Origin of the sequence: Halorubrum ejinorense (genome assembly GCF_039522565.1) — an archaeon.
Lineage (GTDB): Archaea > Halobacteriota > Halobacteria > Halobacteriales > Haloferacaceae > Halorubrum > Halorubrum ejinorense.
In genome coordinates this window covers 162,749-273,783 of the sequence record NZ_BAAADQ010000001.1, presented here as the reverse complement: position 1 = coordinate 273,783, position 111,035 = coordinate 162,749, and the positions used below count along the sequence as shown (strand labels likewise).

The following is a 111,035-nucleotide window of genomic DNA, read 5'->3' as shown; positions in this document are numbered from 1 at the left end:
CGCCGCGCTGGCGGACGACGTTGGCGAAGGCGGCGTCGCCGAACTGCTCGACGAAGTCGATCGGATAGGCAGGCGACTCGCCGTCGAGCTCGTCGTAGTCGGCCTCCGGGTGGTCCCACGGGAACTGTCCGCCGTCGACGACGACCCCGCCGACCGTGGTGCCGTTGCCCGTGATCCACTTCGTCGTCGACTCCCAGACGATGTCCGCGCCGTGTTCGAACGGCCGACAGCAGTAGGGGGTCGCGAACGTGTTGTCGACGACGAGGGGGACCGCGTTGTCGTGTGCGATCTCGGCGAGCCGCTCGAAATCGGGCGTGACGAGCGAGGGGTTCGCGATCGTCTCGACGTGGACGAACGCGGTGTCGTCGTCGATCGCGTCCGCGTACGCCTCGTCGTCGAGCGTGTCGACGAGCCGCGCCTCGATCCCCCGCCGGTCCGCGATGCTCGTGAGGTACGCGGCCGTGCCGCCGTACATCTCGGAGCTGGCGACGACGTTGTCGCCCGCGCTCGCGAGCACCGTGGTGATCGCGTCGAACGCGGCCATCCCCGACCCGGTCGCGACCGCGTCCGACCCCCCCTCGAGGTCGGCGATCCGGTCTTCGAGGACGGTCACGGTCGGGTTCGAGAGCCGCGAGTAGATGTGACCCTCAGCCCGGAGCGCGTACAGCTCCGCCGCCGTGTCCGCGTCGTCGAAGACGTACGAGGTCGTCTGGTGGATCGGCGTGGCGCGGGCGCCGGTGGTCGGGTCGGGCTCGGCGCCGGCGTGGAGGCTCCGGGTGGTGAACCCACGTGTCATGTGTGTGGTGTATATATCCGAACACGTCTATAACCGTCAGTTACGGCAAGTGATGCCTCGGCCTGCGTCGCGGCGGGGTCGGTGGCGGGTCGCGGCCTCGAACCGCGCCCGTCGCCGCCGCGACGCGCCTTCGGGGGATTCCCCCGAAACGGTTTCCGGCAGTCTCACGAGGAATCGGATATGACCGGATCGTCCACACCCGCCGACCTCGTCGCCGAACTCACGCTGACGGAGAAGGTCCGGCTCGTCCACGGGGCCGTCGACCCCGCGGGCCGGGCGACGGGCTACGTATCGGGCGTCGAGCGCCTCGGGATTCCGCCGCTCGGGCTGGTCGACGGACCGCTCGGCGTTCGGATCCCCGGCGAGTCGTCGACCGCGTTCCCCGCGCCGCTGGCGCTCGCGGCGACGTTCGACCCGGACCTCGCGCGCGAGCACGGCGCGGCGCTCGGCCGCGAGACGCGCGGCGCGGGACAGGACGCCCTGCTCGCGCCCGGTGTCAACCTGATCCGGGTCCCGCACAACGGCCGGAACTTCGAGTACCTCTCCGAGGACCCGGTCCTCTCGGCGGCGATGGGCGCCCGGGTGGTCGAGGGGGTCCAGTCCGCGGACGCGATCGCGACCCCGAAACACTACGTCGCGAACAGTCAGGAGACGCACCGCGCGTCGGTCAGCGCCGCGGTCGGCGAACGCGCGCTCCGAGAGTGTTACCTCCCCTCGTTCCGCGACGCCGTCGACGCGGGCGCGGGCTCGGTGATGACCGCCTACAACGGCGTCAACGGCGTCCGGATGAGCGACCACCGCGAGCTCGTGACCGAGGTGCTGAAAGGCGAGTGGGGGTTCGACGGGTTCGTCGTCTCCGACTGGTACGGGACGGAGGGCGCGGCGGCCGCGGCCAACGCGGGCCTCGACGTGGAGATGCCGGGCACCCCGCCCGAGGAGATCCACGACGGGACGGAAGACGGCGACGACGAGCCCGACGGCGGCGGCTTCGACGACCTCCCCGAGGCGATCGCTCGCGGCATGCCCGACCCGCGGACCTGCGAGGGCTTCGCCGAGACGCTCGCCGACGCGGTGCGGGACGGCGACGTCCCCGAGTCCCGCCTCGACAACATGGCGACTCGGGTCCTCCGCGCGATGGACGACGCCGGGCTCTTAGCCGACGCGGACGAGCGCGCCGACGGCGCCGTCGACACGCCGGAACACCGCGAGCACGCCCGCGAGGTCGCCGCACGGGGGACCGTCCTCCTAGAGAACCACGACGGTGCGCTCCCCCTCGACGATGACGCCGACGTCGCCGTGATCGGTCCGAACGTCGACGAGGCGGTCCTCGGCGGCGGCGGTTCTTCGGAGACGTCGCCGGTCGTCTCCGCGACGCCGGTCGAAGGGTTCGAGTCCCGCGCCGCGGGCGACGTGACGGTTCGCTACGGGCTCCCCCGAGTCGAGAGCGTCTCGATGTTCGACCTCCTCGCGGGCGACGACGGGACCGACGGGGACGCACGCGCCCCCGATCTCGACGGCGCGACCGACGCCGCGAGCGACGCCGACGCCGCGGTGGTGTTCGTGCGCGACGCCGCCACCGAGGCGATGGACCGCGAATCGCTCCGGCTCCCGGGCCGACAGGACGAACTCGTCGAACGGACCGCGGCCGCCGCGACCCGGACGGTCGTCGTCGTCAACGCCAGCGGTCCGGTCGAACTGCCCTGGCGCGACGCCGTCGACGCGGTCCTCGTGAACTGGTACCCGGGACAGGCGCACGGCGACGCCGTCGCGAGCGTCTGCTACGGCGACGCCGACCCCGGCGGGCGGCTGCCGGTGACGTTCGCCCCCGAGTCGGCGTACCCGACGGCGGTCGACGAGCGCCGCTTCCCCGGCGCCGACGGCGAGGTCCGCCACGACGAAGGGGTCTTCGTGGGCTACCGCTGGTTCGACGCGGACGACGACCGCGTCGCGGGCGCGAGCGGGTCCGAGCCGACCTACCCGTTCGGCCACGGCCGCTCGTACGCGACCTTCGAGTATCGCGACGCGAGCGTCGAGCCGGCGCCGCCGGCGGCCGACGCCGAGCGTCGGGCGACCGTTACCGTCGCGAACGTCTCCGACCGCGGCGGCCGCGAGGTCGTCCAGGCGTACGTCCGCCCGCCGGCCGTCGACGGGGTCGACCGCCCGGTCCGGGAGCTCGCGGGGTTCGCGAGCGTCGACGTCCCCGCGGGCGAATCGCGGACCGTCGAGTTCGCGCTCGACGACCGGGCGTTCGCGCGGTACGGCGAGACGGGATGGCGCGTCGATCCCGGGGAGTACGTCGTCGAGATCGGCCGTTCGAGCCGGGACGCGCGGGTCGAGCGCGTCGTCGAGCGTCGCGACGAAGCGTGAGTTTATCCCCGGTCGCGAGCCAACGAGGGGTAATGGCAGTCGCCGCCCCCGTTCCCGACCTCGCTGACCGCGCGACCGACTGCGCCGACCGCCTGCGCGAGGCCGGTCGGGTGCTCTTGGCCTCCCACATCGACGCCGACGGGATCACGAGCGCCGCGATCGCGTCCACCGGGCTCGCCCGGGCCGGGATCGACCACGAGGTCGTCTTCGAGAAGCAGCTGGACGCCGACTCGATCGCCGGGATCGCGGCCCGCGACTTCGACGTGGTGTTGTTCACCGACTTCGGCTCCGGCCAGCTCGACGTGATCGCCGACCACGAGGCGGCCGGCGACTTCCTCCCCGTCATCGCCGACCACCACCAGCCCGCCGACCGCGACACGCGGTACCACCTCAACCCCCTCTTAGAGGGGATCGACGGCGCGAGCGAGCTCTCCGGCGCCGGCGCGAGCTACCTCCTCGCCCGCGCGCTCGAAGGGCCGGACGGCGACAACCGCGACCTCGCCGCGCTGGCGGTCGTCGGCGCGGTCGGCGACATGCAGGACTCCGACGGCGGCCTCGTCGGGGCGAACGAGTCGATCGTCGCCGACGGCGTCGACGCCGGCGTCCTCGAGGCCCGGACCGACCTCGACCTCTACGGCAGACAGACCCGGCCGCTCCCCAAGCTCCTGGAGTACGCCTCCGACGTGAAGATCCCGGGGATATCGAACGACGAGGCGGGGGCGATCTCCTTCCTCACCGACCTCGACGTCGACGTGAAACGCGACGGGGAGTGGCGGCGCTGGGTCGACCTCGACGGCGAGGAGCGGCGGACCCTCGCGTCGGCGCTGATGCGCCGCGCCGTCGCCTCGGGCGTCCCGTCCGACCGGATCGAGGCGCTCGTCGGCACCTCCTACACGCTGGTCGACGAGGAGCCCGGCACCGAACTGCGGGACGTCAGCGAGTTCTCCACGCTGCTCAACGCGACCGCGCGCTACGAGCGCGGCGACGTGGGGCTCGCGGTGTGTCTCGGCGACCGCGGCGACGCGCTCGCGGAGGCGCGGCGGCTCCTCCGCACCCACCGGCAGAACCTCTCGGAGGGGCTCCAGTGGGTCAAAAACGAGGGCGTCACCCACGAGGAAAACCTCCAGTGGTTCGACGCGGGGTCGCGCATCCGCGAGACCATCGTCGGCATCGTCGCCGGGATGGCGGTCGGGTCGCCCGCGGTCGACCGCTCGAAGCCGGTGATCGCCTTCGCCGAGGAGAGCGCCGAGGAACTGAAGGTGTCCTCGCGCGGCTCGCACGCGCTCGTCCGGCGGGGGCTCGACCTGTCCGCGGTGATGCGCGAGGCGAGCCAGGCCGTCGGCGGCGACGGCGGGGGCCACGACGTGGCCGCGGGCGCGACGATCCCGATCGGCGAGCGAGACGCGTTCCTGGCCGAGGCGGACCGGATCGTCGGCGATCAGCTCTCGTGAGCGGTCACGGGACCACGCGGCCCCGTCAGCCGACCGTCCGCCGAACCCATCCCGACGCACCGCTCGGGACGGAGCCGGACTCTTCTCGCGTCTGGAGCGTTCCCTCGCCGTCGACCGCGCGAACGACGACCTCGCGTTCCCCGTCGGCCTCGAAGACGTGGCGCCACTGCCGCCAGACGTCGTCGTCCGGGAGCGCCTCGGAGAGGTCGGCGTCGGTCCACGTCTCGCCGCCGTCGGTCGAGACCTCGACGCGCTCGATCCCGCGGGTCCCGGCGTAGGCGTGGCCGGCGAGCTCGATCCGGCCGTCGCCGAGCTCGGTGACTCCCTCGTCCCAGAGCTTGGCGACCGTCTTCACTTCGCCGGTCCCCTCCCAGCCGCGCTCCTCCCAGTAGCCGTCCTCCTCGACGTTCAGGAGCTCGATCTCCGAGAGCCACTTCACGTTCGTCTCCCCCCAGTGGCCCGGGATCAGCACCCGAACCGGGTGGCCGTGGCCGGAGGGGAGCTCCTTGCCGTTCATCCCCCACGCGAGGAACCCCTGGGCGAGCACGTCGACCGGGAACTGGACGTAGTAGCCGTCCTCGCCGCGCAGCATGGCGCAGTTACAGTCGCCCTGCGGGTCGACGGACTCCAGCAGCGGCCGGATCGGCGTCCCCGTCCAGACGGCGTTGTCCAGCTTGCGGCCGTTGAGGTCCTCGCCGACGCACCGCAGCGTTATCGCCCGGTGTTCGACCGGGCGGTCGATCAGCTCGTCGAAGGCGACGGTGCGGTCGCTGCCGGTCTCTCCGGTGAACGTCAGCGACCACTCGCTCGCGGTCACCTCCGGGTCGAACTCCGCGATGTCGACGTTGTAGAACTCCCCGATCGGCGTCACCATCCCGTGGAGATCCTCACTCTCGAACGCCAGCGACCCCGCGTCGAGCTCCTGGAGCCGCGCGGCCGCGCCCTCCGACCGCGGGGCGTCGGGGAGCGGGCCGTCGCCCGACGCGAGCGCTCGTCGTCCCACCGCCGTCGCGGCGACGAAGCCGAGCGCTCCGGCGACGACCCCGAGGGTCCGGCGACGCACCGCGTCGACGACGGCCGGCGCGTCCCTCGCGGTGCCGGTGTCACCTCCGGTCGGCGTGGCGGACCGGGGCAGCCAGCCGATCCCGACCACCGCCGCGGCGGGAAGACCCGCGCCCAGCGCGCCGAGCGAGACCCCTGTCAGCCCCGCGGCGAGGAGCCATGAGCCACCCCCGGCGACCGCGGCGCCGACTCTCCGGCTATCGGTACGCGTGGCGACCCGGAGCCCCGCGAACGCGACCGCGCCGAACAGCGCGACGACGGCGGCGACGGCGATAGCGATGTGGATCAGGTGTCCCGTCTCGCCGAGGGTCTCGATCGCGAACGTCACGATCGGGCCCGGCGTCAGGTTGACGACGGCCTGGTCGACCGGCCTGACGACGAACGACGGGGTCCAGCCGGTGGCGAGGTACGAGCCCGCGACCGCGGCCGCGCCGGCCGCAGCCGAGAGCAGCGCCCCTCGGCGCTCGGTAACGTTGATCATGATCCGACTCGGGGTTCCGATCACTTGAACTGCGTCCTTGCTAGCGGGTTCTCAAGCGTCGCCGCGGCCGACCACACGCCGACTAAGTCGCCGCCGAGCGGAAGCGATCGAAACGGGAGTAGGAGAACTGCGCCGAGGCGATCGGCGTCGCGTCAGGCCTCGCCGAGGTCGCGGAACATCGCGCGGTAGTCGTCGGTCGAGAGCGACTCGCCGAGGTCGTCGATGTCGGCGTCCAAATCCTCCAACCGCTCGACGAGTTCGGCGTACGCCTCGTTGCCCTCGCGCTGTGCGGCCGGCTTCTGCGAGCTCAGCACCGCGCGTTTGCTCGCGAGCGCGGCGGCCTCCTGAATGAGGTCGTCGTACTCGCTGCGCGTCAGGAGGGTTTCGATGGCCGCGAGCAGCTTCGAGCGGCTCACCGGCTTGGTGAGGTACAGGTCGAACCCCATGTCGATGATGTCGAAGTCGGGCTCGACCGCGGTGACCATCGCCACGCGGCAGTCGTACTTCTCCCCGCGGATGTGTTCTAAGACGTCGTCGCCGCTCCCGTCCGGAAGCCGGCGATCGAGGAGCACCACGTCGACGGCGGCGTCGACCCGGTCTATCGCCTCGGCGGCGGTCTCGGCGACGTCGACGTCGTACGCCTCTCGGAGGAAGCCGGCGTACAGCGCCGCGATGTCGGGCTCGTCCTCGACGACGAGTATCGACGAGTCGCTCACCGCCGATCACCCTCGTGGACGACGGGACACGCTTCACCGGACATACACGAACGGGCGGCGTGTCGAGAGATAAAACTGTCGCCGTCGCTCCGTCCGACGAGCTCAACCGTCTTTTATATACTCCGACCGCCAAAGGGAAGACGAATGTCAGAACTCGTCTCCACCGGGGTCGAGGGGCTCGACTCCATTCTCACCGGCGGCATCACCGAGCGGTCGACGGTCCTCGTCTCCGGCAACCCGGGTACCGGCAAGAGCATCTTCGGGATTCAGTATCTCCACCACGGCGTCTCCGAACACGACGAGCGCGGCGTGTACGTCTCCTTCGAGGAGGACGAAGCGGACATCCGCGGCGCGGCCGAGTCCGTCGGCTTCGACGGGTTCGACGAGATGGTCGACGACGGCGACATCGTCATCCTCGACAAACGCGAGATGCTCCGCGAGACCGACTTCTCGACGGCGGTCGACCGACTGCTGGACACGATCGAAGACGGCGATTTCGACCGCCTCGTCCTCGACTCGCTGTCGATGTTCCAGCTGTTCTTCGACGCCGAACAAGAGAAGCGGACGTACCTGCTCAAGTTCTCGGACATCCTCAAGGCGAACGGGCTCACCTCGCTGCTCATCAACGAGCAGGGCGCCGTCTTCCCCGACACCGAGGTCGGACTGGAGAACTTCCTCACCGACGGCAACATCTACTTCATTCAGACGCCGACCGACTCGGGGGTCAACCGCTACGTCTGGGTCGCGAAGATGCGGAAACAGGACATCGACACCGACATCTTCCCGATGGAGATCGGACAGGGAGGGATCACCGTCCACGAGCGCGCGGGCGGGTTCTCGATGATGGGCGGCTCCGACGACCAGCCGTCCTTTTGAATCGCGGACCGATCCGAGTCCGCGAGCGCGTCGCCCCGGTCGGTCGCGGTCCGCACCGACCGCCGCCGGGGACGCTCACTCTCGCGAGGAGAGGTCGCGCCACACGTCGTCGAGCCGGTTTTTCACCGCCGACCGTTCTTCCACTTCGACCGTGAGCCCGTCACGGAAGTCGACCTCGACCCCGTCGACCTTCCGGCGGTACACCTTCACGCGCCGGTGTTCGTCCGAGAGCGGGCGGTCGTGTAACTCGAGGAGATCCGCCTCCTCCAACTCGTTGATCCGTCGGTAACACGTCGCGATCGGGACGTCCAACTGGTCGCTGAGGTCCTGGGCCGACATCGCGTCGCCCGTCGCCGTCAGGATGTCCGTGTTGTATTTGTTACCGAGTACGGTAATCAGGTCGTCCCCCACCATTCACGTTATCGAGATTGATTTCCGCCGGTTAAAAGAATACCGGTGATGGCGACACTGCCGTCTTCCCTCCCGTCGGCCGTTCCCGGTGCCGTGAGACCGCTGCCTACGCTCCCGTCTGGCGTCGTGTTATCGCCGCTGATACCCGCCACCGTGGGTTTATTATCGAAGTCCGACCAGGTTGCGTATGGAGATGATCGAGGGGTTGTATCTGATGACGACCACCGTGCTAGCCGGCGCGAGCGCGACGCTCGTCGCGTTCGCGATCGCGGCGTACCGGTCGTCCGGACGCACGGCGATGGCGTACCTGGCGGTCGGCTTCGGACTCGTCGTCGTCGCGGCGGTCGGGACCCCCGCGGCCGCCTTCCGAACCGGCTTCGCCAACGCCGAGGCGCTTCTCCTCGTCAACACCGGACTGATGGCGGCGTCGATGGCGCTCGTCGCCGGGAGCCTCGCCGTCTACGAGCCCGGCACGCAGGAGTTCGTGATTCCCGAGTCGGAGCTGTCGCGCCTGCGTGATCGGTGAACAGGGATGCGCGCTGTGAACGAACAGGGATGCGCGCTGTGAACAGAGATGTGCGCTGTGAACAGGGACGTGCGCTCGGGCCCCTGCCGTCAGATTCCCCGTTCCCCCGACCCCGCGACCCGGTGAACGAGGCGTTGCTCCCTCCCTCCCCGACGCGCTTTTGCTTTCGGCTTCCCTATCGATAGCGATGACAGATACCTGTCGAGTTCGCGTTGTGGGCGCGAGCGCGCGCTCGACTCCACGGCCGTGCCGTCGAACTGACTCCGTCGACCCACGGGGACCGCGACGATGACCGCCGCCGACGCCCGCGGCGACCGGTCGACGATCGCCCGCCTCTCGGACCTCGCCGCGCGTGCCGGCGTCGGCGCCGGCGTCACGGTGCTCGTGAGCGTCCTGCCGTTCGTCGGGTTGATCGCACCCGCGGTCGGCGGGGGTGTGGCAACTTGGACCGACGAGTCCCCGGCGCCGTGCGGCCCGCGGATCGGTGCCGTGACGGGGGCGCTCGTCGCGCTGTTGTCGCTGCCGCTGACGTTCTTCGCGGTCTGGGTCGCCGCCTCCGTGTCGCCCGCGGCGACCGTCGGTGTTCTCGCGCTCACGCTCTTCGGCGCGGCGTACGTCGTCGGCAGCGGAGCGCTCGGCGGCTACCTCGCGGATCGGATTGCGGCGGACCGCGAGTGTTCCCGGGCCGCCGACGCCGGCGCGTCCCCTGAGTCCCCGATCGAGCGCCTCAAGCACCGCTACGTGGAGGGCGAGCTCACGGACGCGGAGTTCGAGCGACGCCTCGATCGGCTGGTGACCGCGGACGACGACAGCGACCGGTCCGCGTCGAACGCCCGACCCGAGCGGACTAACTCACAGGCGCGCGAACGCGAGTACTGACGCGCCTCGAAACCGCGAGGGCCTCGCGTTCTCTCCTGTCTGTCAGCCCCGTCCGCCCCGGCCGCCTGTTCGTGTCCTCGACCGATCCGCTATCCTCGGGACCGTCGCCGCCGATCGGTGGCAGATCCAGATCTGGTATCGTAGCGAGAATATCGTTGATATTTTCTGTAACTATAGAACCGAAAATAGAGCAAAAATCGCAAGACGAGGAGAGTTTATCAGTTTGGATAACCGGGCAAGTGATCTTAAGTAGGAAATCCTCATTTTCAACGATAACGCCCGCCGGGCAGGCCGGGGGCCGACGCAAACAACCAATGTTCGAGACAATCACGGACGAGGAACAACGCGGTCAAGTGGGGATCGGCACCCTCATCGTGTTCATCGCGATGGTGCTGGTGGCGGCGATCGCCGCCGGCGTGCTGATCAACACGGCCGGGTTCCTCCAGACGCAGGCGGAAGCAACGGGCGAAGAAAGTACGAGTCAGGTGAGCGACCGGCTTCAGGTCGTGAGTTCCTCCGGGAACGTGACTGAAGTCAGTAATGAATACGTAATCGACAATGTCACGTTTGTGGTCGCGAAGGCTCCCGGCGCGGGGCTGGTCGATCTAAAGGAGACGACCGTTCAGGTCATCGGTGAGCAGGGTCAGAACAGCACACAGCTCGACAGTCTTGAGGCCAATATTGAGAGCGTTCTCGACGTCGACAATGGTGTCCTCACGGACAACAGTGACCGTGCCGCGATTCACCTGAACTTCTCTGAGCCCGGTGACTTCAGTAACTACAACGAACTTAGTTCCGGTGAACGGTTGACTGTCACCTTCACAACGGCATCTGGCGCGTCGACGACGAAAGAAATCCGCGTCCCGACGACGCTTACGAGCGATCAGGACTCGGTGAGGCTGTAATAATGTTCGAATTTATCACTAACAACGAGGACCGGGGTCAAGTGGGGATCGGGACCCTCATCGTGTTTATCGCGATGGTGCTGGTGGCGGCTATCGCGGCCGGCGTCCTGATCAACACGGCCGGATTCCTTCAGTCACAGGCAGAAGCAACGGGCCAGGAAAGTACAGACCTCGTTTCTGAACGGATCGATGTGACGAGCACGGTTGGCATCGTTGAGGGCTCGGGTACTTCTAACGGTAACCCCCAAAATCTCACCGCCATCCGTGTTGGTGTCTCAGGTGCTGCGGGTGCTGATCAGATTGACCTGAACAAGACGACTATTCAAGCAGTTGGGCCCAATGGTCAAGAAACGCTTACGTTCGATCAGGATGGAAGTGGAATTGGGAGCGCTAGCAATATCGACTCTGGTTACTTCGCGGTTGAGAACAGTACCGGGAGCTTTGTCGACTCCTCCTCGGCAGTTCTCAACTCGAGTAACTCGTTCACCATTGTGTTCAACCCGAACAACGAACCCTTCGGTGACGGTACCACCGCATTCGGCGAAAGCGACTCCTCGTCGCTCGACATAGTTTCGCCGTCCGGCGCGACGACATCTGTCGAACTGACTGCTCCTGACCTGTTCAGCAACGAAGGCGCGGCGGTCCGGCTCTGACGAGTCAGACGGCGCAGTAACCAGTTCGCGGCGGCTCGGCCGCCCGCAACACCTATTTTACGGCGCGCGCTACCACGACCCATGAGTGACCACGACGAGCCGGCGACCGACTCGGAGGCGCTGCCGGCCGACCCCGACGAGCTCGACTTCACCGACGATGAGAACGTCGTCGAGATCGGAGACGGTCGCTACGTCGTCGGAACGAACGGCCGGCCCAACGTCGGCCGGTCTCGCGGGCAGCAGCGCGCGCCGCCCGCGGACGACTCCGGCTTCACTGCCGCTGACCCGACCAACGCCTCGGAGCGACGACCCGCGGGCGACGACCCGCGGGCGAGCGCCGCCGGTCCCGGCGTCGGCGAACGGGGGCAGCCGGGCGGCGGGCAGCGCTCCGGCGGACAACCGGTCGGCGGTGGGCAGCCTCCGCCCAACGCCGGTCAGGGAGCGCCGCGCGATCGGACGGGGGCCCCTGCCGAGACGCTCGACAGACAGTCGGTGAGCCGGTGGCTGGCGAACTCCTTCGACGGCGACGGGTTCGATTACGGCATCGACGCGACCCTCCACGCGAACGGTGACACCACCCGACAGCGGATGGTGTCGAACGACGTAACGGCGACGTTCGACACGCTCATCTCGTGGTTCGCGTCGAACGCCGGACCGAACTCGCCGACCCCGGAAGCGATCGGCCTCCTGCTGGCCGCCTCCGAGACGACCGTCGACATCCCGCCGGTGATGATAAAACGCTTCGCGGCGAGTCAGGGACTCTCGGCGAGCGACAGCATCGGCGACCTGGTTCGCGCCGCCGAGGACGCGGGCGGGTTCAGGATCGAGTGACCACAGGGAGAGACTCGCCCGCTACCCCAACAGCGCGAACAGCGCGATACCGATCAGCGCGAACACCGCGTAGATTCCCGCCATCACCTCGCGCTTCAGCGGGCTACCGAGCGGCTCCGCGGTGAGCCGCCGGATCGGCGGCAGGATAGCGATTCCGCCGAGGATCAGCGGCCACGACTCCGCGGCCGGGACCCGCGTGAGCGCGACGACGACCGTCCCGTATCCGAGGACGTACGACCCTCGCCGCCAGAGCTGCTCGCGGTCCGAGAGCTCCTCCATGGAGGGGAACGCGTCGCTCCCGCCCGAGCCACCCCCGTCCGATCCGCCGCCGCCGGACCCCGCGACCTGCTCCGCCTGCCGCTGGACGTACTCGTCTAACTCCTCCGCCGCGTCCTCCGTCTGCGGGGCGCCACACTGCGCGCAGTACCGCGAGTCGTCGTCGACCGGTGCGTCACAGCGGGGACACGATGGCATACTGCCGTGATTCGGGCTCCGGTAGGGCTTAATTCTTCGGACCGAGGGACCCGCTCACGTCGGGCGATTCTCTCGCAAAGGTCCGATTCGCCGCGCTCTCGTTACAGGCCCTGATAATCGGGTGGGTACGCTTTAGTCGGTGACCCGCGGAGTCCTCGTCAACAGACCGCGGGCCGTCTCTCGGTCCGCCCCCGTGAACACCTCCACATGACGATGGAACACGACGACGCGACCGACACGCACTCCGGACGCCCAACCTCGACCGCCGGCGACGGAACGGCCGGCCCCGCCGAGCGCTCTCGATTCGGTCCCACGTTCGGGCTGTCGACGTTTCAGGTCGCGGTGATCGGACTCACCCTTCTCGTCGCGCTCGCCGGCGTCGCCGCGACCGCTCCGGCCGCGGCTGGGCTGTCTCCCCTCGCGTCTCCTTCGGCCGCCGCGGGGTCGACGGGACCCGTCGCGGTCGAGGCGGTCGGCTCGGCCGGCCCGGCGGAGCGTCCGGAGATCAGCGGCGGATTCTCCCGTGAGACGTACACCGCCACCGCGGGCGATCAGGTCGAGATTCGGCACGCAAACCCCGACGGGCCGGCATACCTGCTCATCGGTGGGAACCGACTCACCGACACGGGCCAGTCGGTCGGGTTCGTGGACGTGATCAAACTCGACGGCCAGACGACGACGACGATCAACACGCGGACCATCGGGACCGACGCGACCAACGTGGAAAGCTGCGCGAACACGACCTGTGACTTGGAGTTCCGCGACGAGAACGGGAACCTCGTCGCCGAGAACCTCTCCGAACTCTCGAGCGCGACCGGCGCCGGCGGACTCGCTCGCCCGCTCGTCCCGCAGCGCTACCGGCTCGCGATCACCAACGGGACGTTCGTCGTGGACGATTCGGGCGTGGTGACGCCGACCGAGGTCGCGGACCAGGCGGACCTCGTGTTAGAGAAGCCGACGCTCCACGACGACGTCGAGGTGTTCACCAGCATCGACCCGAGCGCCCTCGACGAGGAATCCGAGACCGAATCGCTCTCGGCCCTCCGAGAGAACGGCCTCGACCGCACTGCGGTGACGAAGGGGAACCGGGTCGTCCTCGGGTTCGAGTCGACCGGAATCTGGGGCGCGCTGTCGCACTTCGCCGAGGAGGAACTGGAGCCGGGCCAGGAGGTGGACCCCGACGTTCTAGACGATCTCCTCTCGGCCGACGAGGGCGTGTCGCTCCGGGTCAGAGAGACGAACCCCGGCCGGAACCAACCGGCGGCGGAGCTCGACATCTCGCGCGCTGACCCCGAGGATGTCAGGCTCTTCATCGCAGACGCGACTGAGCTGGAGACTCCCGACGCCCCCGGTCGCTTCTATCTCGTGATCGACACGAGCGACGGCGACCACTTCACCGAGCCGCCCGAGCCGGGCGACGAGTTCGCCGTCGAGTTCGCGCTGGAGGGGACGGAAGGCAAGCGGTACGCATTCGCGGACGATAGGGAGCCGCCGGCGGCCTTCAATCCAACGTCAGGACCCGGTGACGCCGCTCAGTTCCCGTACTGGGAGACGGCCGATAGCACGGTGCGCGCCGAGGCGACGTTCACCGTCGCGGAACGGTACCTCCGGTACGACGCCGTCACCGACGACGGCGAGCTACTCGTCGCGGCCGAGGACGGACGCATCACGGGGACGACGTCGCTGCTGCCGGTGCGGGAGCTGTCGGCGACGCTCGTGAACGACGCGTCCGACGCCCCCTTCCGCACCGAGTCGCCGCTCGAGATCTCGAACGGTAACTTCACGATCGACGCCGGCCTCGACGGCGTGTCGCCCGGGACCCGTCTGAACTACGAGCTACACGAGGGGTCCACGCTCCGGGACAGCCGGACGGTCGTGGTCGTCGGCGACACCGACAACCCGGACCGGTTGGTGATCGACGACGCCCCGGAGAACGTCACGGTCACCGAGGACCGGAACCTCTCGTCGATCCGGGTCACCGCACGCAACACGGGCGGGCTCGCCGGGGAGGGGGAACTCACCCTCGGCGTCGCCAACGGTAGCGCGACCGGCTCGTGGGGGGTGCGCCTCGCGCCGAACGAGTCCCGAACGTTCGACTTCGGCTCCGTGACGGCCGACCTCGACCCCGGAACCTATCCGTTCACGCTCAGCCTCGACGACGACACCCACAACGGGACCCTCGTCGTCGAGGCCGATCCGGCGAAGACGACGCTCGATGACGACGAGGGCGAGGCTTCCGATGGCACGGACAACGGGACCGATACCGGCGGCAGCGGAAACGGTACGGACGTGAGCGGAAACGGGACCGACGACGGCGCGGGCTCCGACTCGCGCGACGGGGACGGCTCCGGATCGGGCTCGGACGGCGAGTCGAACTCGACACAGGACTCCGACGGCGAGGGAGGATCGGACGACACGACGGGCGGCGACGCTCCCGCGGACGATTCGGCCGACGACGTGGGGATGATTCCGCTCCCGTTCGGCACCCGTGAAGCCTTCGGCGGCACGGTCCTCGTCGGCGCCGTCCATCTCCTCGGCCACTGGGTGTGACACCTCCGCGGCGTGGCCGCCGCGAACACTTCTCGGCGCCCGAGACGACCGGGCGCGACCGTCGCTTCGAGCGCGCGGCAGTTCCCGCGCTCCGTCCGTGAGTTCTCAACCGTGAGAACCGCGGGGGAGCGATTAAGTGGTCGCTGTACCCCCCTTGAGATAACAATGGCTACGCGGGTGCTCATCGCCGACGACTCGGAGTTCATGCGGAACCTCCTCCGGGAGATCCTCGAAGGGGAGTTCGAGATCGTCGGAGAGGCTGAAAACGGCGTCGAAGCGGTCAACATGTACGAAGAACACGGGCCGGACCTCGTGATGATGGACATCGTGATGCCGATCCGCGACGGGATCGAGGCGACGACGGAGATCTTAGAGGAGAACCCCGACGCGACGGTGATCATGTGTACCAGCGTCGGGCAGGAGGAGAAGATGAAGGCGGCGATTAAGGCGGGCGCGGAGGGATACATCACGAAGCCGTTCCAGAAACCAAACGTGCTCGACGCCATCGGTTCGGCGGTATAATGCGGGTCGACGTCCGCGCGCTCGGCGCCTGTAACCGTCTCGCGGAACAGGGGGCGAAACAAGCCGCCGGGGCGCTCTCGGACCTCACCGGGACGGATCTGGCCGTCGAGGTGACGGGCGCGAGCGTCGCCAGCGGCGAGGACCTCGCGGAGTCGTTCGCGGGCCGGGAGTCCATCGGCGTGAGCGTCGGGCTCCGCGGCGGGTTAGACGGCGAGGCGGTCCTCGCGTTCGACGCCGTCAACGCCGACGCCCTGCTCTCGCTGCTCCCCGGCGGTCAGTCGATGGAGCGGAGCGCGGTGACGGAGGTCGGCAACATCGCGCTCGGCGGCTTCCTCGACGGCTGGGCGAACTACCTCGGCGCGGCGATAGACATGTCTCCACCGCGGTACTTCGAGGCCGACGGCGCGGCGGTACTGCCGGACGGCGCGCTCGCCGGTGACGGCGTGTTCCTCTTCGAGAGCCGGCTCGACGCGACGACGACGGACCTCGACTTCTCCATCTACATGCTGCCCGACTCGGGCCCGTTCCGCGACCTCATCGTCGGCAAGACGGCGCCCGCCGCGGCGGCCGGCGACGCGCCCGGCGCGGCGTCCAACGACGGCACCGCCAGCACGGCGGTACCCTACGACTCGCTGTCGACGTTCTCGTCGCTGGCGAAGCGCGGGTCGGCGAACGCCGCCGACAACATCGCGATGATGACCGGGCTGGAGACGAGCGTCGACGTGAGCCGGCTCCGGTTCGTCCCGCTCGCCGACGTGCCCGCGGAGGTCGGCACCGAACCGCACGCGGGGACGGTGTTCGAGCTCCAGGGGGAGCCGAGCGGCTACCTCGCCATCCTCTTCGAGGAGTCCTCGGCGGCGGCCGTCGCCGACGCGATGCTCCCGATGGAGACGGACGAGCCGCTCGGGGAGATGGCCGAGAACGCGCTCTGTGAACTCGGAAACGTGATGACGAGCGGGTTCATCGACGGCTGGGCGAACGTGCTCGGCACGACCATTACCCACTCGCCGCCCGAGTTCGTCCACGACATCGGCGCGTCGACGATCAGCCCCCTGGTCGCGAAGCTGAGCGAGCGGCAGGACTACGGGTTCGTGATCGACACCGCGATCCGGACCGAGGGCATTCAGGCACGGTGTGACGTGTACGCGCTCCCCGACGAGCGCGAACTGGCCCGCGCGCTCGATAGACTCTCGGAGTCGTGACCCACCCGATCTCCGACGACCGACCGGACGACCCGTCGGAGGGAACAACGAGCGGCGGGAGCGCGGTGACCGACGCGGAGCCGACCGCCGTCACCGGCGGGCCGGCGGGCGACGATCGCGGTCGGATCAAGGTGGGCGTTGGCGAACTCGCGATCACGAGCGACGACGCGACCCTGACGACGAGCGGGCTCGGCTCCTGTGTCGCGGTCGCGCTCGTCGACGAGCGAGCGGGCGTCCGCGGGCTCCTTCACGCCATGCTCCCCACGGGTCAGGGACAGACAACTGCGGTCTCGCGTCCCGGGAAGTACGTCGACACCGGGGTCGACTCGCTGATCGGCGCGCTCGACGACGCCGGCGCGGAGCCGAGGCGGCTGAAGGCGCGCGTCGCCGGCGGCGCCGAGATGCTCGATCTCACCGACGCGGTCGGTCCCCGAAACGTCGAGCGGGTCGGCGAAGTGCTCGACGCGGCGGACATCCCGATCGTCGCCAGCGACGTGGGCGACACGGTCGGGCGAACGGTTCGGTTCGGTCCCGACGGTCGGCTCGTCGTCCGAGCCGCGGACGGGTTCGAGCGGTCGATCTGACCCGAGGCCGGAACCGGTGACGGGCGTCTCGTCGGAGTTCCCGGTGGGCGACCGTCAGCTGATTTCCGGTCCGCTTGACCGCGCTAAACGCCTCTAAGCGGTCTCGTTTCCGCCCGCCTCCCCGACTCGGGAGGGGTTCGCGTTCGTGGCGTGCTTTCTCACGGTTGATATTTTGAGGGGTGAATTGAAGTGGGTTCTGCGGGTGGTAGACGATAATGGGCCTCGAACTACCGGTGTGGGGAGCTCCAACCGCCGCCTGGGCAGTCGCCACGCTGGGGCTCGTCGGTGCGAGCGTCCTCGACAGGTTCCTCGACGACGACGGATCCGACGACGACGGTTCCGGTGGTATGGATGGTAACGACGATCCCTTCGGCGGCGATATGGGCGGCGGAGGGATGGGCGGTGGCGGCGGCATGGGCGGTGGCGGTGGCGACGGCGGAGACGGCTTCGACGACTTCGACGGCATGGACGAGTGGGACGACGAGTTCGACGACGGCGGCGGCGGTGGCGGCGGCGGCGCGGCCACCGACGAGCTCGAGAACCGGCTCGACGAGCTGGAAAACGAGGTCGCGTCGCTCTCCTCGACCGTCTCGACGGTCCGCTCCGAGAACGAGGAGATCTCGAACGCCGTCGACGACATCGAGGAGGACGTCCGCAACCTGCTCGACATCTACGAGATGGTCACCCGCGGCATCAATCCGTTCGTCGACGACTCCGGCGGCTTCGACAACGTCGCCGGCGGCGGCGAGGGCTCGTTCGGCATCTTCGACGACGAAGAGGGCGAAGAGGAGGAAGACCTCGACGAGGACGTCGCCAACGCGGACGCGGACGGGTTCTTCGACGACGACCTCCTCGACGAAGAGGACGACGGCGGCTTCGACGACCTCGACGAGGGCGACGACGAGTTCGACGACCTCGACGATGACGACGAGTTCGACGACCTCGACGACGAGTTCGACGACCTCGACGACGAGTTCGACGAACCGGACGACGACAGCACGGACGACGCCGCGTCCGAGACCGAAACGGCGGACGACGGAGACGATATGAACGAAGACGGAAAGAGCTTCAGCGAACTGAAAGAAGAGTACGACTCCGGGGAGGCCGACTGGGCCGAGGAGGGCGAGGAGACGGCGGACGACGACCCGTTCGACGACGGGGACGACTCGTTCGACGCCCCCGGCGACGAAACGGACTCGTTCGACGACGAGCTCGGCGACGACGGTCTCGGAGCCGACGACGGCTTCGAGGACGACGCGCTCGGCGGTGGCGTCGAAGACGACGGCTTCGACGAGCCGGCCGACCCCGATCCGGAGCCCGAACCGGACCGGCGCCCCGGCGGCGACCCCGCCGAGGCGTCCGGCGGCTTCGAGTACGTCGGCGAGGACGACCTCTCCGGAAGCCGCGGGCGCGGGAAGCCGTACCTCACCGAGCTCCCCGGCGACTACGTCGGCGACCTCCTCGTGATGGAGTGGCTGGAGTTCCTCGTCTCCGAGAGCGACGTCACCGACGCGGTGCGCGCCATCAACTACTACGAGCGGATCGAGTGGATCGGACCCGACGCCGCGGCGCGGCTCCGCGATTTCCTGTCCGGGTTCGGCACCATCGACCGCAACCTCGTCGACCGGCCGGGCACCGACCGGCTCGTCCGCGAGCACCACACCCGTAGCCTCCGGTACGTGACCCAGCTCAACGGCACCAACAGCCACACCGTGCTTCTGGACCGCTGGGACGATCTCGCCGGCGGCTCGCTCGTCGGCGGCAGCCCGCCGACCGGCGGCCGCCGCCAGCCCGCTCGCCGGCACGACCGGGCCGACTCCCGGCGCAACGGCCGCAGCGACCGGCCGGCTTCGGACCGGAACGGTCACGGGGCCTCCGGCCGCCGAGACGCGCCCGACGCCAGCGAACGACGCACCAACGGCGCGGACCACGACGACGCGGCGGACCGCGGCGACGCGGGACACGATCGCGACGGCCACCGCGACGACCGACGCGACCGGAACGGTTCCACCCGACCGATGAACGACCCGAATCCCCGTTCCGACCGCGCCGATCCGGCCGACGGAGGGTGGGGAGATGGGCGTTAGCGTCTCCGCGTCCACGGCCATCATCGTCGCGGGGCTGTTCTTCGCGTTCACGACGTTTTACCCCGTGGCGGCCAACGGGCTCGACCGCGTCTCCGACGCCCAGCAGGGCGTCAACGAGCGCGCGCTCGAGCGCCAGAACACCGACTTCAGGGTGACGAACGCGACGTTCGACACGTCGACCGAAATCCTCACGATCAACGCCACGAACGAGGGTTCCCTCGGGCTCGTCGCCGACGACGCGACGCTGGTCGTGGGCAACGAGTACGTCGACGTGGGCGGGGCGAACGCTGATACGATCGTCGACGGTGACGCCGACACCGCGCTCTGGCTCGGAGACGAGACGCTCACGGTGCGGGTGGATCAGGGGAACACGACCACGACGATCGGCGACGGCACGCGCGTCGTCCTCGTGGTCGAGTCCGGCGTCCGCGACGCCGCGACCGTGACGGAGGTGAGCGGATAGATGGCCAGCGTTCCCGTCTCTCACCTCATCCTGTTCATCGCCAGTCTGGTGATCGCCGCCGGCGTCGTCGGCACGATCACCACCGGCGTCGACCGGGTGAGCGCCGCCGTCGACGACGCCGGACTCGACGCGACGGAACAGCTGCGGACCGACGTGACGATCATCTCGGACCCGAGCGCGGGGGTGTACAACGCGAGCGGCGACCAGAACGTCACGCTCCTCATAAAGAACACCGGGACGTATCGGTTGGCGCCCGACGGGTCGGACCTCGACGTGGTCTTCGACGGCGCGTACGTCCGTCCGGACGCGATCTCCGGGGAGCTCGTCTCCGCGGACAACGCGAACGCGTGGGGCCGCGGCGACGTGCTCCGGCTCACGATCGACACCAACCAGATCGACGGGTCCGGGGGGCTCGCCGACGGCGACCACCGCGTGTTCCTCTCGGTGAACGGCGACGAGGAACTCTTCCAGTTCCGGGTGGAGGGGGGTAACTGAGATGCCCCACGACAACCTCCTCTCGATCGGCCTCGGCGAGCGCGACCGGCTCAACAAGGAGCTCGGTGGCGGCATCCCGCGCGGGAGCATCGTCCTCATGGAGGGCGACTACGGGGCCGGGAAAAGCGCCATCTCCCAGCGGTTCGCCTACGGGCTCGTTCAGGAGGGCGCGTCGGTGACGATGATGTCCACCGAGCTCACCGTCCGCGGGTTCATCGACCAGATGCACTCGCTTGAGTACGACATGGTGAAGCCGCTCCTCAAAGAGGAGCTGCTCTTCCTCCACGCCGACTTCGACTCCGGCGGCGCCTTCTCCGACGGCGACGGCGAGCGCAAGGAGCTGCTCAAGCGGCTGATGAACGCCGAGGCGATGTGGAACTCCGACGTGGTGTTCCTCGACACGTTCGACGCCATCTTCCGGAACGACCCCACGTTCGAGGCCTTGGTCCGGAAAAACGAGGAGCGACAGGCCGCCCTCGAGATCATCTCCTTCTTCCGCGAGATCATCTCGCAGGGCAAGGTGGTGGTGCTCACCGTCGACCCCTCCGCGGTCGACGACGACGCGATCGGGCCCTTCCGGTCTATCGCGGACGTGTTCCTCCAGCTGGAGATGATCGAGGTCGGCAACGACATCCGCCGACAGATCAACGTGAAGCGGTTCGCCGGCATGGGCGAACAGGTCGGCGACACGATCGGGTTCTCGGTCCGCTCCGGAACCGGTATCGTGATAGAGAGCCGCAGCGTCGCGTAACCATGCGCCGAAACGCACAGTCGGTCCGCACGCGCGGACTGCGACCACACACGGCGACGCAGGCGAGGACATGACCGAACACGGCACCGCCCAACCGTCGGAGGAGCTCCGGAAGGCAGCCATGCGTCGGCCGCACCTCCGGGAACACCTCCGCGAGTTCAAACAGATCACGGGCGAGTTCCCGCAGTACATCGAGGAGCCGAAAGACGAGTACGAGTCGAACCGCCCGAACGTCATCTACCCCGTCGGCGGCCCCATCTACAGCCACATCTACGGCGACCTCGGGCAGGACACGAAGTACTACGCCATCGAACCGGAGGTCACCGGGCCGCAGGCGGAGATACTCAACGAGGTGAAAAACCGGCTGCTCACCGCCAGCGGCCAGCACACCGCCCCGGAGAACGAGGCCGAGTACGACGACCTCATCGAGGAGCTGTTAGAGGAAGTGACCCACGTCGACGACACCTCCAGCGGGTGGCGTCGCGGCCTCTCGAAGCTGAAGAACTTCGGCAAGCTGTCGGTCACCGAGGAGACCTACGAGAACATCCGATACCGGCTCAACCGCGACATCGTCGGACTCGGCCCGCTGGAACCGGTGATGCGCGACCCGGCGAACGAGGACATTCACGTCATCGGCCCCAAGGAGTGTCACGTCGACCACGGCACCTTCGGCATGCTGGAGACGACCGTCGACTTCGGGACGCCACAGGAGTTCGACAACTGGCTGCGAAACATGGGCGAGCGGATGGGCGACCCGCTCTCCGACTCGGACCCCATCGTCGACTCCACCCTGCCGGACGGCTCTCGTATCAACATCATCTACTCCGACGACGTCTCCCTGAAGGGCTCCTCGCTCACGATCCGGCAGGGCGACGAGGTGCCGCTGTCGATCAACCAGATCACCAACTGGGGGACGCTCTCGCCGCAGCTCGCGGCGTACCTCTGGCTCTGTTTAGAGAACGAGCAGACGGTGTTCGTCGTCGGAGAGACGGCGTCCGGGAAGACCACGACGCTGAACGCCATCCTCTCGTACATCCCTGACGACTCGAAGATCTACACCGCGGAGGACACCGCCGAGGTCATCCCGCCGCACAACACGTGGCAGCAGCTGTTGACCCGCGAGGGCGGCGACGAGGGCTCCTCCGACGTGGACATGTTCGACCTGGTCGCCGCGGCGCTGCGGTCGCGCCCCGACTACATCATCGTGGGCGAGGTCCGCGGCGCCGAGGGGCGCATGGCGTTCCAGGCGGCCCAGACGGGTCACCCGGTCATGCTGACGTTCCACGCCTCGGACATCGTCTCGATGATCCAGCGGTTCACCTCCGAGCCGATCAACGTCCCCGAGACGTTCATGGACAACGCCGACGTGGCGCTGTTCCAGAACCGGGTGAAACAGGGCGATCAGGTCCTGCGTCGGGTGACGAGCGTTCAGGAGATCGAGGGGTACTCCAAGGAGATGGAGGGGGTCGTCACCCGCGAGGTGTTCAGCTGGGACCCCGTCGAAGACGAGATCGTCTTCCAAGGGATGAACAACTCCTACGTGTTGGAAGAACAGATCGCGACCCTGCTCGGCTACGCCGACACCCGCGACATCTACGACGATCTGGAGTTCCGCGCCGAGCTCATCGAACGGATGATCCAGGAGGGGATTCTGGGCTACCACGAGGTCAACGACGCGATCAACTCCTTCCAGCGCGACGGCGTCGAGGGCCTCCCCTTCGACATGCACCGGAACACGATGTGACCATGCCCGGCGACGCATCCACCGCGGCGACGGAGGGACGCTGACGATGGCCGTGAAACAGATGGGCGACGGGCTCGCGACCGCGGCCAGGCTGACCTCCGACGTCATGGAGTCGTACGAGCAGCTCGACATATCCAAGCGGAAGTACGTCGGGCTGGTGTTGCTCCCGGCTCTCCTCGTGTTCCTCGCGAGCGTCGTCGGGCTGGTCGCGCTCCCGCTTCCCTTCGCCGCCCGCGTCCCCATCCCGATGTTCGGCGGGCTCATCCTCTTTGCGGCGGTCATCTACCCGAAGATCTACCTCTCCAGTCTGGAGACGAAGATCGACAACCAGCTGCACCTCGTGATGACGCACATGACGGTGTTGTCGACGACGAACATCGACCGCATGGAGGTGTTCCGGACGCTGGCGAAACAGGAGGAGTACGGCGTCGCCGCCGAGGAGATCGGTCGCGTCGTCCACCTCGTCGACACGTGGAACCAGAGCCTCGACGACGCCTGTCGCCGTCGGGCCGAGGAGGTCCCGTCCGACGCGATGGCCGACTTCTTCGACCGCCTCGGCTACACGATGGGCGCGGGGCAGTCGCTTCAGGAGTTCCTCGTCTCCGAGCAGGACGTCATGCTGGCGCAGTACGAGACCCGCTACGAGTCCGCGCTCTCGAACCTGGAGGTCATGAAGGACCTGTACATGTCCATGATCCTCTCGATGACGTTCGCGCTGGTGTTCGCCGTCGTCTTACCGATCCTCACCGGCAACGACCCGACCGCGACGGTCGCGGCCGTCATCGTGCTGTTCGTGTTCGTCCAACTCGGCTTCTACGCGATGATCCGCGCGACCTCGCCGTACGACCCGATCTGGTACCACCCGGACGAGCGCGCGCCGGGCGACCTGAAGCTGTGGGGGTCGCTCATCGCCGGCGGCGGGCTCTCGTTCCTGCTCATCGGCATCACGGCCGCCGGGATGTTCGGGTACGGCCCCGGACTGCCGGGGCTCCTCTTTTTCATCGACGACGTGCGGCTCCCGCTGTACCTCGCGGTCCCCATCTCGCCGCTCATCATCACCGGCGTCACCCTCCGGAGCGAGGAGCAGGCGATCACGGCCCGCGACGGCGAGTTCCCGTCGTTCGTCCGCGCGCTGGGCGCGACCGAGAGCGCGAAGCAGTCGACGACCACCGACGTGCTGACGACGCTCCGCGACAAGAACTTCGGCAAGCTCTCCGCGTCCATCGAACGGCTCTACCGGCGGCTCAACATGCGGATCAGCACCGAGGGGGCGTGGCGTTCGTTCACGCGAGACACGCGGTCGTACCTCATCCAGAAGTTCTCCGAGATGTACCTCGTCGGGCGACGGATGGGCGGGGATCCGAAGATGCTCGGCGAGCTGATCTCGAAGAACATGAACGCCGTCAACCAGCTGCGCGAACAGCGGCGGCAGGCGGCGATGACGTTCATCGGACTGCTCTACGGGATCACCGCGGCGGCGACGTTCGCCTTCTTCATCGGTCTGGAGGTCGTCGCCATCCTCGCCGACCTGACCGCGGACTTCGGGCTCGACCAGATGGACATGGCGCAGATCGTCTACCCGGGCGCCTACGACATCCCGCTCATCGAGTACCTCCTCCTCACCGTCGTCCTGTTCAACGCGGCGCTCTCCTCGCAGATGATCCGCCGGATCGACGGCGGCAACCCCGCGAACGGCTACATACACTTCGTCCTCCTGACGTGGCTCGGCTCGGTCACCGCCATCGCGACGCGGACGCTCGTCAACGCGATCCTGTCGATCTGAGCGGTCCGCCGCCGGGTCCCGGGCTACTCCGCGACGAGCGACGGCTCGGCGACGTCCTCCTCGGCCGCGTCGCGCCACGAGTGCGTCGGCGCCCACCCGAACAGCTCCTTCGCCTTCGTAACGGCGTACGCGCCGCGGTCGTCTCCCTCGGCGAGCGCGCCCCCGTCGACCGCGCAGTCGTCCGGGAGCGGCCCGTACGACTCGCGCAGGAGGTCGAGCAGGGGTCGGCCGAGCGCGTTGTCGGCCGCGACGCAGTTGACCGCCTCGTGGGCCCCCGCGGGCACGGCCGGGTCCGGCCCGGCCGTCTCCGCGAGCGCGGCCGCGACGAGGTCGGCCACGTCGCGGGCGTCGACGTACGACCAGAAGTTGCCGGCGCCGGCGTCGAGGTCGTCGACGTACGCCTCGTCGCGGCAGGCGTACTCGCCCGGGTACTGGATCCACGACGGCCGGACCGAGACCGCCGACACGTCGTGGCGGCGCGCGACCGCGCCCGCCGCCGCCTCCGCGGTTACCTTCGAGAGGCCGTACGGGTCCTCCGGCCGGAGCGGGTGGTCCTCGGTGATCGGTAGCTCGTCCGGGACGGGCGTGGGGTCGGCGAAGAAGAAGCCGTAGGCCCCGTCGCTAGAGGCCTGAACGATCCGGGCGTCGGCCCGGCCCGCGGCGTCGAGGACGTGTTTCGCGGCGAGCGCGTTCGTCTCGAACACCCGCCCTTCGGGGTGGGTTCCGGCGACGGGGATCGCCGCCCAGTGGACGACCGCGTCGGGGTCGACGGCGGTGACGACGTCGAGGGCTTGGTCGCGCTCGGCGAGGTCCGCCGCGCGGAACGAGACGTGCGGCGCGGGGTCGACGCCGAGGCCCGGATGGTCGTAGTCGACGACGACGACCTCGTAGTCGCCGGCGAGCCGGTCGACGATCCAGCGCCCGGAGGCGCCGCGTCCCCCGGTGACGAGTACCGTTTCCATGCGTCGGCGTCGGCGTCGCCGGGCAAAAACGCACCGCACTCGCCGGCCGTGAGCGCGGGACGGCGTGCCCTCCGGCAGGCTTTAACGCGCTGAACGGTAACCCTGAGTCATGGACTGGAAGACAGACTGGGGACTCCGTGGACGGATGGCGTTCACGATGTTCCTCCTGTTCGCCCTCTACGTCGTGTTCGTCGGAGCGCTGACGCTGTACTTCGGCGACTTCCTCTTCCCGCTGATCATGCTCGGCGGGTTCTCGGTCGCGCAGTACTTCTTCAGCGACAAACTGGCGCTGCGGAGCATGGGCGCCCGCGAAGTGACCGCCGACGAGTACCCGGACCTCCACCGCCGGGTCGAGCGGCTGTGCCAGCAGGCGGACCTCCCGAAGCCGGCGATCGCGGTCGCCAACACGCAGGTGCCGAACGCGTTCGCGACCGGCCGGAACCGGAAGAACGCCACCGTCGCGGTGACGACCGGCCTGCTCGAGAGCTTAGACGAGGACGAACTCGACGGCGTGCTCGCCCACGAGCTCGCGCACGTGAAGAACCGCGACGTGATGGTGATGACCATCGCCTCGTTCCTCTCCACCATCGCCTTCTTCATCGTGCGGTGGGGGTGGCTCTTCAGCGGCGACAACCGGCAGGGCGCGCCCGTCATCGTCGCGATCCTCGTGTCGATCGTCGTGTGGGTGATCTCGTTCCTGCTCATCCGCGCGCTCTCGCGCTACCGCGAGTACTCCGCGGACCGCGGCGCGGCGCTCATCACCGGGAAGCCCGGCGCGCTCGCCTCGGCGCTGATGACGATCGACGGCCGGATGGACAAGGTCCCCAAGGAGGACCTCCGCGAGGAGGCGGAGATGAACGCGTTCTTCATCATCCCGATCAAGGCCGGCTTCGTCGGTCGCATCGCCTCGACGCACCCGTCGACGGAGCGCCGGATCGAGAAGCTCCGCGACCTCGAAAAGGAGATGGAGACGGCCTGAGACGGATTCATATGGCGATTTTTAACTGGCTGTTTCTGCGTCGTTGAGAGCGGGTCGGTAATGAAGACCGTCGAGGCCCCAGTTACTCACTTATAAATTCTTGAGGGCAGATCAGTGATGAACACCTCCCGAAGCCCCAGCCGCGAGGGCGGGGCAGGCGACGTAAGCGCCACAGGAGCGAGTGAAACGAGCGACGAGGAGCGCAGCGAGCGTACGCCGCCCTCGCGGCTGCCCCTTCGAGTCCCACCCCGCACAGGACCTCACACCTCCCCAGCCTCGCCGCTCGCTCCCGCCGGTCGCTCGCGGCGTCCCTCGCGCGTGCTCCTCGCGGCCGCCGATGGCGGCCGCTCGCAGGCACGCGCCACCGCAGTTCGGTTTATGGAGATCACAAGATAGTCGCGCCGCTCGCCGGTTCGAGCGGACTGAGGGGAGTAAGCCCCCTTCGGTTCGTCCCGACATTCGGCTGAGCGTCCGCGCCGCGGCCGGACTACCTTGTGGCGCGGACTTGCACCGGCGAGGATTCGCCGTTCCATCCGTTCCCGCCCGTCTGTAACGCGGTAACGCCGCGCTAACGCGGCGAAGCCACGCGCCCTCTGCGGGTTAACTCCCTCCCCTTGCGGGTCGGTTCGCGCGTCCGCGGGTGACCCCGCGAACGCCGTCGGTCGCCGAGGCGACCGCGCGCGCGTCATCGGTCGGGGCGGGGGGTGTCGTTGCTGTTCCAGAGCCAGCCGTCTCCGACTCCGGGCGTGTGCCCGGTCGCCCGTCCGGCCGGTGGGGGGACTTTCCTCATGCCAGAGGCACGGGAGTCGGGCTCCCTCTGTCCGGTTCGGCCTTGCGCCCACCGGCGAATAAGCGGTTCGGTCGGGGGCGTACTCAGCGGGACACCGCGAACGCCGCGAGAGCGGTGCCACAAGGGAAGCGTTCAAGTCGTCAGCACTGTAATAGTCTCTCATGTCCGAGGCTCAGACCGTTCAGCTGTCGTACGACGACGGTGCACGAGCGGTCGAACTCGCGCGGGAGGCGGTCGAGTCGTTCGTCCGACACGGACAACGTGAACAACCGGGCAGCATGCGCGAGGCGTTCTACGCCCGCACCGGCGCCTTCGTCCGGCTCCAGTCCACCCGCGGACGCGGCCGCCTCCGGGGGTGCGCCGGCGCGTGGGAGACCTCCGATCAGCTGGGCCACGCCATCGTCGAGGCCGCCATCAAGGCGGCCTCCGGCGACTCCTGTGGCTCCGAGGTGGAGCCGAAGGAGCTCGACAACATCACCGTCTCGGTGTTCGTCGTCTCGAACACCGTCCTCACCAACGACCCGCTCGAAGACCTCGAAATCGGCACCCACGGCGTCGCCGTCGACAGCGGCAACGCGCACGGCTGGCTCTACCCGACGGTCCCCGTCGAGAACGGCTGGTCCGGCGCGGAGTTCCTCTCGCGCACCTGCCGGAAGGCGAAGCTCTCGCCCACCGCGTGGCAGGAGGAGGACACCATGGTGACGCTCATCGAGGGCCAGGTCTTCCGAGAGCGCGCCGACGGCGGCGCGGTCGAAGAGCTGTAGTCCGACCGTCCGATTCCCGCTGTTCGATCCTCGCCGCACAGTTCTCACTGCTCAGTCCCGCTGCTGGACTCTCGCCGCTCAGTGTTCGCCGTATCCCACGGCCTCCGCGTCCGCGAGCGCTCGCTCCGTCGCGGCCGACAGGTCGAACGCGTCCGCGGCGACCACCTCGCCGTCGCGGATCACCGGCTCCATGAGCGACTCGGCGTCGTCGGGGGCCCGACGGTCAGCCAGACCGACCGCGTGGGCGCCGTCCGCGGTGCGGTACACCGACTTCGCGCCAGAGAGCTTCCCTCGCTTGGCCGCCGGTTCGCCGTCGACGGTGACGATGTCGAGCGCGAAGTCGACGGGGTCCGCGTTCGAGACGTGGCCGCCGACGCCGAACCCGTCGACCACGTCGCGCAGCTCGCGGAGGTCCGCCGGACCGAGCCCGCCGGAGACGTACACGTCGACGTCCTCGTGGCCGCGCGCGTCGAGCTCCCACCCGACCTCGCGGACGATGTGCCGGAAGTCGCCGCGCCGCGAGCCGGTCGTGTCGAGGCGGACGCCGTCGAGGTCGTCGCCGAGCGCCTCCACCGCGCGGAGCACCTCGTCGACCTCGTCGGAGTAGGTGTCACACAGCGCGATCCGCGGCACGTCCTCGGGCGCGCCGGCGTCGAAGGCGCGCCAGGCGGCCTCCTGTTCGCCGCGGCCGAAGCAGATGGCGAGCGCGTGCGGCATCGTGCCGGCCGCCTCGCGGCCGATCAGCTCCCCGGCGGCGACGTGCGAGAAGCCGTCGAAGCCGGCCACGAGCGCCGACCGCTCGACGGCCGCCGTCATCGCCGGGTGGACGTGGCGCGCGCCGAACGAGAGGATCTGCGACTCGGGGGCCGCGACCCGACAGTCGAGCGCCGCGGTCGCCATGCCGGACGCGTGCGAGAGGAAGCCGAGCAGCGACGTCTCCAGCCGCGCGAACGAGAGGTACGGCCCCTCTATCCGCATCACCGGGCCCCCGTCGAACAGGCGGCCCTCCGGGACCGCGTCCACGTCGACGTCGCGGCCGGCGAGCAGTTCGACGGCGTCGCCGAGGCCGGCGAACAGCTCGAACTCACCGTCGGGGAACTGGTCGGCGGTCACCTCGGCGACGACGCGGGGGTTTCGACCCGCCGCCTCCAGCGCCGCCTCGGTCCGCTCGAAGTACGCGTCGGTCGCGCGGCCCTCTCGGATCGCGGCCGCGTCGACGATGTCGAACTCGCTCATGGGTCGCCTTCGACCGCCGGAACGAAAAGCCACCCGTGTCGCCTCGACCGGTTCGGTACCGGTCGACCCGCCTCCCGACGGGCGCCGGGCTACCTCGCCCGCCGCGCGAACAGCCCCAGCGCGGCGACGAGGGCGACGAGCGCCGCGCCGACGCCGAACCCGGGAGCGCTCCCGGCGGTCCCGTCGGTCTCGGAGTCGTTGGTCCCGTTCTCGCCGTCGGACCCGTCGCCGTCGGTTCCGTCGCCGTCAGTTCCGCCGCCGTCGGACCCGTCGCCGTCGGACCCGTCAGTTCCGTCTTCACTCCCGCCGTCGCCCCCGGTCCCGTCGTCCGCGTCCGGCAGCGTCAGGTCGGCGTCCGGCCGCAGTTCGAGGACGCCCTCGGGGGAGGGCGCATGGGTCACGGTCACGCTCGTCCCGTCTCGCTCGACGCCGTACGCGCCGGGGAAGTCGCTCTCTTCGTCGATGACGTACACGGTCCCGTCCTCGTAGCCACCGTCGCCGTGGGCGCTCAGCATGCGGACGTACGCGTCCCGGAACGCCGCCGCGTCCTCTCGCGTCTGCCACTCCGTCGCCCAGACGTAGCCGTCGCGGTCGCCGTTCCGATAGGGGTACAGCTCGTCGCCGGCCCAGCCGTCCGTCACGGGGTGCGCGTAGTTGTAGGTCGCCCGCGTCCGGAGTTCGGCGTCGGTCCGGAGGTGGACGTTGAAGTTCGCGCCGACGGACCGGTCGGGTTCGAGGATCGAATACTCGTAGCCGCTGTCGAACTGGACGCCGGCGCTCTGGTACCAGAACATCACGAACATCGACGCCTCGCCCGCGGTCTCCGCGCCGTCGACGCCCTGGTTCGGATACGTCTCCCAGCCGCCGGTCGCCGCGTCCTCGAACGTGACGTTGCCCTCCTCGTAGTCCGGATCCCGGTGGATGACCTCCGCGGTCGACTCGGGCGGGTCGTTCATCGTCTCGTTGACGGCGGCCCACCCGCCCTCGTCGACGAGTTCGCGGACGTAGAGCGCGCCGTCGCCGTACGGCTGGAGGACGGTCTGGAGGATGCCGAAGTTGTAGTCCGGCGTCCCGCCGCCACCCCCGCCCCCGCCGCTCGCGGGCGCCTCGACGCAGGTCCAGTTGTCCGCGCAGCGAGCGGCGTACCGCTCCTCGACGTGGACCGCCTCGCCCTCGACGATGCCGTCGACCGCGAGGTCGCCGTCTTGGGTCACGCCGACGTACCGCGGTCTCGTGAGGTCGTGGTACTGGTCTTGCATCGCGTGGAGCAGCTCGTGCGCGAGCGTGGAGGGGTCGATGTCGGGCGACTCGCCGTCGGGGACGACGATGACGATCTCGTCTCTCGACGGCGAGTAGAAGCCGGAGACCGCGCCGCCGAACACGGAGTCGATCTCGTCGTTAGCGTTCGTCTCGTCGCCGACGACGAACAGCGCCTCCCACACCTGGTCGTTCCAGCGGCGGAACGCCTCGGAGCCGTTCCCCCCGCCCGCGGTGTCGTTGGCGTACTCGCTCCGCGAGACCGTCTCGACCGGCACGTCCTCCTTGAACGGCCGCTGCCGGACGTGTTCGACCCGCGCCATCGTGAGGTCGGTCAGCGCCGACAGCTGCGTCTCGTTGAGCCCGTCGGACTGCTCGAACGACAGCGAGTCCTCGTAGTGCGTCCCGTTCCAGCACCCGACCAGCTCGGTGCCGTCTCCGGGCCCGCACTCCTCGGCGGAGGCGGAGGGGAGGGTACCTCCTTCCGCGCCCGGCGGCCCGGCGTCCGGCGCGGCCGCGACGCCGGCGGTGAACGCGACACACAGGACGGCGACCGCGGCGACGACTGCGGCCGCGGTCGAGGGGGTGAGAACCCGTCGCATGGGAATCGTACCGGACGCGCAGATAAGTAGTTTGTCGGTTCCTTCACCGCCGCGGCCGGCGGATTTTTCCGGTCGGTCCGCCGCTCCGCCCGCGGCGGGGCGACGGTTTTTGCCGAGCGCGCTCCAACTCGCGGCATGGCGTTCGACCCGACCGAGACCGCGGTGATCGTCGTCGACATGCAAAACGGGTTCTGTCACCCCGACGGGAGCCTCTACGCCGAGCCGAGCGAGGCGGCGGTCGAGCCCGTGACGGCGCTCGTCGACCGCGCCCGCGAGGCCGGCGCGTCGGTCGTCTACACCCGCGACGTTCACCCGCCCGAGCAGTTCGCGGACGCTCACTACTACGACGAGTTCGACCGCTGGGGCGAACACGTCGTCGAGGGGTCGTGGGACGCCGAACTCGTCGCCGACCTCGACGTGCGCGACGGCGACCACGTCGTCGAGAAGCACACCTACGACGCCTTCTATCAGACCGATCTGGAGGGGTATCTCGACGCACACGGGATCTCCGACCTGCTGATCTGCGGCACGCTCGCGAACGTCTGCGTCCTCCACACCGCGGGCAGCGCGGGGCTCCGCGACTACCGCCCCGTCGTCGTCGAGGACGCGCTCGGCTACATCACCGAGGACCACCGCGAGTACGCGGTCGACCACGCGGACTGGCTGTTCGGCGAGACGGCGACCCGCGACGCGGTCGGCTTCGGTTCGGCGTAGTCGCGGCCGCTCCACTGTCGGTCCCCGAGATCCCGTCCCTCGACCGCGATTATCACGCGTGTCAATCGGCGTGTAACCCTTTTTGCCGCTCGTCACGACCGCCGGGTATGGACATCTCTCGACGGGGCATACTCGGGGGTCTCGGCGCGGCCTGTGCCGTCGGCGCCGTCGGCTTCGCCGGCGCGACGACGGTGTCGGACGGCGAGTCGGTCCCCGGCCTCCTCGGCGACGGCCCGGGACCGACGGACGGCGGCGCAGGGTCGACCGACGGCGCCGGTGGCGGGACCGACGGTTCCGGGACGGGATCGGTCGCCGTCGACCCCGACGCGCCCTTCGTGGCGCGACTGACCGGGGACGACGACACCGATCGCCGCCTGTTCGACGCGAGCGACCTCGACCGCGTCGAGGGCGTGTTCACCGAGAACGACGAGTACCTCGTCTACGCCGCGCTCTCCGACGCGGGCATCGAGTCCTTCCGGAGCCGACTCGAAGACGCCGGCGCGACCGACGATCCGGCGGCGTTCGTGGTGTCGATGACGCTCGACGGGACCGAGGTCCGGCGCGTCGAACTCGACCGCGAGACGGTCGACGCGCTCACCGACTCCGAGTGGGGCGGCGTGCTGACGTTCCCGTTCGGCGAGGAGTCGGTCGCTCGGTCCGTCTACGACCGACTGGCCGACAACTGATCGGCGGCGCGCTTGACAACTGATCCGCGGCGCGCTCGCCGACTGACTGGTTAGGTCCGGCCGCCGTCGCGGGGCCAGAGTTTTGCCCTCGTGTCACGTCCCTCCGCCGTGAGCGACCGAACCGCTGCCGACGGCGGCCGCCCCTGTCCGGTCTGTGAGACGCCGATGTACCACCGGCACTGTAAGTACGTCTGCCCGGCGCACGGCGTCGTTTACGACTGTAGCGACACGTTCTACTGATTCGGCGATCGCTTCGCGCACCGCGCGAGTCGCCGGAATTAAGCGACACGAAGGGGAACCAAACGTGGTCGTGCGAACTGTTATGTTCTTGGAGTCCGATTTTTCTCACATGATGGGCGACCCGTACGTGACCCTCCTTGCCGACCCTCCGAGGTCAGCATGGTAGAGCAAAACCAGGTTGCCCGGAGCAAGCGGATCCAGCGCCGCACCGGGAAGACGTTCCACGTCGCCACCCGGCTGCTTCCCCAGCGGATCCGTCATCCGACCTACGTGCTGTACGGATTCTTCCGTATCGCGGACGAGGTCGTTGATGCCGAGGACACCGGAACGCCGGCCGAGCAGCGGGCGGAACTCGACCGGCTCCGGGCGGCCGCGCTCGGCGAGGAGCCGACCGACGACCCGGTGTTGGAGGCGTTCGCCGAGGTGTGCGAACGCAACGGCATCCCCGACGAGGACGTCCACACCTTCGTCGACGCGATGGAGAGCGACATCGACACCGACCGCTACGAGACCTACGCGGACTTGGAGGCGTACATGGACGGCTCCGCGGCCGCCGTCGGCCGGATGATGACGGCTATCATGGACCTCGATCCGGAGACCGAGGCCAAGGCGCTCCCGCACGCCACGAAGCTCGGTGAGGCGTTCCAGATGACGAACTTCCTCCGCGACGTGCGCGAGGACGTCGTCGAGCGCGACCGGATCTACCTCCCGCTGGAGACGCTCCGTCGACACGGCGTGAGCGAAGAGCAGATCCTCGACTTGGAGTTCGACCAGAGCGTCGCGGCCGCGATCCGCGAGGAGATGAGCCGCACCGAGCGGCTCTACGAGGAGGGCGTCGCGGGGATCAAATACCTCCCCGAGGACTGCCAGCTCGCGGTGCTGCTCGCGGCGGTGCTGTACGTCGACCACCACCGCCTCATCCGGAACCGCGGCTACGACACGGTGTCCGCCACGCCGGAGCTCTCGCTCACCCGGAAGCTGTCGCTGCTCGTCCGCACCCGGTGGAAGTGGCAGTGGAACCGCGACCCGGAGGCGGTGTTCTACGACATGTGTACCGACCTCGACCGCAGCCGCGAGCGCCACGACCACGGCCCCCACGGCCAGGGCGTCGCACAGACCGACTGAGCGGCGGTCCGCATGGATCGCTCCCGGTTCGTCGCCCTCGTCATCGCCGCCTTCGGACTCGTTTTCGTCTCGTTCGTCCTCCGCGGAACCACCCGGCTGGTGGCCCCCTACGAGGTCGCCGTCGCCGTGTCGGCACCGCCCTTCTTCGCGGCGGCCGCGCTGCTCGTCGCGCTCTTCGTCCTCGCCGTCCTCGACGTGACGGGGATTCGTCGGCTGGAGTGAGGGCGGGGCCGGGCAACGCGAGTCACCGCCGTATCGGCCGGCAGTAACCGCCTGTCCGCGGCCGCTGTTCGGCCAAGTCGGAACGCCCTTGCCCCGTCGCCTCCCACGACGCGTATGGACGTACGAACCGTCGCCGACCTCTCGCCGGCCGAGCGACGCGCCTTCTTCGAGCGCGACGCGGGCGTCGACGCGGTCCGCGAGGACGTGCGCGGCATCGTCGACCGGGTCCGCGAGGAGGGGGACGTCGCGGTCCGCGAGTTCGCCGAGGAGTTCGACGGCGTCGCCGTCGGCAACGTCGACATCACCGACGACGCGGCGCGCGCACACGAGGAACTGGCGGAGGCGGACGACCCGGTGTTCGACGCGGTTCGAGACGCGGCCGCGAACGTGCGGGCGTTCCACGAGCGACAGCGCCCCGAGGACTGGCGCGACGACTTCGACGGCCGGGAGCTCGGCCGCCGGTTCCGGCCGCTCGACCGCGTCGGAGTGTACGTGCCCGGCGGCGCGGCCGCGTACCCCTCCAGCGCGCTGATGGGGATCATCCCCGCTGTCGTCGCCGGCGTCGACCACGTCGCGGTCGCGACCCCGCCCGCGGAGGACCTCGACCCCGTCACCCTCGCGGCGATCCACGAGGCGGGCGCCGACGCGGTGTATCAGGTCGGCGGCGCGCAGGCCGTCGCCGCGCTCGCGTACGGGACCGAGACCGTGACCCGGGTCCAGAAGGTGGTCGGCCCGGGCAACAAGTGGGTCACCGCCGCCAAGTCGATCGTTCAGGGCGACGTGGGGATCGACTTCCTCGCCGGCCCGAGCGAGGTGCTCGTCCTCGCCGACGAGACGGCGGACCCGGACCTCGTGGCGGCCGACCTGGTCGCGCAGGCCGAACACGACCCGAACGCCTCCGTGGTCGCGGTCACCGCCGACGCCGACCTCGCCGCGGCCGTCGCCGACGCGGTCGACGAGCAGGCGGCCGAGCGCGAGCGCGAAGAGACGATCCGCGCCGCCCTCGACAACCAGGCCTCCGGCGTCCTCCACGCGCGCTCGATGCCCGAGGCGGTGTTGTTCGCCGAGGAGTACGCCGCCGAGCACCTCTCGATCGTCGCCGACGACGACGAGGCGCTCTTAGACCGGATCACGAACGCGGGCTCCGTCTTCCTCGGCCCGTACTCGCCGGTCGCCGCGGGCGACTACGCGACCGGCACGAACCACGTGCTGCCGACGAACGGCGGCGCGAAGCGGTACGGCGGGCTCTCCGTCGACACCTTCCTCCGGTCGTCGACGGTCCAGCGGCTCGACCGCGACGCCCTCGACGACCTCTCCGAGACGATCACGACGCTCGCCGAGGCCGAGGGGTTAGAGGCCCACGCCGAGAGCGTCCGGAAGCGGTTCGAGTAGCCGCTCGTCTTCTCGCCCGGCCTCGATAGCGGTATATAGTTATCTGAGGTGAGTTATTGTATAAGTAACAACAACATCGGTATACCCCGGTCAGGACGGGTATACGCCGCCGTATTGGGCTCATAGCAGCCTTCATACTCGACACCACTCCTGTTCGAGCCGTAATGGTGGACAACACCGACGGACGGCAGGAATCGAACTCGCGACGGGCGTTCCTCATCGCCGGCGGCGCGGCAGCCCTCACCGGGCTCGCCGGCTGTTCCGGCGGGTCGGGCTCGGACGGCGGCGGCTCGGACGGCTCCGACGGGAGCGACGGTGCCGATTCGGGCACCGGCGGGAGCGGCGGCGAGTCCGGCGACCCGATGCTGGCCGACGCGAGCGCGTTCGATCCCGCGGAACCAGCCTGGGAGGGGAACAACTACCTGTCGTCGGCGCTGGTCGACGCGGGCTACCAGCGCGGATCCACGACCGACTTAGAGAACATGCGGAACCGCGAGGTCGAGGAGGTCCCGCACGGCGATCCGGTCCGGGAGACCCCGAGCGACGAGAGCGAGCTGCTGGACCCCGACACCCTGGTGTTCACCGAGAGCCCGAGCGAGGACGTCCAGGGTCGGTTCGAGGAGGACTTCCAGGCGGTCTTCGACCGCATCGAGGAGGAGACCGGGAAGCCGGTCGAATTCAGTAAAGTCGACAGCTACGCGGCGTCCGTCGAGGCGATGCGCTCGGAGCGCGCCCACATCGCGAACTTCTCGACCGGCACGACCGCGTTCGCGGTTAACCTCGGCGGCGCGGTCCCGTTCGGGGTCGGGCTCACCCCCGAGGAGGAGTTCGGCTACCGGCTGTTCGCGACCACCCGCGCCGACGCCGACGACATTCAGAGCGTCGAGGACTTCGCCCGCGACGAGGTGAAAGTCGGTCACTCCGAGCCCGCCTCGAACTCCGGGCACCAGGCCCCCTCGGCCCTCTTCGACCAGTACTTCGACGTGACCGCCGAAGAGGACTACGAGGTCAACTTCTCGGGCGGCCACGGCAACACCACGCGCGGCATCGCGGCCGGCGACTACGACGCCGGCCCGATCTGTTCGACCTGTATGGTAGACACCGTCGAGGCGCAGAGCGACCTCAGCTTCGACGATTTCAAAGTGGTGTGGGCGTCGGCGCCGTTCCCGAGCGGCCCGGTCGCGTATCGCTACAACCTCAAGCCCGAGATCCAGGAGGGAATCGAGCGGGCGTACCTCGAATCCGACTTCTCGGGAACGGACTACCAGGAGCGGACGGGGTACAACAAGTTCGTCCCGATCGACTACGAGACGGTCTGGAAGGACATCATGATCATCCAGCGGTACAACGGCGTCGAGTACGAGCGGAGCGCGCTCGGATCGTAAATGCTGCGAGTCACCGACCTCCGGAAGACGTACGCCACCGGCGACGAGGCGCTACAGGGCGTCACGATGTCGGTCGAGGGCAGCGAGACCGTCGCGATGATCGGGCCCAGCGGGGCCGGGAAGTCCACGTTCATCCGGTGTGTCAACCGGCTGACCGAGCCGAGCGGCGGTCAGGTCCTCCTCGACGACACGGAGCTGACCGGGCTCGGCGACGACGCGCTGCGGTCGGCCCGTCGCGACATCGGCATGATCTTCCAGGAGTACAACCTCGTCGAGCGGCTGACCGTAATGGAGAACGTCCTCACGGGCCGGCTGGGGTACGTCTCCGCGTGGCAGGCGTTCAGGCGGTCGTTTCCCGCCGACGACATCGAGCGGGCGTACCAGATCCTCGACCGGGTCGGCCTGGCCGACATGGAGAACAAACGCGTCGACGAGCTCTCCGGCGGCCAGCGCCAGCGGGTCGGCATCGCGCGGGCGGTGATCCAACAGCCGAAGATCCTGCTGGTCGACGAGCCCACGTCGAGCCTGGATCCGGAGACCTCGGACACGGTGATGCGGCTGCTGACCGACATCGCCGCCGAACGGGGGGTGCCGGTGCTGATCAACATCCACGAGGTCGACCTCGCGATGGAGCACGCCGACCGGATCGTCGGGCTCCACGACGGCGAGCTCGTGTTCGAGGGCCCGCCCTCGGCGCTCGACCAGCGGGGGCTCGACCAGGTGTACCGGGGCGCGGAGGTCCCGGAGAACACCGACGGCCAGGAGCCGCGGTCCCGGTCCGACGGCGACCCACTGACGGACACGGACCGGCCGCTCGCGGGGGAGACCTGAATGGCCGCCGGCAACCGGACCTGGGAACGGCCGACCGTCTTCCCGCGACGGGGGGTCAAGTGGGCGGTGTACGCCGGCGTCGTCGGGTTCTTCGTCTGGTCTGGCGTCGGGGTCGGCGCCGACCCAGGGCGGATCGCACAGGGGCTCGGAAGCGCCGGCTCGCTCGTCGGCGACTTCCTCCCGCCGTCGGCGACCCCGCGGCAGGCCCAGCGGATCCTCGATAAGATGCTCGAGAGCGTCGCGATGGCGATGGTGTCGACGCTCACCGGCATCGTGCTCAGCGTCCCGATCGCGTTCATGGCCGCGGAGAACCTCTCGCCGAAGCCGCTGTACGCGATCAACAGGGGATTCATCTCCGTCTCTCGGGCGTTCAACGCGATCATCGTCGGCATCATCGCGGTCAAGGCCATCGGCTTCGGACCGCTCGCGGGCATCCTCACGATCACGTTCAAGACGGTCGGCTTCTTCTCGAAGCTCTTAGCGGAGGACTTAGAGGACATCGACATGGGGTCGGTCGACGCGGTGCGGGCGTCCGGCGCCTCGCCGATCCAGACGCTCCTCTACGGGGTCGTGCCGCAGATCATCCCCCGATTCGCCGGGCTCTCGGTGTACCGGTGGGACATCAACATCCGCACCTCGACGATCATCGGCATCGTCGGGGCGGGCGGGATCGGATCGGTGCTGCTGACCGCGTTCAACCGCTACGACTACCAGTACGTCACGGCCATCCTGCTCGCGATCATCGCGGTCGTCCTCGTGGCCGAGGGCGTCAGCGCGGTCGTCCGACGGAGGTACAACTGATGGCGGTGGAGCAACCGAGCTGGGAGCGGTTCGACCGACGCCGGCGGATCACTCGGTTCGTCCTCCTGCTCACCGCGGCCGTCACCGTGATCGCCTCGTGGCAGTTCATGGACACCGGCGTCGTCAGGCCGGAGACGATCCCGCGGGAGGTCGGCGACCTCCTGACCCGGATGTACCCGCCGGACGTGGCGTACACGACTCGGATCGTCCGGCCGCTGATCGAGACGGTCCAGATCGCCGCGCTGGGGACGCTCGGCGCCTTGGTGCTCGCGGTCCCGGTGGCGCTGCTCGCCGCCGAGAACACCACGCCGAACGGCGCGACCTTCTGGCTCGGGAAGCTCATCGTGACGGTGAGCCGGTCGGTCAACACCATCATCTGGGCGCTGTTTTTCGTCGTGTTGTTCGGGTCGGGACCGCTCGCCGGCGCCGTCGCCATCGTGTTCCGCTCGGTCGGCTTCCTCGGGAAACTGCTCGGCGAGGAGATAGAGGAGATCGACTTCGGGCAGGTCGAGGCGGTGCGGGCGTCCGGCGCGTCGCAGGCGCAAGTGCTGCTCTACGGTATCCTCCCGCAGGTCAAGCCCGCGCTGGTCGGGCTGTCGATCTACCGGTGGGACATCAACATCCGCGACTCGACGGTGCTCGGCTTCGTGGGCGCTGGCGGCATCGGCGTCGAACTGTTCCGCGCGGTCAACGCCTTCGCGTGGCAGTCGGTCGCGACGGTGCTGATCGTCATCCTCGGGGTGGTGGTCGTCACCGAGAGCCTGTCGGCGTACACGCGGGGGCTGGTCCGATGAGTCCGCCTCGGTCGGACGGCTACGAAGCGGTGCTGTTCGACATGGACGGCGTCGTCTTGGAGGGGCGCGGGACCGACCCCGCGGTCTACTCCCACGCTCTGGACGACGTGCTCGACGACCGGGAGCTGACCGTGCCGTCGTCGCTCCGAGAGCCGCTGGAGCGCGACGCGTACGACGACGCGTTCCGTTCGGCCTGCGCGGAGCTCGGCGTCGACTCCGGGCCGCTCTTTCGGGCGCGCGAGGCGCGGAGCGCGAAACGCGCCGTCGAGCGGCTGGCGGCCGGGGCGCGGCGTCTCCACCGGGACGTCGAGGTCCTCGACGCGCTGGCCGACCGCGCGACGCTCGGGCTGGTGAGCAACAACTACCACTCCACCGTCGAGTTCGTCGTCGACCACTTCCGGCTCGACGCGTTCGCGTTCGTCCGCGGCCGCGACCCCGGTCCCGACGGCTACCGGCGGCGCAAGCCGAACCCGCACTACCTCGATGAGGCGCTCGACGCGCTCGACGCGACCGACGGGATCTACGTCGGCGACCGCGCGACCGACGTGATCGCCGCCGAGCGCGCCGAGATCGACAGCGCGTTCCTGCGGCGCGACCACAACGCGGCCCGCGACCTCGACGTCGAGCCGACCGTCGAGATCGAGAGCCTCCGCGACCTGCTGGCCCTGGCTGGCGCCTCGCCCCCCGACGCGTCCGCGACTCGGTCGGCCGACTCCGCAACCGACCGGGGGCGCTCGTCCGAGTAGGGCGCGCGGCGTCCCCTGTCCGCCCGCTCGGGCGCCTTGCGGCCCTCCGCTCGGGCGCCTTGCGGCCCTCCGCTCGGTCGTCCTCAGCGCCTCCGCTCGGTCATTTCCCGCTCCTCCGCTCGCGCGCTTCGGCCCCAGAAACGGTTATCTCCCGCTGTCGCGTCTCTGACACTCATGATACCGTCGCTTGCCGCGCTGTTCGACGGGCTGACCGCCGTCGAGGCGACGGTCGCCGTCCTCCTCGTGTCCGTCGTCGCCGCCGTGGCGATGGAGTTCGTCGTTCTCCGGCTCGCCCGTCGGTACGTCTCGCACACTGAGTCCGGGTACGACGACATCGTCATCGCATCGCTGCGCCCGCCGCTCGTCGTCACCGCCGCGCTCGCGGGCGTGTACGTGCTCACGCAGGTCCCGTCGGTGCGCACGTCGGTCGTCGTCTCGCCGTCGGTGCTGGACGCCGCCTTCGGCCGCCCGTCGCTGTCGATCATCGTCCTCGTCTGGGCGTACGCCGCCAACGCCGTGGTGAACCGGCTGGTCGCCGCGGTCAACGCCGAGGGGAACCGGTTCGACTTCGCGCCCGTCTTCTCGAACGTCTGGACGCTCGCGGTCGTCGTCGGGAGCGCCGGCACCCTGCTGTGGCTCTGGGGCATCGAGATCACGCCCCTGCTCGGCGCGGCGGGGGTCGCCGGCATCGCGGTCGGCTTCGCCGCGAAGGACACCGTCGCGAACTTCTTCGGCGGCATCGCGCTCTACTTCGACGACACGTACAAGATCGGCGACTACATCGTCCTCGACGACGGCACCGCGGGCACGGTGATCAAGGTCGGCGTGCGCTCGACGACGCTGCTCACACGCGACGAGGTGCTGGTGACGGTGCCGAACGCGGCGCTCAACGCCGCGAAGGTGACGAACGAGTCCGCGCCCCAGCGCCGCCGGCGCATCCGGGTCCCCGTCGGCGTCGCCTACGGCACCGACGTCGACGCCTTCGAGGCGCTCGCCATGGAGGTCTTGGCCGCGGAGCCGCTGGTCCTCGACTCGCCGAAACCCCGCGCCCGCTTCCGGTCGTTCGGGGACTCCGCGCTCCAGTACGAACTCCTCTGTTGGGTCAACGGGCCGACGCGTCGCCGCCGCGCGCAACACCGGCTCAACCGCGCGCTGTACGTGGCGCTCGGCGAGGCCGACATCGAGATCCCGTACCCGAAACGCGACGTGACCGTCACCGGCGCGGTCGGGGCGACGGCCGCGGCGTCTCCCGCCGCCGCTCCCGACGCCGAATCGGGCGCCGCTCCCGGCGCCGAGTCGGACGCCGACCCCGACGCGCGGCCGGAGGTCGATCCGGACGCCGAGCGGACCGGAACCGCCGGCGAGACGCCGTGATGTCGGCTCGCGAACCGTATCGACCGTCGCCCGGCCGTCGCCGCTCGCCGGACCGATCCCGCCGGCAGGGTTTTGAGTGTCGACACCGAACGCGTTCGCATGAGTACCGAATCAGCCGACACCGGGACCGAGGAGAGCGACCCGGCGATCGAAGTGTCCCCGGACGCCGCGGAGGAGGCGCTCTCGCTGCTGGAAGGCGAGGGGCTCGACACCGACATCGCCGGCCTGCGGCTGTTCGTCCAGCAGGGCGGCTGCGCGGGGCTGTCGTACGGGATGCGGTTCGACAACGAGCCGGAAGACGACGACCTCGTGGTGGAGCACCATGGGCTCCGCGTGTTCGTCGACCCCGCCAGTCGGAACTACATCGGCGGGAGCACGCTCGATTACGAACACGGGCTTCAGGCCGCCGGCTTCGAGGTCGAGAACCCGAACGTCGTCTCCGAGTGCGGCTGCGGCGAGTCGTTCCGCACGTAACGGGTCCGGCGACGCTCCGTTTTCTCCGCTCCCGAGTCCCCCGCTTAAGTCGCTCCGCCGGGTAGCCAGAGCCATGACTCTCGAAGCGTCGACGACGCCGAGCGGCGAACGGGTGTACACCGACCGGACGCGCACCGAGCGCGGCGCGGACGGCCCCTTCTACGTCGTGTTCGCGGACGAGACGGGCGAGTCCCGCTGGGGGTTCCGCTGCGGCAACTGCGAGTCGTTCGACATCGCCATGGACACCATGGGCCGGATCCAGTGCACCGAGTGCGGGAACATCCGGAAGCCGGACGAGTGGGACGCGGCCCACGAGTGAGCCGCGTTCGAGGTTCTCCGGGCCGTTCCGACCGGAGCCGCCGATTCTCTCCGACCGAAATCGTGGGAAAGTTTATCACGGATGGAACCGAACATCGAGGTAGATGGCCACTGCGAGCATCCCCCCGACGACCGAGGCCAGAGACGTCTTCCGCGAACTGGGATACACCGTCTCCGAGGGCGGACGAGAGTTCGTCGCGGAACGCAAATGGCGGCGCGTGCTCGTGACGGTGTTGTGTCTCGACGACGACGACCTCGACCCGTATCTCGCAGACGGCGGTGACACACCGAGACTCCGGTGTTTCGTCACGTGGCGCGACACGGCCGACTCCCTCCAGGAGCGACTCGTCTCCGCGAAACCGCCCTACGACTGGGCGGTCATCGGCATCGAGCGCGGCGGCGAGGACTTCGCCGTGATGGAAGGCGCGCCGGGCAGTCCGTAGCCCCGCCGCAGCCTCCCCCGTCGTCCCCGACGCGTATTTTTATCCCCCCGTGCGTCGTACCAGCACGTGACATGGTCTTCAAAAAGATCACGCTGATCGGGACGAGCGAGGAGAGTTTCGACGCCGCGGCCGACGACGCCATCGACCGCGCGGAAGACACGCTCGAGAACGTCTACTGGGTGGAGGTAGAGGAGTTCGGCGTCGAACTGGACTCGGCCGCCGACCGCGAGTATCAGGCCGAAGTCGAGGTCGCGTTCGAGCTGGAGGGCTGACCGGAACTCGGGAGTCGGTCGGTCCCCGTTCGGCTGCGAGCCGTCGGATCGGACGAGTGAGTTCGTTTCGGCGGCGTATCGTCACGCCCGGCGAGCGAGTCGGTAGCGAGCGGCGCTCCGATCACGCACCGGAGGCGCCGGTGCGCCGGGTGAGCGGTTGCCTCATGCGATATACCCCTCGAAGATCGCTTCGGGTTCGATCTCTATCGTCGCGTCACAGACGCGGATGAGGCCCTCGCCGTTCACGAACACGTTCCACCTGTCGATACGGAACGCGATGAGCAGATCGCTATCAGCGGTCTCACCGGTCGTTTCGACCAACCGAGCGAGCGCGTCGAAGTCGACCGAGCCGTACAACGGCGGCACGTCGGTCGGCGCGATCCCTTCGGCGTCGGCAATCGCACCGACGAAGGCCTCCGTAAGCGTTCTCCCAGTGTCCCCCTCGAACGTCGCATCTCCGACTACGGAACAGCTTCTGTATATCTCCAGTTCGGGCCTTCTAGCCATACGACCCCTCCGCGGCGACTCTATAATACTCTTTTGTGATGATTCGGGTAACACTAATCGGGGTCGTACCCGGTGCCGATACCGGCCGGGAACGGCCCACCCCGTCCCCGTAGGCGTCTCGGACGGCTCCCTCCGAGGACCGAGCGAGACACGACCGCTCGGCGGTCACCTATTTACCCGCCCGAACCCACCACCCGGCAATGACCGCTTCACGCGCGCCGGCCGAGCCGACGGTCCGTGAGTTCGAAGCGACGGTCGAGTCCGCCGACGGCCGCGAGGTCGTCCTCGACGAGACGTACTTCTACCCCGAGTCGGGCGGCCAGCCGGCCGACAGGGGCACGCTCGACGGTCACCTCGTGGACGGCGTGGTCGAGCGCAACGGCGAGGTGGTCCACACGCTCGCGCCCGACGCGGAGCACGACCTCGCGCCCGGCGACGCCGTCACGGGCCTGATCGACGACGCCTTCCGGACCTACTGCGCCCGCGCTCACACCGCCTCGCACGTGCTGTACGGGGCCGCCCGCCGGATCACGGAGGACCTCGGCTACGCCGGCTTCGACATCTCCGAGACGAAGGTCCGCGTCGACCTGACGACCGCCGAACCGCTCGACGACGACGACCTGATCGAGCTGGAGCGGCTCGCCAACCGCGCCGTCTGGGACTCGCTGCCCGTCTCGTGGGAGAGCCACTCGGCCGACGCGGCCCGCGACGTCGACGGGATCGCGTTCAACACCAAGACCGAGGAGGGCGCGATGAGCGACGGCGCGGTCCGCGTCGTGACCGTCGGCGACGCGGACGACCCGTGGGACGTCGCGGCCTGCGGCGGGACGCACGTGTCGGACACCGCGGAGATCGGCCCGGTGACCGTACTGGACCGCTCGAACCCCGGGGAGGGCGTGACCCGCGTCGAGTTCGCCGTCGGCCCGACCGCGATAGACGAGCTGGGCGCGGTCCACGCCGCCGCGCTCGACGCCGCGACGACGCTCGACGCGCGCGTCGGCGACCTCCCCGACGCGGTCGCCCGCCTCCGCGACGAGACCGACCGGTTGGAGGCCGACCTCCGGGCCGCCCGCGAGGAACTGCTCGACGCCCGCCTCCGCGAGTTCCCGACCGTCGCGGTCGACGGCGCGCGGTGGGCGATCGGCACCGTCGACGACGCCGACCCGAACGAACTCCGGGAGCCCGCGAGCGCGGTCGTCGGTGACGGGGCCGACTCGGCGACGGGTGACGGCGACGACCCCGCGGACGCCGACGCGCCTGCCGTCTTGGCCGCGGTCGGCACGGGCGACGCGCCCTTCGTCGTCGTCGCGGCTCGCCCGGACGCCGGCGTCGACGCGGGCGACCTCGTGGGCGCGGTCACCGACGAGTTCGGCGGCGGCGGGGGCGGCGGCCCGACGTACGCGCAGGGCGGCGGGCTCGACGCCGACCCCGAGGCCGTCGCGGCGTGGCTCCGGGAGCGATGACCGGCAAACTCGGTCCCGAGGCGCTCGGCGCGGCGCTCGCGGCGACCGGCGCGGACGACCCCGCGGTGGCGCAGGGGCCGGCCTACGGCGAGGACGCGGCCGCGATCGATCTGGCCGGAACCGGCGAGACGCTCGTCGTCGCCGCCGACCCCCTGTCGCTGGCCGCCGAGTCGGTCGGGACGCTCGCCGTCCACGTCGCCTGTAACGACGTGGCCGCCAGCGGCGCCGACCCGCGGTGGCTCACCCACACGCTGTTCCTCCCTGACGACGACCCCGGCCGGCTCCGGGCGGTCGCCGATCAGGTCGACGCGACGGCACGGGAGCTCGGCGTCGCGGTCGTCGGCGGCCACACCGAGGTCCTGCCGGCGCTCGACCGCCCCCTCTGCTCGATGACGGCGATGGGGACGACCGACCGCTTCGTGTCGAGCGGGGGCGCCGAACCGGGCGACCGCCTCCTGCTCACGAAGGGGGCGGCGATCGAGGCGACCGCGATCCTCGCGACCGACTTCCGCGAGGAGTGCCTCGACGCGGGGGTTCCGGCGGCGACGCTCGATTCGGCCGCCGAGTTCCTCGGCGAGGTGAGCGTCGTCCCCGACGCGGCCGCGGTCCGCGACGCCGCGACCGCGCTCCACGACCCGACCGAGGGCGGCGTGACGACCGCGCTGGTCGAAACGGCGTCGGCGAGCGAGGCCGTCTTCGCGGTCGAACGCGACCGGGTACCCGTCCGGCCCGAGACCCGCGCCTGCTGTGACGCGCTCGGCGTCGACCCGCTCGCGACGTTCGGTTCCGGAGCGCTGCTGGCGGCGGTCCCCCCGAGCCGGGTCGAGGACGCGCTCGACGCGCTCGACGCGGTCGGCGTCGAGGGCGCCGAGATCGGCGCGGTCGAACCGCCGACCGACGACGCGTCGCCTGGGACCGTCAGGATCGACGGCGCGGCCCTCACGACGCCGCCGCGGGACGAGCTGTATCCGCTCTGGGAGGCGCGCGACGCGGACGAGTAGGGCGCGTCGACGCCGCTCCGGCACCCCGGCCGATCGCTCATCTTTTTCCGTGGCGGATCGAAGTCGTCGGCATGACCGGAGCACGCGTCGGCTCGGCGCTCACCGACGAACAGCAGGCGGTCCGCGACCTCGTCCGCGAGTTCGCGGCCGAGGAGGTCCGACCGACGGCGGCCGAGGCAGACGAGACGGAGACGTTCCCGGAGGACGTGTGGGACGGGCTCGCCGAACTCGGCCTCACCGGCCTGACGGTGCCGGAGGAGTACGGCGGATTCGGCGCCGACGAGACGACCTACGCCGTCGCGAACGAGGTGCTGGCGCACGGGTCCCTCGCGGTCGCGACCGCGCTCTCCGTCCACTGCCTCGCGACCTCCTGTATCGCCGAGTTCGGCACGGAGAGCCAGCGCGAGGCGTGGCTGCCGGAGATGGCCGAGACCGGGCGTCCGGTCGGGATGTTCTGTCTCTCGGAGCCGCAGGCGGGATCGAACCCGGCGGAGATGTCCACGACCGCGACGTACGACCCCGAGACGGACGAGTACGCGCTGAACGGCGACAAGCAGTGGATCACGAACGGGAAACGCGGCGGCGTGGCGATCGTCTTCGCGAAGGTCGTCGACGACGAGCGCGACCCCGACGACGACGCGATCACGCAGTTCCTCGTGCCCGCCGACACCGATGGCTTCGAGGTCGGCAAGAAGGAGGAGAAGCTCGGCCTCCGCGCGTCGGACACGACCGGGATCACCTTCGACGACTGCCGGATCCCCGCGGCGAACCGCCTCACCGAGCCGGGACGGGGGCTCTCGGCGGCCTTCCGCACGCTCACGGAGGGGCGGATCGGCATCGCGGCGCAGGCGGTCGGCGTCGCGCAGGCCGCGCTCGACGAGGCGAAGTCGTACGCGGGCGAGCGCGAGCAGTTCGACCGCCCCATCGCCGACATCCAGACGGTCCGGCACAAGGTCGCGGAGATGGAGACGGACGTGTCGGCCGCCCGGCTGCTCGTCCGCGAGGCGTGCCGGCAGGCCGAGGCGGGCGAGGACTACCGCGTCGCCGCTTCGAAGGCGAAGTACCGCGCCAGCGAGACCGCGATGTCGGTGACGAACGAGGCGGTCCAGATCCACGGCGGCTACGGGTACACCACCGAGTTCGACGTCGAGCGGTTCTACCGCGACGCGAAGATCACGGAGATATACGAGGGCACCACCGAGATCCAGAAGACGATCATCGCCCGAGGGGTGCTCGGCGAGTGACCGACGGCGACTCGCCGTTCGCCGGCTACGACGCGGTCGTCTACGACCTCGACGGGACGCTCGTCGAACTCGCGGTCGACTGGGACGCCGTCGCGGACTCGGTCCTCGACGCGTACGCGGAGCGCGCGCTCATCCCCCCGACCGAGGAGCTGTGGGGCTTACTCGGCGCGGCCGACGGGTACGGCATCCGAGCGGAGGTCGAGGAGGCCATCGCGGTCCACGAGCGGGCCGGCGCCAGCGAGTCCGCGCGCCTCCCGCTCGGGGACCGGCTCGCGGCCGCGTTCGACAGCACCCAGGGCGATTCGCCCGCCGCCGACTCCCACCCGCCGGCGGGCGTCTGCTCGCTCAACTGCGAGGAGGCCTGTCGGATCGCCGCGGCGACCCACGACCTCGACGACGCGCTCGTCGACGAGGCCATCGTCGGCCGCGACACCGTCGGGAGCCACAAGCCGGACCCGGAGTCGCTGTTCGCGGCGATAGACCGTCTCGGGGCCGACCCCGCGGACGCGCTGTTCGTCGGCGACTCGCCACGGGACGCGGTCGCCGCCGAGCGCGGCGGCGTCGACTTCGCGTGGGTGGCGGACCTGCTCGCCGAGTAGCGCCGTCGGGTCGCGGCACCGCGAAACCGAAGCGCGTCGCTCTCGAATCAGCCCTTCTCGCCGTCGTCCGTTTCCTCGGCCGGCGGGTCGTCCGCGGGGTCGTCCTCCGGGGCGTCCGATTCGGCGTCGTCGTTCCCTCTCTCCTCGGACGTTCCGTCTTCCTCCGACCCGGACGTTTCGCCTTCCTCCGCTCCGTCTTCCTCCGCCCCGCCGTCGCCGGCGTCGTTCCGCCTGGCGTACAGCGCGACGGCGACCGCGGTGACGAACCAGATCGGGGCGCCGACCCGGACCGCGAAGGCGGCCCGCGCGCCCCACGACTCCAGCGCGACGGCCGTCGACAGCAGGGCCACGACGGGGGCGCCGACGAGGATGGTGACGACGAACGTCGTCTGCATCACCCACGCGTAGTCGACCCCCTCGTACTCGGCCTGCTCGACTGGTTGCACGTGGCCCCCTCGGCGGTCGACCGGCAAATCGGTGGCGGTCGGCGGCGAGGGCGGCGGGCACGCGGGCGGCCGCCTCGCCGCGCTCGATTTCCGGTTCCCGACGATTTTACGGCGGCGCGGGGGTGACTCCGAGGCATGACCACGACGCGGGGACTCCGGGACGCCGACGCGCCGATCACGATGCTCACCGCCTACGACGCGCCGACGGCGACGATCGTCGACGAGGCCGGGATCGACGTCGTCCTCGTCGGCGACAGCATGGGCAACGCGGCGCTCGGCTACGACTCCACGCTCCCCGTCACGTTCGACGAGGTCGCGAGCCGGACCGCCGCGGTCGCGCGCGGCACCGAGGACGCCCTGGTCGTCGCGGACATGCCGTTCCTCTCGTTCGGCGTCGACGAGGCCGAGTCCGTCCGCAACGCGGGACGACTGCTGAAGGAGGCGAACGCGGACGCGGTGAAGATCGAGAGCGGCCCCCACACCGTTTCGACCACGCGCCGCATGGCGGAGGTCGGGATCCCGGTGATGGCGCACCTCGGCTTGACCCCCCAGCACGTGAACCGGCTCGGCGGCTACACCCGGCAGGGGACCGATCAGGACGCGGCCGAGGAGATAATCGACCTCGCGGGCGCCCACGCCGATGCCGGGGCGTTCGCGCTCGTGTTGGAGCACGTGCCGGCGAACCTCGCTGGCGCGGTGACCGAGGCGCTGGACATCCCCACGATCGGTATCGGCGCGGGCCCCGACTGCGACGGCCAGGTCCTCGTTATCAACGACGCGGTCGGGCTGGGGGAGTGGTCGCCCCCGTTCGCGAAGCAGTTCGGCGACGTGCGCGGCGAGATGGTCGACGCCGTGGAGGCGTACAGGGAGGCGGTGACGAGCGGCGAGTTCCCCGCCGAGGAGCACTCGCACGTCGAGGAGGAGCTAGGGGACCTGTACTGAGCCGCGGCCGATCCGCGGTTTGCCTCGCCGTCGCTCAGAGCGGGAGGAACCCGAGGACAGCGGGCAGATCGCTCGGGTCGATCTGGGTCGCGGTGATGTAGAGCGCGGTGAAGATCACGGCGTTGTGGAGCCCGTGAAGCAGCGCGGGGACGACGAGGTTCTCGGTGTACTCGTACACCGCCCCGAAGACGATGCTCGGGACGAAGAGGATGGCCACGGTCGTCAGCCGCGCGGAGGCGCCGCCGGTCAGCGCCATCACGTGGATGGCGGCGAAGATCGCGGCCGAGAGCAGGATCGACGGGGCCGCCGGCAGCGACTCGCGGAGCCGCCCCTGAACGACCCCTCGGTAGAGGATCTCCTCACAGGGGCCGATCACGAGGAACGACGCGGCGATGAAAAGCGGGATGATACTCGGGTTCCCCATCGCCAGCTCGGCGCTCTGGTTCGAGGCGGTCTCCGTGCCCAGGAGGCCGACGACGGTCGAGACCACGAGGATCAAAATCAGGATCGTGACCCACCCGCCGAGGACGATCCCGATCTCCTTGAGGCTCGGCACCCGGACGCCGAGGTACGAGACGATCCCCTCGCGGTCGAAGCCGCGCCACAGGAGGTAGCCGATCGCCAGCCCGCCGAACGCGACGTACTGGCCGAATATCAGCGTGAGAACGACGCTCACGGCGAGCGATAGCCCGCCGGCCAGCGCGTCGATCGCGAGGATGGCGACCCCGCTCGCCAGCGCGATGAGCGGGCCGAGCACGCCGAGCGCGAGGGCGGTCGCGACCGCGATCCCCGTCGACCCGCCCGATCGCTCCGGGCCGTCCGCGTCTACGGGGTCACCGGCCACCTCGTCGATCTCGTCGCGGACGCCGCCGTCGGGGACCGGATCGCCGGAGGGTGTTGTCATCGCCCGACCTACGGGTCGACGGGCAAAATGATTGTCCGTGCCGGATCGTCCGCCACGCGCCGGAGCCGACCGAAGGACCCGGTCTCAGCGGTGGAGCAGTTCGTACCACAGCACGGCGGTGACGGCCCGCCCGTCGCGGAGTTCGTCGTCGACGACCGCCGCGAGCAGGTCGTCGTACGGCACCGTCTCGACCGCGATCGACTCGTTGTGATCGAGGTCGCGGTCGGCCGTCGGCTCGCAGCCGGTCGCGAGCACGTGGTGGTGGACCGCGTTCGCCATCCCGTTCGTCGGCTCGACGGTCGTCAGCCGCTCGAACGAGTCGGCCTCGTAGCCGGTCTCCTCGGCCAGTTCGCGGGCCGCGGCGCGTTCGACCGCGTCGGGGCTCGGGTCTGTCGCGTCGCTCGCCGACTCCGCGTCCGTCGGCTCCATCGTCCCCGCGGGGATCCCGCGGTTCACCCGGCCGACCGCCTGTCGCCACTCGTCGATGACGACGGCGTCGCCGTCGGGGGTCAAGGGCAAGACGACGACCGCCGGCGGTTCGTCAACGTAGTGGAACCCGTCGGTCTCGCCGTCCGGGAACCGCACCTCGTCGCGCCGCACGTCGAAGCCGGGACAGGCGTAATCGACGGCCGAGTCGAGCGTCTCCCACGAGAGGTCGCCGGAGTCGTCCATACACTTGGTCGTCGCTCGTCGCCTAAATACCCGACCGTCGCGGGGTCGAGGCGAGTCACGCGGCCCGGACGCGCTCGACGGCGAGGCGGCCGCCCGCCCCGACGACCCAGGCGATCGTCCCCAACGCGAGGGCCTCGACGCCGACGAAGACGAGTCCGTCGAGTCCGACGAGCGCGACGACCCGCTCGCCGAGGGGGCGTCCCGGGAGGCCCAGGAGGTAGTGGTCGGCGTTCTGCCCGAGCAGCGCGCCGTAGACGGTGGCCCAGGCGAGCGCGACCCCTGCCCGGCGGTAGGCGAGGACCGCGGCTACGAGGACGCCGAGAACCGCGGCCTGGCCCGCGAGGAACACGACCCCGCCGGAGATCGAAACCACCCCGAACGCCTAGGCGGCGAAGACGCAGACGAAGAGCAGCGGCGGGACGAGCAGCCGGCGTCGACGCGGCGAGCCGTCCGCGTCCGAGCCGAGGAGGACGCGGCGAGCGAGGGACACGGCTCCGCGTCGTTTCGGCGGCGTGATAAAAACCCCGTCGGCGGGGACTCCCCAGCGGTCTCGCAGCCACTCACGACCACTCGCCGAGCGACGCCTGTCCGTCGCCCGTCCGGCGCTCGGCGTCGTCTCCCGTCGCGCCGCTTTCCGTCGCCTCCGCGGTCGGCTCCCCGCCGATCCAGTCGGTGAGCTTCCCACCGTCGCCGTCGGTGGCGGTCGGTCGGGAGTCGGGCCCGCGGGTGCGGTCGCCACCGCCGTCGCCGCCCGCTCCGTCGCTCGCGTCGAACCCGCCGAGCGTCGCCTGGTCGCTCTCGGCGAAGTCGAGCTTCGAGACCCGGACGCCGAGCTTGCGGACCCGCGTCTCGTCGAACTCCGCGAGCAGGTCGAGCGCCACCTCCTCGACGAGGTCCGGGTCGTCGACCGGTCCGGGGAGGCTCCGGGCGCGGGTGTTCACGTCGAACGGCGGCTCGACCGCCTTGATCCCGATGGTGCGGTACAGACACCCTCGCTCGCGGGCGCGGCGGGCCACGTCGGCGGCGAGCGCGGAGACGGTCTCCCGCTTCGTCGGCTCGTCGGCGGTCGTCGGCAGCGCCGACTCGCGCGAGAGGCTCTTCGGGAGGCCGGTCGGGGTCACCTCGCGGTCGTCGTCGCCGGCGGCGCGCCGGGAGAGCTCCGGGCCGCGCTCGCCCAGCGCCTCGGCGAGCCGGTCCCGGTCGGCGGCGGCCAGATCGCCGGCGGTCTCGATCCCCTGCTCCGCCAGCGTCCGCTCGGTCACGGGGCCGACCCCGTGGACGTCGGCGGTCGGCAGCGGCGCGAGGAACTCGGCGACCGACCCCGGCGGCACGACGACGAGGCCGTCCGGCTTGTCGGCGTCGCTGGCGACCTTCGCGGCCGACATGTTCGGCGCGACGCCGACGCTCGCCGGGACGCCCGCCTCGCGGTCGATCCGGTCTTTGACGTGTCGGGCGTACCCCTCCGCGAGCGTTCGGGCGTCCGCGGGGCCGGCCGCGCCGCTCGGCGGCGGGTCCCCGTCGTCGCCGGCGACCGCCCACGAGGTCCGGTCGGTGGCGTCGAGGTACGCCTCGTCGATGCTCACCTCCCGGCGCGTGTCGGCGCAGTCGCGCAACACGGCCTTCACCTCGCTCGCCACGTCCTCGTAGAAGTCGAGGTCGACGGGGAGGTACCGGCCCGTCTCGGCCGGGTCCGGCGCGTCCGGATCGCTCGGATCCGCGTCGGCGCGGCGCGGGAGCAGCTCCAGGGCCTCGGAGATCGGCATCGCGCTCTCGACGCCGAACTCGCGGGCCTCGTAGCTCGCGGTCGCGACCGCGCCGATCGACTCGCCCGGCTCGTACCCCATGCCGACCACGACGGGCTCGCCGTCGAGGTCGTCGTGGCGCAGTCGCTCGCAGGAGGCGTAAAAGCAGTCCATGTCGACGTGACAGACGACGCGATCGGGGGCGTCGCTCTCCGCCTCGTGAGCGTACTCCTCTAGGCTCACGGGGTCGTCACCCCGCGGCCGGGCCTCCCGCCGTTCATCGCGTTCGGCTCCGCGCTCCGCGGCCTTAAGAATCAGCCACCCGCGCCGGAAGTGAACCGACGCGCCGGACGGTGTCGCGGGGGTTCGACGCTTAGATCCAGATCCGATATCCGGGTCGGTAGTCGTTTATTCGACGCACCCGTAGTCCGGCGCATGCCCGTAGCGATCGACGTGCTCCACGTCGACGACGACCCGTCCGTCCTCGATCTCACGGAGGCGTACCTCGAGCGCGAGCTCGACGCGGTAGCGGTAACGAGCGTGACCGACCCGGGGGCCGCGCTCGAACGACTCGAAGCCGACTCGTTCGACTGCGTCGTCAGCGACTACGACATGCCCCCGATGGACGGGCTGGAGTTCTTCGACGCGCTCCGCGAGCGCCGCCCGCAGCTCCCGTTCGTGCTGTACACCGGGAAGGGGTCGGAGGAGATCGCGAGCCAGGCGCTCAACGCCGGGGTCACCGGCTACTTCCAGAAGGGCGGTCCCGAACAGCTCCGCCGGCTCGCGAACCGCGTCGACCAGGCCGTCGAGGAACACCGGACCAAGGAGATCGCCGAGCGCTACTCGACGGTCATCGAGGCGCTCGGCTACCCCGTCTACGTCGTCGACGAGACCGGCGAGTTCCGGTTCGTCAACGAGCCGTTCGCCGAGCTCACCGGCTACGACCGCGAGGAGATCATCGGGCAGACGCCCGGATTCATCAAGGACGACGCCGCGGTCCAGGAGGCCGAAGATCGGCTCGGGACGATCCTCTCCGACTCCGGCCCCGACGTCCAGCACTTCGGCGTCGACATCGTGCCCAAGGAGGGGGAGCCGATCCCCTGTCGCGACCACATGGCGGCGCTGCCGTACGAGGGTGACTACTTCGACGGCAGCGTCGGCATCCTGCGTGACGTCTCCGACGAGCGCGAGCGCCGCGCGGAGCTGGAGACGAAGACCCGCGCGCTCGACGAGGCGCCGGTCGGGATCACCATCACCGACCCGCAACAGGAGGACAACCCGATGGTGTACGTCAACGACCGCTTCGTCGAGATGACCGGCTACGACCGCGAGGAGTCGATCGGCGTCAACTGTCGCTTCCTCCAGGGGCCGGACACCGAGGAGGCGTCGGTCCAGACGCTCCGCGACGCGATCGAAGCCGACGAGCCGATCTCCGTCGAACTGTTGAACTACCGGAAGGACGGCACCCAGTTCTGGAACCGGGTGAGCGTCGCGCCGATCACCGACGCCACAGGGACCGTCACCCACTGGGTCGGGTTCCAGGAGGACATCACGGCGTTCAAGGAACGCGAGGACGCCCTCGAACGACAGAACGACCGGCTCGACTCCTTCGCCAGCATCGTCTCGCACGACCTGCGGAACCCGCTGAACGTCGCGCAGGGGCGCGTCCAACTGGCCCGTGACGCCTCGGGCGACGCGGAGAACCTCGACGCGGCGCTCTCCGCGCTCGAACGCATGGAGTCGATCGTCGAACGCACCCTCACCCTCGCTCGGGAGGGGGAGACGGTCGGCGACCCGGAGCCCGTCGCGCTCGCGGGCGTCGTCGAGGACAGCTGGTCGACCGTCCACACCGAGTCGGCGACCCTCTCGGTCGAGACCGACCAGGAGGTGCTCGCCGACCCGGACCGGCTCCGGAGCCTCTTCGAGAACCTGATGCGGAACGCGGTCGACCACGCCGGCGACGACGTCTCCGTCCGCGTCGGCGATCTCTCAGACGGCTTCTACGTCGAGGACGACGGCCCGGGAATCGAGCCCGACGTCGCCGACTCCCTCTTCGAGCCCGGCGAGAGCGGCGCGGCCGGGAACACCGGCTTCGGCCTCGCGATCGTTCAGCAGATCGCCACCGCGCACGGCTGGACCGTCGAGGCGACGGCGAGCGAGGCGGGCGGCGCGCGGTTCGAGGTACGCGGCGTCGACAAGCGGACGCCGGTGGCGCCCTGAAAGCGGATCGACTCCCCCCGTTCACAAGCGATTTTATCCTTCGCTGCGAAATTCGGGCGAATGGGACTGCTCTCCGGGGTCACCGACACCGACCGCCGCGTGGTCGTCTTGGCGCTCGCGCGGATGGTCGGCGCGGCCGGGAACTCCTTTCTCATCGTCGTCCTCCCGCTGTACATCGCCAGCGACCTCGTCGACATCGAGAGCCTGCTCGGCGCCGAGGTCGGGGTCGGCGCGGCCGCGATCACGCTGACCGAGCCGCTGCTCATCGGGATCGTTCTCTCGCTTTTCGGCTTCCTCAACAGCCTCTCACAGCCGTTTACGGGGCGACTGTCCGACCGCGCCGGCTCCAGGCGCCCCTTCGTGCTCGCCGGCATCCTCCTCCTCGGGACCGCCAGCGGGCTCTACACGGTCGCGACGAGCTACCCGATGTTGGTCGCGTTGCGCGCGATCCAGGGCCTCGGCGCGGCGCTGATCATCCCCGCCACGGTCGCGCTGGTCAACGAGTACGCCGCGGCCGACACCGACCGCGGCGGCAACTTCGGGGTGTACAACACGTTCCGCCTCATCGGGTTCGGCTTCGGTCCGGTCCTCGCCGGCGCGGTCGTCGAGGCCGGGCCGTACGACCTCTCGCCGGTGGGGCTACCCGTCCTCGACGGGTTCGACGCCGCGTTCGTCGCGGCCTGCGCTGGGGCGTACCTCAGCTTCGCCCTCGTTTTCCTGCTCGTCCACGACGCCGACGACGTGGCCGAGGCGGGCGACGACGTGTCGATCCGGGTCCGCGGCGAGGACCGCCTGCTCGACCCCGTGTTCACGCTCGGGCTCGCGACCGTCGCCATGGGGGCGTGTATCGCCCTGTTCGCGACGCTTCAGAACCAGGTGAACGTCCGACTGGACCAGCCGCCGGTGTGGTTCGGCGCGCAGTTCGCGGCCGTGACCATCGCCAACGTCGTCTTTCAGGTCCCGGTGGGGCGCGCCAGCGACCGGATCGGTCGCCGGCCGTTCCTGCTCGTCGGGTTCGTCCTCCTCGTGCCGACGACCCTGCTTCAGGGACTCGTGGTGGAACCCGTCCTGATGCTGATCGTCCGGCTCGGGCAGGGCGTCGCGGTCGCGTGCGTGTTCGCGCCGTCGCTCGCGCTCGCCGGCGACCTCGCCCGCGAGGGCGAGTCCGGCACCACGCTGTCGGTGCTGACGATGGGCTTCGGCTTCGGCGTCGCGCTCGGCCCGCTCGCGTCCGGGTGGCTCTACGGCTTCGGCTTCGTCGTCCCCTTCGCGGTCGGCGCCGCGGCCGCCGCCCTCGCGCTGGTCGTGGTGTTCACGCAGGTCGAGGAGACGCTGGACGCCGACGACGAGCCGACCGCGGCCGCGGGGGCGGACTGAGACGCCGCAGCGCTTTTATTCCCGTCGCGGCCGAAGCCCTGCCGTGTCGAGCGACCGCGTCCGCTGCGTCGAGTGCCGCGAACCGATCGTCGGAGACGCGCGCGTCTGTCCGCACTGCCGAGCCGTTCAGCCGTCGCCGCTGCTCGACGTCGGCGTCGTCGTCGCCGGCGTGTTCGCGCTGCTTTTCGGCGTCGTCCTCGCGGTGATGACCGCCGGGACCAGCCGACTCTTCGGGCTCGCACTGCTCTTCGTCGGCTTCGGGCTCGCCGTCGGCGGCTACACGCGGTACGTCGACCGGCAGGCGGCGAGCCGCGCGCGGTGACTGTCGGTTCTGGGACGCGGAGTCCCCGACCGCAGCGCCGTTCGCCCTTCCCGTCCTCTCGGCCGCGACAATTTAAGTGCGAGCGCGCGCCACGATAGCGTATGCTCACCCCACTCAACGGCGGTCTGGTCCTCGCGGGGCTGGCGCTCGCGTTCGTCGGCGCGGCCGTCTCCGTCTACGCGGTGACGCTGACGGGGCTGCTCGTCGGCGCCGGCGCCGGGTACCTGTTCGCCCCGAACGTCGTCGGGCTCCTCGCGGTCGACGGGGCGGTCCTCACCGCCGGTGCGGTCGCGGTCGGCGGGCTCCTCGGCGGCTTCCTGGCGTACGCCGGCCTCTCGTTCGCGGTACTGGGGATCGGCGGCGTCGTCGGCGGGTTCGCCGGACGGTTCGCCGTCGGGCCGCTGTACGCGGCCGACGCGGCTGGGCTCGAGGGGACGGCGCTCCTCGTCGGGGCGACGCTGGCCGGGGTCGCGGTCGGCGCGCTGTTCGGGTTCGTGCTCACGCGGACGACGCTCGTCGTCTCGACCGCGCTCATCGGCGCGGCGTTCGCGTCGCGGTCGCTCACGCCGGCGAGCTTCGAGACGGCCGCCGCGGAGACCACCGTCGAACCCCTCCTCTTCGACCTCTCCGCGCCCGCCTTCCTCGGCGTGTTCGTCCTCGGCGCGCTCTCGCAGCTCGGCCTCTTCAAGTTCGGCTACGTGACGAAACTGGTCGGGCTCCTTCCGGGCGCGCGCCGGTGGACGGCCGACGACGACCGCGACGCGGACGCGAAGGGGGCGTAACCCCCCGCAGAGCCGATATCCGGCTATTCGTACTCGTAGAAGCCGCGGCCCGTCTTCTTCCCGAGGTCGCCGGCCTCGACCTTCCGTTTGAGCAGGTACGCCGGCTTGTAGCGGTCGCCGAGCTCGTCGTGGAGCGTCGCGCTGGCGTCGAGCGCCACGTCGAGGCCGATGTGGTCGGCGAGTTCGAGGGGCCCCATCGGCACGTTCGTGCCGAGTTTCATGCCGCGGTCGATGTCCGCCTTGTCGGCGACGCCCTCGTCGTACGCCCGGATCCCCTCGTTTATCCACGGCATCAGGATGCGGTTGGTGACGAAGCCGGGCTTGTCGTCGGCCTCCCACGTCTCCTTCCCGAGGTCCTCGGCGAAGGCGTGCGCGAACTCGGTGACCGCCGGGTCGGTCCGTTCGCCGACCACGACCTCGACGCCGTCCATGATCGGAACGGGGTTCATGAAGTGGAGGCCGACCACGTCGCTCGCGCGCTCCGTGGCGCTCGCGATGGTCGTGATCGACAGCGTGGAGGTGTTCGTCGCGAGGACCGCGTCCTCGTCGGTGACGCGGTCGAGGTCGGCGAACACCTCGCGTTTCACGTCGAGGTCCTCGATCACGGCCTCGATCACCAGGTCGGCGTCCGCGAGGTCCGCGAGGTCGGTCGTGCCCGCGATCCGGTCGCGGATCGCTTCGGGCTCCTCGTCGAGCGCGTCCTTCGCGGCTAACCGGTCGAGGCTGTCCTCGACGCTGTCGAGGCCGCGGTCGACGTACTCCCGCTCGACGTCGCGCATCACCACGTCGTAGCCCGCCGTCGCCGCGACCTGCGCGATCCCGTTGCCCATCGTCCCGGCGCCCACGACACCGATCGTTTCGACAGCAGAGAGTGACGGCATGCCACGTCCAACCCCCGCGCGGATCGTAAGTATTGCGGACGCGACGCGGCTCTTCGTCCCGGCCGCACCGACCCCTAACCGACGCGTTGCGACCCCGCTGATTATCATTCAGCGCCGTCGACGGGGGAAGATTCTTAAGAACGTCCGCTAAGATTTGATCGAGATGGACGACGAGGCCGCGGACCGCGAGAGCGAGGAACTCGTCGACCTGAAGTGGGTCGGGCCGGCGACCGAGAGGGTTCTCTCGGACGCCGACCTGACCGCCGCCGCCATCCGCGAGAAAGGCGTCTCTTACCGTGCCCTCGTCGACGCCGGCGTGAACCCCGGCGTCGCGGCGAAGATCCGTCGCGAGCACTCCCTGTCGTGGTCGTTCGAGGCCGGTGACGGACTCGACCGCCGCTCGGCTCAGGTGCGCGGACTCGGCAGCGAGGAAGCGGCTTGGGTGGCCGCCAGCGCCGGCGACTGGGCGTCGGACGACTCCGAACCGGACGACGACGCGGGCGACGGCGCGGACTCGACTACGGGCGACTGGGAGACCGCCGGCGACTGGCCGTCGGTCGGCGGAGCCGCCGACGCTCCCCCGAGCGATGACGACGCGCCCGACGACGCCGCGGCGGCCGACGGAAGCGGTGACCCCGTCGCGGCCGAGGCGGCGTGGCGCACGCGGTCAGCGCCGACGCCGCTGTCGACGCTCTCGGCGGTCGCCGACGACGGGGACGCGGTCGACCTACTGGCGGACGCCGGGATCAGCTCCGTCCGGAGCCTCGCAGCGGCGGACCCCGACCGCGTCGCCGACGTGTTAGCGCTCGACGCCGACCGCGTCAACCGCTGGCACGCGGCGGCCCGTGACGCCCAACACTGACTCGCCGCGCCCGCGATCCGCTGCGAGGAGTTTCAGCCACCGTTCATGACGGCCAGAAATTTACTATTCTCGTAGTGTTATTGTTACCCGAGAACCACGCAAAGGAGGAGTAGCGGCCTCATTTCAGTCGCTCTCTCAACGACGCGGTCGCCGTTCACCACCGTCCTTTTTGTGTCTGTATGCGTATGATTGAGCCGATGCTCCCACACGCCGCTGACCCCATCTCGCGCGACGGTAAGTCGCTCATCCTCGCGTACGACCACGGGCTCGAACACGGGCCGGTCGACTTCGAACCGAACCCCGACACCGCCGACCCCGAGCGGATCTTCGAGCTCGCCACGCACGAGGCCGTCACCTCGCTGGCGGTCCAGAAGGGGCTCGCGGAGGCGTACTACCCGGACTACGAGGACGAGGTGAACCTCCTCCTCAAGCTCAACGGGACCTCGAACCTCTGGATGGGCGAGCCGAACAGCGCGGTCAACTGTACCGCCGAGTACGCGGCCGAGCTGGGCGCCGACGCGGTCGGGTTCACCGTCTACGGCGGCTCGAACCACGAAGTAGAGATGGCCGAGGAGTTCCGCGAGGCGCAGGAGGGCGCCCGCGAACACGACATGGCCGTCGTCATGTGGTCGTACCCCCGCGGACAGGGGCTCCGCAACGACGGGAGCCCGGACGTCATCTCGTACGGCGCGCGGCTCGGCCTGGAGATCGGCGCCGACGTGGTGAAGGTGAAGTACCCCGGCTCCGCCGAGGCGATGGGCCACGCCGTCGAGATGGCCGGTCCCGCCGACGTCGTGATGTCGGGCGGCACGATGCGCGACGACGAGGCGTTCCTTCGAAACGTCTCGAACGCCATCGACGCGGGCGCGACCGGCATCGCCGTCGGGCGGAACGTCTTCCAGCGAGACGACCCGGAGCGCATCCTCGACGCGTTGGAGGCCGTGATATTCGACGAGACCCCGCCGGCGGAGGCGCTCGCGGTCGCCGAGAGCGACGACTGATGACCGTCCCCGACGCCCCCCGCGCCGACGGCGGCGCCCCCGACGGTGACCCCACGGCCGAGGCGGTCTTCGACGCGGTCGCGGCGACGGCCCCCGAGATCCGCGCCGCCCTCCCCGGTCGTCGCGTCGAGAGCGGGACGGAGAACGCCTCCGGGGAGTCGGTGCTGGCCGGCGACCTGTACGCCGACGAACTGCTCGGCGACGCGATCACCGCCGTCGACGGCGTCGGCTCGTTCGTGAGCGAGGAGCGCGAGACCGCGGTCGACGCCGGCGGCGCGGTCGGCGAGGGCGCCTACGCGGTCGCGATCGACCCCCTCGACGGCTCCTCGAACCTCCGGTCGAACAACGCGATGGGCACCGTGGTCGGCGTGTACGACGCTCCGCTGCCCGCCACCGGCCGCGACCTCGTCGCCGCCAGCTACGTCCTCTACGGACCGATCACGACCATGGTCGTCGCCGACGAGTCCGGCGTGCGCGAGGAGGTCGTCACGCGCGAGGACGACGGCGACGTCGAACGGTCGGTCGTCGAGGCGGACCTGCGGCTCCCCGACGACCCCCTCGTCTACGGGTTCGGCGGGCGCGTCCCCGACTGGCCGGCGGCGTTCACCGCCTTCGCCCGCGAGGTCGAAGACGAACTGAAGCTGCGGTACGGCGGCGCCATGGTCGGGGACGTAAATCAGGTGCTGACCTACGGCGGGATCTTCGCGTACCCCGCCCTGGTCGACGCGCCCCGCGGGAAGCTGCGTCTCTCCTTCGAGGCGAACCCGATCGCGTACATCGTCGAGCGCGCGGGCGGCGCGGCCACCGACGGCGAGACGGACATCCTCGACGTCGAACCGGACGGCGTCCACGACCGCGTCCCCCTCTACGTCGGTAACGAGGCGTTGGTCGAGCGGCTCGAAGACGCGCTCGCCGACGAGTGATCCGCCGACGGGCCCGCGAAAGCCGCCGTTTCTCGGTCTCCCCGACCGCGTTCTCCGTCGCGTTCGCGGTGACGTGCGGCGGGTAATCCCGGCGGTCCGGCCGCCGATGACTTCGCCGAGCCTACGTGCCGCTATGGTGGCGATTACAATACCCCGTCCCCGCGAAGGGCTCTGTGCGGAGGAACAACGAATGAAGCTCACAGCACAAGAAGAGGGGAAACGCGTCGTGAACAAGGCGGGAAAGAAGGTCGGAATGGTGTCCAAAGTCGAGGGCAACCGCGCGCACGTCGACCCGGACCCGGGCATCGGCGACACGATCAAGTCGAAACTCGGCTGGGGCGACGCCGACGAGGACACCTATCCCATCGACGAGGCCGACATCGAATCGATCGACAACGACGGGATACGGCTCAAGCGATAACGCCGCACCGGACAGCCGGCATCCCGGGTCGGGCCGACAGCCCGGGTCGGGCCGGCTGCCCGCCTCTGACGGCCACCTGTCTCTGACGCCTGCCCGCCCCTGACGCCCGCCCGCTTCTGACGACCGAGCGCTCTCGGCGTCGTCTCGGGCGGGACTTCGGGTCCCTCCGACCGCCGACGCGACTCCGACGCCGGGACGCGGACCGATCCCTCACAGACGCCCCCGTGCCGCGGACCGATCCCTCACAGACGCCCCCGTGCCGCGGACCGATCCCTCACAGACGCCCCCGTGCCGAGATACTTCTATCGGATCGCTCGTTATTTTATATTCAAACAAAGAAAATATAAATTATCGGTGCCGGAGATATCAGGAATCCTTATGCGAAGCATGCTCTTAGCGGAGCTACGCGCCGGTATGCCGAAGATACCGGCCGACACATGGATTCCTACTACGACGACCCGCGACTGACGGGCGACCACCGTCGCTCGATCGAGACTCCCACCGGCGCCGTCACGCTGATCGGCACGGTCCACGACCACCCCGCCAGCGCATTCCGCGCCCGCACCGTCGTCGCGAACGAGTCTCCGGACGTCCTCGCGCTCGAACTGCCGCCGCTCTCGCTGCCGCTCTTCGAGCGGTACGCCGAGGCTACTCGGACCCCGCCGCCGTTCGGCGGCGAGGCGAGCGCCGCGATCCAAGCGGCGGCCACCGACCGGGTCGTCGGGATCGACGGGCCGACCCTCCCGTTCCTCCGCCGGCTCGCCGCGACCCTGTACCGCGAGGACCGGTCGCTCGAGACGCTTCCCGGCGTCGTCGACGGGCTCGCGTCGGTGACGCGCAATGCCGTCCGCTGCCGCTTCGCGGGCGCGCTCGCCGCGGCGACGTCGGTCCGGGTCGAGGCCGACTCGCCGGTCGCCTACGACGTCGACCGGACCGACGACCCCCGGCGACAGGCCGCGAGCGAGCGCGACCAGATCGACCGCGCCCGCGCCGTGATGGACGCGTTCGAGCCCTCGCGGGCCGCCTCGTTCAGCGACGACGTGCGCGAGGCGCACATGGCCGACCGGCTCGACGCCCTCCGGGACGACGGCGACGTCGTGGCCGTCGTCGGCCGTCACCACCTCGACCGGGTCGCCGAGCGGCTGGGCGACCGGCTCGACTGAGGACGCGGTTCTCGGGTCGGTCGTCGACCGTTCGCGCCGACGCTCGCCTCGGCCGAGGCGGATCCCGCATGGAAAACTGTTTAGGACTCTCCGCAAGTGTTGCGTCCATGAAAGTCAACGTCGGCGCGGCGGCGACGCCGGAAGAGGCCGAAGCGATCGCGCGATCGCTCGCCGAACATCTCGGTGTCGACGTCGACGTCCACATCGATGACGGGGAGGCGCCGGTCGCGAGCGCCGCCCCGCCGGAGCCCGACTACCCGCTCGACGACGACCTCGGTCCCACGGACCGCGAGCGCGACCTGCGGGCCGAGATCGACGACATCTCGCAGGGCGGCCCAGAGAAGTACCGCGACCGGCTCGAAGAGCAGGGGAAGCTGTTCGTCCGCGACCGGCTCGACCTCTGGTTCGGCGGCGAGGGCGGGACCCGCGGCGCCGGCGACGCGAGCGCCGCGGAGGGCGGCCCGGCGGGCGTGAAGTTCGAGGACGGGAAGTTCGCCGCGTTCGACGACTGGCACCCGAACGCGCCGGCCGACGAGGACGGCGCGGAAAACGAGGCCGGCGGCGACCGCCTCCCGGGCGACGGGCTGCTCACCGGCGCCGCGGAGTTTGAGGGGCGCGACGTTCACTTCATGGCCAACGACTTCACGGTGAAGGCGGGGTCGATGGCGGCGAAGGGCGTCGAGAAGTTCCTCCGGATGCAACAGCGCGCGCTGAAGACTGGCAATCCGGTGCTCTACCTGATGGACTCCTCCGGCGGTCGGATCGATCAGCAGACGGGCTTTTTCGCCAACCGCGAGGGGATCGGGAAGTACTACTACAACCACTCGATGCTCTCGGGCGCGGTGCCGCAGGTCTGCGTCCTCTACGGGCCGTGTATCGCCGGCGCCGCCTACACGCCCGTCTTCGCCGACTTCACCGTGATGGTCGAGGGGATGTCGGCGATGGCGATCGCCTCCCCGCGGATGGTGGAGATGGTCACCGGCGAGGACATCGATCTGGACGAACTCGGCGGCCCCCGCGTTCACGCCGAGGAGTCCGGCTCTGCCGACCTGATCGCCCGCGACGAGGAACACGCCCGCGAACTGGTCTCGAAGCTGATCGGTTACCTCCCCGATCGGGCCGGCGAGAAGCCCCCGAAACGCGAGACGAAGCCGCCGAAGTTCTCGCCCGACGGCATCGACGAGCTGATCCCAGAGGCGCCGAACCGGCCGTACGACGTTCACGACCTCATCGAGCGGATCGCCGACGCCGAGTCGGTGTTCGAGCTGAAGGAGGGGTACGGGCCGGAGATCGTCACGGCGTTCTGCCGGATCGACGGGCGGCCGGTCGGCGTCGTCGCCAACCAGCCCACTGAGCGCTCCGGCGCCATCTTCCCGGACGCCGCGGAGAAGGCCGCCGAGTTCATCTGGACCTGTGACGCCTACGAGATCCCCCTCCTGTACCTCTGTGACACCCCCGGCTTCATGGCCGGCTCGCAGGTCGAGAAGGACGCGATCTTAGAGAAGGGGAAGAAGATGATCTACGCCACCTCCTCGGCGACGGTCCCGAAGCAGACCGTCGTCACCCGGAAGGCGTACGGCGCGGGCATCTACGCGATGGGCGGTCCGGCCTACGACCCCGAGAGCGTCATCGGACTCCCCTCCGGCGAGATCGGAATCATGGGGCCGGAGGCCGCTATCAACGCCGTCTACGCCCGGAAGCTCGCCGAGATCGACGACGAGGCGGAGCGCGCGGCCGAGGAGGAGCGCCTGCGCGACGAGTACCGCGAGGGGATCGACGTCCACCGGATGGCGAGCGAGGTCGTCATCGACGAGATCGTCCCGCCGTCCGACCTCCGCGCGGAACTGGCCGCTCGGTTCGACTTCTACGAGGAGGTGCAAAAGGACCTCCCGGAGAAGAAACACGGGACGGTCCTGTGACACACCGGGCGGCCCGTAAGGCTCGCCGGCCCGCTCGCGAACGTGAGCGCGACCTCCTGCGAGCGCGTCGACCCGCCCCGGCCGACTACGGCGCCGCGGTCAGCAGGGCCGCCGTCAGGTCCGCGCCGAGGAGCGCCGACGCGCTCCCGAACCCGAGGGCGACGGCGATCCCGACCGCCAGCAGCGCGCCCGCGTACACCGCGGACCCGACGAGCGACGCGGCGGCGAACCGGGGCGCCGAGACGGACGGCGCGTTCGCGGTCGGCACGGCGAGCCAGCCGCGGGTGCCGGGGACCGCGTTCGAGGCCGCCACCGCGGGGAGTCCCCAGCGGTCGAACCAGCGACCCACGCCGTCGACCGCGTCGTCGCTGACGGGGACCACCGAGAGCGACGTCGGGTCCGCGTCGAACCGCCGGACGGCGACGAAGACGGCCGACTGGCCGACGGTCGCGCCGACCACCGCCGCGGCGAACACCGGCAGGACCGCGACCGCCTCGACGCCGACGGCGACCACCGCGGCGACGAACAGCGTCCGCGCCGGCAACACCTTCCCCACGAGGGCGCCCTCGAGCGCGAACACGGCGAAGACCGCGACGGCGCCGTAGGTGTCGACGAGGGCGAGCGCCGTGGCGGCGTGAGGGCCGAGCACGCGTCGACCATCGACGGCCACACGTATAGCTCTTCCACCGTGATCGGTGCTCTCAGCCGCCATACCACAGAATTTGTCGAAAACGCACGGACCGGACGCCCCGCGACGGGGGTGCGTATTTACCCGCCCGCGCTCACGTGCGACCATGATCGACACCGGTGCCACGGCGCCCGACTTCATCGCCCCCGCGGTCGTCGACGGCGCGGGGGCCGAGCTGGAGCTGTTCCGCCTCGTCGAGTCGCACGACGCCGTCGTCGTCTGTACCGCGCCCGCGACGTTCGTGCCGACCTGTACCGCCGCGTTCGCCGCGGTCCGCGACGCCGGGTGGCACGACTGCGACGACCTCGCCGTCGTCGCGCTCACGGGCGACTCGCTGTACGCGGCGTTCGCGTACGCCGACCGGTTCGGGCTCCCGTTCCCGGTCGTCTCGGACTTCCACGGCGGCGTCGCCGAGTCGTACGACCTCCTCGCCGACGCGTGGGAGGGGCACTCCGACATCCCGCGCCGCGCGGCGGTCGTGATCGACGACGACTGGACGGTTCGGTTCGCCGAGGCGACGGCCGGCGCGCTCGACCGCGCCGACCCCGCTCCCGTCCAGAACGCGGCCGCGACGCTCCGCGAGATCGGGATCGACGTCGACCGGCCGCGGGTGGACTACGACGGGTCGTGGTGAGCGCCGGCGTCGCCGTGGTTATTTGACGCCCGCCTTCGCAGACCCGGACATGGAAGCCGCCTTCGCGGAGTACCTCGACGAGTTCGCGCGCCGGGACTGGGAGACGCTCGACCCCGGCGCCGTCACCGACCCCGTCCGAGTCGCGGTCGTCGGCCTCGGCTGGTTCGCCCGCGAGTGGGCGCTGCCCGGCATCGCGCGGTCGGCGTACACCGAGGCGACCGTCGTCACCGACGTCGACGCCGACGCCGTCGAGGCGGTCGCCGCCGAGCGCGACGTGACCGGCGTCACGCCCGACGGGTTCCGCGCCGGCGCCGCCGCGGACGCCTACGACGCGGTGTACGTCGCGACCCCGAACGCGACGCATCTCGAGTACGTCGAGGCCGCCGCGGAGCAGGGGAAGGCGGTCCTCTGCGAGAAGCCGCTGGAGGCGACGCCGGAGCGCGCCCGACGGCTCGTGGCGGCGTGTCGAGACGCCGACGTCCCCCTGATGGTCGGCTACCGGATGCAGACCGACCCCGCCGTGCGTCGGCTCCGGGACCTCCTCGACGCGGGCGTCGCGGGCGAGGTGATCCACGTCCACGCGACGATGTCGCAGACGATGCTCGGCGAGCTCGGCGGCGACCACGACCAGTGGCGCCTCGACTCGGAGCTGTCCGGCGGCTGCGCCGTGATGGACCTCGGCGTCTACCCGCTCAACACGACCCGATTCGTGCTCGGCGCCGACCCGGTTCGCGTGTCGGGGCGGACCCGCTCGGAGCACGAGGCGTTCGCCGACGTCGACGAGCACGCCACGTTCCGGCTGGCGTTCCCCGGGGACGTCGACGCGCTGTGTACCGTGAGTCAGAACGCCCAGCACGCGAGCCGGCTGGAGGTCACCGGCACCGACGCCAGGCTCGTCCTCGATCCGGCGTTCTACGAGCGAGAGGACCGCGGGTTCGCCGTCGTCCGCGACGGTACTCGGGTCGACGTGGACTTCGATCAGGTCCACCAGATCGAAGAGGAGTTCGCGTACTTCGGCCACCACCTGCTGGCGGACGAACCGTTCCACGCGGACGGCGAGCACGCCCTCACCGACATGCGCGCGCTCGACGGGGTCTACGAGTCGGCCGAGACCGGGCAGTCGGTGGTGCTCGACGACTGAGGCCCGCTTGCGGCCGCGAGCCCGTTACTGCTCGATCCCGTACACGTCGCTCGTCCAGTCGCGGGCCGGGGTGTCGTACACCGGCGCGTCGCGGTCGCGCTCGTCGAGCCGCCGCCGGTCGGCCGCGTCGAGCTCCCAGTCGAGGTCGGCGTTGGCCCGGACGTGGTCCGGCGTCGACGACCGCGGCAGCGGGACCACGCCGCTGTCTATCGCCCACCGGACGACGACCTGCGCCGGGTGCTTGTCGTACTTCTCGGCCAGCTCGGCGACGACCTCGTCGCCGAACACGTCGGTTCGCGCGAGCGGTGCCGCCGCCTCGACCACGGTGTCGGTCTCACGGCAGTAGTCGACGAGGTCCGGGCGCTGGAACCACGGGTGGAACTCGATCTGGTTGACCGCGATCGGTACGTCCGAGACGTGGTGGGCGCAGCTCAGCTGGTACGCGCTGAAGTTCGAGACGCCGACGTCGCGAACGAGCCCGCGCTCGCGGAGCTCCGCCATCGCCCGGAGCGTCTCGCGCAGCGAGATGGCGGGGTTGGGCCAGTGGACGAGGTACAGGTCGAGGTAGTCGGTGCCGAGCCGGTCGAGCGAGGCCTCGCAGGACTCGATCACCGACTCGTAGTTGAGGTTCTTCGCGAGCACCTTCGAGGTGAGGAACACGTCGTCGCGGTCGTACTCCGCGAGCGCGTCGCCGATGGCCGCCTCGTTGTGATACCCCTCCGCGGTGTCGATGTGCGCGTAGCCGGCGTCGAGCGCCGCGCGCACGCTGTCGGCCGTCTCGTCGTCCGCGAGGTCGTACGTACCCAGTCCGAGCGCCGGCAGCTCGGCGCCGCTCGGCAGCGTTTTCGTTGGAACGGTCACACCGAAGGGGTTCGGCGGATCGCCGATTGAAACTACCGGTCGGGGAACAGTGGACCCGCTCAAACATCGTGCGATGGCGCGCGCCTCCGAGCGGTCGCCCCCGGCGACCGCGAAAGAGCGCCGCGCGAGGGACGCGGTGAGCGCTCGGAGAGCGCGAACCGCGAGGCTGGGGAGGCGTGAGGTGCGGTGCTGCGAGAGAAAGCGGATCTACGGGGCTACTCCGAACGAGACGAATTGCTCTCGGGGTCGACTCGCGTAGTTCGGAAACGCGCCGGCCGAGACTCCCGTGAGCGGAGCGAACGGGAGTCAGGCCGGGGCACGACTGAAAGGAGTACACCGGCCGAGATTTGAACTCAGAATCAGACGTGCTCGCTCACGCTCGCTTCGCTCGCGGCTTCGCCGCTCGCACTTCGAGGCGCTCGCTGCGCGCGACTGATAGCGTTCAAACCTCTCTCTCGGAGATTTCCTCGCTTCGCTCGGAAAATGCACCGGCCGAGATTTGAACTCGGGTTGCAACCATGGCAAGGTTGCGTGATACCACTACACTACCGGTGCGTGCTTCGCACTCGATCGTAGCCCGGGTCGGAGATATAAGGGTTCCGAACGACGGTCGGCGGAAGGGTCATCGGTACCGCGTCCCCACGTCCGTTCGTACTCCGACCCATGACTCGCCTCCCCGATCGAGCCGACAGACGCAGCGTCCTCCGCGCCACCGCGGGCTTCGCCGGTACCGCCGCTCTCCCAGCGCTCGCCGGGTGTCTCGGCGGCGAGGGCTCCGACGACGCCGACGGCACCGACGGAGGCGACGGAACCGACGCGGACCCCCCGCCGGACGACGGTGCCGACGTCGCGTACGCGGTCGAGACGGTCGCGGAGGGGTTCGAGAACCCCTGGGGGATCGCCTTTCTCCCCGAGGACGGCCGCCTGCTCGTCACCGAGCGTCCGGGGCGGCTCTCCGTGGTCGATCCCGTCGACGGGACGGTCGAGGGGGTCGCGGGCGCGCCCGAGGTGTTCGCCGAGGGGCAGGGCGGCCTGCTCGACGTCGCGGTTCACCCGGACTACCCGGACGACCCGCGGGTGTACCTCACCTACTCGGGAGCGAACGACGCGGGCGAGTCGACGACGCACCTCGGCGCCGGGCGGCTCCCGCTCGACGGCGACGGGGCTCCGACGCTCAACGGGTTCGAGCCGATCCGCGTCGCCGAGCCGTTCCGCGAGGGCGCGAACCACTTCGGGTCGCGGGCGACCTTCGGTCCCGACGGGGCACTGTTCCTCACGGTCGGGGACCGGCGCGACACCGACTTCGGTCCCGACCACGTCTCGCAGGACCGCTCGAACGGACTCGGCGCGACGCTGCGGCTCACGGCCGACGGCGACGCCCACCCCGAGAACCCCTTCGTGGACGACCCGGACGCGGCCGACGCGCTCTACAGCTACGGCCACCGTAACCCGCAGGCGATGACGGTGCGCCCCGAGACCGGCGCTATCTGGCAGTGCGAGCACGGCGAGGAGGACGGCGACGAGATCAACGTCGTCGAAGCCGGTGGGAACTACGGCTGGCCGGTCGCCAGCGAGGCCTGCCGTTACGGGACCGACGACCCGTTCGCGCCCGGGCACGGCGAGCGCGACGACGTGATCGCGCCGGTCCACTACTGGCCGTGCGGCTCCGGCGGGTTCCCGCCGAGCGGGGCCGTCTTCTACGACGGCGACGCCTTCCCCGAGTGGCGCGGCGACCTCTTCGCGGGCACGCTGGCGGCCCGGTACCTCGGTCGGTTCACCGTCGCGGGCACCGGTGCCGAGGGGGCGTCGGTCACGGAGCGCGATCCCCTGCTCGCCGACCGCGGGTGGCGCGTTCGCGCGCTCGCCGTCGAACCCGACTCCGGACACCTCTACGTCGCGGTCGACGACGGCGACGCGCCGGTGGTCAGGCTCGTCCCCGAGTGAGTAACCGGCCCGACGACGGTCCGCCGCCGATCGCGGTGACGGTTCGCACGGTTTCGGGGTCGAAATCGACCGCCAGACCCCGTGTGAACGCGGCACAGCCCGAAATCGGGACCGCTATCCTTTTACGGTGCCGTCCGAAATCGAGGTGTACAGTCTCGCCACGATGCGTACCGAAGACGGACTCACGATCTGTGTTCCGTCTTCGGTCGTCCGGGAAGCCGAGGACGATCGCGAGGCGACTCGCAAACTCGGCTACGTCGCCCGTGCGGCGGCGGTCTTCCGGGCGGATCGGCTGGTCGTCTTCCCCGACGGGGACGGCGACGGTCGACGGGGCGGGGAGTACGTCCGCACCGTGCTGGGGTACGCCGCGACGCCGCCGGAACTCCGAAAGGACCTCTGGGGGCAACGCGACGAACTCCGGTACGTCGGCGTGCTCCCCCCGCTCCGCGTGCCGTGGCGGACCGGCTCGACCCCTAGCGGGGAAGAGTCGAAAACACAGGGACTCGTGACCGAGGTCGGACCTGAAGGCCGCGTCCGGGTCAATTCCCCGCTGGGGGAACACCCGATCTCCCTGCTCGTTCCCTCCGGAATGGAGGTCGAGCAGGGGGAGCGCGTTACCATCAGGGTCTCTTCGAGAGAACCGGTCCGCGCCCGCATCACCGGGAAGCCGGAGGTCGGCTTCCAGGTCGTGGACGCGGACCTGTCGGAAGCGCTCGCCGGCGACGGACTGGCCGTCGCGACGTCGCGACACGGAGCGGAACTCTCCGTCTCGCGGCTCGGCGACCTCGTCTCGGATGCCCGCGAGGCCGGCGGTTACACCGTCGCCTTCGGGGCGCCCGAGCGGGGGCTTCCGGAGATGCTCGGGCTTTCGCCCGACCGCATTCGGGCGGCCGTCGCCGACGGCCGCTCGGTCGAACCCGATCCGGGGTTCGACCTCTGGCTGAACACGATCCCGGCACAAGCGAGCGAGGTCGTCCGGACGGAGGAGGCTCTGTTCGCGACCCTCGGCTCGCTCACACTCACGGAGTAAACACATGCCACAACCAAGCCGACCACGAAAGGGCTCGCTGGGCTACGGCCCGCGCACCCGCGCAGACAGCGAGGTGCCGCGCATCCGTTCGTGGCCAGAAGACGATGGGGCCCCTGCGCTGCAGGGATTCGCCGGCTACAAAGCCGGAATGACCCACGTCATGATGGTCAACGACGAGGCGAACTCGCCGCGTGAGGGGATGGAAGAGGCCGTCCCCGTCACCGTCGTCGAGACGCCGCAGATGTACGCCGTCGCCCTGCGCGCTTACGAAGACACGCCGTACGGACAGAAGCCGGTCGCTGAGGTCTGGAGCGGTGAGTTCCACGAGGAGCTCGACCGCGCGCTCGACCTGCCGGCCGAAGACACCTTCGAGGCCGACGCGGACGAACTGCGCGCGCTGCTCGACGACGGCGTCGTCGACGACCTGCGCGTCATCACGCACACCGCTCCCTCGGAGCTCTCGAACGTCCCGAAGAAGAAGCCGGACGTCATGGAGACACGCGTCGGCGGCGGCTCCCTCGAGGAGCGCGCCGACTTCGGGCTGGACCTGGTCGCCGACGGCGGCGCCCACGAGTTCGGCGACGTCTTCCGCGCCGGCCAGTACACCGACGTCTCCGGAATCACGAAGGGCAAAGGGACGCAGGGCCCCGTCAAGCGATGGGGCGTTCAAAAGCGGAAGGGCAAACACGCCCGTCAGGGATGGCGGCGCCGGATCGGCAACCTCGGTCCGTGGAACCCCTCCCGTGTGCGCTCCACCGTGCCCCAGCAGGGGCAGACCGGCTACCACCAGCGCACCGAGCTCAACAAGCGCCTCATCGACTTCGGCGAGGGCGACGACGCCTCCGTCGACGGCGGCTTCGTCAACTACGGCGAGGTCGACGGTGAGTACGCGCTCATCAAGGGCTCGCTGCCGGGACCGGACCAGCGCCTGCTTCGGTTCCGCCCGGCTATCCGGCCGAACGACCAGCCGCGCCTCGACCCCGAGGTCCGGTACGTTTCCACCGAATCCAACCAAGGATAACCAATGAACGCAACAGTACACGACCTGGACGGCGACGAGGCGGGCAGCATCGAGCTGCCGTCCGTCTTCGAGACCGCGTTCCGACCGGACCTCATCGGTCGCGCGGTCGACGCCGCTCAGGCAAACCGGAAGCAGGCCTACGGGGCCGACGAGTTCGCCGGGCTTCGAACGCCCGCCGAGTCGTTCGGTTCCGGCCGCGGACTCGCGCACGTCCCGCGCTCGGAGAACGTCGCTCGCCGCGTCCCGCACGCCGTGTCGGGCCGCGCCGCGCATCCCCCGAAGGCCGAGAAAGACCAGTCGAAGAAACTGAACGACAAGGAGCGACAGCTCGCCATCCGGTCGGCCATCGCGGCCACGACCGACGCCGAGCTCGTCGCCGAGCGCGGGCACGCGTTCGACGAGGACCTCGACCTCCCGCTCGTCGTGAGCGACGAGTTCGAGGACCTCCAGAAGACGCAGGAGGCTCTCGGCGTCCTCGAAGCCGTCGGCGCCGACGCCGACATCGAGCGCGCCGAGGACGGCCGCTCCGTCCGCGCCGGACAGGGGAAGGCCCGCGGCCGCAAGTACCGTCAGCCCAAGTCCGTGCTCGTCGTCACCAGCGAGGAGCCGTCCCGCGCCGCCCGCAACCTCGCGGGCGTCGACGTCGCGACCGCGGCAGAGGTCAACGCGGAAGACCTCGCGCCGGGCGCGCACCCGGGCCGACTCACGCTGTGGACCGAAAGCGCCGTCTCGGAGGTGGCCGACCGATGAACTCGCTCATCGACCATCCGATCGTCACCGAGCAGGCGATGAACGAGATGGACTTCAACAACAAGATGCTCTTCCTCGTCGACGTCGACGCGACCAAACCGGAGATCAGCTCCGAGGTCGCGGAGCGCTACGACGTGGGCGTCGTCGACGTGAACACGCAGGTGACACCGCAGGGCGAGAAGAAGGCGATAGTCACCCTCTCCGAGGACGACGACGCGACCGAGGTCGCATCGCGGATCGGGGTGTTCTGAGATGGGACGACGAATTCAAGGACAACGACGTGGACGCGGCGGCCCGACGTTCCGGGCCCCGTCCCACCGATACAAGGCCGAACTGTCGCACAAGAAACTCGAGGACGTGGACACGATCACCGGCGAAATCGTCGGGATCGAACACGACCCCGCTCGCTCGGCTCCCCTCGCGGAAGTGGAGTTCGAGGACGACGACCGTCGTCTCGTGCTCGCGCCGGAAGGCGTGCGCGTGGGCGAGACGATTCAGGTCGGCGTGAGCGCGGAGATCAAGCCCGGAAACACGCTCCCGCTGGCGGAGATCCCCGAGGGCGTCCCGGTCTGTAACGTCGAGAGTAACCGTGGGGACGGTGGCAAGTTCGCCCGCGCGTCCGGCGTGTCGGCGACGCTGCTCACCCACGACCGCGACGTCGCGGTCGTTCAGCTCCCCAGCGGCGAAGTGAAGCGACTCGACCCGCAGTGCCGCGCCACGATCGGCGTGGTCGCGGGGGGCGGCCGGACGGAGAAACCCTTCGTCAAGGCCGGCAACAAGCACCACAAGATGAAGTCGCGGGGCACGAAGTACCCGCGCGTACGCGGCGTCGCGATGAACGCCGTCGACCACCCCTTCGGTGGCGGTGGTCGCCAACACCCCGGACAGCCGAAGTCCGTCTCGCGGAACGCCCCGCCGGGACGCAAGGTCGGTGACATCGCATCCAAGCGCACCGGACGAGGTGGCAACAAATGAGTTCAGATTACCGAACCGGCCGCGAGGACAAGGAGTTCGCCTACCGCGGTCACTCGCTCGACGAGCTGCAGGAGATGGACGTTGACGAAGTCGCGGAACTGCTCCCCGCACGCCAGCGGCGAAGCATCGTTCGCGGTCTCGGCACCGAACAGCAGAAGCTGCTGGAGACGGTCCGAAGCCGCGACAAGGAGACGACGGCGGACGACCCGATCCGGACGCACCTGCGCGACATGCCGGTCCTGCCGGAGTTCGTCGGCGTCACCTTCTCCGTGTACAACGGACACAGCTTCGAGCGCGTTCAGGTCGAGCCCGAGATGATCGGGCACTACCTCGGTGAGTTCCACCTCACGCGAAGCACCGTCGAACACGGTCAGGCCGGCATCGGCGCGACCCGGTCCTCGAAGTTCGTGCCGCTCAAGTAACCCATGGGAATCAACTACAGCGTCGAGGCCGACCCGGAGACCACCGCCAAGGGGATGCTCCGCGACCGGCCCATCAGCGTGAAGGACAGCAAGGAGATCTCCCGGGAGATCAAAGGCGAAACGGTCGCCGACGCGGAAGCGTTCCTCCAGGAGGTCATCGACGAGGAGACGTCGGTGCCGATGCGCCAGCACAACGCCGGCGCGGGCCACCGCTCCGACATCGACGGCTGGGACGCCGGCCGATACCCGGAGAAGGCCGCCAAGGACTTCCTCAAGCTCCTCGAGAACGTCAAGAACAACGCGATCGAACAGGGCTTCGACGGCGAGGATATGATCATCAAACACGTCGCCCCCCACAAGGTCGGCGAACGACCCGGCCGGAACCCCCGCGCCGCGGGCGCGACGCAGTGGAACACCACGCTCGCCGACGTCGAACTGATCATCGAGGAGCCGGAGGCTGACAACTAATGGCTGACGAACACCAATTCATCGAGGACGGCCTGCGCCGTTCCCAGATCAACGAGTTCTTCGCGGACGAGCTCGGCCGCGCCGGCTACGGCGGGATGGACGTCGCCCAGACGCCGATGGGCACGCAGATCGTCCTGAAGGCCGAAAAGCCCGGGATGGTGATCGGAAAGGGCGGGAAGAACATCCGCAAGATCACCACCGAGCTCGAGGACCGCTTCGACATGGACGACCCGCAGATCGACGTTCAGGAGGTCGACGAGCCCGACCTGAACGCGCAGATCGTCGCGGACCGTCTCGCGAACGCCTTAGAGCGCGGCTGGTACTTCCGGAAGGCCGGTCACACCACGATCGACCGGATCATGGACGCCGGCGCGCTGGGCGCCGAGATCGTCTTGAGTGGGAAGGTCACCGGGGCGCGCTCGCGCGTCGAGAAGTTCAACCGCGGCTACATCAAGCACAACGGCGAGCCCGCAGAGGAGGTCGTCGACCACGGTCAGGGCGTCGCGGTGATGAAGCTCGGGACGATCGGCGTCAACGTGAAGATCATTCCGCCGGGCGCGAAGCTCCCGGACGACTTCGACATCCGAGAGGACGCCGAGGTTCCGGAGGTCGAGCAGGCGACGGTCGACGCGGGCGACGACGAGGGCGTCGAGGCGCTCCTCGAGGACGAGCCCGAAGAGGTCCCGGACGTGGGCGCCGACGACGACGTCGACGTGCCCGACGAGGACCCGGCCGACGCAATCGACGAGGAGGTCGTCGAAGAGGTCGTCGAGGAGACCAAAGACACGGCCACCGAGGCGACCGACGTCGCCGCGGAGGAGCCGGTCGGCGACGACGACGTCGAAGCCGACGAGCTCGACGAACTCGACGAGGAGATCGAGTCCGAGGCGGCCGACCTCGTCGCTGAGATGGAAGCGGCCGACGAAGAAGACGAGGAGGACGAGTAAATGGCGATACTCTACACGGACGAGATCCGCGACATGACCGCCGCCGAGCGGCAGGTCGAACTCGAGGAGCTCGAGACCGAGCTGCTCAACTCGAAGGCGCAGCGGGCGGCCGGCGGCATGCCGGAGAGCCCGGGACGCGTCAACGAGCTGAAGAAGACGATCGCGCGGATCAAGACGATCCAGGCGGAAGAAGGCGACTTCGACGAGGACGAACAGTAAGATGATCTCCCCCGACCAGCTCGTTCGACACGAACTCGTCGGCCTCCCGGTTCGGGTGGTCGACGCCGACAGCGACGCCCACGTGGGTATCGCCGGTCGCGTGCTCGACGAGACGTTCGGCACCCTCGTGGTCCGAACGGCGTCGGGGGACAAACGCGTGCCCAAGTCGGGCGCGACGTTCGAGTTCGGCGTCGTCGAGACGCCGACCGCTCGCACAGATGAAGCCGCCGGCGACGATCAGTCGCCGGGGTCCGCGTCCCAACTCGGGTCGGATACTACGGGGGTACGCCCCCGTCAGTCTGGCCCGTCCGGGTCCACAAGCGTCGTCACCGGTGACGGCGCGGGTCCGGCGAGCCGACGAGGCGAGTGCAAAGACGCGGTCTACGCGACGGTGGATGGCGATCGGTTGCGATATCGACCCGCCGAACGCACCGAACGAGGTGCCACACAATGGCGATAGGAATCGACGTACCCACGCCTCCGGAGCCAGACAACCCGGAGGATTACGACTACGAGAAGTGCCCGTTCTACGGGCAGCTCTCCGTCCGCGGCCAGACCCGCGAGGGAACGGTCGTGTCGACGGATATGGCAAAGACCGTCATCGTCGAGCGAGAGTACGACGTGTTCGTACCGAAATACGATCGGTACATGAAGCGTCGCTCGCGCATCCCGGCTCACGTGCCGGGCGTGCTCGACTCGCTCGAAGTCGGTGACGAAGTGAAAATCGCGGAGACGCGACCGCTCTCGAAGACGAAGTCCCACGTCGTCGTCGAGATTCTGTCGGGTGATCAGTGATGGAGGCGCTCAAGGCCGACGTCACGCAGGGGCTCTCGAAGGGCTCGCTCATCACGTGCGCCGACAACACCGGCGCCCGTGAGCTGAAGGTGATCTCCGTGTCGGGCTACTCCGGCACGAAGAACCGCCACCCGAAGGCAGGAATCGGCGACAAGGTGACCGTCTCGGTCACCAAAGGGACGCCGGAGATGCGGCGGCAGGTGCTGGAGGCGGTCGTCGTCCGCCAGCGCAAGCCGATCCGCCGTCCGGACGGCACGCGCGTGAAGTTCGAGGACAACGCGGCCGTCATCATCGACGACCTCGAGGAGCCGCGGGGCACTGAGATCAAAGGCCCCGTCGCCCGCGAGGTCGCCGAACGATTCGGGAGCATCGCCTCGACCGCGACGATGATCGTCTAACTATGACGAAACAGCCACGCAAACAACGAAAACGGTCGGAGACCGCGCCGCTCCACGAGCGGCAGAATCAGGTCCGGGCCACCCTCACCGAGGATCTCCGCGAGGAGTACGGGCAGCGGAACGTCCGCGTCAACGCCGGCGACACCGTCGAGGTGCTTCGCGGCGACGCGGCCGGGACGGAGGCCGAAGTCATTTCGGTCGACCTGTCCGCAGAGCGGATCACGGTCGAGGACGTCACCGTCGAGAAGGCGGACGGGGAGGAAGTTCCCCGCCCCATCCCGGCGAGTAACATCCGGGTGACCGAACTGGACCTTGAAGACGAGCGCCGTGAGGCGCGGCTCCAGGAGGACAACGAATGACGCGACACCAGAAGCGACTGTCAGTACCGAACTCCTGGCCGGTCGAGCGCAAGACCGACACGTTCACCGTGAAGGCGGGCGCGGGCCCGCACGGCGAGGCGGGCGTTCCGCTCGTCGTCCTGCTGCGGGACGTGCTCGGTTACGTCGACTCGACGAAGGAGGCGCGCTACGCGCTGAACAACGACTCGATCCTCGTCAACGGCGACGCGATCTCGGACGAACAGCGTCCGATCGGGATGTTCGACATCCTGGCGTTCCCCGAGCGCGGGGAGTTCTTCCGCGTCTTCCCCGACGAGGGCGGTCGGCTCGCGCTGACTCCCGTCGACGAGGACGCCGCGAGCAGCCGGCTCGGGAAGATCACGAACAAGACCGTCGTCCCCGGCGGAGACGTCCAGCTGACGCTCCACGACGGGACGAACGTGCTCGTCGACGACGACGCCGACTACGAGACGAACGACTCGATCGTCGTCGACAACGAGTCGAAGGAGATCGTCGCCCACTTCGAGTACGAAGAGGGGGCGCTCGTGACCGCCGTCGCCGGCCAGCACGCCGGCCACATCGGCGAGATCGACGCCATCGACGTGACGCTCGGCTCCGGAGACAACACCGTTTCCGTCGCCGACGAGGACGACGGCTACGAGACGGTCGAGGAGTACGTCGTCGTGATCGACGAGAACTTCACCGACGACGAGACGGCGGGTGATTCGGATGAGTGAATCCGAGAGCGCCGCTCACGAGATGCGCGAGCCGTTCCTCGAGAAGGTCGTCGTCCACATGGGCGTCGGGCAGGGCGGTGAACCCCTCGCCGACGCAGAGCAGATAATCGAGGAGATCACGGGCCAGCAGTCGGTCCGGACGACCTCGAAGCGAACCATCGCCGAGTTCGGCATCCGCAAGGGTGACCCGATCGGCGTCAAGGTGACGCTGCGGGGCGAGGACGCGCACGCGTTCCTCCAGACCGCGCTGGACCTGGTCGACGTCGGCCGGAGCCAGTTCGACGACACGGGCAACCTCAGCTTCGGGGTCGAGGACCACACCGACTTCCCGAGCCAGGAGTACGATCCCAACACCGGGATCTACGGCCTCGACGTGACGACGACGATCGTCCGTCCCGGCTACCGCGTCTCGAAACGCGACAAGGCGACGGGAACGATTCCCGCGCGCCACCGGATGACAGCCGAGGACGCGGCCGCGTTCCTCGAAACGAACTTCGACGTCGAGGTAACCGAATGAGCGAAGCGAACAACGACACGGGCGAGCACGCCGCGAAACGCACCGACTCCCGGCACACGTGCCGGCGGTGCGACCGCGAGCAGGGACTCGTCGGCAAGTACGACATCAACCTCTGCCGGCAGTGTTTCCGCGAGGTCGCTCGAGACATGGGATTCGAGAAGTACAGCTGATTATGACGGGAAACGATCCATTCACCAACGCGCTCGCCGGCATGGACAACGCCGAGAGCGTTGGCCACCTGTCGTACACGGTAGAGCCCGCTTCGAACATCATCGGCTCCGTCCTCGAGGTCCTCTACGACCGCGGGTACGTCGACGGCTTCGAGTACGTCGACGACGGGAAAGCCGGGAAGTTCGAGGTCGAATTGAAAGGCGCGATCAACGAGTGTGGCGCCGTCAAGCCCCGCTACTCGGCGGGTGCGGACGAGTTCGAGAAGTGGGAGAAGCGATACCTCCCCGCCCGTGACTACGGGACGCTCATCGTCACGACGAGCCACGGCGTCATGAGCCACTACGAGGCCCGCGAAGAGGGCATCGGTGGCCAAGTGATCGCATACGTCTACTAACAATGAACAGAGTCGAAATCGAGATTCCGGACGACGTCTCCGCCGAGATCGATCACCTCGAACTCACCGTCGAAGGGCCGAACGGGAGCGTCACGCGACGCCTCTGGTACCCCGACGTCGAGGTCACCGTCGAGGACGGTGCGGTGGTCATCGCCTCCGAGAACGAGGACGCGAAGACCAACGCCACGGTCGGTACCTTCGAGAGCCACGTCGCCAATATGATCCACGGCGTCACCGACGGATGGGAGTACGCGATGGAAGTGTACTACGCCCACTTCCCGATGCAGGTGACCGTGGAGGGCGACGAGGTCGTCATCGAGAACTTCCTCGGAGAGAGCGCCGCGCGGCGCACCCCGATCCGCGGAGACACGGACGTACAGGTCGACGGCGAGACGGTCACGCTTTCGGGCTCCGACAAGGAGGCCGTCGGGCAGACCGCCGCCGACATCGAACAGCTGACGAAGGTGACCGACAAGGACACGCGCGTCTTCCAAGACGGCGTGTACATCGTCGAGAAGCCCACCGGAGGTGCCTAACACATGGCAGACGAACTGGAAGACATCAGCGGTGTCGGTCCCTCGAAGGCGGACGCGCTTCGCGAGGCCGGCTACGAGACGGTCGAAGACGTGAAGGCCGCCTCCCAGTCGGAGCTCTCCGAGGTCGACGGCGTCGGGAACGCGCTCGCCGCGCGTATCAAGGCCGACGTCGGCGGGCTGGAGGTCGACGAGGAGGCGGACGCGGAGATCGAAGACGAGACGGAAGAGGAGGAGCCGGTCGAGGAGACCGAGGAGTCCGAATCCGTCGAGACGGAGCTTCGCCCCCGCGGTCACGCCGACAAGACGCCGGAACTGGACGACGAGACCGCTCGCGCGCTCGCACAGAAGCACCGCGAGGGGAAACCGCAGTTCAACCGGCAGGACTACCACAAGAAAAAGCGGATCCCGACGTCGTGGCGCAAGCCGCGTGGCGGGCTCTCCAAGCAGCGCCGCCGCATGAAATCGAAGGGGCCGGTCGTCGAGGCCGGCTTCCGCTCGCCGACGGCGTCGCGCGACCTCCACCCGAGCGGCTTCGAGGAAGTCCGCGTTCACAACACGGACGACCTCGAGGGCGTCGACGGGGACACGGAGGCGGTGCGTATCGCCTCGAAGGTCGGCGGCCGCAAGCGCGAACTGATCGAAGACGAGGCGGAGGAGCGAGGAATTCGCGTGCTGAACCCGACCTACGTCGAAGTGGAGGTCGACGATGAGTGATCTGAAGGCGCAGAAACGACTCGCAGCGGACGAGCTGGACGTCGGCAAGGGCCGCGTCTGGCTCGACCCCGACGCACAGGAAGAGATCGAAGACGCGATCACCCGCGAGGACATCCGCGAGCTCATCGAACAGGGAACGATCCGCGAGGCCGACTCGAAGACGAACTCGCGCGGTCGCGCCCGTGAGCGCGCTGAGAAGCGCTCGTACGGGCATCAGTCGGGCGCCGGTACCCGGAAGGGGAAGTCCGGCGCGCGGCAGAACACGAAAGACGACTGGAAGGCGCGGATCCGCGCACAGCGGGCGCGCCTGAAGGAGCTTCGCGACGATGAAGACGTGCTCGACGCCTCCGAGTACCGCACGCTCTACAACAAGGCGAGCGGTGGGGACTTCGAGGACGTCGCCCGTCTCGAGGCGTACATTCGGACGCAGTACGGTTACGAGGTGACGGACTAATGGCGACAGGACCACGATACAAGGTGCCGATGCGGCGCCGCCGAGAGGTCCGGACGGATTACCACCAGAGGTTGCGCCTGCTGAAATCGGGCAAGCCTCGCCTGGTCGCCCGGGTGAGCAACGCTCACGTCAGGGCGCAGCTGGTGACCCCCGGACCCGACGGCGACGAGACCCACGCGGCCGCCTCCAGCGAGGAGCTCGGCGAGTACGGCTGGGACGCCCCCACGGGCAACCTCCCCAGCGCGTACCTCACCGGGTACCTCGCGGGCGCTCGCGCCGTCGAAGCCGGCCTCGACGAGGCCGTCCTCGACATCGGGCTCAACACGGCGACCCCCGGCAATAAGACGTTCGCGGTACAGGAAGGAGCGATCGACGCGGGCCTCGAGATCCCGCACAACGACGACGTGCTGGCCGACTGGTCGCGCACGCGGGGCGAGCACATCGCTTCGTACGCCGAGCAGCTCGACGAGCCGCTGTACAGCGGCTCGTTCGACGCCAGCGAGCTACCCGAGCACTTCGACGACGTGCTCGCGACCATCCAGGAGGACCATGAGTAGACACAACGACGGCTGGGAACCGCGGACGCGACTCGGCCGCAAGGTACAGGACGGCGACATCACGTCGATGGAACAGGCGCTCAACTCCGGCCTCCCGCTGAAGGAGGCCGAGATCGTCGACCAGCTCCTTCCGGGGCTCGAAGACGAAGTGCTGGACATTAACATGGTCCAGCGCATGACCGACTCCGGTCGCCGCGTGAAATTCCGCTGTGTGGTCGCCGTGGGGAACCGCGACGGCTACCTCGGCTACGCGCAGGCCCGCGACGATCAGGTCGGCGGCGCCATCGAGAAGGCCATCGACGTCGCGAAGCTGAACGTGATTCAGGTCGACCGCGGCTCGGGCTCGTGGGAGGACCAGCCTGGCGGCACGAACTCCCTGACCCGCACGGCGAAAGGGAAGGCCGGTTCCGTCACCGTCGAGATCAAGCCCGCCCCGCAGGGGCTGGGCCTCGCGGCCGCGGAGACGGTTCGAAACATCTTGGAGCTCGCCGGCGTCGAGGACGCCTGGACGAACTCCGACGGCAACACGCGTACCACTGTGAACCTCGCGAAAGCGACGTTCAACGCCTTAGAGAACGCGGCACAGTCCCGTACGCCGCAGCACGCGCGTGAAGTCCACTACGACGAGGTGAGCGAGTGATGCAAGCGATCGTCCAGCTCCGCGGTGACGTCAACCTCGGGCACGGCGTCGAGGACACCCTCGACATGCTGAACATCGGGCGCGTCAACCACGCGACGCTCGTTCCCGAGACGGACTCGTACCGCGGCATGATCACGAAGGTCAACGATGTCGTCGCGTTCGGGGAACCGAGCGTCGAGAGCGTCGCGCGCACCGTCGCGCGACGCGGTGAGCCCGTCGAGGGCTCGGCCGATATCGACGACGAGTGGATCGACGACAACACCGACTACGCCGACCTGGAGGCGCTGGCCGAGGCGCTCGTCGACGAGGAGACGACCCTGCGCGAGCAGGGCATCTCGCCGACGCTCCGGCTCCACGCCCCCCGCGGCGGTCACGAGGGCATCAAACACCCCGTGATCGAGGGCGGCGAACTCGGGAGACACACTACCGAGGAGATCGACAGTCTCCTGGAGGCAATGCGATGACGAGCAAGAAACGCAGACAGCGCGGCTCTCGGACGCATGGCGGCGGCACGCACAAGAACCGGCGCGGCGCCGGTCACCGCGGCGGCCGCGGCGCGGCCGGCCGCTCGAAACACGAGTACCACAACTACGGCCCGCTCGGCAAGCACGGATTCAAGCGCCCCGAGGACGCGCAGACGGAAGTCCTCGAAGTGCGAGTCCAGAAGCTCGACGAGGACGCGGCGCTGTACGCCGCGGAGGGCCTCGCCGAGGAGGACGGCGACGCGTACGTCTTCGACGCGCGCGACGTCGTCGAGGACGGCCACGACGCCGACGTCGTGAAGGTGCTCGGTGGTGGGCAGGTCCGCCGCGAGCTCCGCGTCACGGCCGACGCGTTCACGGCCGGCGCAGTCGAACTCATCGAGGAGTCCGGCGGCGAGGCGACGCTTTCAGAGCGCGCCGAAGACGCCGCTGACGAACCGGAAAGCACTTCCGACGACGAGAACGACGAGGCGTAATATGAGCTGGAAGGAGGCCGCCGAACCGGTGCTCTCGCGGATGCCCGTCGTGGAGCGACCCGCGGGACACGTTCCGTTCAGACGGAAGCTCACGTGGACGGCCGGAATCCTGATCGTCTACTTCTTCCTCACGAACATCAACCCGTTCGGGTTGGCCGTCGGTCAGGGCTCCGACTTCTTCGGACAGTTCCGGTCGGTACTCGCCGGCTCGTCCGGCTCCCTGTTACAGGTCGGTATCGGACCGATCGTCACGGCGTCCATCGTGCTACAGCTGTTGGGCGGTGCGAATCTACTCGGGCTCGACACGGAGAACGACCCGCGTGATCAGGTCCTCTATCAGGGCCTCCAGAAGCTGCTCGTAGTCATCATCTCGGCGGTGACGGCGGCGCCGATGGTGTTCACCGGCAGCTTCCTTCCGGCCGACGACGCGGTCGCGAGCGCGCTCGGGATCGGCATATTCGGCGTGCAGGTGCTGATCTTCGCGCAGATCTTCGTCGGCGGCATCCTCATCCTGTTCATGGACGAGATCGTGAGCAAGTGGGGAGTCGGCTCCGGCGTCGGGCTGTTCATCATCGCGTCGGTGAGCCAGCAGATCGTCGGCGGCTTCTTCAGCTTCTCCGCGCTCGGCGCCTCCGGCTTCTTCGCGAACTGGTACGGCGTCATCTTCGGCGACGTGCCGGTGTCGATGTCGCCGTTCACGGCCGAAGGACTTCAGAACCTGCTGTTCGATCCGGGTAACATTCTGGCGCTTTTCACGACGGTGTTCATCTTCGGAATCGTCGTGTACGCGGAGTCGGTCCGCGTCGAGATCCCGTTGTCACACGCCCGCGTGAAGGGCGCCCGCGGACGCTTCCCGGTGAAGCTCATCTACGCGTCCGTTCTCCCGATGATCCTCGTTCGCGCGCTACAGGCGAACATCCAGTTCCTCGGGCAGATCCTCTCCTCGCAGTGGGCGGGGATGCCGGCGATACTCGGTGAGTACAGCGACGCCGGACAGCCCATCTCCGGGCTGTTCTACTACCTGAACCCGATCCAGAGCCGCGGACAGTGGATGTGGTTCCTCGGTGAGATTCCGGCGTCCGTCGAACCGTGGATGATCGCGGTCCGACTCGCCGTCGACCTGACGTTCATGATCGTCGGCGGCGCCATCTTCGCGATCTTCTGGGTCGAGACCACCGGCATGGGGCCGGAGGCGACCGCGAAGCAGATCCAGAACTCGGGCATGCAGATTCCCGGCTTCCGCCGGAACCCGCAGGTCGTCGAGAAGGTCATGGAGCGGTACATCCCGCAGGTGACCGTCATCGGTGGCGCCCTCGTCGGGCTGCTCGCCGTGATGGCGAACCTGCTCGGCACCATCGGACAGGTCTCCGGTACCGGACTGCTGCTGGCGGTCTCTATCACGTACAAGCTGTACGAGGAGATCGCAGAAGAGCAGTTGATGGAGATGCACCCGATGATGCGCCAGATGTTCGGAAACGAGTAACGAACATCTACACTCCTTTAAATTCTTTTTCGACCTTGAGCGGCCGCTCCATCCTCAGTTGGCTCCCATCTGGGGGTGGTCGCAGTGACCGACCCAGACGACTTCTTCGGGCAGCTCGACGAGGCCGAGGCGGTTACTGACGACCAGACGGACTCTATCGAAACATCGGTCGAGCAGACGGAAGCAGACGCACTCCGGGCAGGTGCGGATACGACAGCCAACTCAACCGCATCCACGGAGCCACGGCAAAGAACCGTTGACCCTCGATACATCGCTAGATGTCGGTTCTGTCGGTGTAAATTCAAACAACACCGTATCGCGGTGAGGCATGAGGGCAGGTGCGACGCTGAAGCAGTCTCACAGTGTCGGTACTGCCGCGAGACGCATACCTGGGACGACGACCCGACCCACCATCTCAAGACGTGTCAGGCGTACCAGCAAGCCGAGAAGCGTCTCGAAGAACAGAGTGAGTCGGATGCGACCGACACTGACGAGGCCACCGAGGCGGCCAATTCTGACGACGAACACTTCGCCCGTACGTTCATCGATCCGCAGCCTCACGAGTTCCACGCCTATCTCAAATGGAACTGTGAGGACCTCGCTAATCCGCTCCGATCGTACTTCGGCCTGCGCTCCCTCCAGGGAGAGCACGACTTCGAGCAACACGGGCGACTCAGGACGACGGCCGAAATCGACGGGACCGAGTGGAACGTTGAGTTCGGTTTCAAATCCTCCGGGCTAGCCCCACGCGCTGCCGAGAATTTCCAACTCGATGAGGTCCGGGAGTACCTCGTGTATGTCTATCCGAAAGGGTACGACTCGTGGGGTGCTGCCAAGTCAGAAGCTCGGAAGCGCGCGTACTTCCGAATCTCTCCCCGGTGGCCAGACATAGAGACAAAGGAGGGGAACAGGGCGATGTCCAACCCCTACGACTTGGAGGGGTACGACGTAGAGGTTGAGGGCTCATACTGGGACTTCGAACAGTACCCGTCGGTGCTCCGGCAGTCGCTCGATGCGCTCGCGACGCGTCAGGGGTTCCGATTCAACAGTCCGACGCCCATCTATCCGGCCGATTTCGATGAGGATCGGCTCCATAGATCGTCGAATATCGTCGACGCGGAGCTATACGTCAGAGTGCTCAAAGGGGAGACCGGTGAGGTCATCGCGTACGATGGGACGCTTCACGAGGTCTCACTGTTGCTGGCCGGCGACCGCGAAGGCTACACGAAGTCGGTCCGTGACGACCGGGAGTGTCCTGGTCACTATCATACCGCGACTATCGACTCTCGTCGTGCCGGCGAGTTAGTCGGCAGCCACGAGCTAGCGAAGGAGTTCAAACACTACCACATGCGAAACCCCGACGCCGTCGAGGGGACAGCGCTCGAAAACCCGAAGATTGGCGTCTCCTTCCAGAACTCGATCCACGACGACACGCTGTACTGGAGTGACCTCGACACGCTTGTCACCGAACTCGACGAGGCGCTATTGAACGTTCTCAACTGGTCGAACATTCCTACTCGTCCGGACGGCCAGATGTTCGTCGACGACGACTACTTCGAGGTGACCGGATCTCGTCGGTGGCGGAAGATCCTTCCCGACCGTCTACCGCGAATCGAGACCAAACAAGATGATCAGATCTTCGCGTCAGCGGCGCAGATGAACGAGACGGACACGGAGCTGGTCGAGACGCTGCTCACGGACGGCGGAGAGACGTCGCCGAAAGAGTTGGCCCGTTCCATCGGTGTTCATCTCGACACCGTCTATCGCGCTCTCAAGCGGCTCTCGCCGCTCGTGGATCATACCTACGGAGAGGTTCAAATTGGGTCGAAGTACATCGCCCAAGAATTGACGGGCTATATCGATGCGGTGTCGAACAGTATCAAGTCTGGGCTTGAGAACGCGCTCGACGGACTTACTAGAGCGGAGGCTCACGCCGGTGACGACGACCCGTGGAGTCGCTGGCTCGACAGATACGGCGGAGAGATTAGCCGCACGGAAGGCGTGGATCCCGACGAGCTCGACATCGGATTCCAGCCTGAGACCCTCAGTGAGGCACGACGGCTCCTCCGTAGTGGGGCGAGTCAGTGGTCGAAGGTAACGGACGAGAAGCTTCGGCAGTTCGCGTTCGAGTTCGCGCCGAAGATCACTCTCGTCGACGGGAGTGTATACGAGCCTCGGTACTTTGCCGATGCGTTAGGAACTCCCGGATAGCGCGGGGCCTCCTGAGAGGCATCACTATCGATCCGGGTATTTAGAGGATTATTTTGCTACTTTTCGCGGGGTATTCGCGAGTGGTTCGCTGATGATGCGATCCCTGAGCGTCCGCACCGTTTCCCCTACCGGCGTAACTTCGAGGTGGGGTGCCCAACTCTCAGTTACGTGTGTGGCTAAGGAGCCACTAGAGTAAACCACTGCCTCGCTTCGCTCGGCAGATTCCAGCAGAAACGCAGGGGGTCGGCGCGCCTGACTCGGCGCGCCTTGATTTGAAATTTTACATTGATACCGCTACCAACGCTTGTTCGAAACCTTTTGTGAATATTCTGACTTAATAGCAGCTCCGTCATCTATTTACTCGCGCTGACGTGTGAATCTGATATCACATGAGCCAAGCGACGATTGGAAGTGGTCCCTATCGGAACTCCAACCTCTTCTCTGGCTACTATCTCGACGAGCGTGTTGCTGACCTCGACGACTGGGAATCCGACGACGAGGCCGAAGCGGCCTTCGAAGCCCTCCGCGAACTCTGGGAACTAGAGGGAGAGTACGTCGCCTCGCATGGCGAGGACGAACTGATCGACCAGTGGATTGGTGAGGTCCTCGATATCCTCGGGTTCGACACGATCTCCGAGGGGACGCTTCCCGGCGGCGGCGGGTACGTCGACCGGCTGCTCTACGAGTCGAGAGACGACCGATACGCGGCTGTCGACCGGAAGGAGAACGACGACCGAGAGGGGATGTTCGCGGGGGCCTCCGCGCTGCTCGAAGCCAAACAGTGGGGCCACGACTTCGAGAAGCGGTTCAGCGACGAACGACCCTATCGTGACGCCTCACACCAGGTTAAGTACTACCTCGAACGGACGCCGCCCGACCTCAAGTGGGGGCTCCTCACGGACGGGAAGAAGTGGCGACTCTACGGGACGAAAGACTACGAGACACAAACGTACTACGAGGTCGACCTCCCGGAGCTACTCGAATCCGGGGACCTCCAGCAGTTCAAGTACTTCTACTGTTTCTTCCGGCCCAAGGCGTTCGTCGAGGTCGCGGGTAGCTCGTTCCTCGAAACCGTCTGGTCAGAGTCCGAGACCGCCGCACAGGAACTCGGCGAGGACCTCCAAGACAACGTGTTCACCGCGCTGCGAGTCCTCGGGAAGGGGTTCGTCGAGAACAACGATATCGAGATCGACCTAGAAGACGAGGACGGTCTCAGCGCCGACGAACTGAAAGAGCAGTCGCTCGTGCTGCTGTACCGGCTGATGTTCGTCCTCTACGCGGAGTCGCGTGGACTGATAGACCCGGAAAAGCCGGATGCGAACGCGGAGTACCACGAGAACTTCAGCCTCGAAGAGGTGCGAAGCGACATCATGGAGACGGTCGAGGGCGGCGACGTCGAGTCTGGGGCGGCGTTCCGCGAGGAGTACAGTACGTTCTCCACGACGATCTGGAACCGGCTCTCGCGGCTGTTCGAACTGATCGACGAGGGCGAGGAGGAGCTCGATATCCCGCCGTACAACGGCGGGCTGTTCGACCACGACGACCACGAGTTCCTCTCGGAAAACTCGGTCTCGGACCCGGCGATCGCGGAGGTCATCTTCCGGCTGTCGACCACGCAAAACGACGAGGGCGAGTACGTCCCGGCGGACTACGCCGACCTCGACACGCGGCACCTCGGCTCGATCTACGAGGGCCTGCTCGAACACGAGTTCCGGATCGCGCCGGAGGCGGGCATGGCCGCGGTCGCGGAGGACGGCGGACAGGTGTGGAAGCCGGGCGACGAGGTCTCGGTCGCGGACGCGGTCGAGGTCGTCGACGAGGGCGGGCTGTACGTCGTGAACGACGAGGGCGAGCGCAAGGCCACGGGGGCGTACTACACGCCGGACTACGTGGTCACCTACATCGTCGAGGAGACGATCGACCCACTGATCGACGAGATTCACGCGGACCTCGAAGCGGACGGACTCTCCCAGAGCGACGGGGAGTACTTCCGGCGGTTCTACGACCGCGTGACGGACCTGACGGTTCTTGATCCCGCGATGGGGTCCGGGCACTTCCTGACGAAGGCGACGGGCTACCTAACCGAGCACGTGATGAGCGTCGTTCGCGAGCAGGAGATTCAGTCGTACGACGAGCAGGAGTTCCGCCGGACGATCTCGAAGGAGGTCATCTACGGCGTCGACCTGAACGGGATGGCGGTCGAACTCGCGAAGCTCTCGATGTGGTTGGAGACGCTCGCGGCGGACCAGCCGCTCGCGTTCCTCGACCACCACCTGAAGGACGGGAACTCGCTCGTCGGGAGCGACATTACGGAGGTCCTCTCCGACGACAGCGAGGAGAACGGCGGCCAGTTGACGCTCACACAGGCCTTCGCACGCGTTCGGCAGGACACCCTCGGACACGTGATGGACCTGATGGCGGACCTACTGGCGTACGACAACGACTCGCTGGAGAGCGTGAAATCGATGGAGGAGCTGTACGACGAGATCCGCGACGATCCGCTGTACACGCGCCTCTTCGAGTTGGCGAACGTCCACACCGCCGAGGAGTTCGGCTGTGACGTGCCCGAGGACGCCTATGAGCAGATGGCGGGAGCGATCGAAGATGCGGACGACTGGGCGGAGATCCGCGAGAAGGATTGGTTTATCGCGGCACAGGCGACAGCCGACCAGCAGGACTTCTTCCACTGGGAACTAGAGTTCCCCGAGGTGTTCTTCAACGGAGACGGGGAGAAATTGGATGGTTCTGGATTTGATGTCGTTGTCGGGAATCCACCGTGGGTATCAAACTGGGAGTTAACAGAAGCAAACAAAGATCTTCCCGAACGCTTGGAGTCAATCTATCCGGAAGTGGCAGTGGGTCACTGGGATATGTATGTCCTATTCTGTTATAAATCACTTCAGTTGACTCAAAAGAATAACGGCCAACATGCTTTTATCACACCGTCTTCGCTCGGTACAGAAAAGTACGCGCGGAATATCCGTAAATATCTCATTGAAGAGACGGATATCCGTCAACTCATCCACTTTGGAGAGCGCTCTATCTTCCAAGAAGTGGATCGGCAGTGTCTAATCTACATCTCTTCTCCGGGTGCCAACACAAATAGAAAAACTCAGATTATTGAGTACGATGGGACCTCGTTCAGTCCTGAATTGGATGTCGATCAGTCTATGTTTCTGGAATATTCGAATTATTCCATAAGACCATCTTTAGCAGGTACAGACATGGAAATCAAAAACAAGTTGGAATCAAGCTCCACCCTACTAGGCAGGGTCTGTTGTGTTAACGTCGGCGTCGTAGCACACAGCGCGTCAGAAAGCGAGTTGGAATTTAAGAAAGATGACGTTATTCACATGGAAGATGGGGATGGATTTAAAAAATACATCCAAGGTAGCAACATAGAGAGATACAGCATCAACTGGGAAGGGGAATACATTGATTACGTATCAAAGAAAAATCACTTCCACAGGCCAAAATTTAGGGAGTTATTTGAATCTGATAAAATCGTTGTCCCACGGATCAGTAGCTCTGGCAATCGTATTAGTGCGTGTTACGATAAAACGGGATACTATAATAACGACAACGTGACGAATCTGGTTAATTGGTCCCCAGAAATCAGAAAGAAACAAAATCCAAAGGAATTCGATATTCATCCACGCGCAAGTGATTTTAATACCGCGTGTTTGACGGCAATAATCAATTCAAATGTTTTGAGCTATTATTTCAGTAAGTTCCTAGCAACAGACACACTACAGGGTAGTTACACAAGCATCTATCCCCAAGATCTGCGGAAACTGCCACTACCAACACTCAACACGCTATCGCAGAGTGCTACGATTAATAATTCTGACCACAACTTTGGAGAGTCATCTTATCTCGACACACTCTCAAAATTGACCAATGAGTTACAGGAAAAGAAGTTGACGTACAAATCACTTAATCTCAATTTGATTGATTATGTCGGGGGTGATTCCGGCGAGAAACGACTCTCAGAGATTGGACTGCTACAACCCACAGAGAAGAACATTCTTGAGTCGGACGCCACTGACTATGAAAACCTCCGTACTGGAAGTGTGCGCGTTGAGCAGAACGGCCCAACGGTTACAATTGAAGCCACTGCTCGCTACAAGCCCGACGACGAGGACGCACACGAGACCGACCAGTGGGGCTACACGGAGACGGAGTACCTGCCGGCGTTCCGGATCACGGACCTCACGGAACGCGAGGCGGACTTGATTGAGCACTTCGTTCCGGTCGCCGTCGACGAGGCGGGCGGCTTCGCGAACTTCCGCGAGACGGCGACGAAGACGAACTCGCTGATCGACCGGCTGAAGGCGATCGAACTGCCCGACGTCGACGACGTGGCCGACAACTTGGAGAACTACCTGGAGACGAAGGAGCGCGCCGAGGAGCTCGACGCGAAGATCGAGCAGACGGATAAGCTCATCGACGAGATCGTGTATGAGCTGTACGGGCTGACCGACGAGGAGATCGAGATCGTTGAGGAGGCGGTCGGGGAGTGAGCGAGTATCGGTCACTCGATTCGCTGACGAAAGACGACAAAATCGCAGGAAAGGTCAGAAGACAGTTGGAGGTGTTTCCACAGAAATTCCGAGAACTCGGTGAGGGCGGACAGCTTAGTGAACTCTTTCGCAGTCCGAAGAAATTCTCAGGAGCACGCGTTGAACAGGCTCCGGAGGTCTTCACAGAGCAGTATCTCATCGGACCGGTTCTCCACGGGCTTGGATACTTGAGTTCTGCCTCGGCAGAATACGACGGATCTGGACCGCATTTTATCCGCCAGCCGATAACGTATCGAAAGGTCGAGCCGAAACAACCCGACTATCTCCTGAAGAATATCGATCCAGCCATCGTGTGTATCGTTGAAGCGAAAGCGGTGAACCGGGAGCGAATGACGGGTGCGAAAACCCGCGCGAGTGACGACATTCAGGATTACCTCGAAGAAGATGCCTTCTGTAAATTCCTTCGCGATCTCGACCAGCGGTACTTAGTAGGGATTGGGACAGACGGATTCCGCTGGACACTCTGGATGAAAGATATCCATACGGGCGAGGAAAGAAGACACAACCCAAAGGTCGACATATCTGATGTCGTCAGAAAGGTTGCGAGCCGTCGAAATGTGATTGAAGGGAGTTTTTCGTCAGGGGCATCAGACGAACGTGAACACCTCGCTGAGGAGTTTGTCCCTGCTTTTGCCGCCGAGAACCTACCGAAGCACGTTAAATCGGTGTTTGAAGAGAACTAACCGTGAAGAGACGGACAGCGTCCTGAATATTCCAGAGACGGCGACGACGTGGCCGACGACTTGGAGAATTACCTGGAGACGAAATAGCCCGCCGAGGAGCTCGACGCGAAGATCAAACAGACGGACGAGCTTATCGACGAGATTGTATATGAGTGGTACGGGCTGGCCGACGAGGAGATCGATCTCGTTGAGAAGGCGGTTGAGAAGTAGGCTCTGTGAGGCTCGGTTTCCAATAGGTCAGTTATATAGGATTTCAATAAGTGCTCGATGACCGAATCGTCATGCGGATTCTTACCGTCGGGCGTCGAGAGGCGATCTATGTCGGACATCTGCTACTGCTACTACCCACGAACGCGCGCTCCACCGGAGTTCGTCGACGAGGTCGCCGCTGCCTTCCGAGCAAACGAGGACGCGATCTCGACCGTCGACGGCGACAATGGGCTCAAAAGTGACGACGTACTCGATGTCGTTCGCGACGACTTGGTGGCGATCGGCTTCGACATTGAGGAAGGCAAGAAGAAGGAGGAGAAGATCCACCGCCCGGTCCTTTTCGGCGAGAACGGCGAGCCGGACCTCCAGTACGAGGTCGACGGGTACCACGAAGGGAAGCGCTACGGACTGGAGGTGGAGGCGTCGCGAGCCGTACTGGGGAACGCACTGTATCGCGACCTGATTCAGGCTGCGGTGATGGTCCAGGTGGACACGCTCGTACTCGTGGTGCCGAACGTGTATCGGTACAACAGCGGCGGTCGAACGACCGAGAGCAAGGCGTATGAGAAGAGTAACGACGTGATCGACACGGTGTATGCGTCGGGGCGGATCGAACTGCCCTTCGAGACGCTCCTTATCGGGTACTGAGCGAAAGACTAGCTGTTCGTCGTCGCCGGTCTCCACGTCGCCTTTCCGCCGCACCAGCGGCAGGGATTTCATCAGGATAGCGGGAGAGATGAACTCATGAGCAGCGAAGAGCCTCTCACACGATTAGCACAAGACATCGCGACCATCATCCCGACCGTCGACGCGAACACTGAGGGACAGTATGGAGACGGAATCGGTTCGGAAGACGAACCGCGGCAGGTGGAACTGCTCGTCGACGAGTTACAGCGCTACAGCTCAAGATACCAGGGCACCCGACAGGAGGTCCCGTATCCGAGCGGGTCCGGAAGCTGTGATCTTGTGCTTCCGGGCGAGATCCCGGTTGAGTGTAAGCTACTCCGGTACTGGCGAGCAAACGGGGACTCGGAGGACTACATGCCGAAGCAGGTCTTCAGTCCGTTTCACGAGAATACGTTGCTGACCGACGCACAGAAGCTTAGCACGTCGGGATTCGAGCGCGACGGCGGGTTGCTCGGGCTCTTCTACAAGCGATCGGATGACGACCCTGAATCGGTTGCGAATCTCTCTGAACGGTTCACTGCGGAGCGGTTGGCCGAGAAGACGGCTCGCGATGTTGAGTACTGGTTCGATATCGACATCGACGTGTGTGGGGTCGCAAAATTTGACGGACTACAACATTCGGTACAGGCACAGGGGGCGGCGATCACGTGGGAAATCAAATCGTAGAACAAAGGGAGAACATCAGGAAGATGACAGAGAACAATATTTTCGGTTAGTTTTCATCGCCAACCCCGCCAGAATCATACCAATCTGGATCTCCGTCCTCTAAAACAATAACCACTGATATATCCAGCAACTCCAGCATATACAAAGAGATACTATCGTCATATCGTTTTGAGTTCACTGTACTGAGTGATCTACAGGTCATCCAACAAAGTACGTGTACTATTCTATAGCACCTACAGCATTGAGTATCATACTAACCTCACCCGGAATTACCAAAGGCTATCTCACGGCTCTAGAGCCAGCCGACCTTCTCACGAGCGCGACGCTGCGCTGCTGGGCTATATGTGCCTTTATAGTGGTCAAGGAATGTTTCTAAATCTTCCCACCCGCCCCAGTCAAGCACCAAAAGCGGGTCTACCTCCTTCTCGGCGAGCGATGTTGCCCACGTCCGACGGAGGTCGTGTGTCGAGAGATACCTCCAGCCCTCATCGACAGTCTCTCCGGCCAGCTGCTCGCGAGCGTTTTTGACCCACCGACGCAGTGATCGCGTTGACTGTATCGATAGGACTGGTTCGTCGGAGGGTGCGTCGCGAACGTCGCCGATAGTCTGGATAGTGGTTGCGAGATTCGCCGGCATGGGCGTCTCACGATATTTTTCGCCTTTCCCGTCTGGTACCCGAAGCATCGGGCCCGCATCTGTGCTGGCGACGTCCTGCGGAGCGACATCGGTGATCTCTCCGGAGCGCAGGCCGCAACGTGCTCCGAGTTCGAAAGCGACCCGGTGCTCGGTGTCGCTGGCGATCTCGATAAGCTGCTTTACCTCCGCTTGACTAAGCCACACCTTCTTGCCTGCCTCGTCTTCTTGATGATCCCGCAGATTCATCGTGGCGTCCGGTTATCATGCTAACCGGACATAAAGATGAGGTCTGTCCCCCAATTTGAGGCTATCCAGGGTTGATAGAAGCTAGATCCGTCCGGCTTCTCCCCAATTATCGGATCAGAACTAAAAAATTCCCACTCGAATAACTACTATGCTATTTTATGAATTATCAAGTATGAGTATCTCGCCAAAACCATCTTATTAGCAGCATAGGAGATACCAGTATGTTCATTGAGTACAACGTAACTAGCAATCGCTTATTATAATATGAGTTCAGATTATTATGACTTGCTGGATGTCTCAAGAAACGATTCGTACGACACAGTACGTCGTTCATATCGAGACCTAGTAAAAGAATATCACCCAGACGTGAGCGACCTGCCGAATGCGCAAGAACGATTTCAACAGATCAAAGCTGCGTATGAGGTGCTCAACAACCCGAAAAAAAGGAAAAAATACAATCAGATTTCTCACGATGAATTTGTAAATCAACACGGGGGATATTCATCTAAAGAAATTAAGGAAGCTACAGATGTACAGTTGGTAAACAATGGAAAAAATATCTCTCAAGCTAAATCCACATACTCTCAGACCCGTAGCCGGCGCAATCAAAGAGACGATAACAGCAGTCAAGATGAATATAAAAGCGAGAATAGGCCTTGGTATGATTGGATTCTACAGGGGCGTACAGCTGAAAACAGCGGCTATGCCGCGTATTCTCTCCGGTTAGGTGTTTTTTTGATATTGACCTTAGCCATCTTTCTACCTGCCAGTTCTATCTTAATTGGTGGCGACTACGGGTTCTACTTTCTTCTTATGGTTCTTGGAGGTCGGGCCATCTATCTGATCTCGTTTGAATCTTTGCGGAAAGACTATCAGAAGATAGATAATAGTCCCGAATCAGACGCCTATTCAATACCTTATGCGGTCGGATTAGGATTCCTTGGGGTCATATTACTGTTGCCTGTAACTCTATTTTCACCTTCATTGCTTGGTAGATTACTCGGAGTATTCGGAGGCGTCATTTTTGCTAATGGTCTCATAGGAACCGTCTTAGCAGTAGGTTGGGGGACTGCTGATGACTATTACAATCTCAGATTGGATGTAAAACCAGTCTTTTGGAATTTCCTGGTCCAAGCACCAATAATTGTATATCTTGCGGCTCCTAATATGCCATCTTGGAATATATTCGCACTAGGACTACTTGTTATTCCACTCTTGGCAGGGATTGTATACACTATCCGTTACCACAGTGAAATAGTAAGTGAGCTAATCAACCGGATAACTGTCTGATAATTTAAATACTGAGATATGCGAATTTATTAATATTCGATCTGATGAAATAACCTAATTAGCAGATAAGAAGTGTAGATGCGGCCCTCTGAACAGCACACTCATACACCAATTCATGCTACGATATTCTTAATTCTGATATTTTTGTCACCAGGTATATGTGTTCTACGCGATTCTCATTCTACATGAGTCTATTAAAAAAAGACAAAATCATATCTGTCATTCTAGTCTCAGTAGTCGTGTTGGCAGGGCTAACAGCCCCTGTCACCGCTCAAGAAGAAGTCGATACCTCCGAGTTGAAAATTAGTGAGGTGACTACGCCATCTGAGGTTGACATCGATGAAAAAGCTGAATTGGCATCTGACGCAACGATTTCTGACCTTCCGGCTGACTGGTCTGCTCAACTTAAGTTTACAGCATATGCTAATAACAGCAAACTAGGAACTCAGGAGGTTAGTGTTGAAGATGGTGAGACTGTTGATGTCTCCCTAAGTCACTCTTTTGAAGAGGCTGGTCCCAAGGAAATCTATTTTGAGGTCACAGGCGAACTGACACGAGAAGGAGCTCTAACTGAGCAATCTTCGAGTATTGATCGAACAACACCGTCAAAGATCATCAATATCGTGGACCCTTCCTCCACGAAGACTGGAGATACACCAGGAGGCGATGAATCGATTGGCGATCAGGTAGATAGTACGAGCGATAAGTTAGGACCTGAGATCTCTACCGAAGGGGCAGCATTTGTTGCCCCTGGTTCCATTCAGGATCAGGTAGATGATCTCCGAGAAACGCTCCCTCTCGGTGAAGATCGCGTCTCACATGCGTTCGTCCTAGCTACGTCGGATAACCTGTATCTTGTACTCACTGATAAGGAGCCGGTGGAGGGATACGCCTCCATCCAGGGGACCGAGCTTGATGCTAATGAAATCTCACTGGATAGAAGAAATAGTTTAGAATTTAAACCAGTTCGAGCCACCGGGGTTGAGTACCAAGAGCCATCCAAAGCAAGCGTCGGAAGGGTTTATCGGAACACGGACGACTACCGCAGGGACTACGTTGAGTTCACCGCCAATCATCGGAGCATTGCTATTGACGACGAACAGAGTGATTACAAATTAACGACCGGTGTACTGGTTGATGATCCGATAGAGTCTGAAGAGCTGTTCCGAACTATTGGTGGACAGTCACATGCCATGTTAGACCAATTAAATAGAGACACTGTTGGCGGGGTTCTGGGTGATCTTTCTCGACCCCATATTATCACGACAGAACCTGATACCAAAGCCCGTTATTGGCAGAATACAGCCGTTACAATGACTGGCATCGTAACATCGCCCGAATCTCCTGCCGGCGAATTTATTCGATCTCAACAAAAATACAATACCCTCCCGACAGACCCCGATACGCCAGTACTGTACGTCACCAATAGTCAATACAACCCACAGAGTGTATCCATCTCGGAGATTTCAGAGGATCCCTCCGCTTACGAGGGTGACACGGTCCAGTTTGAATCGAGCCTTTATATGAAGACAATAAGCAGCAAGCGTATTATTGAATCGACAGGAACCAAAATGCCTCCGATTGATACAGTCCTACACGGTGGTGTGGCGTGGGACAGACAACCGGATACTCGTGATGATCTAGTTGGTGTGATAGCGGCTTCTTCAATAACCCAAAATCAGCTCAGCAAAGAGCGAACTGGTACCTACAAAGTAACTGGGGAGGTAATATCAACTGACAAAATCAAAGGCAATCTTTCGCAAGGCTACGTTCTAATTGCGTATAACCTTGAAAGAACGGGAGACCTTGATACCACCTCTATAAGCGATCTTAGTGTACAGCAAAGTTCAAAAATATCAAAAGTACTACAAAGACAAACAAACCCCACTATCGAGACATCCGATTCATCATCCCCCGATGGTGGAACAACCGCTGAATCAACAAATTCTGATGGCGTACTTGGGGATACAACTGATAACGAATCAAATACTGAATCTAGTAGAGGCAATGATATTGTTAGCACGATGTCCGAATTAGTGAAGCAAATCGTCGACTTGTTCTCATAATGACACAATTTCGACTCATATAACGGCCCAATCCCTATCTGTAATTTGATGACGCTATCTCATTAGTCGGTCCCGACTAATTCCTCTACCTCCGGACAAAGCTGTAAGCCCGTCGGTGGGTAAAGCCGAGGCCAATTGGTGAAGATGGCCAAACCTTCGAGGCTGCCTCGAAATGATCAAAGAGGGCTTACAATCGACGACGCGGAGTTAGTCCAACTTCACCGTGCCCGCCGGCTATTGGAGGTCAGGGCGAACCTCCTCAACTAAGAGTACCACACGGCCACGACCGAGTCGACGTCTGTTGCTATTGAGCGCACTATCGAGTTCCGGACGATGTATGATGGGGTTATGCCCCCTTGGACGTCGTCAGCACCCACCGACGGCTCTACCAACGTGGTGGCGAGATTGGCCTCTCCGACGACACCTTTGGAGACAACTTCGTCGAGGTTCCTGGCCGCGAACCGATACGCTATTCTCTCGGAGGAGACCCTAGCTCTCCTGACCCATTCCGGGGTTTTCCAGACAGGCTTGATCTCTCCGATGAATCCATTCAGGACCACGTTGATTCCGGAGAGACTTTCCTCGCACCCGTCCGGGCTCTCGAACGCGCCGATGGGGCCTGGAAACGGCAGGGGACAGCCGATACATCGTCGTGGGGACGAGGAACTCCGACGACGTCCCGACAACCGAACAAGTCCGGTCCGCCCTTCAGCGCTTGCCCACCCGACTGTGGGCGTCACCGAACAGGACGAAGACGGGTATCAGGTTACCATCGACTACGAGAACGGGGTCCAGCTAGTGCGGTCCCTCGGAGACGCTGTACAATCTCCTGCTGAAGACGGGGACAGCTAACAATCAGAGGACCGATTTCGGCATTTTAGTCCCATCAAAACTGTCGAATTCGAGTATTACGGATGTTACCCCTCTCCATAGATCTGGGGATTCAACTGATCCCCAGTCTTTCCCGAGATGTTCCCCGGTAGTAGCCCCGTGGGGTCCCGACCAACTCCCCGGGGATTTCTGGGGCCCTCCGAGAACCGGATACCTCCGACCCCGCCCACCAGAGCTGTTCTACTATCCCTAACATGGCCGGTGGTAGCTGACCGAAGTATCGGTCGATTTCGGCGTTTGAGTCCCATCAAAAATCCTGAATTCGGATATTACGGGTACTCCCTATCCTGTAGAGACACGTGCCACGCCCGATCCTTAACAGGAGACTCCCTAGATATCCCCCGGGACTCCCGGCCAATTCTCCGGGGCCGTTTCGGACAGGGGGCGCATACCAGCGGTACCCCGGTGACACCCCACTTCTCCCTCTCCGCCTCATTGGTCGGCGGTTGCTGAGCATAATATCGCTCGATTCCACTGTTTCACTCCGACCAGACCTTCCGAATTCGGATAGTCAAAAGAACTCCTGCTCGTGCCCTTGATGTGGGAAGCGAATTCCCCCCGGTATCTTCCGGGGCTGTTCAGGGTTATAAGGGAACTCCCGACCAATTCTGTTGAAGCGTCTTTCGGGGTCCCCGATCAATTCTCTCAGGGCGTTACCCGTGAAGTCCGGCGGACTCGAAAGCGTCGTCGACGACGGGTTGGTCGGGGGCGATGTTCTCGGCGTTTTGGTACTGCCGGAGAGACCGCTCGACATCCTTGGGGAAGTAGGCGTTTCGGGGCTTCCCGCTCGAGCTTGTGGTGTCCTTCCCTCGGGGCACCCGGAGACGGTAATGGTCGGCGTCGGTTTAGCGGACGTGCGTCAGCTTAACCTGGGGGATCTCGAAGGCGCGAAACCCGACGAATCCGCCCAACTGGAGTATCACATCGTCCCGGTATGAGACGGTGGCTCGACGGAGTTGGTCGAGGTCGTCGTCGGTCATCCACAGTTTGAAGATGTCTTCGCCCTCGGCCGCCTCAAGTCGCATGTTGGTTACCAGAATTTCCGTCGTGAAGTATCCTGTTTCTGATTAGAATTGACCGGGATACGGGGGATATTGTCTTGGGAGTGACCGCCGATTCTCCATTTACTTCCGGGTTATCACACAACCAGGCATTGTGACTCTGATAAAACCGTTAAGAACTGACAGGACCACCGTGCGAGATACAGAGGATGTAGTCAGCACGGGGACTGCGTTATTTTCTCAAATAGGGTGTCATAGAAGAGTTGCCACGACATTTATTTCGCGAATATACAGCCGAATCAGCCGATAGAACGCGCTTGCGTACTGAACGATCTACCGTCGGAACGGCACTTTCCCGATGGAATCGTGACCGTGAACGATTCGGAAGACCATCACGCCTCCATGGGTAGCCCCGACACCCATTCATCGGGCAGTTCATCACGATGCTCGTATATCAACTGGAGAAGTGGGACGACCTCTTCCCAACTCGGCCCTTTAGAGAGTCCGCCTGACTCACGCTCCCATTCAATGAATCCCATATCGGCAAGTTTCGGAAGATGCGCGTGTCTCAATTCGATGCGAGTGGCAGCACGGTCATCAGTGGTCTCCCCTTCGACCAGAAGGTCTAATGGGTCGAGGTAATCGTCATCTTGTGGATTCGCGTCGTAAAGGGCGAAAAGAAGCTGGCGGCGATATGGATTGGCGAGCGCGGTGAAGGCTTGACTGTCTGGATGTGTCCCAACCACGTCGTACTGTACTGATTGCTACTGTGAAGGAGCTTTGATTGACTGGTCAACCGGTTTAATAAGCGGTACCGTTACTCGTATTTCTCACCAGTCGAGAGTAACACCTCTCGGAGAATCTTCAGGTTGCCGCGTCGAATCCGATTCGAGAGCGCTTGGCGAGAGATGTCCAATTCGTCGGCTAGTTCGTCGAGACTTATCTCGCTTGGTGTCTCGAAGTATCCATTCCCGAGGGCGAGAAGGAGTGCTTCACGCTGTTCTTGTGAAAGGTCGAAGCGACGACCGACACCGGTTGCTTCGGTTAACGTGTACGTCCGGTCAATATGCAGAGGAATATCGTTCTCAATAACATAGTTGTGAAACGTTGAGAGGTTGCTGTGATCGGGAAACCGCAAGCGAAACGTCCAGTCTTCAAGGCCGCGAGCTTCGAGAACCACCCCGTCCGCCTGGGCAATCCCTTCGATCAAGTCCATCGGAGGCTCTTCCCACTCGATGCGGTACAACCCACTCTCACCAATTCTATCGAGTGGGAGGAGTTCTTGGACGTTGGATTGAGAGCGTACCATGTCCGCAAATGTGTCATGGTCGTCGCCGGTCACCCACACGAAGGGCATGATCATATCCCCGGTCGGGACGATCCGTTCAAGTTCAATCTGCATGGATGACCCCGATAGGACTTCACCGAGCTGAAACTCTGTGGCCGGGATTGAGAACTCCAGAATGACGCTCATACCACGGATCGGAGCGCCAGTCTTGTAGTGGTTACTCCCCTATGTTTGATGAAATGTAAAATGGACGGTGTAACTGAGTCCTGTACGTACTACACCTATCGATACTTCCTCTGTACTGAGCGATCCACAGGTCAGTCAACGAGGTGTGAGAAGAGTTCTATAACACCCTCAGTAGCTGAGGCTACAGCAGCAGGGACATGCCAAAGGGTTGGCCCTACCTCAACGTTATGAGCCGGTATCTTCGTCTTGGGTAGACTCAACCGCACCTCCAGCGTAGACACCTGGGAACTCTTCATCTGTGTTCTCAAGCTCTTCGAGGTCTGCGGGGTCGAGCTTTCCCGCCTTGACTAGCGCACCAATCTCGCTAGGTGTCAACTGACCTCCTTCGCCCTCCTGTATCCTCTTATAGAGTTGGTCGACGTTAGGCTCGTATTCGATGTCGATGTCTACATCAACAGTGTTTGCTCTCCCTGACCATCGGCCAGACATATCGTAGTTGGCACCGAGGTAGAGACCACGCTCCAATATCTCTCCCATTCGACCGGTGTCTTGGTTGATTCCGATGTACATGAACGCCAATATTGACGAGAAGGCAGTATTGAGTTCCTCGGTGTCGAATGCCTCCATGACCTTCTCCCACTCCGTCTGCTCTAGCAGGAGCCAGAGCAGATTGAAGTCACGGATCCCCTCGATAGTTCGCTCTCGTATCGCTTGACGACGGTTGAGTACCGTCTGGTCGTGGCTATAGTCTTTCAGCCCGCAGAGGTACTCTCTGTCGGTCGGAGAGAGAATACCGCGTGGACGGTCGACAGGGTCTAACAGCGATTCGCTGGGGAAGTCGTCGTTGGCTTCTTCGACACCCGTGAACAGCTCGCGACCCTTGTTTTGATCACCGTTACTCATACAAGTCGAAATCCACCTAATCACTTGTTTTCTGTGTGCCGGAATAATTTTATCGGTGGCGGCCACTCGTCTAGATAAGCGTGGAAGACACCCGACTCAACTCACGGCCAGCGGCCACGAGTACGGTAGTCGGCCAGAAACCACGCACGAGACCGGAAACAGCCCGGTCCTACTGTACACAGCGCTCAGCGTTGTATCAGGCGATGTCAGCGGACTCCGCCCAAGGATCCCCGCCGACATCTGAAACGAACTACGACCGGACAGGTCAACCGTGACGGCTAACCCTTACCGGCTATCCTCAAGTCGATTTTCGACTAACAAAGGTGTTTCGGGGTTTTCGTCGAAAATCCCCCTATCGGTGAGCCTGTCCGTACACGTCGACCGGGATCGCCCGGCACCAAACGGACAATATGACCGAATCCCACGATAACGCGGACCCAGCAGCACAGCGCGACGAACAGGCATCAGTCGAAGAGCTCATCGAGAGCCACTTCGATACGTTCTCAGAACTCGCCGACTCTAACTTACCAATCTCAGAAGACGCCGAGAAAGCTATCGCACTAACTGACGGTGGAGAAGACCAGTGAGCTGCTCACACGTCGAGCAGCTCGCGCCGGAGCCGAGGCGATTCGTCGAGGAGTTGCCGAAACTCCAACACAGCGCCGGCGAGTTCTGTGTCCGCCTGTGCGGCCGACTCGATGATGCGGTCGTCCTGTTCGTCAATGGCGTCTTCGGTGGTCCGGTCGGCGGGAGCGCCACACCGCGGACAGAACTGGGCGGTCGGTTTGAGTGTCTCGCGACAGTTACCACAGGTCTTCGGTTTCGACGGACCCGTATCGTCGTCCGCTTCCTCGACGTACCCGGTCTCGACACGGATCTTTTCGTTTCGTTGCCGGTCGGTCGTGTGGTCGTAGGCTTGGAGCATCCGGTCGTCATTCCAGCCGGCGATGTGTTGGATCTGCTGGGGCTGGAGTCCTTCTCGGGACAAGCGGGTGATTCCGGTGTGTCGGAAGTTGTGGGGGTTCACCGGCTTTTCGATGCCCGCACGGTCGGCGCAGATCTTGAGCATACTGCGCAACGCGTCCGTACTGAGGGCGCACTCCTCGGGGTTGTCGAAATCGTAGTTTCGGAGGACCGGCCAGAGTGGAGACTCGTCACGGGAGTCAGGGTGGCCCTGGTTCAGCCAGGTGCGGAGTTCGGCAGCGCTCTGAAGGATCGGGTACCGCTTGTCTGGGGCACCCTTGTGACCGGAACCGTTCGGATTTGGAGTGAAGTAGGGGCGTTTGGTGTTGAGGTCGTGGATGTCCTTGACTCGAAGCTGAAGTGCCAGGGACGCGCGAGCGCAACTATCGACCAGGAACTCGATGAGCGCCGGGTCTCGGTGGTTTTTGGTGTGCTGTTTCAGCGCTTCGATGTCCTCGGGTTCGAGAATTTGGTCTTCGTTGACTCGGCTGATGCTCTGGGAGGGCGTATCGATCCCCTCGTAGAAGCCGAATTCACCGTATTCCGGTTCGTCGTCCAACCACTCGAAGAAGACCTTGATAGCCGCCTTGTACCCCCTCATGCCGCTGCCGTTGGGTTCGAGTCCGTATCCGCCCTGATCCTTCGGCTTGGTGAGGGTCCGAATGAGATCGCGGTAATCGGATCGGTCCATCTCGACAAGCGGTACTTCAGCTCGGTCGGAGGCGTTTCGAAGACTACTGAGGTCCCGGTACAGGGTGTTGCGGGCCATGTCTTGGTTCCCCTGTCGCTCCATTCGAACGAAATCGTGGATCGCTTTTCGGTCGGATCCGTCGATTTTGCTCTCCTCAAGCAGTGTCCACTGCCGATCGAGCTTATTTTGTGTGTTGCTGGCGTCGTCGACATCCATCGTATATTGCCTAACTCAAGCCAGATATTAAGAGGTTTTGTATTAACAAGCGCCAGATGTTCGGCAACGAGTAGCGCGACGCCGCGACATCGTTTTATTCCGCGCTCGACCGCCGAGCGACGGCTCCCCCGCCTCCGGGACTCGCTGCGCAGATCGAGGACGCGAACGTCCTGACGATGTTCCCGTCCTCCGATCGCCGCCGTTCGAGACTCTCCGAGTACCGTGTCGGGCGGCCAAGCGCGGGCCGCGACAGACACGGTCCTCGCTCCGCTCGAACCGCCGGACCCCGAGCCGCTGTCGCCGGGGTCGGTCGAGGACCGCTCGTCGCTTTCGGTCGTGGTCTCGGTCACTACGACCTCTCGGAACAGACCCGGCGAGCCTGCCCCGCGAGCAGTTCGGCGAGCGCGCGCAGGCGACGCTCGATGGCGTCGCCGAACACGGCGTAGCTATCGGAAAAACACGCGGTTCAGCGGCGAAAGCGGGAGAAAATCCACCTGGCTCCCGGTCGGCGCCGCCTACGAGTCGTCGCGCCGATCGGTTTCGTCGTCGTCTCCCTCGTCGCCGCTCGCTTTGGCCGCCTTCTCGGCGGCTTCCTCGACTTTCTCGCCGACACTCTCCTCGACGGTCTTCTCCACCGTCTCTTCGACTTTCTCGCCGACGGTTTCTTCGACCTTTTCGCCGACGGTCTCCTCGACGGTCTTCTCCACCGTCTCTTCGACTTTCTCGCCGACGGTTTCTTCGACCTTTTCTCCGACGGTCTCTTCGACGGTCTTCTCCACCGTCTCCTCGACTTTCTCGCCGACGGTCTCCTCGACGGTCTTCTCTACCGTCTCGCCCACCGTCTCTTCGACTTTACCCGACACCTCTTCGCTGACGGTGTCGCTCACGTTGTCGGCGACCTCGCTGACTTCCTTGTTGACGGTCTCGCCGACGCTCTCTTCGACCTGTTTGCTGACCGTCTCCTCGACGGTCTCCTCAACGCTCTTTTCGACCTCCTTGCTGACGGTCTCGCCGACGGTCTTCTCGACTTCCTTGTTAACGGTCTCGCCGACGGTCTTTTCGACCTCCTTGTCGACGGTCTGGCCGACGCTCTCCTCGACCTGCTTGCCCACCTCGTCCGCCACTTCGCGGGTCATCCAGTCCGGGTCGAACCGGGCCATCTTCCAGACGACGTGGACGACGTAGGATGCGAACACGCCGATCCCGAACGCGATCGCGACGTTGGTCACCTGGAGGGTCGCGATGAGCACGACCGACAGGATGATCAGTGCCCCGTACGCGAGGTCGGTGAGCGCGTCGATTCGCGCCGGACTTACCATCGCCGCTCCTCCGTCTCTGTACCGACTCCGTCTATTCGCTGCCGCACGGCGTCTCCGTTCATACGGTCACCTTCTGTGCCGGCGGGCTAAAAGCCTCCTCGTCGCGCTCTCTCGCGGACACCACCGGCGTCGAGCGCCTCGGAGCGCGAGCCTTTTAGCCCGGATGGGCGAACCGACGGTATGGACATCGAAGAGGGCGGACTCACCGTCTCCGTCCCGGAGGCCCGCGACGGCGCCAGCGAGGGGACCGGCGGCGGCGTCTTCTTCAACCCGACACAGGAGCTGAACCGAGACGTCACGGTCGCGACGCTGCGCGCCTACCGCGACCGAGAGCCGCGCGTGGCCTCGTATCTCGACGCGATGGCCGCCTCGGGGGTCCGCGGCGTCCGCGCGGCCGCGGAGGGGTACGACGTCACCTGCGCCGACATCGACGCGGACGCGGTCGACCTCGCGGCCGCCAACCTCGACGCGAACGGCCTCGACGGCGAGGCGGTCAACCGCGACGTCAACGCCCTGTTGTACGACGAGGGACCGTTCGACGTGGTCGATCTGGACCCGTACGGCACGCCGATCCCCTTCGCCGACGCCGCGGTCGCGAACGGCCGCAACCTCGTCTGCGTCACCGCGACCGACACCGCGCCGCTGTGTGGTGCCCACCTCAACAGCGGGATCCGGAAGTACGGCGCGGTCCCGCGCAACACCGACTACCACCCGGAGATGGGGCTTCGGACGCTGATATCCGCCCTGGTGCGGACCGCGGCGCGCTACGACAAGGCGGCGACGCCGGTCCTCTCACACGTCTCCCGCCACTACGCGCGGACCTACCTGGAACTGGAGTCCGGCGCCCGCGCGGCCGACGACTGCCTCGAACACCTCGGGCACGTCGACGGCTGCGAGGACTGCCTCTGGCGCGCCGCGACCCCCGGCCGGATCGCCGACCCGGTCGACGCCTGCCCGGAGTGCGGGAGCGACCGCGTGCTCACGGCCGGCCCGATCTGGCTCGGGCCGGTCGCCGACGGCGACTTCGCGCGTGCGGTCCGCGCCGAGGTCACGGACGACATGGGCGAGGCGAAACGCGCGCGAAAGCTGCTCGACACGGTGGCGACGGAGCTCGACACGCCGACCCACTACGACCAACACCGCCTCTACAAACAGTGGGGCGAGCCGGCGATCGGGATGGACGATTTCGTGGCGACCCTCCGAGACGCGGGTTACGAGGCCAGTCGGGCCCACTACCGCGGGACCGCGGTCAAGAGCACGGCGTCGATCCCCGAGATGCGCAGGGCGGTCCTCGGCGGCGACGGGGACTGAGAGCTCCTCCGCCGTCGGCACCCCCTCGCTTTTGTCGCGGTCGGTCGAAGGGCGGGACGTGTCCCGACACTCGCGCACCGCGTTCGGCACGGCTCGGCGCGTCGTCGACGTCGCGGTCGACCGGCAGGTAACGTTCCTCGCCGCCGCCATCGCCTACTACGCGTTCGTCTCGCTCGTCCCCGCGCTGCTGTTGCTCGTCGTCGTCGCCACCGCCGTCTTCGGCGAGACGATCGCCGGCGAGCTGGTAGCGGGGGCGGGCGACCTCCTCACGCCGGCCGGCGAGGAGGCGGTGACCGCGGCGATCGCCTCCGCCGGCGGTCGGACCGGCGCGAGCGTGCTCGGCGTCGCGGTGCTGCTCTGGTCGACGCTGAAGGTGTTTCGCGGACTCGACACGGCGTTCGCCGAACTGTACGGCGTCAAGGAGCCGCCGGACATCCTGAAACAGCTCACCGACGCCGGCTCGGTGATCCTCGCCGTCGGCGTCGGGATCGGCGTGATGGTCGTCGTCGGGGCGTTCGTCGCGGCCGCCGACGCGATCCCGCTGGTGGAGGCCGCGAGCATCCTCGTCTTACCGGGGTTCCTCGCCGTCGTCTTCCTCCCCATGTACTACCTGCTCCCCGAGCCCGACATCGCGTTCCGCGAAGCGCTACCCGGCGCGGCCGTCGCCGCCCTCGGGTGGACGCTGTTACAGGCCGGCTTTCAGGTGTACGCGGCGAGCGCCGGACAGTTTCAGGTGTACGGCGTCATCGGTGGAATCCTCCTGCTCGTCACGTGGCTCTACCTCGCGGCGGTCGTCGTCGTGACCGGGGGCGTCGTCAACGTGGTGCTTGCCGGCCGCGACGGAGTCGTCCCGGCGAGCGGCGCCGGTCTCGGCGGCGGGGCGGCGCCGACCGACCACGCCGCGGACCGGCAGTTACAACAGGACCGCGTTCGACCCACGGGTATGAACGGCGAGTCGGACCGTGACGCGGACGACGACGGGCGGCCGCACGGCGCGCCGGACGTCGCCGCCCTCGAAGCGGAGGTCCGGGAGCTGCGGTCGAAACTCGACGAGTTCGAAGACGACGTGGAGCGCCGCACGGTCGACAAACCCGAGGTCGAGTCGGAGCTGAAGCGGTACGTCCGGTCACGGATGCGCCGCGGACACGCCCGCGGCTGGGGACCGTACCTCGTGTTGCTGTACGGGACGGTGCTGACGCTCGCGGCGCTGTCGTCGCTCGACGGACTCTACGCGATCGGCGCCATCGTCGTCCTCGGACTGTCGACGCTCGGCCTCTACACGATATTTATCGTCGTCGGCATCGGTCTCAACCTACTGGAGACGCCCGGGAAGGCGCTCGATTACGCCCGCGGTCGCGGCGATGACTGAGTCGGCGTCGACTCCCGCGGGGACGGCTAACCGGGTGGCCGACCCGTGACCGGACTCGTCGGCGCCGAGCGCGGGATCGGTGAGACCGTCGTCGTCGACGCCCTCCCGGAGGTCGTCGTCGTCGTCTTCGCGGCGGTCACGCACCTCGCGGACCCGTGGTTCCTCTTCGCGCTGCTCGCCGTCGGCTACTGGTTCGCGAGCGACCGCGTCGCCGCGTCGCCGCGCCGCGCCGGCGCGACGGCCATCGCGGTCGTCACCTGCGCGTACGCCGTCACCGCGCTCGGCAAGGCGTGGTTCGCGGTCCCCCGCCCGCCGGGTGCGATGCCCCCGGCGAACGTGCCGACGTGGCTTCCCGGACTGCTCTCCGGCTGGTACGAGGCGCAGGTGCTCTCCGACGGGTTCGGCTTCCCGAGCGGCCACGCCACCGGAGGTGCGGCCGCGTACGGCGCGCTCGCGCTGCTGTACGACCGACTGTGGACGGTCCGTCGCCGCGCGGCGGCGGCCGTCGTACTGGCGGGCGCGGTCGCCGCCTCCCGCGTGGTGATCGAGGTCCACTACCTCGTCGACGTCGTCGCCGGCCTCCTCGTCGGCGCCGCGACCGTCGCCGGCGCGCTGTGGCTCGCGGGCGACCCGCGCTTTCGAGCCGGGGGCGCCGGCCCCGACGACGGGCCGGCCGCCACCGACGGCTCCGGGTCCGACCCCGGGCCGACCGCGGCCCTCGACCCCACGCCGGCGTTCCTGCTGGCCGCGGTCCTCTCGGCCGTCGCCGCGGGCGTCGCGTTCGCCGCGGGCCACCCCGGCGAGGTCGTCGAGGCGGGGATCGGGATCGCCACCGGGGCCGGCGGGGCGGTCGGGTGGCTGCTCGTCGACGGCGACGAGTCCGCGCTGACGGCCCGCGTCGCCGTCCCGGCGCTGGCGGTCACCGGCGCCCTCTGGGTCGGCGCGTACGCCCTCGCCGGCTCCCTGCCCGTCACCGTGGCCGCGACGACGGTCGCGGTGGTGGTGGTGGTCGCGTTGCCGTCGCTCCCGTCGCGCGTCGCTGCCGTTTAAGTTGCTTCCCCCGTCACGTTCGGTATGCTCGGCACCCCGGCCGTCGACGTCGCGGTGATCGCCGCGAGCGTCCTCGGCCTCTGGGTGGGGGCCCGGTCGCTCGTGGACGCTGTCGTCCGGCTCGCGCGTCGGTTCGGCGTCTCCGAACTGACGATCGGGCTAACGATCGTCGCGATGGGGACTTCCGCGCCGGAACTCGTGGTGTCGATCGACGCGGCATTCGCGGGGGTCGGCAACGTCGCGGTCGCGAACGTGATCGGCAGCAACGTGTACAACCTCGCGTTCATTCTCGGCGTCGTTTCGCTGATCCGGGTCGTCCCGGTCGAGCGCTCGCTGGTCCACCGTGACGGAGCCGCGCTCGTCGCCGCGACGCTCGCCGGCGTCTGGGCCGTCTCCGACGGCGTCGTGACGCGTCCGGAGGGGGCGCTGCTCGCGGCAGGCTTCCTCGCGTACACGGGGTACCTCCTCCGCGACGAACGCGGGGGGCCGTCGATCGATACGCTGTACCCCGACTCCCGCGTGACCGAGACGCTCGCGGACCACGCCCGGTTTCGCGGCCGGGACGCGGTCCTGCTCGTCGGGGGGCTCGCGCTGGTGTTGATCTGTGGCCACTTCATGGTGGAGGCGGCCACGTCGCTGGCGCGCGGCGCCGGTATCTCTGAGTGGGTGATCGGGGGAACGATCGTCGCCGCGGGCACGTCGACACCGGAGCTCGCGGTGTCGCTGGTCGCGATGCGGGAGGGCCACGTCGGGATGTCCGTCGGCAACGTCGTCGGCTCGAACGTGTTCAACGTCCTCGGTATCCTCGGAGTCGCAGTCGTGCTGCGGCCGCTGACGACGAGCGGAGCTGCCGCGGAGGCGGGCCTCTGGCTCGTGGTCGTGACGGTGTTGGGGGTCGCAGCGATGTGGTCCGGGCGCCGGCTCTCGCGCGGTGAGGGGTTGCTCTTGGTGCTCTCGGAGATAACCCGGTGGACACTCGGTATCCTTCGGATATTCGGGTGAGATGTCCCGCCGGCCGGACCGACGCGCGGCTTCCGGACCGAACTCGAACGGGTGGAACCCGAGACGCTACTCCGGAACCTCCGACCGATCGAAAAAAGACGAGTCGCGTCGGACGGCGGCGCGCCGGCTCAGAAGGTCTCCAGGTAGCGGTCCTCCTCCCACTGAGAGACCTGGGTGAGGTACTCGCTGAACTCCTGAGATTTCGCCTCGGCGAACTTCTCGGAGGTGTGGGGGCCGAGCGCCTCCTGGAGCACCTCGTCGGATTCGAGCGCCTCGACGGCCTTGCCGAGGTTCGGCGGCAGCGTCTCGATGCCGTACTCCTGCCGCTTCTCGTCGTCGAACTCGTAGATGTCCTCGCGGACCGGGTCGCCGGGGTCGGCGCCGGTCTTGATCCCGTCGAGCCCGGCGGCGATGAGCGACGCCATCCCGAGGTAGGGGTTACAGGACGGATCGGGGCTGCGGACCTCGAAGCGCGCGGAGACGCCCGCGGCGTCCGGCACGCGGACGAGCGCCGAGCGGTTCGTGTCGGACCACGCGACGTAGATCGGCGCCTCGTAGCCGGGCACCAGCCGCTTGTAGGAGTTCACCGTGGGGTTCGTGACGGCCGTGAACGCGGGGGCGTGGTTCAGGATACCGCCCATGAACTGGTAGGCCGTCTCGCTCAGGTTGAACTCGTCGTCGTCGTCGGCGAACGCGTTCCCGTCCTCGTCGAACAGCGAGATGTGGCTGTGCATGCCCGAACCGTTGATGTCGGCGATCGGCTTGGGCATGAACGTGGCGTGGAGGTCGTGCTGTTCGGCGACCGCGCGGACGACGGCGCGGAACGTCGCGATGTTGTCCGCGGTCGTGAGCGCGTCGTCGTACTTGAAGTTGATCTCGTGTTGGCCCTCGGCGACCTCGTGGTGCGAGGCCTCGATCTCGAAGCCCATCTTCTCCAGCGTGAAGATGATCTCCTTGCGCACGTCGGACGCGAGGTCCTTCGGCGCGAGATCGAAGTACCCGCCGTTGTCGTGCGGGATCGTCGTCGCGTTGCCGTCGTCGTCTTTCTCGAACAGGAAGAACTCCGGTTCGGGACCGATGGAGACGGAGTAGCCCATCTCCTCGGCCTCTTCGAGGACGCTCTTCAGGACCTGACGCGGACCGCCGGCGAACGGCTCGCCGTCGGTGTCGACGATGTCACAGATGAGCCGAGCGGCCCCGCTGTCGCCGCTACCGTCGCTGCGCCACGGCAGCACCGCGAACGTGTCGGGGTCCGGGACGAGACGCATGTCGGACTCCTGAATGCGCACGAACCCTTCGATAGAAGAGCCGTCGAAGTAGATCCCCTCAGTGAACGCCTTCTCCGCCTGATGGGCGGGCACGGAGAC

Annotated in this window: 115 protein-coding genes, 1 tRNA gene, 1 other RNA gene and 3 pseudogenes (2 of these 120 running past the window's edge); 92 read left to right on the top strand and 28 right to left on the bottom strand. The window is 66.8% G+C overall.

The window, feature by feature from the left end; genetic code table 11:
* Positions 1-796, bottom strand: partial view of an O-acetylhomoserine aminocarboxypropyltransferase/cysteine synthase family protein gene (locus tag ABDZ89_RS01450; RefSeq protein ID WP_343775961.1) — the 5' portion only. 548 nt of this gene lie to the left of the window's left edge; 796 of the gene's 1,344 nt are visible here — the first part of the coding sequence; its start codon is at positions 794-796; its stop codon lies beyond the left edge, outside the window.
* Between the two features lie 180 nt (positions 797-976).
* Between ABDZ89_RS01450 and ABDZ89_RS01445 the strand changes: the two genes are divergently transcribed.
* The gene (locus ABDZ89_RS01445; protein ID WP_343775959.1) at positions 977-3,163 is read left to right on the top strand and encodes a beta-glucosidase family protein; all 2,187 of its coding nucleotides are present in this window, start codon (positions 977-979) and stop codon (positions 3,161-3,163) included.
* Between the two features lie 32 nt (positions 3,164-3,195).
* Positions 3,196-4,614 carry a RecJ family nuclease gene (gene recJ / locus ABDZ89_RS01440; RefSeq protein WP_343775957.1) on the top strand — a complete coding sequence of 473 codons (1,419 nt, stop codon included), beginning with the start codon at positions 3,196-3,198 and terminating at the stop codon, positions 4,612-4,614.
* Between the two features lie 25 nt (positions 4,615-4,639).
* Here recJ and ABDZ89_RS01435 read toward each other — a convergent pair whose 3' ends face one another.
* Both ABDZ89_RS01435 and ABDZ89_RS01430 read right to left on the bottom strand, forming a co-directional pair.
* Positions 4,640-6,157, bottom strand: a complete 1,518-nt coding sequence (locus ABDZ89_RS01435; RefSeq protein ID WP_343775954.1) for a molybdopterin-dependent oxidoreductase — start codon at positions 6,155-6,157, stop codon at positions 4,640-4,642.
* Between the two features lie 152 nt (positions 6,158-6,309).
* Positions 6,310-6,873: a HalX domain-containing protein gene (locus tag ABDZ89_RS01430; RefSeq protein ID WP_343775951.1), complete on the bottom strand. Its 564-nt coding sequence runs from the start codon at positions 6,871-6,873 to the stop codon at positions 6,310-6,312.
* 144 nt (positions 6,874-7,017) lie between these two features.
* Here ABDZ89_RS01430 and ABDZ89_RS01425 point away from each other — a divergent pair, with 144 nt between their 5' ends.
* Complete coding sequence (locus ABDZ89_RS01425; protein ID WP_343775948.1) at positions 7,018-7,749, top strand: RAD55 family ATPase; 732 nt, start codon at positions 7,018-7,020, stop codon at positions 7,747-7,749.
* Positions 7,750-7,824: 75 nt separating this feature from the next.
* Here ABDZ89_RS01425 and ABDZ89_RS01420 read toward each other — a convergent pair whose 3' ends face one another.
* Positions 7,825-8,163, bottom strand: coding sequence for a helix-turn-helix domain-containing protein (locus tag ABDZ89_RS01420; protein ID WP_343775946.1), 339 nt, complete (start codon positions 8,161-8,163; stop codon positions 7,825-7,827).
* A gap of 184 nt (positions 8,164-8,347) precedes the next feature.
* Here ABDZ89_RS01420 and ABDZ89_RS01415 point away from each other — a divergent pair, with 184 nt between their 5' ends.
* From ABDZ89_RS01415 to ABDZ89_RS01395, 5 genes are all read left to right on the top strand, one after another.
* Complete coding sequence (locus ABDZ89_RS01415) at positions 8,348-8,686, top strand: hypothetical protein (RefSeq protein ID WP_343775943.1); 339 nt, start codon at positions 8,348-8,350, stop codon at positions 8,684-8,686.
* A gap of 288 nt (positions 8,687-8,974) precedes the next feature.
* Positions 8,975-9,565 (top strand): SHOCT domain-containing protein, encoded by a 591-nt coding sequence (locus ABDZ89_RS01410; protein WP_343775940.1) that lies wholly within the window; start codon positions 8,975-8,977, stop codon positions 9,563-9,565.
* 314 nt (positions 9,566-9,879) lie between these two features.
* Positions 9,880-10,470 (top strand): archaellin/type IV pilin N-terminal domain-containing protein, encoded by a 591-nt coding sequence (locus ABDZ89_RS01405; protein WP_343775938.1) that lies wholly within the window; start codon positions 9,880-9,882, stop codon positions 10,468-10,470.
* 2 nt (positions 10,471-10,472) lie between these two features.
* Positions 10,473-11,123 carry an archaellin/type IV pilin N-terminal domain-containing protein gene (locus ABDZ89_RS01400; protein WP_343775935.1) on the top strand — a complete coding sequence of 217 codons (651 nt, stop codon included), beginning with the start codon at positions 10,473-10,475 and terminating at the stop codon, positions 11,121-11,123.
* 81 nt (positions 11,124-11,204) lie between these two features.
* Positions 11,205-11,954 carry a DUF7500 family protein gene (locus ABDZ89_RS01395; RefSeq protein ID WP_343775932.1) on the top strand — a complete coding sequence of 250 codons (750 nt, stop codon included), beginning with the start codon at positions 11,205-11,207 and terminating at the stop codon, positions 11,952-11,954.
* 21 nt (positions 11,955-11,975) lie between these two features.
* Here ABDZ89_RS01395 and ABDZ89_RS01390 read toward each other — a convergent pair whose 3' ends face one another.
* Positions 11,976-12,428 carry a zinc ribbon domain-containing protein gene (locus ABDZ89_RS01390; protein ID WP_343775929.1) on the bottom strand — a complete coding sequence of 151 codons (453 nt, stop codon included), beginning with the start codon at positions 12,426-12,428 and terminating at the stop codon, positions 11,976-11,978.
* Between the two features lie 207 nt (positions 12,429-12,635).
* On the opposite strand from ABDZ89_RS01390, the gene ABDZ89_RS01385 reads away from it, so the two are divergent.
* From ABDZ89_RS01385 to flaJ, 10 genes are all read left to right on the top strand, one after another.
* Positions 12,636-14,978, top strand: a complete 2,343-nt coding sequence (locus tag ABDZ89_RS01385) for a BGTF surface domain-containing protein (RefSeq protein WP_343775926.1) — start codon at positions 12,636-12,638, stop codon at positions 14,976-14,978.
* A 165-nt stretch (positions 14,979-15,143) separates the two neighbouring features.
* Positions 15,144-15,500: a chemotaxis protein CheY gene (gene cheY / locus ABDZ89_RS01380; RefSeq protein ID WP_004597560.1), complete on the top strand. Its 357-nt coding sequence runs from the start codon at positions 15,144-15,146 to the stop codon at positions 15,498-15,500.
* Positions 15,500-16,702 (top strand): chemotaxis protein CheC, encoded by a 1,203-nt coding sequence (locus ABDZ89_RS01375; protein WP_343775922.1) that lies wholly within the window; start codon positions 15,500-15,502, stop codon positions 16,700-16,702. Before cheY ends, ABDZ89_RS01375 begins: the two co-directional genes overlap by 1 nt.
* Positions 16,699-17,286, top strand: a complete 588-nt coding sequence (locus tag ABDZ89_RS01370; RefSeq protein WP_343775920.1) for a chemotaxis protein CheD — start codon at positions 16,699-16,701, stop codon at positions 17,284-17,286. The genes ABDZ89_RS01375 and ABDZ89_RS01370 overlap by 4 nt, the downstream gene beginning before the upstream one ends.
* 215 nt (positions 17,287-17,501) lie before the next feature.
* A complete protein-coding gene (locus ABDZ89_RS01365) occupies positions 17,502-19,373 on the top strand; it encodes a FlaD/FlaE family flagellar protein (protein WP_343775917.1) in 1,872 nt (623 codons plus the stop codon).
* The gene (gene arlF / locus ABDZ89_RS01360) at positions 19,363-19,836 is read left to right on the top strand and encodes an archaellum stator protein ArlF (protein ID WP_343775915.1); all 474 of its coding nucleotides are present in this window, start codon (positions 19,363-19,365) and stop codon (positions 19,834-19,836) included. The genes ABDZ89_RS01365 and arlF overlap by 11 nt, the downstream gene beginning before the upstream one ends.
* On the top strand, positions 19,837-20,331 hold the full coding sequence (gene arlG, locus ABDZ89_RS01355) for an archaellum stator protein ArlG (protein WP_343775913.1): 495 nt from the start codon (positions 19,837-19,839) through the stop codon (positions 20,329-20,331).
* 1 nt (position 20,332) lies between these two features.
* Positions 20,333-21,082 (top strand): archaellum protein ArlH, encoded by a 750-nt coding sequence (arlH, locus tag ABDZ89_RS01350; protein WP_343775911.1) that lies wholly within the window; start codon positions 20,333-20,335, stop codon positions 21,080-21,082.
* 70 nt (positions 21,083-21,152) lie between these two features.
* Complete coding sequence (locus ABDZ89_RS01345) at positions 21,153-22,826, top strand: type II/IV secretion system ATPase subunit (RefSeq protein WP_343775908.1); 1,674 nt, start codon at positions 21,153-21,155, stop codon at positions 22,824-22,826.
* A 46-nt stretch (positions 22,827-22,872) separates the two neighbouring features.
* Entirely contained in the window at positions 22,873-24,609 is a 1,737-nt protein-coding gene (flaJ, locus tag ABDZ89_RS01340; protein ID WP_343775905.1) for an archaellar assembly protein FlaJ, read from the top strand.
* A 23-nt stretch (positions 24,610-24,632) separates the two neighbouring features.
* Here flaJ and ABDZ89_RS01335 read toward each other — a convergent pair whose 3' ends face one another.
* Positions 24,633-25,571 (bottom strand): NAD-dependent epimerase/dehydratase family protein, encoded by a 939-nt coding sequence (locus ABDZ89_RS01335; RefSeq protein ID WP_343775903.1) that lies wholly within the window; start codon positions 25,569-25,571, stop codon positions 24,633-24,635.
* A 109-nt stretch (positions 25,572-25,680) separates the two neighbouring features.
* On the opposite strand from ABDZ89_RS01335, the gene htpX reads away from it, so the two are divergent.
* A complete protein-coding gene (gene htpX, locus ABDZ89_RS01330; RefSeq protein ID WP_343775900.1) occupies positions 25,681-26,550 on the top strand; it encodes a zinc metalloprotease HtpX in 870 nt (289 codons plus the stop codon).
* A gap of 420 nt (positions 26,551-26,970) precedes the next feature.
* On the opposite strand, the gene rnpB is transcribed toward htpX, so the two are convergent.
* An RNA gene (rnpB, locus tag ABDZ89_RS01325) (RNase P RNA component) lies at positions 26,971-27,372 on the bottom strand.
* A gap of 129 nt (positions 27,373-27,501) precedes the next feature.
* Between rnpB and ABDZ89_RS01320 the strand changes: the two genes are divergently transcribed.
* Positions 27,502-28,104 (top strand): TIGR00296 family protein, encoded by a 603-nt coding sequence (locus tag ABDZ89_RS01320; protein WP_343775896.1) that lies wholly within the window; start codon positions 27,502-27,504, stop codon positions 28,102-28,104.
* 78 nt (positions 28,105-28,182) lie between these two features.
* On the opposite strand, the gene ABDZ89_RS01315 is transcribed toward ABDZ89_RS01320, so the two are convergent.
* Both ABDZ89_RS01315 and ABDZ89_RS01310 read right to left on the bottom strand, forming a co-directional pair.
* A complete protein-coding gene (locus ABDZ89_RS01315; RefSeq protein ID WP_343775894.1) occupies positions 28,183-29,340 on the bottom strand; it encodes a nicotinate phosphoribosyltransferase in 1,158 nt (385 codons plus the stop codon).
* A gap of 89 nt (positions 29,341-29,429) precedes the next feature.
* Positions 29,430-31,199 carry an Hvo_1808 family surface protein gene (locus ABDZ89_RS01310; RefSeq protein WP_343775892.1) on the bottom strand — a complete coding sequence of 590 codons (1,770 nt, stop codon included), beginning with the start codon at positions 31,197-31,199 and terminating at the stop codon, positions 29,430-29,432.
* A gap of 135 nt (positions 31,200-31,334) precedes the next feature.
* Between ABDZ89_RS01310 and ABDZ89_RS01305 the strand changes: the two genes are divergently transcribed.
* The 16 genes from ABDZ89_RS01305 to ABDZ89_RS01230 all read left to right on the top strand — a co-directional run bounded on the left by ABDZ89_RS01305 (position 31,335) and on the right by ABDZ89_RS01230 (position 43,016).
* Positions 31,335-31,913: a cysteine hydrolase family protein gene (locus ABDZ89_RS01305; protein ID WP_343775890.1), complete on the top strand. Its 579-nt coding sequence runs from the start codon at positions 31,335-31,337 to the stop codon at positions 31,911-31,913.
* 107 nt (positions 31,914-32,020) lie between these two features.
* Positions 32,021-32,599 (top strand): hypothetical protein, encoded by a 579-nt coding sequence (locus ABDZ89_RS01300; RefSeq protein WP_343775888.1) that lies wholly within the window; start codon positions 32,021-32,023, stop codon positions 32,597-32,599.
* Positions 32,600-32,707: 108 nt separating this feature from the next.
* Positions 32,708-32,839 carry an HVO_2523 family zinc finger protein gene (locus ABDZ89_RS01295; RefSeq protein ID WP_343775886.1) on the top strand — a complete coding sequence of 44 codons (132 nt, stop codon included), beginning with the start codon at positions 32,708-32,710 and terminating at the stop codon, positions 32,837-32,839.
* 159 nt (positions 32,840-32,998) lie between these two features.
* Entirely contained in the window at positions 32,999-33,964 is a 966-nt protein-coding gene (locus ABDZ89_RS01290; protein ID WP_343775884.1) for a phytoene/squalene synthase family protein, read from the top strand.
* Between the two features lie 12 nt (positions 33,965-33,976).
* A complete protein-coding gene (locus tag ABDZ89_RS01285) occupies positions 33,977-34,186 on the top strand; it encodes a hypothetical protein (protein WP_343775881.1) in 210 nt (69 codons plus the stop codon).
* A gap of 114 nt (positions 34,187-34,300) precedes the next feature.
* A complete protein-coding gene (gene hisD, locus ABDZ89_RS01280) occupies positions 34,301-35,578 on the top strand; it encodes a histidinol dehydrogenase (RefSeq protein ID WP_343775878.1) in 1,278 nt (425 codons plus the stop codon).
* A gap of 362 nt (positions 35,579-35,940) precedes the next feature.
* Positions 35,941-36,963 carry a phosphate/phosphite/phosphonate ABC transporter substrate-binding protein gene (gene phnD / locus ABDZ89_RS01275; RefSeq protein WP_343776234.1) on the top strand — a complete coding sequence of 341 codons (1,023 nt, stop codon included), beginning with the start codon at positions 35,941-35,943 and terminating at the stop codon, positions 36,961-36,963.
* The gene (gene phnC, locus ABDZ89_RS01270) at positions 36,964-37,794 is read left to right on the top strand and encodes a phosphonate ABC transporter ATP-binding protein (RefSeq protein WP_343775875.1); all 831 of its coding nucleotides are present in this window, start codon (positions 36,964-36,966) and stop codon (positions 37,792-37,794) included.
* A complete protein-coding gene (phnE, locus tag ABDZ89_RS01265) occupies positions 37,795-38,595 on the top strand; it encodes a phosphonate ABC transporter, permease protein PhnE (protein WP_343775872.1) in 801 nt (266 codons plus the stop codon).
* Positions 38,595-39,389 (top strand): phosphonate ABC transporter, permease protein PhnE, encoded by a 795-nt coding sequence (gene phnE, locus ABDZ89_RS01260; RefSeq protein WP_343775869.1) that lies wholly within the window; start codon positions 38,595-38,597, stop codon positions 39,387-39,389. Before phnE (ABDZ89_RS01265) ends, phnE (ABDZ89_RS01260) begins: the two co-directional genes overlap by 1 nt.
* Positions 39,386-40,135: an HAD family hydrolase gene (locus tag ABDZ89_RS01255; protein ID WP_343775866.1), complete on the top strand. Its 750-nt coding sequence runs from the start codon at positions 39,386-39,388 to the stop codon at positions 40,133-40,135. The genes phnE (ABDZ89_RS01260) and ABDZ89_RS01255 overlap by 4 nt, the downstream gene beginning before the upstream one ends.
* 174 nt (positions 40,136-40,309) lie before the next feature.
* Positions 40,310-41,509 carry a mechanosensitive ion channel family protein gene (locus tag ABDZ89_RS01250; protein WP_343775864.1) on the top strand — a complete coding sequence of 400 codons (1,200 nt, stop codon included), beginning with the start codon at positions 40,310-40,312 and terminating at the stop codon, positions 41,507-41,509.
* Positions 41,510-41,608: 99 nt separating this feature from the next.
* Positions 41,609-41,983, top strand: coding sequence for a HesB/IscA family protein (locus ABDZ89_RS01245; RefSeq protein ID WP_343775861.1), 375 nt, complete (start codon positions 41,609-41,611; stop codon positions 41,981-41,983).
* A gap of 73 nt (positions 41,984-42,056) precedes the next feature.
* A complete protein-coding gene (locus tag ABDZ89_RS01240; protein WP_343775858.1) occupies positions 42,057-42,302 on the top strand; it encodes a DUF5816 domain-containing protein in 246 nt (81 codons plus the stop codon).
* Positions 42,303-42,405: 103 nt separating this feature from the next.
* Positions 42,406-42,744: a DUF7116 family protein gene (locus ABDZ89_RS01235; protein ID WP_343775855.1), complete on the top strand. Its 339-nt coding sequence runs from the start codon at positions 42,406-42,408 to the stop codon at positions 42,742-42,744.
* 71 nt (positions 42,745-42,815) lie between these two features.
* Complete coding sequence (locus ABDZ89_RS01230; RefSeq protein WP_343775852.1) at positions 42,816-43,016, top strand: dodecin; 201 nt, start codon at positions 42,816-42,818, stop codon at positions 43,014-43,016.
* A gap of 162 nt (positions 43,017-43,178) precedes the next feature.
* Here the strand turns inward: ABDZ89_RS01230 and ABDZ89_RS01225 are convergent, their stop codons facing one another.
* Positions 43,179-43,523, bottom strand: coding sequence for a HalOD1 output domain-containing protein (locus tag ABDZ89_RS01225; RefSeq protein ID WP_343775849.1), 345 nt, complete (start codon positions 43,521-43,523; stop codon positions 43,179-43,181).
* A 200-nt stretch (positions 43,524-43,723) separates the two neighbouring features.
* On the opposite strand from ABDZ89_RS01225, the gene ABDZ89_RS01220 reads away from it, so the two are divergent.
* The 4 genes from ABDZ89_RS01220 (at position 43,724) to ABDZ89_RS01205 (ending at position 47,830) form a co-directional block, all read left to right on the top strand.
* Complete coding sequence (locus ABDZ89_RS01220) at positions 43,724-44,986, top strand: alanyl-tRNA editing protein (RefSeq protein WP_343775846.1); 1,263 nt, start codon at positions 43,724-43,726, stop codon at positions 44,984-44,986.
* Complete coding sequence (locus ABDZ89_RS01215; RefSeq protein WP_343775844.1) at positions 44,983-45,987, top strand: AIR synthase family protein; 1,005 nt, start codon at positions 44,983-44,985, stop codon at positions 45,985-45,987. The genes ABDZ89_RS01220 and ABDZ89_RS01215 overlap by 4 nt, the downstream gene beginning before the upstream one ends.
* A 71-nt stretch (positions 45,988-46,058) precedes the next feature.
* On the top strand, positions 46,059-47,231 hold the full coding sequence (locus ABDZ89_RS01210; protein WP_343775842.1) for an acyl-CoA dehydrogenase family protein: 1,173 nt from the start codon (positions 46,059-46,061) through the stop codon (positions 47,229-47,231).
* Positions 47,228-47,830 (top strand): HAD family hydrolase, encoded by a 603-nt coding sequence (locus ABDZ89_RS01205; protein ID WP_343775840.1) that lies wholly within the window; start codon positions 47,228-47,230, stop codon positions 47,828-47,830. Before ABDZ89_RS01210 ends, ABDZ89_RS01205 begins: the two co-directional genes overlap by 4 nt.
* A 47-nt stretch (positions 47,831-47,877) precedes the next feature.
* Here the strand turns inward: ABDZ89_RS01205 and ABDZ89_RS01200 are convergent, their stop codons facing one another.
* Complete coding sequence (locus ABDZ89_RS01200) at positions 47,878-48,276, bottom strand: DUF5822 domain-containing protein (protein ID WP_343775838.1); 399 nt, start codon at positions 48,274-48,276, stop codon at positions 47,878-47,880.
* A gap of 135 nt (positions 48,277-48,411) precedes the next feature.
* On the opposite strand from ABDZ89_RS01200, the gene panB reads away from it, so the two are divergent.
* Entirely contained in the window at positions 48,412-49,218 is an 807-nt protein-coding gene (gene panB, locus ABDZ89_RS01195) for a 3-methyl-2-oxobutanoate hydroxymethyltransferase (RefSeq protein WP_343775836.1), read from the top strand.
* Between the two features lie 34 nt (positions 49,219-49,252).
* Here the strand turns inward: panB and ABDZ89_RS01190 are convergent, their stop codons facing one another.
* The 4 genes and pseudogenes from ABDZ89_RS01190 to ABDZ89_RS01175 all read right to left on the bottom strand — a co-directional run bounded on the left by ABDZ89_RS01190 (position 49,253) and on the right by ABDZ89_RS01175 (position 52,817).
* Complete coding sequence (locus ABDZ89_RS01190; protein ID WP_343775834.1) at positions 49,253-50,122, bottom strand: CPBP family intramembrane glutamic endopeptidase; 870 nt, start codon at positions 50,120-50,122, stop codon at positions 49,253-49,255.
* Positions 50,123-50,206: 84 nt separating this feature from the next.
* A complete protein-coding gene (locus ABDZ89_RS01185; RefSeq protein ID WP_343775832.1) occupies positions 50,207-50,794 on the bottom strand; it encodes an NUDIX hydrolase in 588 nt (195 codons plus the stop codon).
* A gap of 55 nt (positions 50,795-50,849) precedes the next feature.
* Positions 50,850-51,284 (bottom strand): annotated as a pseudogene (locus tag ABDZ89_RS01180) (hypothetical protein).
* 70 nt (positions 51,285-51,354) lie between these two features.
* Positions 51,355-52,817 (bottom strand): annotated as a pseudogene (locus tag ABDZ89_RS01175) (DNA polymerase Y family protein).
* Between the two features lie 154 nt (positions 52,818-52,971).
* On the opposite strand from ABDZ89_RS01175, the gene ABDZ89_RS01170 reads away from it, so the two are divergent.
* The 4 genes from ABDZ89_RS01170 (at position 52,972) to ABDZ89_RS01155 (ending at position 57,237) form a co-directional block, all read left to right on the top strand.
* Complete coding sequence (locus tag ABDZ89_RS01170; protein WP_343775824.1) at positions 52,972-54,756, top strand: hybrid sensor histidine kinase/response regulator; 1,785 nt, start codon at positions 52,972-52,974, stop codon at positions 54,754-54,756.
* Between the two features lie 60 nt (positions 54,757-54,816).
* Positions 54,817-56,133 carry an MFS transporter gene (locus ABDZ89_RS01165; protein WP_343775821.1) on the top strand — a complete coding sequence of 439 codons (1,317 nt, stop codon included), beginning with the start codon at positions 54,817-54,819 and terminating at the stop codon, positions 56,131-56,133.
* Positions 56,134-56,176: 43 nt separating this feature from the next.
* On the top strand, positions 56,177-56,455 hold the full coding sequence (locus ABDZ89_RS01160; protein ID WP_343775818.1) for a zinc ribbon domain-containing protein: 279 nt from the start codon (positions 56,177-56,179) through the stop codon (positions 56,453-56,455).
* A 101-nt stretch (positions 56,456-56,556) separates the two neighbouring features.
* Positions 56,557-57,237: a phosphate ABC transporter permease gene (locus ABDZ89_RS01155; RefSeq protein ID WP_343775815.1), complete on the top strand. Its 681-nt coding sequence runs from the start codon at positions 56,557-56,559 to the stop codon at positions 57,235-57,237.
* Positions 57,238-57,260: 23 nt separating this feature from the next.
* Here the strand turns inward: ABDZ89_RS01155 and ABDZ89_RS01150 are convergent, their stop codons facing one another.
* Positions 57,261-58,118, bottom strand: a complete 858-nt coding sequence (locus tag ABDZ89_RS01150; protein WP_343775811.1) for a 3-hydroxyacyl-CoA dehydrogenase family protein — start codon at positions 58,116-58,118, stop codon at positions 57,261-57,263.
* Between the two features lie 163 nt (positions 58,119-58,281).
* Here ABDZ89_RS01150 and ABDZ89_RS01145 point away from each other — a divergent pair, with 163 nt between their 5' ends.
* The 6 genes from ABDZ89_RS01145 (at position 58,282) to ABDZ89_RS01120 (ending at position 64,407) form a co-directional block, all read left to right on the top strand.
* The gene (locus ABDZ89_RS01145; protein ID WP_343775808.1) at positions 58,282-58,980 is read left to right on the top strand and encodes a helix-hairpin-helix domain-containing protein; all 699 of its coding nucleotides are present in this window, start codon (positions 58,282-58,284) and stop codon (positions 58,978-58,980) included.
* A gap of 197 nt (positions 58,981-59,177) precedes the next feature.
* The gene (locus ABDZ89_RS01140; protein ID WP_343775805.1) at positions 59,178-59,981 is read left to right on the top strand and encodes a class I fructose-bisphosphate aldolase; all 804 of its coding nucleotides are present in this window, start codon (positions 59,178-59,180) and stop codon (positions 59,979-59,981) included.
* The gene (locus tag ABDZ89_RS01135; protein WP_343775802.1) at positions 59,981-60,904 is read left to right on the top strand and encodes a class 1 fructose-bisphosphatase; all 924 of its coding nucleotides are present in this window, start codon (positions 59,981-59,983) and stop codon (positions 60,902-60,904) included. The genes ABDZ89_RS01140 and ABDZ89_RS01135 overlap by 1 nt, the downstream gene beginning before the upstream one ends.
* 190 nt (positions 60,905-61,094) lie before the next feature.
* On the top strand, positions 61,095-61,325 hold the full coding sequence (locus ABDZ89_RS01130) for a PRC-barrel domain containing protein (protein WP_343775799.1): 231 nt from the start codon (positions 61,095-61,097) through the stop codon (positions 61,323-61,325).
* Between the two features lie 437 nt (positions 61,326-61,762).
* Positions 61,763-62,488 carry a TraB/GumN family protein gene (locus tag ABDZ89_RS01125; protein ID WP_343775796.1) on the top strand — a complete coding sequence of 242 codons (726 nt, stop codon included), beginning with the start codon at positions 61,763-61,765 and terminating at the stop codon, positions 62,486-62,488.
* Positions 62,489-62,595: 107 nt separating this feature from the next.
* Entirely contained in the window at positions 62,596-64,407 is a 1,812-nt protein-coding gene (locus ABDZ89_RS01120) for an acyl-CoA carboxylase subunit beta (protein ID WP_343775794.1), read from the top strand.
* Positions 64,408-64,492: 85 nt separating this feature from the next.
* Here the strand turns inward: ABDZ89_RS01120 and ABDZ89_RS01115 are convergent, their stop codons facing one another.
* Entirely contained in the window at positions 64,493-65,056 is a 564-nt protein-coding gene (locus tag ABDZ89_RS01115; protein WP_343775791.1) for a DedA family protein, read from the bottom strand.
* Between the two features lie 145 nt (positions 65,057-65,201).
* Here ABDZ89_RS01115 and ABDZ89_RS01110 point away from each other — a divergent pair, with 145 nt between their 5' ends.
* Together ABDZ89_RS01110 and gfo6 are read left to right on the top strand one after the other, a co-directional pair.
* Positions 65,202-65,729, top strand: a complete 528-nt coding sequence (locus ABDZ89_RS01110) for a redoxin domain-containing protein (RefSeq protein WP_343775788.1) — start codon at positions 65,202-65,204, stop codon at positions 65,727-65,729.
* Positions 65,730-65,778: 49 nt separating this feature from the next.
* Positions 65,779-66,870: a D-xylose 1-dehydrogenase Gfo6 gene (gene gfo6 / locus ABDZ89_RS01105; protein WP_343775785.1), complete on the top strand. Its 1,092-nt coding sequence runs from the start codon at positions 65,779-65,781 to the stop codon at positions 66,868-66,870.
* Positions 66,871-66,894: 24 nt separating this feature from the next.
* Here the strand turns inward: gfo6 and ABDZ89_RS01100 are convergent, their stop codons facing one another.
* Positions 66,895-67,731: an aldo/keto reductase gene (locus tag ABDZ89_RS01100; protein WP_343775782.1), complete on the bottom strand. Its 837-nt coding sequence runs from the start codon at positions 67,729-67,731 to the stop codon at positions 66,895-66,897.
* A 484-nt stretch (positions 67,732-68,215) separates the two neighbouring features.
* A tRNA-Gly gene (locus tag ABDZ89_RS01095) sits at positions 68,216-68,286 on the bottom strand.
* 108 nt (positions 68,287-68,394) lie between these two features.
* On the opposite strand from ABDZ89_RS01095, the gene ABDZ89_RS01090 reads away from it, so the two are divergent.
* The 32 genes and pseudogenes from ABDZ89_RS01090 (at position 68,395) to ABDZ89_RS00940 (ending at position 93,239) form a co-directional block, all read left to right on the top strand.
* Complete coding sequence (locus tag ABDZ89_RS01090; RefSeq protein ID WP_343775779.1) at positions 68,395-69,675, top strand: PQQ-dependent sugar dehydrogenase; 1,281 nt, start codon at positions 68,395-68,397, stop codon at positions 69,673-69,675.
* Between the two features lie 163 nt (positions 69,676-69,838).
* Positions 69,839-70,705 (top strand): putative RNA uridine N3 methyltransferase, encoded by an 867-nt coding sequence (locus ABDZ89_RS01085; RefSeq protein ID WP_343776233.1) that lies wholly within the window; start codon positions 69,839-69,841, stop codon positions 70,703-70,705.
* Between the two features lie 4 nt (positions 70,706-70,709).
* Positions 70,710-71,726, top strand: a complete 1,017-nt coding sequence (locus ABDZ89_RS01080; RefSeq protein ID WP_343775776.1) for a 50S ribosomal protein L3 — start codon at positions 70,710-70,712, stop codon at positions 71,724-71,726.
* A 3-nt stretch (positions 71,727-71,729) separates the two neighbouring features.
* The gene (gene rpl4p / locus ABDZ89_RS01075) at positions 71,730-72,476 is read left to right on the top strand and encodes a 50S ribosomal protein L4 (RefSeq protein ID WP_343775773.1); all 747 of its coding nucleotides are present in this window, start codon (positions 71,730-71,732) and stop codon (positions 72,474-72,476) included.
* Positions 72,473-72,727, top strand: coding sequence for a 50S ribosomal protein L23 (locus ABDZ89_RS01070; RefSeq protein ID WP_343775771.1), 255 nt, complete (start codon positions 72,473-72,475; stop codon positions 72,725-72,727). Before rpl4p ends, ABDZ89_RS01070 begins: the two co-directional genes overlap by 4 nt.
* Position 72,728: 1 nt before the next feature.
* Positions 72,729-73,451: a 50S ribosomal protein L2 gene (locus ABDZ89_RS01065; RefSeq protein ID WP_343775769.1), complete on the top strand. Its 723-nt coding sequence runs from the start codon at positions 72,729-72,731 to the stop codon at positions 73,449-73,451.
* On the top strand, positions 73,448-73,873 hold the full coding sequence (locus tag ABDZ89_RS01060) for a 30S ribosomal protein S19 (protein WP_343775766.1): 426 nt from the start codon (positions 73,448-73,450) through the stop codon (positions 73,871-73,873). Before ABDZ89_RS01065 ends, ABDZ89_RS01060 begins: the two co-directional genes overlap by 4 nt.
* Before the next feature lie 3 nt (positions 73,874-73,876).
* A complete protein-coding gene (locus tag ABDZ89_RS01055; protein ID WP_343775763.1) occupies positions 73,877-74,341 on the top strand; it encodes a 50S ribosomal protein L22 in 465 nt (154 codons plus the stop codon).
* Positions 74,341-75,288, top strand: coding sequence for a 30S ribosomal protein S3 (locus ABDZ89_RS01050; RefSeq protein WP_343775761.1), 948 nt, complete (start codon positions 74,341-74,343; stop codon positions 75,286-75,288). Before ABDZ89_RS01055 ends, ABDZ89_RS01050 begins: the two co-directional genes overlap by 1 nt.
* Complete coding sequence (gene rpmC, locus ABDZ89_RS01045; protein ID WP_343775759.1) at positions 75,289-75,507, top strand: 50S ribosomal protein L29; 219 nt, start codon at positions 75,289-75,291, stop codon at positions 75,505-75,507. It begins immediately after the preceding gene.
* A 1-nt stretch (position 75,508) separates the two neighbouring features.
* A complete protein-coding gene (locus tag ABDZ89_RS01040) occupies positions 75,509-75,967 on the top strand; it encodes a ribonuclease P protein component 1 (RefSeq protein ID WP_343775756.1) in 459 nt (152 codons plus the stop codon).
* Positions 75,958-76,302: a 30S ribosomal protein S17 gene (locus ABDZ89_RS01035; protein ID WP_343775753.1), complete on the top strand. Its 345-nt coding sequence runs from the start codon at positions 75,958-75,960 to the stop codon at positions 76,300-76,302. Before ABDZ89_RS01040 ends, ABDZ89_RS01035 begins: the two co-directional genes overlap by 10 nt.
* Positions 76,302-76,700: a 50S ribosomal protein L14 gene (locus ABDZ89_RS01030; protein ID WP_004597429.1), complete on the top strand. Its 399-nt coding sequence runs from the start codon at positions 76,302-76,304 to the stop codon at positions 76,698-76,700. The genes ABDZ89_RS01035 and ABDZ89_RS01030 overlap by 1 nt, the downstream gene beginning before the upstream one ends.
* 2 nt (positions 76,701-76,702) lie before the next feature.
* On the top strand, positions 76,703-77,059 hold the full coding sequence (gene rplX / locus ABDZ89_RS01025; RefSeq protein WP_343775750.1) for a 50S ribosomal protein L24: 357 nt from the start codon (positions 76,703-76,705) through the stop codon (positions 77,057-77,059).
* Positions 77,056-77,775, top strand: a complete 720-nt coding sequence (locus tag ABDZ89_RS01020; RefSeq protein ID WP_343775747.1) for a 30S ribosomal protein S4e — start codon at positions 77,056-77,058, stop codon at positions 77,773-77,775. Before rplX ends, ABDZ89_RS01020 begins: the two co-directional genes overlap by 4 nt.
* Complete coding sequence (locus ABDZ89_RS01015) at positions 77,768-78,292, top strand: 50S ribosomal protein L5 (protein ID WP_343775744.1); 525 nt, start codon at positions 77,768-77,770, stop codon at positions 78,290-78,292. Before ABDZ89_RS01020 ends, ABDZ89_RS01015 begins: the two co-directional genes overlap by 8 nt.
* Positions 78,289-78,462: a 30S ribosomal protein S14 gene (locus ABDZ89_RS01010; protein ID WP_004597423.1), complete on the top strand. Its 174-nt coding sequence runs from the start codon at positions 78,289-78,291 to the stop codon at positions 78,460-78,462. Before ABDZ89_RS01015 ends, ABDZ89_RS01010 begins: the two co-directional genes overlap by 4 nt.
* 2 nt (positions 78,463-78,464) lie before the next feature.
* Positions 78,465-78,857, top strand: coding sequence for a 30S ribosomal protein S8 (locus ABDZ89_RS01005; RefSeq protein WP_004047215.1), 393 nt, complete (start codon positions 78,465-78,467; stop codon positions 78,855-78,857).
* Positions 78,858-78,859: 2 nt separating this feature from the next.
* Positions 78,860-79,393: a 50S ribosomal protein L6 gene (locus ABDZ89_RS01000; protein ID WP_343775739.1), complete on the top strand. Its 534-nt coding sequence runs from the start codon at positions 78,860-78,862 to the stop codon at positions 79,391-79,393.
* 3 nt (positions 79,394-79,396) lie between these two features.
* Positions 79,397-80,107, top strand: a complete 711-nt coding sequence (locus tag ABDZ89_RS00995) for a 50S ribosomal protein L32e (protein ID WP_343775736.1) — start codon at positions 79,397-79,399, stop codon at positions 80,105-80,107.
* Positions 80,100-80,561 carry a 50S ribosomal protein L19e gene (locus tag ABDZ89_RS00990; RefSeq protein ID WP_343775733.1) on the top strand — a complete coding sequence of 154 codons (462 nt, stop codon included), beginning with the start codon at positions 80,100-80,102 and terminating at the stop codon, positions 80,559-80,561. Before ABDZ89_RS00995 ends, ABDZ89_RS00990 begins: the two co-directional genes overlap by 8 nt.
* Positions 80,561-81,118: a 50S ribosomal protein L18 gene (locus tag ABDZ89_RS00985; RefSeq protein ID WP_343775730.1), complete on the top strand. Its 558-nt coding sequence runs from the start codon at positions 80,561-80,563 to the stop codon at positions 81,116-81,118. The genes ABDZ89_RS00990 and ABDZ89_RS00985 overlap by 1 nt, the downstream gene beginning before the upstream one ends.
* A complete protein-coding gene (locus ABDZ89_RS00980; RefSeq protein WP_343775728.1) occupies positions 81,111-81,758 on the top strand; it encodes a 30S ribosomal protein S5 in 648 nt (215 codons plus the stop codon). Before ABDZ89_RS00985 ends, ABDZ89_RS00980 begins: the two co-directional genes overlap by 8 nt.
* Positions 81,758-82,222, top strand: a complete 465-nt coding sequence (locus tag ABDZ89_RS00975; protein ID WP_343775725.1) for a 50S ribosomal protein L30 — start codon at positions 81,758-81,760, stop codon at positions 82,220-82,222. The genes ABDZ89_RS00980 and ABDZ89_RS00975 overlap by 1 nt, the downstream gene beginning before the upstream one ends.
* Positions 82,219-82,716 carry an uL15m family ribosomal protein gene (locus ABDZ89_RS00970; RefSeq protein WP_343775723.1) on the top strand — a complete coding sequence of 166 codons (498 nt, stop codon included), beginning with the start codon at positions 82,219-82,221 and terminating at the stop codon, positions 82,714-82,716. The genes ABDZ89_RS00975 and ABDZ89_RS00970 overlap by 4 nt, the downstream gene beginning before the upstream one ends.
* Position 82,717: 1 nt before the next feature.
* The gene (gene secY / locus ABDZ89_RS00965) at positions 82,718-84,199 is read left to right on the top strand and encodes a preprotein translocase subunit SecY (RefSeq protein WP_343775720.1); all 1,482 of its coding nucleotides are present in this window, start codon (positions 82,718-82,720) and stop codon (positions 84,197-84,199) included.
* An 84-nt stretch (positions 84,200-84,283) separates the two neighbouring features.
* Positions 84,284-86,410, top strand: coding sequence for a DUF7845 domain-containing protein (locus tag ABDZ89_RS00960; protein WP_343775717.1), 2,127 nt, complete (start codon positions 84,284-84,286; stop codon positions 86,408-86,410).
* A 389-nt stretch (positions 86,411-86,799) separates the two neighbouring features.
* Positions 86,800-90,933, top strand: coding sequence for an Eco57I restriction-modification methylase domain-containing protein (locus tag ABDZ89_RS00955; protein WP_343775714.1), 4,134 nt, complete (start codon positions 86,800-86,802; stop codon positions 90,931-90,933).
* Positions 90,930-91,676 carry a hypothetical protein gene (locus tag ABDZ89_RS00950; RefSeq protein WP_343775711.1) on the top strand — a complete coding sequence of 249 codons (747 nt, stop codon included), beginning with the start codon at positions 90,930-90,932 and terminating at the stop codon, positions 91,674-91,676. The genes ABDZ89_RS00955 and ABDZ89_RS00950 overlap by 4 nt, the downstream gene beginning before the upstream one ends.
* Positions 91,677-91,718: 42 nt before the next feature.
* Positions 91,719-91,886, top strand: a pseudogene (locus ABDZ89_RS17075) (restriction endonuclease); the annotation flags it as partial.
* Positions 91,887-91,994: 108 nt separating this feature from the next.
* Positions 91,995-92,534 (top strand): hypothetical protein, encoded by a 540-nt coding sequence (locus ABDZ89_RS00945; protein WP_343775709.1) that lies wholly within the window; start codon positions 91,995-91,997, stop codon positions 92,532-92,534.
* 96 nt (positions 92,535-92,630) lie between these two features.
* Positions 92,631-93,239 (top strand): hypothetical protein, encoded by a 609-nt coding sequence (locus ABDZ89_RS00940; protein ID WP_343775707.1) that lies wholly within the window; start codon positions 92,631-92,633, stop codon positions 93,237-93,239.
* Positions 93,240-93,531: 292 nt separating this feature from the next.
* Here the strand turns inward: ABDZ89_RS00940 and ABDZ89_RS00935 are convergent, their stop codons facing one another.
* Positions 93,532-94,122 carry a tyrosine-type recombinase/integrase gene (locus tag ABDZ89_RS00935; RefSeq protein WP_343775704.1) on the bottom strand — a complete coding sequence of 197 codons (591 nt, stop codon included), beginning with the start codon at positions 94,120-94,122 and terminating at the stop codon, positions 93,532-93,534.
* A 264-nt stretch (positions 94,123-94,386) separates the two neighbouring features.
* On the opposite strand from ABDZ89_RS00935, the gene ABDZ89_RS00930 reads away from it, so the two are divergent.
* Both ABDZ89_RS00930 and ABDZ89_RS00925 read left to right on the top strand, forming a co-directional pair.
* A complete protein-coding gene (locus ABDZ89_RS00930; protein ID WP_343775701.1) occupies positions 94,387-95,412 on the top strand; it encodes a DnaJ domain-containing protein in 1,026 nt (341 codons plus the stop codon).
* A 185-nt stretch (positions 95,413-95,597) separates the two neighbouring features.
* Entirely contained in the window at positions 95,598-97,478 is a 1,881-nt protein-coding gene (locus ABDZ89_RS00925; RefSeq protein ID WP_343775698.1) for a hypothetical protein, read from the top strand.
* Positions 97,479-97,741: 263 nt separating this feature from the next.
* Here the strand turns inward: ABDZ89_RS00925 and ABDZ89_RS00920 are convergent, their stop codons facing one another.
* The 5 genes from ABDZ89_RS00920 to ABDZ89_RS00900 all read right to left on the bottom strand — a co-directional run bounded on the left by ABDZ89_RS00920 (position 97,742) and on the right by ABDZ89_RS00900 (position 101,747).
* Positions 97,742-98,038 carry a hypothetical protein gene (locus ABDZ89_RS00920; protein ID WP_343775695.1) on the bottom strand — a complete coding sequence of 99 codons (297 nt, stop codon included), beginning with the start codon at positions 98,036-98,038 and terminating at the stop codon, positions 97,742-97,744.
* Positions 98,039-99,214: 1,176 nt separating this feature from the next.
* The gene (locus ABDZ89_RS00915) at positions 99,215-99,394 is read right to left on the bottom strand and encodes a hypothetical protein (protein WP_343775692.1); all 180 of its coding nucleotides are present in this window, start codon (positions 99,392-99,394) and stop codon (positions 99,215-99,217) included.
* Positions 99,395-99,762: 368 nt separating this feature from the next.
* Positions 99,763-100,116 carry a DUF7344 domain-containing protein gene (locus ABDZ89_RS00910; protein ID WP_343775689.1) on the bottom strand — a complete coding sequence of 118 codons (354 nt, stop codon included), beginning with the start codon at positions 100,114-100,116 and terminating at the stop codon, positions 99,763-99,765.
* A gap of 71 nt (positions 100,117-100,187) precedes the next feature.
* Positions 100,188-100,844: a helix-turn-helix domain-containing protein gene (locus ABDZ89_RS00905; protein WP_343775687.1), complete on the bottom strand. Its 657-nt coding sequence runs from the start codon at positions 100,842-100,844 to the stop codon at positions 100,188-100,190.
* 225 nt (positions 100,845-101,069) lie between these two features.
* A complete protein-coding gene (locus ABDZ89_RS00900; protein ID WP_343775685.1) occupies positions 101,070-101,747 on the bottom strand; it encodes a DUF8102 family protein in 678 nt (225 codons plus the stop codon).
* Positions 101,748-102,157: 410 nt separating this feature from the next.
* Here ABDZ89_RS00900 and ABDZ89_RS00895 point away from each other — a divergent pair, with 410 nt between their 5' ends.
* Positions 102,158-102,334 carry a hypothetical protein gene (locus tag ABDZ89_RS00895; RefSeq protein ID WP_343775683.1) on the top strand — a complete coding sequence of 59 codons (177 nt, stop codon included), beginning with the start codon at positions 102,158-102,160 and terminating at the stop codon, positions 102,332-102,334.
* Between the two features lie 5 nt (positions 102,335-102,339).
* On the opposite strand, the gene ABDZ89_RS00890 is transcribed toward ABDZ89_RS00895, so the two are convergent.
* On the bottom strand, positions 102,340-103,617 hold the full coding sequence (locus tag ABDZ89_RS00890; protein ID WP_343775681.1) for a tyrosine-type recombinase/integrase: 1,278 nt from the start codon (positions 103,615-103,617) through the stop codon (positions 102,340-102,342).
* Positions 103,618-104,132: 515 nt separating this feature from the next.
* Positions 104,133-104,936 carry a DUF485 domain-containing protein gene (locus ABDZ89_RS00885; protein ID WP_343775678.1) on the bottom strand — a complete coding sequence of 268 codons (804 nt, stop codon included), beginning with the start codon at positions 104,934-104,936 and terminating at the stop codon, positions 104,133-104,135.
* Positions 104,937-105,116: 180 nt separating this feature from the next.
* Here ABDZ89_RS00885 and ABDZ89_RS00880 point away from each other — a divergent pair, with 180 nt between their 5' ends.
* The 4 genes from ABDZ89_RS00880 to ABDZ89_RS00865 are packed head-to-tail and all read left to right on the top strand — an operon-like array spanning position 105,117 to position 109,668.
* The gene (locus tag ABDZ89_RS00880; protein WP_343775675.1) at positions 105,117-106,247 is read left to right on the top strand and encodes a tRNA (guanine(26)-N(2))-dimethyltransferase; all 1,131 of its coding nucleotides are present in this window, start codon (positions 105,117-105,119) and stop codon (positions 106,245-106,247) included.
* A gap of 58 nt (positions 106,248-106,305) precedes the next feature.
* Positions 106,306-107,616, top strand: a complete 1,311-nt coding sequence (locus ABDZ89_RS00875) for a YihY/virulence factor BrkB family protein (RefSeq protein WP_343775672.1) — start codon at positions 106,306-106,308, stop codon at positions 107,614-107,616.
* A 45-nt stretch (positions 107,617-107,661) separates the two neighbouring features.
* Positions 107,662-108,666: a phosphatase PAP2 family protein gene (locus tag ABDZ89_RS00870; protein WP_343775669.1), complete on the top strand. Its 1,005-nt coding sequence runs from the start codon at positions 107,662-107,664 to the stop codon at positions 108,664-108,666.
* Positions 108,667-108,690: 24 nt separating this feature from the next.
* Entirely contained in the window at positions 108,691-109,668 is a 978-nt protein-coding gene (locus tag ABDZ89_RS00865) for a calcium/sodium antiporter (protein ID WP_343775666.1), read from the top strand.
* Positions 109,669-109,796: 128 nt separating this feature from the next.
* Here the strand turns inward: ABDZ89_RS00865 and glnA are convergent, their stop codons facing one another.
* Positions 109,797-111,035, bottom strand: the 3' portion of a protein-coding gene (gene glnA / locus ABDZ89_RS00860) for a type I glutamate--ammonia ligase (RefSeq protein WP_343775663.1). 132 nt of this gene lie beyond the right edge of the window; only the last 1,239 of its 1,371 coding nucleotides appear in the window; its start codon lies off the right edge, out of view; its stop codon occupies positions 109,797-109,799.

What these genes read in the sequence shown, in the direction of transcription:
- ABDZ89_RS01400 (WP_343775935.1), top strand. Translation starts at nt 10,473, where the DNA reads ATGTTCGAATTTATCACTAACAACGAGGACCGGGGTCAAGTGGGGATC.
- ABDZ89_RS01150 (WP_343775811.1), bottom strand. Translation starts at nt 58,118, where the DNA reads ATGCCGTCACTCTCTGCTGTCGAAACGATCGGTGTCGTGGGCGCCGGG.
- ABDZ89_RS01035 (WP_343775753.1), top strand. Translation starts at nt 75,958, where the DNA reads ATGGCGATAGGAATCGACGTACCCACGCCTCCGGAGCCAGACAACCCG.
- ABDZ89_RS01085 (WP_343776233.1), top strand. Translation starts at nt 69,839, where the DNA reads ATGCGTACCGAAGACGGACTCACGATCTGTGTTCCGTCTTCGGTCGTC.
- ABDZ89_RS01080 (WP_343775776.1), top strand. Translation starts at nt 70,710, where the DNA reads ATGCCACAACCAAGCCGACCACGAAAGGGCTCGCTGGGCTACGGCCCG.
- ABDZ89_RS01415 (WP_343775943.1), top strand. Translation starts at nt 8,348, where the DNA reads ATGGAGATGATCGAGGGGTTGTATCTGATGACGACCACCGTGCTAGCC.
- ABDZ89_RS01030 (WP_004597429.1), top strand. Translation starts at nt 76,302, where the DNA reads ATGGAGGCGCTCAAGGCCGACGTCACGCAGGGGCTCTCGAAGGGCTCG.
- ABDZ89_RS00985 (WP_343775730.1), top strand. Translation starts at nt 80,561, where the DNA reads ATGGCGACAGGACCACGATACAAGGTGCCGATGCGGCGCCGCCGAGAG.
- ABDZ89_RS01445 (WP_343775959.1), top strand. Translation starts at nt 977, where the DNA reads ATGACCGGATCGTCCACACCCGCCGACCTCGTCGCCGAACTCACGCTG.
- ABDZ89_RS01000 (WP_343775739.1), top strand. Translation starts at nt 78,860, where the DNA reads ATGAACAGAGTCGAAATCGAGATTCCGGACGACGTCTCCGCCGAGATC.
- ABDZ89_RS01060 (WP_343775766.1), top strand. Translation starts at nt 73,448, where the DNA reads ATGAGTTCAGATTACCGAACCGGCCGCGAGGACAAGGAGTTCGCCTAC.
- ABDZ89_RS01015 (WP_343775744.1), top strand. Translation starts at nt 77,768, where the DNA reads ATGAGTGAATCCGAGAGCGCCGCTCACGAGATGCGCGAGCCGTTCCTC.
- gfo6 (WP_343775785.1), top strand. Translation starts at nt 65,779, where the DNA reads ATGGAAGCCGCCTTCGCGGAGTACCTCGACGAGTTCGCGCGCCGGGAC.
- ABDZ89_RS00865 (WP_343775666.1), top strand. Translation starts at nt 108,691, where the DNA reads ATGCTCGGCACCCCGGCCGTCGACGTCGCGGTGATCGCCGCGAGCGTC.
- ABDZ89_RS01435 (WP_343775954.1), bottom strand. Translation starts at nt 6,157, where the DNA reads ATGATCAACGTTACCGAGCGCCGAGGGGCGCTGCTCTCGGCTGCGGCC.
- rpl4p (WP_343775773.1), top strand. Translation starts at nt 71,730, where the DNA reads ATGAACGCAACAGTACACGACCTGGACGGCGACGAGGCGGGCAGCATC.
- ABDZ89_RS01335 (WP_343775903.1), bottom strand. Translation starts at nt 25,571, where the DNA reads ATGGAAACGGTACTCGTCACCGGGGGACGCGGCGCCTCCGGGCGCTGG.
- phnD (WP_343776234.1), top strand. Translation starts at nt 35,941, where the DNA reads ATGCTGGCCGACGCGAGCGCGTTCGATCCCGCGGAACCAGCCTGGGAG.
- ABDZ89_RS01385 (WP_343775926.1), top strand. Translation starts at nt 12,636, where the DNA reads ATGACGATGGAACACGACGACGCGACCGACACGCACTCCGGACGCCCA.
- ABDZ89_RS01375 (WP_343775922.1), top strand. Translation starts at nt 15,500, where the DNA reads ATGCGGGTCGACGTCCGCGCGCTCGGCGCCTGTAACCGTCTCGCGGAA.
- ABDZ89_RS01320 (WP_343775896.1), top strand. Translation starts at nt 27,502, where the DNA reads ATGTCCGAGGCTCAGACCGTTCAGCTGTCGTACGACGACGGTGCACGA.
- ABDZ89_RS00890 (WP_343775681.1), bottom strand. Translation starts at nt 103,617, where the DNA reads ATGGATGTCGACGACGCCAGCAACACACAAAATAAGCTCGATCGGCAG.
- ABDZ89_RS01020 (WP_343775747.1), top strand. Translation starts at nt 77,056, where the DNA reads ATGACGCGACACCAGAAGCGACTGTCAGTACCGAACTCCTGGCCGGTC.
- ABDZ89_RS01050 (WP_343775761.1), top strand. Translation starts at nt 74,341, where the DNA reads ATGGCTGACGAACACCAATTCATCGAGGACGGCCTGCGCCGTTCCCAG.
- ABDZ89_RS00995 (WP_343775736.1), top strand. Translation starts at nt 79,397, where the DNA reads ATGGCAGACGAACTGGAAGACATCAGCGGTGTCGGTCCCTCGAAGGCG.
- rpmC (WP_343775759.1), top strand. Translation starts at nt 75,289, where the DNA reads ATGGCGATACTCTACACGGACGAGATCCGCGACATGACCGCCGCCGAG.
- flaJ (WP_343775905.1), top strand. Translation starts at nt 22,873, where the DNA reads ATGGCCGTGAAACAGATGGGCGACGGGCTCGCGACCGCGGCCAGGCTG.
- ABDZ89_RS01290 (WP_343775884.1), top strand. Translation starts at nt 32,999, where the DNA reads ATGGTAGAGCAAAACCAGGTTGCCCGGAGCAAGCGGATCCAGCGCCGC.
- ABDZ89_RS01090 (WP_343775779.1), top strand. Translation starts at nt 68,395, where the DNA reads ATGACTCGCCTCCCCGATCGAGCCGACAGACGCAGCGTCCTCCGCGCC.
- ABDZ89_RS01390 (WP_343775929.1), bottom strand. Translation starts at nt 12,428, where the DNA reads ATGCCATCGTGTCCCCGCTGTGACGCACCGGTCGACGACGACTCGCGG.
- ABDZ89_RS01125 (WP_343775796.1), top strand. Translation starts at nt 61,763, where the DNA reads ATGGATTCCTACTACGACGACCCGCGACTGACGGGCGACCACCGTCGC.
- ABDZ89_RS01255 (WP_343775866.1), top strand. Translation starts at nt 39,386, where the DNA reads ATGAGTCCGCCTCGGTCGGACGGCTACGAAGCGGTGCTGTTCGACATG.
- ABDZ89_RS01130 (WP_343775799.1), top strand. Translation starts at nt 61,095, where the DNA reads ATGAAGCTCACAGCACAAGAAGAGGGGAAACGCGTCGTGAACAAGGCG.
- ABDZ89_RS01210 (WP_343775842.1), top strand. Translation starts at nt 46,059, where the DNA reads ATGACCGGAGCACGCGTCGGCTCGGCGCTCACCGACGAACAGCAGGCG.
- ABDZ89_RS01405 (WP_343775938.1), top strand. Translation starts at nt 9,880, where the DNA reads ATGTTCGAGACAATCACGGACGAGGAACAACGCGGTCAAGTGGGGATC.
- ABDZ89_RS00895 (WP_343775683.1), top strand. Translation starts at nt 102,158, where the DNA reads ATGACCGAATCCCACGATAACGCGGACCCAGCAGCACAGCGCGACGAA.
- ABDZ89_RS01010 (WP_004597423.1), top strand. Translation starts at nt 78,289, where the DNA reads ATGAGCGAAGCGAACAACGACACGGGCGAGCACGCCGCGAAACGCACC.
- ABDZ89_RS01170 (WP_343775824.1), top strand. Translation starts at nt 52,972, where the DNA reads ATGCCCGTAGCGATCGACGTGCTCCACGTCGACGACGACCCGTCCGTC.
- arlG (WP_343775913.1), top strand. Translation starts at nt 19,837, where the DNA reads ATGGCCAGCGTTCCCGTCTCTCACCTCATCCTGTTCATCGCCAGTCTG.
- ABDZ89_RS00880 (WP_343775675.1), top strand. Translation starts at nt 105,117, where the DNA reads ATGGACATCGAAGAGGGCGGACTCACCGTCTCCGTCCCGGAGGCCCGC.
- ABDZ89_RS01005 (WP_004047215.1), top strand. Translation starts at nt 78,465, where the DNA reads ATGACGGGAAACGATCCATTCACCAACGCGCTCGCCGGCATGGACAAC.
- ABDZ89_RS00940 (WP_343775707.1), top strand. Translation starts at nt 92,631, where the DNA reads ATGAGCAGCGAAGAGCCTCTCACACGATTAGCACAAGACATCGCGACC.
- htpX (WP_343775900.1), top strand. Translation starts at nt 25,681, where the DNA reads ATGGACTGGAAGACAGACTGGGGACTCCGTGGACGGATGGCGTTCACG.
- ABDZ89_RS00945 (WP_343775709.1), top strand. Translation starts at nt 91,995, where the DNA reads ATGTCGGACATCTGCTACTGCTACTACCCACGAACGCGCGCTCCACCG.
- ABDZ89_RS01155 (WP_343775815.1), top strand. Translation starts at nt 56,557, where the DNA reads ATGCTCACCCCACTCAACGGCGGTCTGGTCCTCGCGGGGCTGGCGCTC.
- ABDZ89_RS01055 (WP_343775763.1), top strand. Translation starts at nt 73,877, where the DNA reads ATGGGAATCAACTACAGCGTCGAGGCCGACCCGGAGACCACCGCCAAG.
- ABDZ89_RS01285 (WP_343775881.1), top strand. Translation starts at nt 33,977, where the DNA reads ATGGATCGCTCCCGGTTCGTCGCCCTCGTCATCGCCGCCTTCGGACTC.
- ABDZ89_RS01250 (WP_343775864.1), top strand. Translation starts at nt 40,310, where the DNA reads ATGATACCGTCGCTTGCCGCGCTGTTCGACGGGCTGACCGCCGTCGAG.
- ABDZ89_RS01365 (WP_343775917.1), top strand. Translation starts at nt 17,502, where the DNA reads ATGGGCCTCGAACTACCGGTGTGGGGAGCTCCAACCGCCGCCTGGGCA.
- ABDZ89_RS01240 (WP_343775858.1), top strand. Translation starts at nt 42,057, where the DNA reads ATGACTCTCGAAGCGTCGACGACGCCGAGCGGCGAACGGGTGTACACC.
- phnE (WP_343775869.1), top strand. Translation starts at nt 38,595, where the DNA reads ATGGCGGTGGAGCAACCGAGCTGGGAGCGGTTCGACCGACGCCGGCGG.
- ABDZ89_RS01420 (WP_343775946.1), bottom strand. Translation starts at nt 8,163, where the DNA reads ATGGTGGGGGACGACCTGATTACCGTACTCGGTAACAAATACAACACG.
- ABDZ89_RS01140 (WP_343775805.1), top strand. Translation starts at nt 59,178, where the DNA reads ATGCTCCCACACGCCGCTGACCCCATCTCGCGCGACGGTAAGTCGCTC.
- cheY (WP_004597560.1), top strand. Translation starts at nt 15,144, where the DNA reads ATGGCTACGCGGGTGCTCATCGCCGACGACTCGGAGTTCATGCGGAAC.
- ABDZ89_RS01230 (WP_343775852.1), top strand. Translation starts at nt 42,816, where the DNA reads ATGGTCTTCAAAAAGATCACGCTGATCGGGACGAGCGAGGAGAGTTTC.
- ABDZ89_RS00975 (WP_343775725.1), top strand. Translation starts at nt 81,758, where the DNA reads ATGCAAGCGATCGTCCAGCTCCGCGGTGACGTCAACCTCGGGCACGGC.
- ABDZ89_RS01315 (WP_343775894.1), bottom strand. Translation starts at nt 29,340, where the DNA reads ATGAGCGAGTTCGACATCGTCGACGCGGCCGCGATCCGAGAGGGCCGC.
- ABDZ89_RS01425 (WP_343775948.1), top strand. Translation starts at nt 7,018, where the DNA reads ATGTCAGAACTCGTCTCCACCGGGGTCGAGGGGCTCGACTCCATTCTC.
- ABDZ89_RS01040 (WP_343775756.1), top strand. Translation starts at nt 75,509, where the DNA reads ATGATCTCCCCCGACCAGCTCGTTCGACACGAACTCGTCGGCCTCCCG.
- ABDZ89_RS00935 (WP_343775704.1), bottom strand. Translation starts at nt 94,122, where the DNA reads ATGAATCTGCGGGATCATCAAGAAGACGAGGCAGGCAAGAAGGTGTGG.
- ABDZ89_RS01410 (WP_343775940.1), top strand. Translation starts at nt 8,975, where the DNA reads ATGACCGCCGCCGACGCCCGCGGCGACCGGTCGACGATCGCCCGCCTC.
- ABDZ89_RS01110 (WP_343775788.1), top strand. Translation starts at nt 65,202, where the DNA reads ATGATCGACACCGGTGCCACGGCGCCCGACTTCATCGCCCCCGCGGTC.
- ABDZ89_RS01135 (WP_343775802.1), top strand. Translation starts at nt 59,981, where the DNA reads ATGACCGTCCCCGACGCCCCCCGCGCCGACGGCGGCGCCCCCGACGGT.
- ABDZ89_RS01185 (WP_343775832.1), bottom strand. Translation starts at nt 50,794, where the DNA reads ATGGACGACTCCGGCGACCTCTCGTGGGAGACGCTCGACTCGGCCGTC.
- panB (WP_343775836.1), top strand. Translation starts at nt 48,412, where the DNA reads ATGACCACGACGCGGGGACTCCGGGACGCCGACGCGCCGATCACGATG.
- ABDZ89_RS01395 (WP_343775932.1), top strand. Translation starts at nt 11,205, where the DNA reads ATGAGTGACCACGACGAGCCGGCGACCGACTCGGAGGCGCTGCCGGCC.
- ABDZ89_RS00915 (WP_343775692.1), bottom strand. Translation starts at nt 99,394, where the DNA reads ATGCGACTTGAGGCGGCCGAGGGCGAAGACATCTTCAAACTGTGGATG.
- ABDZ89_RS00925 (WP_343775698.1), top strand. Translation starts at nt 95,598, where the DNA reads ATGAGTCTATTAAAAAAAGACAAAATCATATCTGTCATTCTAGTCTCA.
- ABDZ89_RS00980 (WP_343775728.1), top strand. Translation starts at nt 81,111, where the DNA reads ATGAGTAGACACAACGACGGCTGGGAACCGCGGACGCGACTCGGCCGC.
- ABDZ89_RS01345 (WP_343775908.1), top strand. Translation starts at nt 21,153, where the DNA reads ATGACCGAACACGGCACCGCCCAACCGTCGGAGGAGCTCCGGAAGGCA.
- ABDZ89_RS01215 (WP_343775844.1), top strand. Translation starts at nt 44,983, where the DNA reads ATGACCGGCAAACTCGGTCCCGAGGCGCTCGGCGCGGCGCTCGCGGCG.
- ABDZ89_RS00885 (WP_343775678.1), bottom strand. Translation starts at nt 104,936, where the DNA reads ATGGTAAGTCCGGCGCGAATCGACGCGCTCACCGACCTCGCGTACGGG.
- ABDZ89_RS01305 (WP_343775890.1), top strand. Translation starts at nt 31,335, where the DNA reads ATGGCGTTCGACCCGACCGAGACCGCGGTGATCGTCGTCGACATGCAA.
- ABDZ89_RS01310 (WP_343775892.1), bottom strand. Translation starts at nt 31,199, where the DNA reads ATGCGACGGGTTCTCACCCCCTCGACCGCGGCCGCAGTCGTCGCCGCG.
- ABDZ89_RS01220 (WP_343775846.1), top strand. Translation starts at nt 43,724, where the DNA reads ATGACCGCTTCACGCGCGCCGGCCGAGCCGACGGTCCGTGAGTTCGAA.
- ABDZ89_RS01235 (WP_343775855.1), top strand. Translation starts at nt 42,406, where the DNA reads ATGGCCACTGCGAGCATCCCCCCGACGACCGAGGCCAGAGACGTCTTC.
- ABDZ89_RS01065 (WP_343775769.1), top strand. Translation starts at nt 72,729, where the DNA reads ATGGGACGACGAATTCAAGGACAACGACGTGGACGCGGCGGCCCGACG.
- phnC (WP_343775875.1), top strand. Translation starts at nt 36,964, where the DNA reads ATGCTGCGAGTCACCGACCTCCGGAAGACGTACGCCACCGGCGACGAG.
- ABDZ89_RS00900 (WP_343775685.1), bottom strand. Translation starts at nt 101,747, where the DNA reads ATGAGTAACGGTGATCAAAACAAGGGTCGCGAGCTGTTCACGGGTGTC.
- recJ (WP_343775957.1), top strand. Translation starts at nt 3,196, where the DNA reads ATGGCAGTCGCCGCCCCCGTTCCCGACCTCGCTGACCGCGCGACCGAC.
- phnE (WP_343775872.1), top strand. Translation starts at nt 37,795, where the DNA reads ATGGCCGCCGGCAACCGGACCTGGGAACGGCCGACCGTCTTCCCGCGA.
- hisD (WP_343775878.1), top strand. Translation starts at nt 34,301, where the DNA reads ATGGACGTACGAACCGTCGCCGACCTCTCGCCGGCCGAGCGACGCGCC.
- ABDZ89_RS00955 (WP_343775714.1), top strand. Translation starts at nt 86,800, where the DNA reads ATGAGCCAAGCGACGATTGGAAGTGGTCCCTATCGGAACTCCAACCTC.
- rplX (WP_343775750.1), top strand. Translation starts at nt 76,703, where the DNA reads ATGACGAAACAGCCACGCAAACAACGAAAACGGTCGGAGACCGCGCCG.
- ABDZ89_RS00990 (WP_343775733.1), top strand. Translation starts at nt 80,100, where the DNA reads ATGAGTGATCTGAAGGCGCAGAAACGACTCGCAGCGGACGAGCTGGAC.
- ABDZ89_RS01225 (WP_343775849.1), bottom strand. Translation starts at nt 43,523, where the DNA reads ATGGCTAGAAGGCCCGAACTGGAGATATACAGAAGCTGTTCCGTAGTC.
- ABDZ89_RS01190 (WP_343775834.1), bottom strand. Translation starts at nt 50,122, where the DNA reads ATGACAACACCCTCCGGCGATCCGGTCCCCGACGGCGGCGTCCGCGAC.
- ABDZ89_RS01145 (WP_343775808.1), top strand. Translation starts at nt 58,282, where the DNA reads ATGGACGACGAGGCCGCGGACCGCGAGAGCGAGGAACTCGTCGACCTG.
- ABDZ89_RS01300 (WP_343775888.1), top strand. Translation starts at nt 32,021, where the DNA reads ATGGACATCTCTCGACGGGGCATACTCGGGGGTCTCGGCGCGGCCTGT.
- ABDZ89_RS00930 (WP_343775701.1), top strand. Translation starts at nt 94,387, where the DNA reads ATGAGTTCAGATTATTATGACTTGCTGGATGTCTCAAGAAACGATTCG.
- ABDZ89_RS01165 (WP_343775821.1), top strand. Translation starts at nt 54,817, where the DNA reads ATGGGACTGCTCTCCGGGGTCACCGACACCGACCGCCGCGTGGTCGTC.
- ABDZ89_RS00905 (WP_343775687.1), bottom strand. Translation starts at nt 100,844, where the DNA reads ATGAGCGTCATTCTGGAGTTCTCAATCCCGGCCACAGAGTTTCAGCTC.
- secY (WP_343775720.1), top strand. Translation starts at nt 82,718, where the DNA reads ATGAGCTGGAAGGAGGCCGCCGAACCGGTGCTCTCGCGGATGCCCGTC.
- arlH (WP_343775911.1), top strand. Translation starts at nt 20,333, where the DNA reads ATGCCCCACGACAACCTCCTCTCGATCGGCCTCGGCGAGCGCGACCGG.
- arlF (WP_343775915.1), top strand. Translation starts at nt 19,363, where the DNA reads ATGGGCGTTAGCGTCTCCGCGTCCACGGCCATCATCGTCGCGGGGCTG.
- ABDZ89_RS00970 (WP_343775723.1), top strand. Translation starts at nt 82,219, where the DNA reads ATGACGAGCAAGAAACGCAGACAGCGCGGCTCTCGGACGCATGGCGGC.
- ABDZ89_RS01245 (WP_343775861.1), top strand. Translation starts at nt 41,609, where the DNA reads ATGAGTACCGAATCAGCCGACACCGGGACCGAGGAGAGCGACCCGGCG.
- ABDZ89_RS01120 (WP_343775794.1), top strand. Translation starts at nt 62,596, where the DNA reads ATGAAAGTCAACGTCGGCGCGGCGGCGACGCCGGAAGAGGCCGAAGCG.
- ABDZ89_RS01070 (WP_343775771.1), top strand. Translation starts at nt 72,473, where the DNA reads ATGAACTCGCTCATCGACCATCCGATCGTCACCGAGCAGGCGATGAAC.